Genomic DNA, 94,341 nt, shown 5'->3' on the forward strand with positions numbered 1-94,341 from the left:
TGCAGTACTGGACCGGCTCGGCCTGGCAGAACGTACCCGGGGCGAGCGCCTGCGGCGTGGCCCCGAACACCTTCAACACCGTGACGTTTTCGCCGGTCGCCACCACCCGGATCCGGCTGAACTTCACCTCGCGCAGCGGCTACTCGACCGGCCTGCTGGAGGTCCAGGCCCTGGCGCCGTGAGCCGGGCGAGCGCCTTCCGGGTCCCGGAAGGCGCTCGCCCGTCCGCCGCTAACCCTCCGGATAGAAGAGGAACAGCGTGCAGCCCGTCGTCGTCTGCGGGACGTGTGAGGAACCCGCGGGGGCGTGGATGAAGGAGCCGGCCGGGTAGTCCCGCTCGCCGTCGTTGAAGACGCCGGAGACCACGAAGACCTCCTCGGGACCCGGCTCGTGGACGTCGACTCCCTGCCAGCGGGTGTTCGCGTCCATCTCCAGCACGAAGGCCTTCGCACCGTTGTCCCCGGCCCACAGCGGGCGCAGCCGGATGCCGGGGAAGAGTTCACGGACCGGAGCGTCCTGGACGGCGGACCACACACACGCAGGCGTGTTCTGTTCTGTCGTCATGAGGGCCAGCCTGGCGGCCGGCCGTCGCCTCGCCGAGCGTCAGAAAAGACATCATGCGGTACTTTCCTGCCATGCATCGAGTGGTGGCCCTCGTCCGTCCACGGCAATCGACCTTCGAACTCGCCTGCGCGGCTCAGGTGTTCGGGATCGAGCGGCAGGGACTTCCGACGCGGTACGCGTTCGGCGTGTGCACCGAGCGCCCCGGCCCGGTCGCGACGTACGCCGGGTACGACATGCTCGTGACCGACGGGCTGGACGCGCTCGACCGGGCGGACACCGTGGTCGTCCCGGGCTGGCTGCCCGTCAAGGAGCCGCCCTCGCCCGCGGTCGTCCGGGCACTGGGCCGCGCGCACGCCCGCGGGGCCAGGGTGGTGAGCATCTGCTCCGGCGCCTTCCTGCTGGCACACGCCGGTCTGCTGGAGGGACGGCGGGCGACCACCCACTGGAAGCTGGCGGACGAGCTCGCCGCGCGCTTCCCGCGCATCCGGGTCGATCCGGATCCGCTGTACGTGGACCACGGTGACGTGGCCACCAGCGCGGGCGCCGGGGCCGGTATCGACCTGTGCATGCACCTGGTCCGCCGCGACCAGGGCGCCCGGTACGCCGCGCACATCGCACGGACCATGGTCATGCCGCCCCACCGCGAGGGCGGGCAGTTGCAGTACTCGGCGCCGCCGCACCCGGCGCAGATCGACGACACGCTCGCGCCGTTGCTGGAGTGGATCATCGAGAGACTCGGTGAGCCGCTGACCGTCGAGGAGATGGCCGCACACGCCGGCGTCTCGGCGCGTACCCTCGCCCGTCGGTTCGCCGAGCAGCTCGGCACCAGCCCCGGGCAGTGGCTGCTCGCCCAGCGGATCGCCACGGCCCGGGACCTGCTGGAGTCCTCCGACCTCCCGCTGGACGCCGTCGCCCGCCGCGTCGGGCTCTCCTCGGCCACCAACCTCCGGCGGCGCTTCCTCACCATCATGGGCACGACGCCGGGCGCCTACCGCCGGGCGTTCCGGGCCGAGCCCTGACGTGAATGCGCTAAAGGCGGAATATGCTCCTAGCGTAATTTGCTCATGGCGGAAATGTGCTCAGAGTGAAATAGGCAGGCCTCTTCCCGGGTTCCGGGACTAATGTCGCGGCATGACCCGACTACCGGAACAGGGAGACCAGATGGACCACCACGCGCGCTCCGGCGACCCCGCCGCCGACCGGTTCGCCTCCGGAGATCTTGGCCGTAAGCTGCTGGAACGGCGCATCGTCGTGCTCGGCCAGGAGGTCGACGACGACATCGCCAACCGCATCTGCTCACAACTGCTGCTGCTGACCGCGGAGGACTCCGAACGGGACATCAACCTTTACATCAATTCCCCCGGTGGTTCCGTGTCGGCCGGTCTGGCGATTTACGACGTCATGCAATACGTGCCGAACGACGTCGTCACCGTGGGCATGGGCCTGGCCGCGTCGATGGGGCAGTTCCTGCTGTGCGCCGGCGCGCCGGGCAAGCGTTACGCGCTGCCGCACGCGCGCATCATGATGCACCAGCCGCTCGGCGGCATCGGCGGCACGGCGGCCGACATCGCGATCCAGGCCGAGCAGATGCGGCACACGAAGAAGACCCTGGCCGAGCGCATCGCCTTCCACACCAATCAGCCGCTCGAGCGCATCGAGGCGGACTCCGACCGGGACCGGTGGTTCACCGCCGAGGAGGCCAGGGAGTACGGCATCGTCGACCACGTGGTGGCCGGGCTCGGCGCCCTGCGGACGGCACGCTGAGCGGCAGGGTGTCAGCAGCACGCTGAGCGCCGGAGCGAGCGGCACTGTGCTGCAGTGGAGGGCGCAGTGGTCGGCGCAGTGAACGAGCGGGGGAGCGCGCTCAGCCGCAGCGCGTCCCCTTGGCCGGGACCGTCCCCTCCAGCAGGTAGGCGTTGACCTTGTCGTCGATGCACTGGTTCTGGCCGTACGCGCCGTGGCCCTCGCCGTTCAGCGTGAGCAGCACGCCGGTGCGCAACTGCTGGGCCAGGCGCGGCGCCCACTGGTAGGGCGTGGCGGGGTCGTTCGTCACGCCGACCACCAGGATCGGGCCGGACCCGGTGGCGTCGACGTGCCTGGCGGCGTCGTCCCCGGGCACCGGCCAGACGCTGCACGATCCCGCGCTGATCGCGGTCGAGGCGAAGATCGGGCTCCGCTTCACCAGCCGCCGGGATAGCTCCTCGCCCTCGGCGACCGAGGGCCGGTCGGTGCTGTCGACGCACAGCACCGCCGGCAGCGAGAACTGCAGGGTCGAGTAGGTGCCGTTCGGCTGCCGCCCGGCGTACTGGTCGGCCAGCGCGAGCAGGCCGTCGAGCTTGCCCTTCCTGCCCTCGTCCAGCGCCTCGGTGAGCAGCGGCCAGGTGTACTTGCTGTAGAGCGCCTGGGTGATGCCCGCCCTGGCGTTGTCCTCGGTGACCGTGCGCGAGCCGACCTTCCCCGGCGTGCGCGCCAGGGTGTCGAGGAGCTTCAGCACGGTGGCGTTCGCGGCCCGGGCGTCGGCGCCGAGCGGGCAACTCGTCCGCGTCTTGGTGCAGTCGGCCAGGTAGTCCTCGTACGCCTTCTGGAAGCCGAGGGCCTGCGTCTTGGCCATGTCGAGCATGGTCACCGAGGGATCGACGGCCGAGTCGAGCACCATGCGCCCCACCTTCTTCGGGAACTGCGTGGCGTACACCGCCCCGAGGTGGGTGCCGTAGGAGAAGCCGAAGTAGTTGAGGCGTGGCTCGCCGAGGGCCACGCGCAGGGTCTCCATGTCGCGTGCCGCGTTGACGGTGCCGACGTAGGGCAGGATCCAGCCCGAGTTGCGCTCGCACGCCTGGGCGAAGCCCTTGACGAGCTTGGTCTCGGCCGCGGCGTTCTCGCTGGGCTCCCTGCTCATGTACTGGTCCATCTGCGGGCCGCTGAGACAGCGGATGCCGCTGCTGCGCTCCACGCCGCGCGGGTCGAAGCTGACGAGGTCGTAGCGGCTGTTCAGGGTGGAGAACGCGTGGGCCGCGTTGATGAGCGTCGTGACGCCGGAGCCGCCGGGCCCGCCGAAGTTGAAGACCAGGGAGCCGATCCGCCGGCTCTGGTCGGTGGCCCGCAGCCGGACCAGTGCGATGTCGATCTTCTTGCCCTCCGGTTTGGCGTAGTCGAGGGGCACCTGGAGTGTGGCGCACTCGAAGCCGGAGGAGGAGGCCGTCTCCTCGCACGCCTTCCACGACAGGGAGGGTGTGCCCGAGGCGAACTCCTCCGGAGTGACCCGCGCGCCCCCGCAGCCGGTGGCCGCCGTCATCGCGCCGAGCCCGGCGACCGCCGCCGCCAGCACCGGCCAGACCCTTCGCGCCGTCGCCCGCGCCGATACCACTCGCGCCGATACCCCTGGCGCCGATACCACTCGCGACATCGCTCGCGACACTGACAACCCTCCGTGTTCGACTGTATTCGGAGGGTGCCTCGTTTATATCGCACGCCGTCTCCACCGCACCGCCGACTCACCGGAACTCCGCCTTACCGGACAATGGTCTAAACCATTTCCCCTCCCGCGCCGGGGAGCCTTCACGTCGTCCTTGGTGGCGAATTGGTTTATACCACTCTGCGGTCACCGGAAAAATGGCCGTTCTTTGATTGGATTAGACCTGTTCGATGCCTTCGACCTGCTTAGACGTCATATGTGGCGAAGGGTGAGGTTTGGTGCTGCTTTTCCTAGGTACAGTCCGGTTGCGGGCCGCGTCCGCGGTTTTATTGAAGTCGGCGAAGGAGCGTCGCATGCCCAAGTACGTTTACGACTTCACCGAGGGCAACAAGGACCTCAAAGACCTACTCGGTGGCAAGGGCGCCAATCTGGCGGAAATGACCAACATCGGCCTCCCCGTGCCTCCCGGCTTCACGATCACCACGGAGGCGTGCCGCCACTACCTGGGTCACGGGGGCATGCCCGACGGGCTGGAGGGGGAGATCGGCGAGCATCTGGCCGCCCTGGAAGCACGGATGGGCAAGCGCCTCGGCCAGGCGGACGACCCGCTGCTGGTCAGCGTGAGGTCGGGGGCCAAGTTCTCGATGCCCGGAATGATGGAGACGGTCCTCAACATCGGCCTCAACGACGACTCGGTCCTCGGGCTGGCCAAGCAGTCGGGCAACGACCGCTTCGCGTGGGACTCCTACCGCCGTCTCATCCAGATGTTCGGCAAGACCGTCCTGGGCATCGACGGCGAGCTGTTCGAGGACGCGATGGACGCCCTCAAGGGCGAGCGGGACGACACCGACCTCGACGCCGCCGACCTCCAGCGGCTGGTCGAGACCTTCAAGGGCATCGTCCGGGAGCGGACGGGCCGCGACTTCCCCGCCGACCCCCGGGAGCAGATGGATCTCGCCGTCAGGGCGGTCTTCGACTCCTGGAACGCCCCGCGCGCGATCCTCTACCGCCGCCAGGAGCGCATCCCCGCCGACCTCGGCACCGCCGTCAACGTCGTCGCCATGGTGTTCGGCAACATGGGCCCGGACTCCGGCACCGGGGTCGCCTTCACCCGCGACCCCGGCTCGGGACGCCAGGGCGTCTACGGCGACTACCTGCGCAACGCCCAGGGCGAGGACGTCGTCGCCGGCATCCGCAACACCGTCCCCCTGCAGGAGCTGGAGACCATCAACCCGGAGGCCTACCGCGAGCTCCTCGACATCATGGCGACGCTGGAGCGGCACTACCGCGACCTGTGCGACATCGAGTTCACGATCGAGCGCGGCAAGCTGTGGATGCTGCAGACCCGGGTCGGCAAGCGCACGGCCGCCGCCGCCTTCTGCATCGCTACGCAGCTCGTGGACGAGGGCCTGATCGACATGGACGAGGCGGTCACCCGGGTCACCGGCGACCAGCTCGCCCAGCTCATGTTCCCCCGCTTCGCCGCGACGGCCGGCAACCGCAGGCTGACCACCGGCATGAACGCCTCGCCCGGCGCCGCCGCGGGCAGGGCCGTCTTCAGCTCCGAGCGGGCCGTCGAGCTGGCCGGGCAGGGCGAGGCGGTCATCCTCGTACGGCGGGAGACCAACCCCGACGACCTCGCCGGGATGATCGCGGCCCACGGCGTGCTCACCTCCAGGGGCGGCAAGACCTCCCACGCCGCCGTGGTGGCCCGCGGCATGGGCAAGACCTGCGTGTGCGGGGCCGAGGAGCTGGAGGTCGATCCGCACGCCCGCCGCTTCACCGCCCCCGGCGGGATCGTGGTGAACGAGGGCGACGTGATCTCGATCGACGGCGGCACCGGAGCCGTGTACCTCGGTGAGGTCCCGGTCACCGCCTCGCCGGTCGCCAGGTATTTCGAGGGCGAGCCCGCGGAGGACGAGCTGGTGCGGGCCGTCGACCGGATCATGACGCACGCCGACTCCGCACGCCGGCTCGCCGTACGGGCCAACGCCGACACCCCCGAGGACGCCGCCCGCGCCCGCCGCTACGGCGCCCAGGGCATCGGGCTGTGCCGTACGGAGCACATGTTCCTGGGGGAGCGGCGGCGGCTCGTCGAGGACCTGATCCTGGCCACGACACCCGAGGAGCGGCAGGCCGCGCTCGACGCGCTCGAACCGCTCCAGACCGGCGACTTCACCGGCATCTTCACGGCCATGCGCGGGCTGCCGGTGACGATCCGGCTGATCGACCCGCCGCTGCACGAGTTCCTGCCCGACCTCACCGACCTGGCCGTGAAGGTGGCCCTCGCGGAAGAACGGGCGGGAGAGGCGGCGGACGACCGGGACCGCAGGCTCCTCGACGCGGTCAAGCGGCTGCACGAGCAGAACCCGATGCTCGGCCTGCGCGGCGTACGGCTCGGCCTGACGATCCCCGGCCTGTTCGCCATGCAGGTGCGGGCCATCGCCACGGCGGCCCGGCGGGTCGAGGACGCCCGTGCGGAGATCATGATTCCGCTGGTCGGCGCGGTGCAGGAGCTGGAGATCGTCAGGGAGGAGGCGGAGGGCATCCTCGCCGAGGCGGGCGTGGAGGCGGCGATCGGCACGATGATCGAGGTGCCGAGGGCGGCGCTGACGGCCGGGCAGATCGCCGAGGCCGCCGAGTTCTTCTCGTTCGGCACCAACGACCTCACCCAGATGACGTGGGGCTTCTCCCGCGACGACGTCGAGAGCGCCTTCTTCGGCAGATACCTCGACCTCGGCGTCTTCGGGGTCTCGCCGTTCGAGTCGGTCGACCGGGAGGGCGTCGGCCGGCTGATGCGGATCGCGGTCGAGGAGGGCAGACGGACGCGGCCGGACCTCAAGCTCGGCATCTGCGGCGAGCACGGCGGCGACCCCGACTCTGTGCACTTCTGCCACGAGATCGGCCTCGACTACGTCTCCTGCTCGCCGTTCCGCATTGCGGTGGCCCGGCTGGAGGCGGGCCGTGCCGCGCTGACCTGTGCGGAGTCCGATACGCGATGAGGTGAAATTCCACAGAACATCCGGACTGATTGTGGAATGACCAGGTCGGAGTGGGGGCGGTTCACCGGGTCGCGCGACACGGCCCGGTGACCGTTGAAGCCGGCCGCCTGATCTGATCACTCTACGTACCTACCGCAAGGGAGGGCGTGGAGTGAGAAGACGTCGCCGCCTGCCGTCGCCGGGGATGCGCCGTGCTGTCTTCGCGCTGCTCTGCACCCTCGCGGCACTGCTCGGCGTCGCCCCCGTTTCGCCGGCCCTGTCGCTGACGACCTCGGTGACGGGCACGGCGGGACAGGAGGGACAAGCGGGTCAGGAGCCGTCGACGTCGAGGCAGTACCAGGTGGACGGCCCCGCCACCGTCGCGCAGCGCAGCGCGGTGGCCCGCACGGGGGCCGCGGTCGACGAGGTGCACGGCCGGAGCATGGTCGTCACCGCGACCCTCCAGGAGGCCGACGCCATCCGCAGGCTCGGGTTCACGGTCACCGAACTGGCACCCCCCGCCGAGACGGGCGGCCCGCAGACCGTTCGACTTCCCCGTCGGGGGACTCCGGCTACCACAACTACGCCGAGCTCAGCACGCTGGTCGACCAGGTCGTCGCCGCCCATCCCACGATCGCGCGCAGGTTCAGCTACGGCCGCTCGTACGAGGGCCGCGACCTGATGGGCGTCAAGATCAGCGACAACGTGGGCGTCGACGAGAACGAGCCCGAGGTGCTGTTCACCGCGCACCAGCACGCGCGCGAGCATCTCACCGTCGAGATGGCGATCTACCTGCTGCGCCTGTTCACCGACAACTACGGCGGCGACGCCCAGATCACCGACCTGGTGAACACGCGGGAGATCTGGATCCTGCCCGACCTCAACCCCGACGGGGGCGAGTACGACATCGCCACCGGCTCCTACCGGTCGTGGCGCAAGAACCGCCAGCCCAACTCCGGCACCTCCAGCGTCGGCACCGACCTCAACCGCAACTGGGGCTACAGGTGGGGCTGCTGCGGCGGCTCCTCCGGCACCCCGTCGAGCGAGACCTACCGCGGCTCGGCCGCCGAGTCGGCCCCGGAGGTCAGGGCGGCGGCCGACTTCGTCCGCGGCCGCGTGGTCGGCGGCGTCCAGCAGATCAGGGCGGCCATCGACTGGCACACCTACAGCGAGCTCGTCCTGTGGCCGTACGGGTACACGACGGCCGACACCGGCCCGGGCATGACGCGGGACGACCGGGACGCGCACGCCGCCCTCGGCCGGAGCATGGCGGCCACCAACGGGTACACCGCCGAGCAGGCGAGCGACCTCTACATCACCGACGGCTCCATCGACGACTGGATGTGGGGCACGTACAAGATCTTCACGTACACGTTCGAGATGTACCCCAAGAGGAGCAACCCCGGCTTCTACCCGCCCGACGAGGTGATCGACAGGGAGACCTCCCGCAACCGGGCGGCCGCGCTGCTGCTCGTGCAGTACGCCGACTGCGTCTACCGGGTCATCGGCAAGGAGCCCGCGTACTGCGGCGCCTGATCCATCGGAGATCACGCCAGCACGGTGACGCCGGCGAGGGCGACCAGCGTGACAAGGGCCGTCGAGAGGGCGCCCAGCGTGACGGCGCGGCGGCCGGTGCGCAGGAGCGCGCGCAGGCGGACCGCCGCTCCCATGCCGAACAGCGCGGCGGTGAACAGCAGGGTCTCCGCGGTCTTCAGCACCGCCAGCGACGCGGGCGGCAGGACGCCGAGGCTGCGCAGGGCCGCCATGGCGAGGAAGCCGGCCACGAAGAGGGGCACGACGGGCGGCCTCCCGCCCTCAGAGGGAGCGGCCGTACGGCGGCGCCAGAGGGTGACTCCGGCGATGAGGGGGGCGAGCAGGACCACGCGGGTCAGCTTGACGACCACCGCGGTGGTGAGCGCCGCCCCGCCCGCGGCCTGCGCCCCGTCCACAGCCTGCGCGGTGGCCACGACCTGGGCCACCTCGTGCACGCTGGCGCCGGCCCAGACGCCGAACGCCTCCGGAGACAGGTGCAGGAGGCCCCCGGCCTGCGGCAGTACGGCGATCGCGAGCGAGCCGTACAGCGTCACCAGGGCGACCGCGGTCATGACGTCCTCCTCGTCGCTGTCGGTCACCCCGTCCATGGCCGCGACGGCCGCCGCCCCGCAGATGGAGAAACCGGTCGCGACGAGCAGGGACAGCTCCCGCCCCAGCCCGAGCCTGCGGCCGAGCCACTGTGTGCCGAAGAAGGTCGTGGTGACCGTCACCACGACCAGCAGCACCACCGGAAGTCCCAGGGCGAGGACGTCGGGAAGGGCGAGCTGCGCGCCGAGGAGGACGATCCCGAGCCGCAACGGCCCTCTGGCCGCGAACTCGAGCCCGGGACGCAGGGTGGGTGAGGACAGGCCCAGGTTGGTCATGAGGGCGCCGAGGACGAGCGCGGCCATCAGCGGGCTGACGGCGGGGACGAGCGCGTTGACGGCGGTGGCCAGGGCCACCCCGGCGGCCGTCACGAGCAGTCCCGGAAGCGGGGAACGGGCAGCGGTGGTCCGGGTGAGAGACGGAAGCATGCGGAGATCGTCGCGAAGTCCCATATGCCCCGGTAGCCACCGATTTCGCAAGAGGTCATACGGTTGCCGTATGACCGTACGGTGGCCGGATCTGGCCAGCCTCGAACTGCTGCTCCTGGTGGCGGAGCAGGGCAGCCTCGGGAAGGCGGCGAAGCTGCACGGCATCACGCAGGCGTCCGCCAGCCGCAGGCTCGACACGCTGGAGCGGGAGCTGGGCGTGCCGCTGCTGCACCGCTCGACCACGGGCTCGCGCCTCAGCCCGCAGGGCCAGGTCGTCGTGGACTGGGCCCGCGCCACGCTGGCCGCCGCGAACGACCTGCTCACGGGGGTGCAGGCACTGCGCGGGCGGACCGACGCCCGCGTACGGGTGGCCGCGAGCATGACCGTGGCCGAATACCTGATGCCCGGCTGGCTGGTGGCGCTGCGCCGCGTGCTGCCCGACGTGGAGGTGGGGCTGCGCGTGGTCAACTCCGGCGAGGTCTGCCGGATGGCGACGGACGGCGAGATCGACGCGGGCTTCATCGAGTCGCCCGTCGTGCCGCGGGAGCTGACCTCCTGGCCGGTCGCCGAAGACCGGCTCGTCGTCGTGGTGGCCCCCGGTCACGCGTGGGCCCGGCGCGGGAAGCCGCTACGCGGGGAACCTCTGCGCGGCGAACCTCTGGACGGGGAACCACCGCGCGGGGAACCGCTGAGCCGGGCCGACCTGGCCGCGACGCCGCTGGTGGTGCGCGAACCCGGGTCGGGCACCCGCTACGCCCTCGACCGCCTTCTGACCGGCCCGGACGTCGCCCCGCCGATCCTGGAGCTGTCCTCCAACGCCGCGGTGAAGGTGGCGGTGGAGACCGGGGTCGCCCCGGCGGTTCTCAGCCACCTCGCCGTGGCCGCGGAACTGCGCGACGGACGCCTGATCGAGGTGCCCGTCGCCGATCTCGACCTGCGGCGGCCGCTGTTCGCGGTGTGGCGGGCCAGGGCCCGGCTGACCGGCCCGGCCGCCGAGCTCGTCCGCCTCGCCAGGACCGCCGCTCACGGCGCCCCGCGACCCTAGCCGTCAGCCCACCACGAGAACGCCCCAGCCCGTGATCGGCCGGCTCGGCGCCGTACCTGCCGCCGGGCGGCTCGGCCTGCAGATCCCCCTTTTGCGCGCCCCGACGGCATGCTCATGCGATCGGGCGCGCCGGTCCGGACCCGCCAGCGGATCCCGTCGATCAACTGCCGCTTACTGAACTGCCCTTCTGACGAACGGCCTCGATGCCCGCCAGCACGATGCGCAGGCCGTACTCGAAATGGTCGTCGCTGTCGACGGCGTAGAGCTCCTTGGTCACGCTTGCCGTCAGGGGATAACGGGTTTCGTCGATGGTCATGGTCTGCGCATAGGGGTTGGGGCCTTCGTAACTCTCGCCCGTCCGCGCTTGTTGCTCGATCGTGAAGCCCACGACGTAGTGCAGGACGGCGGGGAACGCGCGGGCCGCCTCGGTGGTCGAGAAGCCGGCGTCGGTGAGCGTACGCAGAACCAGTTCGAACGTCCGCCCGATGGACGGACCCGTCGAGTAGGACCCGGCAGTGACCCTGGCGCCGTCGCGGTAGCGAAGCATCGCGTCGCGCATTCTGCGTGCGAGGCCGGCGATCCATTCCTGCCAGGTCTCGTTGCGACTGGGGCCTTCGACGCCGTCGGCCGCCTCGGCCGTGATCAGCCCGGCCATCAGGTCGAGCAGCTCGTGCTTGTTCTTGACGTGCCAGTAGAGCGTGGGTGCCTGGACGTCGAGCTCCTTGGCGAGTGTCCGCATGGTCAGGCCGTCGAGGCCGACGTCGTTCAGCAGCCGCAGGCCGGTCCGGGCGATCAGGTCGGGTGTGATGGGCACGGTTGACAATCTAGCATCGTTAGAGCTATATCTAACGCCGTTCGAGATTACTCTAATGTCGTTAGGGGCGATCATGGAGGACGTGGTCATCGTCGGCGCCGGCCCAACCGGCCTGATGCTGGCGTGCGAGCTGCGGCTCGCCGGGGTGGACGTGCTGGTACTCGAAAGGCTGACCGAGCCCACGCGTGACTCGCGGGCGGGCGGGCTGCATCCGCGGTCGCTGGAAGTGCTCGATCAGCGGGGGATGCTCGACCCGTTCCTGGCCGAGGGGCGTCCGTTGCCGGGTACGCGCTTCGCCGGACTGCCGCTCGATCTGTCGGGGCTGCCGACCCGGTATCCGTTCCTGCTGGTGATCGTTCAGCGCCGGATCGAGCGGCTGCTCGAGGCTCGCGCCCGGGAGTTGGGCGTTCGGATTCGCCGCGGGGTCGAGGTGACGGGCCTACGCCCAGGGCCGGCGTCGGCGAGCACGGCGTCGCCGGCCGCGGGGGCGGCAGCGGCGTTGGCAGCCGCGGAGCCGGTCGTGGTCGAGACCACGGACGGGCCCGTGGAGACGCGTTATCTGGTCGGTTGTGACGGCGGCCGCAGTGTGGTGCGCCGGCTGGCGGGCATCGACTTTCCGGGCACGCCGGCGACCACCACGTCGATCCTCGGGGACGTCGAACTCGCCGACCCGCCCGCGGAGCAGTTTCTGCTCCAGCGAACGCCACGGGGAAACTTCTCGGTGCTCGGCTTCGAGAAGGGGTGGCGGCGGGTGATCGTGGACGAGGCCGGGGCAACCGTTGCCGACTCGACGGCCATCGGCTTCGAAGATCTGCGGGCGATGCTCATCCGGGTGGCGGGCACCGATTTCGGGATGCACAGTCCACGGTGGATCTCGCGATTTACCGACGTCGCGCGGCAGGCGGCGTGTTATCGCTCCGGGCGTGTGCTGCTGGCCGGGGACGCGGCGCACGTCCACTCGCCGGCCGGGGGGCAGGGGCTGAACACCGGGCTGCAGGACGCGTTCAATCTCGGCTGGAAGCTGGCGCTCGTCGTGCGAGGGAGCGTCGACGAGGAGTTGCTCGACACGTACCACGAAGAGCGGCACCCCGTGGGCGCCCGGGTGCTGTCGAACACGCGCGCGCAGAGCGCGTTGAGCGCACCCGGCGCGCATGTGGACGCGCTTCGAGAGCACGTGGGCGACATGCTCGCGACGCCGGACGCGAACCGGAAGATCGCCATGATGATCACGGGGCTGGACATCTCCTATGGACTCGGACCGCGCGTACCCGACCGGGACCTGCCCGACGGGACGCGGCTGTTCGAGCACCTTCGCGCGGGTCGCCCGATCCTGGCCGATGCCTCGGGCGAGCCTGCGGACAGCCGCCTTGTGAGCGAGCTCAAGGGACTCGGAGAACCGCTGCTGATCAGGCCCGACGGACACCTGGCCTGGAAAGAGTCGCTGGGCCATGAAGCGTTGTCCACAGCCCTGCGACCCTGGCGTTGACATCGTTCGATCAACTCGATCGGATACGAAGACGGGCTCGATCACACTCCCTTGAGCTTTACTAGCGGCGCCACCGGGGGAGTGCGGCATATACACGGCCTCTAGACCCACTCCCAGCGGATGCCGCGTACGCCGGGCCGGGCGCCGGTGTCCACCAGGTGAGCGGTCCCGAACGCGTCGACGCGCAGCTCACCGGCGTCCCCGGGCGGCGCCGACGCGTCCGGGGACCAGGTGTGGAAGCACCGCACCGGCAGCCGCCCGCCCGTGAACCGCACCTGCACCAGATGCTGCTCGACCGGGTCGCGCAGGCGCCGGTCGTACCGGTCGGCGGCGGCGACGGCGGTGACGTACTCCACGATGTGGGTCTCGCCGGGGGCGAGCGGGTGCGGGAAGATCAGTTCGGTCAGGGGCCGGTCCCGTCGTCGCCGCCGCGTCCGGGCCGGCAGCCCTCGGTGCGCAGCAGCCGGGTGCCCGGCTGATGGGCGACCACGTACCGGTCCAGGCCCGGCGCGGCGGCCCGCAGCACGACCCGGGCGCTCACCCGGTGCCGCCGGCCGGCGCCCACCACCACCTGCTCGTGGTGGCTGAGCACGGTGAGCGTCTCCGGCCGCCGGCCCCGGGGGCGGGGCGGCCCGAGCAGGCCGATCAGCGCGTACTCCGGCAGGGACAGGATGCCTTCGAGCTCCCGGACCGCGGCCAGCGAGGCGGCCCGCTCGGGCCGGGACCGGCCGCGCTGCCAGTAGCTGAGGCTGGACAGGCTGACATGGACGCCCCGCTCGCGCAGCCGTGCGTGCAGGCGGTCGAGGCTCAGCCCCCGGGCGCGGATGGCCGCCCGCAGGGCACGCTCGAAGGGCCCGGATCGGAGGACCTCCGCGAGCTCGTTGTCCACCACCAGGGCTCCTCCTCGGAAGCGCCAGGGCGGGAAAAACCGAGTATCGCTCGCGACCGCTTACCGGACAAGAGGGCAATCTTCCATCGGACTACCGGATCTGTCGTGAAACAGGACCTTCGCGGGTACGCTCCATTCCCCGCCGCCACGGGGCTTGCCACAGGGAAGGAGGACGCATGGCCCGCTACGACGAGCACGACCAGGCACGGTGGGTGCCGGAGCCGCCCGGCAACCCCGAGCGGAGCGCGTTCGAGCGGGACCGGGCACGCGTGCTCCACAGCGCCTCGCTGCGCAGGCTCGCCGCCAAGACGCAGGTGGTGGCCCCCGCCGACTGCACCGGCCTGCACAGCCCCCGTACGCGGCTGACCCACTCGTTGGAGTGCGCGCAGATCGGCCGGGAGATGGGCAAGGTGCTCGGCTGCGACCCCGACCTGGTGGAGACCGCCTGCCTCGCCCACGATCTCGGCCATCCCCCGTTCGGGCACAACGGGGAGGCCGCCCTTGACGAACTGGCCGCGCCGTGCGGCGGGTTCCAGGGCAACGCGCAGAACCTGCGCCTGCTGACCCGGCTGGAGGCCAAGGTCATCACCGAGGACGGCCGCAGCGCCGGGCTCAACCTCACCCGGGCCGCGCTCGACTCGGTCTGCAAGTATCCCTGGGCCGGGTCGTCCTGCCGGGTCCCCGGCGTCCCGCTCGCCGGCGAGGGCCAGCCCTACTGCGTCTACCCCGACGACCTGCCGGTCTTCCGCTGGGTGCGGGAGGGGGCGCCCGACTACGCGCTCGGCTTCGAGGCGCAGATCATGGACTGGGCCGACGACGTGGCCTACTCGGTGCACGACCTGGAGGACGCGCTGACGTGCGGCCACGTCACCATGGCGGCCCTGCGGGACCCCGAGGAACGGCTGGAGGTGTGCCGCCTGACGAGGGAGTGGTACGCGCCCGACGCCGGCATGGAGGAGCTGTCGGAGACCTTCGCCCGGCTGCTCGCCGAGCCGCTGTGGCCGGCCGCCTTCGACGCCGGGCTCGCCGACCTCGCCGCGCTCAAGCGGCTCACCAGCGCGCTCATCGGCCGGCTGTGCCGCTCCGCCCAGGACGCCACGCGCGAGGCGTACGGCTGCCGTCCCACCCCGGGAGGCAGAGGCGGCCACGACCGGTACGACGCGGACCTGGTGGTGCCGAGGGCCACCCGCCTGGAGTGCGCGCTGCTCAAGGGAGTGACGGCCCGCTACGTGATGTCCCGGGAGGCCCACCACGCCGCCCAGGCCCGGCAGCGCGAGATCATTGCCGAGCTGGGCGACCTCATCCTGCGCGGCGCCCCGGCGACGCTGGAGCCCGCCCTGCGGCCGCAGTTCGAGCAGGCCGCCGACGACGCGGGACGGCTGCGCGCGGTGGTCGACCAGATCGCCTCGCTGACCGACGCCTCCGCGATGGGCTGGCACCGCCGCCTGTCGGCGGCCACGCACCGCCTCAAGGCCGGCTGACCCGCCGCGCCGGGAGAAGCCCTCGGGGGCCGCCCCGGGCCGCCGCGGCAGCGGCTCGTCGTCGGGGTCCGCCACCGGCAACTCCGCGCGCCCGGCGAGTTCCCTTCCGCGTACGACGGCGTAGGGCGCGGCGGTCGCGGTCGAGCTCGCGACGCTCGGTGCGGACGGACCCGCGCCTTGGTGAGCGTCCCGCTCAGAGCGGGATGACCACGACGTCGTCGTCGTTGGCGCCGTTCTTCTTTTTCCTCGTGGGCGGCTTGGTCTCGTCCGGGGTGGGCGTGGGCTGCCCGGACGAGCCGGACCCGCACAGTTGGGTGCAGGGCGGGGTCGCGCCCATCTTCTTGCGCAGCGTGAGCATGTCCTTGCGCGGCGAGACGGTGCGGTTGCCGTCGTCCCAGGCGTCCAGGTAGGGCCACGGCGGCACGATGCCCCGCCGCACCCACCAGTACTGCGGCTCGGCCGGCCACGAGATGGCGAAGTAGAGGTTGCTCGCGGTGTCGCGGGCGTTGCCCGTGTTGCCCACCCGGCCGAGCAGCTGCCCGGCCTTGACCTTGGTGCCCGGCGTGACGTCCTGCTCCACGGAGTCGAGGTGGCCGCCGAGGTACAGCACGCCGTCCTCGCCCTTGATCGTGACGAACCGGCCCTCCCGGTCGGCGCCGCGGTCGGTCGAGGGCGTCCAGAGGTTCTTGACGTTGACCTCCTGGACCACTCCGTCCACCGGCGACACGAACGCGCATCCCTTGGCCGCCCAGATGGTGGTCTTGGGAAGCACGAGCAGCTTGCGGGAGTACGACACCTTGCAGCCCTTGATGGGGAAGGCGTACGTGTAGGGGGACATCTTCGGCGGCGGGACCCGCACCGGCTCGTCCCCCGGTGGAGGCACGATGTGGCCGGGCTGGGAGTCGTCCGTGGCGGCCGTGACGCCGCCTCCCGGCGGGGGGGTGGGCGGCAGCGTGCTCACTCCCGCGACCCCGGCGGGCGCGCCGCAGGACGCCGCGACGAACGCGGCGCCGGCGAGGGCGGCCAGTCTCCCCGATCGCATGATCTCCACCTGGTCGACGTTACCGAACCTTTCCTTTGTAACGGACCAAGCCGCACATCACGACCGGTTCCGGAAAGTCGTGACATGTCCTCGACCGCCCGCGGTGGGGCGTCCGGTCTGTCGGGGGCAGGCTCTAGACTCGCCAGCGTGGCAGGGCGAAGCGGTCGGATCAGTGACGAGGACATCGCGCTCGTGCGGGAGCGCTCGCCGATCGCCGACGTCGTCGGCGAGCACATCCAGCTCCGCAACGCGGGCGGGGGCAACCTGAAGGGGCTGTGCCCCTTCCACGACGAGAAGTCCCCCTCGTTCAACGTCACCCCGGCCCGGGGCTACTACTACTGCTTCGGCTGCGCCGAGGGCGGCGACGTCATCACGTTCGTCCGCAAGATCGAGAACTTGACGTTCACCGAGGCCGTCGAGCGGCTCGCCCAGCGCGCCGGCATCCAGCTCCGCTACGAACAGGGCGGCTACGTGCCCGGTCGCGAGCAGGGCGAGCGGCTGCGGCTGATCGAGGCGCACCGCGCCGCCGCCGAGTTCTACGCCGAGCGGCTGTCCAGCCCGGAGGCGGCCCCGGGGCGGCGCTTCCTGTCCGAGCGCGGCTTCGAACGGGCCGACGCCGAGCACTTCGGCGTCGGTTACGCGCCCAACGAGTGGGAGGCGCTGTCGCGGCACCTGATGGCCCGCGGGTTCACCTCGCAGGAGCTGATCAAGGGCGGCCTGGCCCGCGAGGGCAGGCGCGGCCCCGTCGACCGGTTCCGCGGCCGGCTGATCTGGCCGATCCGCGACATCACCGGCGACGTCATCGGCTTCGGCGCGCGCAAGCTGCTCGACTCCGACGACGGCCCCAAATACCTGAACACCCCCGAGAGCCCGATCTACCACAAGAGCTCGGTGCTGTACGGCGTGGACCTGGCCAAGCGGGAGATCGCCAAGCGGTCCCAGGCCGTCATCGTGGAGGGCTACACCGACGTCATGGCCTGCCATCTGGCCGGCGTGCCGACCGCGGTGGCCACCTGCGGCACCTCCTTCGGGGAGGACCACATCAAGGTCCTGCGCCGGCTGCTGCTCGACCAGGCGGAGTTCCGGGGTGAGGTGATCTTCACCTTCGACGGCGACTCGGCGGGGCAGAAGGCCGCCCTGCGCGCGTTCCAGGACGAGCAGAAGTTCGTCACGCAGACCTTCGTCGCCGTGCAGCCCGACGGCCTCGACCCGTGCGACCTGCGGGTCAAGCAGGGCGACGCCGCCGTGCGCGACCTGATCGCCGGCCGCGAGCCGCTGTTCGCCTTCGCGATCCGCAGCATCCTGTCCCGTTACGACCTCAACACCAACGAGGGCCGCCTGGCCGCGCTCGACGCCGCCGCGCCCGTCGTGGGCTCGATCAAGGACCCGGGGCTGCGCAAGACCTACGTCGTGGACCTCGACCGCTGGCTCGGCTTCATGGACGAGGGCTTCGTGATCCAGCGCGTACAGCAGGTCGTGGGGCGGACGCAGGAGGGCGGGCGCGCCGCGGGTAGACAGCAGGCCCGGCAACAGGGTGGGCAGCAGGGCAGACAGCAGGGGGCGCGCGGTGCCGCGCCCGCGGGGTCCGGCCCGGTGCGGCAGGAGCCGTTGGACCCCGCCGTCCGCCTGGAGGCGGAGGCGCTCAAGCTCGCCGTGCAGCGGCCCGCGCTGCTCGGGCCGGAGTTCGACGCGCTCGGCGCGGCGACGTTCACCCTGCCCGAGCACGTCGCGCTGTACGAGGTCATCCTGGCGGCGGGGGGGGACCGTCGCCGGAGGACCCGGCGGGCGCGAGTGGGTCGACCGGCTGCTGGAGCAGGCAGACGCCGGGACGCCGGACGGGACGGGCGTCGACCTGAGGTCGCTCGTGACCCGGTTCGCGGTCGAGGCCGTGCGCGCCGACGTCAACGTCGAGGAGCGCTACGGCGCGGCCGTCCTGGCCAAGATCCAGGAGGTCGCGGTCGGCCGGGCCGTCGCCCAGGTGAAGTCACGCTTGCAGCGGCTCAACCCCGTCGAGGAGCAGCAGGAGTACAACCGGCTGTTCGGCGAACTCGTGGCGCTGGAACAGCAGCGACGGGTGTTGCGTGAACGCGCCAGCGGGGCCTGAATAAACGTCCCTTTCCAGATCTCACAGCCGCCAAACATATGTTTTGATCTCGATTCGGTATTGACTTCCGCCTTACCTTGGGTGACAAAAATAGGCCTGCCATTTAGTGGTGCCTTTCCTGCACACTGTGTTGCGTGGGTGCATCGGTGCTGCCAAGCAGGCCGCCATCGGTAGACCAGGTGGCGGACCTTGTCGCGAAGGGAAGGGAACGCGGGAGCGTCACGGTTGACGACGTGGCCGCCGCGCTCGACCGATCCGAGTTGCCCGCCGACGCGCTGGAGCGCGTCGTGCGGATGCTCGCCGAGAACGGGGTTGAGGTCCTCGAGCCGCAAGGCGACGAGGAGCCCAGCAAGCCGGACGAGGAGGATATCGGCAAACGCGCTCCGACCAGCGACCTGGTCAGGATCTACCTCAGAGAGATCGGCAGGGTTCCGCTGCTCACCGCCGAGGAGGAGGTGGAACTGGCCAAGGCCATCGAAGCCGGCCTGTTCGCGGAGGACAAGCTCTGTGAGAGTCCCGCCGCCAGGTTCGCCCGGCCGGAGCTGGAAGACCTGGTCTGGGAGGGCGTCCGCGCCAAGCAGCGGCTCATCGAGGCCAACCTCAGGCTCGTGGTCTCCATCGCCAAGCGCTATGTGGGGCGCGGAATGCTGTTCCTGGATCTCATTCAGGAGGGCAATCTGGGTCTCATCCGTGCGGTCGAGAAATTCGACTACACCAAGGGATACAAGTTCTCGACCTATGCGACCTGGTGGATTCGCCAGGCGATCACCCGGGCGATCGCCGACCAGGCGAGAACGATCCGGATTCCCGTGCACATGGTCGAAACGATCAATAAATTGGTCCGCGTGCAGCGGCAGCTCCACCAGGACCTCGGCCGGGAGCCCGCCCCGGAGGAGATCGCCGCCGAGATGGACCTGCCCATCGACCGTGTGGTGGAGATCCAGCGCATCGCGCAGGAGCCGGTCTCGCTCCAGGCGCCCATCGGCGAGGAGGACTCCGACCTCGGCGATTTCATCGAGGACGCCGACGCCGTGGTGCCGATGGAGGCCGCGGCCTTCATCATGCTGCAGGACCAGCTCGACGACATCCTCGCCACGCTGTCGGAGCGCGAGCAGCGGATCATCCAGCTCCGGTTCGGTCTCTCCGACGGCCACCCCCGCACGCTGGAGGAGGTCGGCCGGGAGTTCGGCGTGACCCGTGAGCGCATCCGCCAGATCGAGTCCAAGACGCTGGCCAAGCTGCGCCACCCCACCCGGGCCCAGATGCTCCGGGACTACCTGGACTGACGCCTCGACCGCGGACGAGCGCCTCCCGCCCTCTGGGAGGCGCTCGTCGCGTTATGGGTGTTGCCCGGCGCGGACAGGTGAACGTCGGCGTCCGGTGGCGCGAGGCGGGGCGCTGGAACGATCCATATGCGAGTCGTCCGGCGGGGTGTGACCATCGCCGGGACGACCTGGAAGGTGGATGACGTGAGCGAGCCCGCGATTCGGCCGAACGAGACGACGGTGCCGTTGATGCCGTGCGTGTCAGTGGAGGAGACCCTGGCGTTCTATGAGGCGCTGGGATTCGAGGCGACCTACAAACAGAGCAAGCCCTATGTCTATCTGGCGCTGCAGTGGAGCGGATTTCAGCTGCACTTCGGCCCGGCGCCCAAGGACCTGGATCCGGCCCGGGAGCATTCCGGAGGCTGCCTGGTCCTGGTCGACGCCGTGGCGCCCTATCATGCGGCGTTCGTCGCGGCGATGCGCCGGGTCTACGGGAAGGTGCTGAGCTCCGGCCTGCCGCGGATCACCCGCTACCGGCCCGGCGCGTCCCGGTTCACGCTGATCGATCCGTCCGGAAATTCGATCATCTTCATCCAGCGCGACGAGCCGGCCGAGTTGGAGTACGGCGGCTCGAAGAAGCTGACGGGCCTGGCCAAGGCGCTCGACAACGCCCGGATCCTGCGCGAGTTCAAGAACGACGACCTTCAGGCCTTCCGTGCGCTCAAGTCCGCGGTGCGCAGGCACGGCGCGGACGCCTCGCCGGTCGAGCGGGCCATCGCCCTGTGTCACCTTGCCGACCTGGCCACGGTCCTCGGTGAGCCCACCGATCCCTGGCTCGCCGATCTACGAGGTCTGGAGCTCACGACGGACGACAGGCAGCGCGTCGAGTCGGAACTCGGGCATCTCGCCGGACTCCAGGAGTGGCTCGCCTGAAATGTGTCTGGGGGGAGCGAAGTCGAGACCGTGCCGCCGGATAGCCTCGGGGGTGTTAACGGTCGTCGTACGCTGGCGGTGCCCCCTTGACCTCTCAGAAGCCCTCACTGTCCCGTCTGTTCGGCTCCCGGCTGCCCCGTGAGGTCCGTACGGCTCTCGCCCTGGAGAGCGGCGAGCGCCCGATCAGCCACGCGCCGACGCCGGAGGGCGGCCACCTCGTCGCCACCACCCTGGCGCTGCACCTGCCGGACGGGCCGCGCCTGCCCTGGCACCTGATGGACAAGGCCGTGTGGGACGAGGAGGGCGTGACGGTCACGATGACAGACGGAGCCGTCCACCGGGCCCTCCTGCCGGAGCCGGGCAGGCTGCCGGAGACGATCCGCGAGCGGGTGACTTCGACGATCGTCGCGAGCCGCCATGTGACCATCAACGGCCGCGGGGGAGTGCGCCTGGTCGCGCGCCGCATTCCCGGCTACGACACCCCGCGCTGGGAGTTCATCTTCGACCCCGGGCTCGACGCCGACGACCCGGGCCTGCGCGCCCACGCGGAGCAGGCCCTCGAAGAGGTACGCCGCAGCCTCGGCGTCTGAAGCGGGCGAGCCCGGGCCCGGAATCCGGCTGGGACGCTCGGGCGGTTGTGCACGGAGTCGACGGGGTCGCGGAGCAGGGGCCGTCACGTGCGGTGGAGTTCCCCGGGCGCGCAGGGCGCCGCCGCCCCGGTGGCGCCCCTGGCACAGGAGCAGGTACGCGATCCCCGCCGAGGCGGCCGCGGCGCCGGCCAGCGAGGCGGCGACGCCCCACGCGGTGTGGAACAGCGTGGGCGGCGCCTGCTGGATCAGCACGAACCCGCCCATGACGAGCACGAACCAGCCGAATCCCTTGCGCAGGCGGTCGGCGTGAATGCGCCCGGCGAGCCATCCGCCGAGGAGACCGCCGACGACCGCCGCCGCGGTGACGGGCAGGGCGATCGACCAGTCGATCGGGACGGCCCGCAGGTAGCCGGCCAGCCCGGCGAACGACTTCATCGCGATCACCACCAGGGAGGTGGCGACGGCTGTGCTCATCGGCATGCCGCCGAGCAGCACCAGCGCGGGAACGACCAGGAAGCCTCCGCCGGCCCCGACCAGCCCGGTGACCAGGCCGACGGCGACGCCTTCGACGACGACGTGGAGGATCGGCAGATCCTTGTGGGCCGGTGCGGGCTCGGGCGTCCTGCGGCCGCAGATCATGGCGACGGCGGTGGCCACCATCATCAGCGCGAACCCCGTCAGCAGCACCGCCGCGGGCAGACGCGGCCCGAGCAGGCCGCCGCCGTACGCTCCGGCCATTCCTGCCAGGCCGAAGACCAGGCCGGTCTTCCACCGGATGCGCCCCGCCCTGGCGTGCCCGGCGGCGCTCACCAGGCTGGTCGCGCCGACGACGAACAGGGACATGGCGATCGCGGCCTTGGCCGGGACGCCCGCGACGTAGACGAGCAGCGGCACGGTCAGGATCGATCCTCCGCCGCCGAACAGGCCCAGGGTCAGGCCGACGACGACGGCGCCGGCGAGAGTGAGAGCGGTCATGTCGTTGTCTCGAATCCGTCAGGCGGGGCCGGCGGGGCGGCGGATACAGGCGAGGGCGGCGTCGACATCGCCCGCGCCGCGGTTGTACGGCAGGCGGGCGAGCAGCATGCCCATCGCGCAGGTGTCGGTCAGCCCGGCGAAGACCAGGCCCGCGCCGACGAAGGCGCCGACGAAGCGCGCCCCCGGCAGCCAGAGGTCGGCCACGATGGACGCCAGCACGATGCCGCCCGCGACCAGGCGGACCTGGCGTTCCAGACTCCACCGCTGCCTGCCGCGCGCCACGGGTGCGCCGGAGGCGATCCATGCGTTCATCCCGCCGGTGAGCACGACCGCGTCGGCAGCCCCGCGTCGCAGAGCTTCTTGCGCGCCTGGGTGGCACGGCCGCCGGACTGGCAGACGAGCAGCATCGTGCCGCCGGCGTCGGCGACGATCCGCCGCAGGTGGGCGTCGACCTGGTCGAGCGGCAGGTTGATCGCGCCGCTGATGTGCGCGGTCTCGAACTCGGCGGGGGTCCGCACGTCCACGACCAGCACGTCCGGGTTGGAAGCGATCAGCGCGCGGGCCGTCGTGGTGTCGATGTTCGGGGAATCGGGGTTCATGGCTCTCTTCCCATCGGGAGTTCTGCGTGGGGTCGGGGGTGGTGTTGGCGGTCAGGCCGCGTGGCGGGCCCGCAGTTCGGCGACCACGTCGGGCACGCCGGCGCCGTCGAGCACGACCGGGGTGTATCCCTCACAGGCGAGCAGGGTGGCGGCGATGGCCGCGCGCCGGCCCGATCCGCAGGCCACGAGCACCGGGTGGTCGCGGTCCAACTCGGCGGGGATGCCCTCGGCCACCAGGTCGGGGAGGAAGCGTTCGACGGCTCCTTCCAGGCGTGCGGCCGCGCGCTCGTTCGGCATGCGCACGTCCAGCACCTGGGCGCCGGGCTGGGCCGCCCGCGCGGTGAAGGCCGCCAGGTCCAGCCGTTCGAACGTCGCGGTCGCGGCAGGGCCGAGGTCGCGTACGACGCCGCGTACGGTGTCGATCCCGATCTGCGCCAGCTGGGTCACCGCCTCGGCCGCGTCCTGACCGGGCTCGGCCACCAGCACGATCGGAGACCGGTACGGCAGCAGCCACCCGGCCCAGCTGCCGAAGTCCACGCCGAGCTCGATGCCGATCGAGCCGGGCAGGAAGCCGTCCGCCTGCCTCCCGCGCGGGCGGATGTCGACCACTCGCGCGTCGTGGGGCAGGTCGGCGACGGCCAGTTCGGGTGCCGAGGCCGAGGGCATCGGCGGCACGCCGAGCGTGTTGGCGAGGCCCATGTACTGGTAGAAGGCCGGGATCGGCATGGGCGCGGCGAGCAGTTCGTCGGCCAGACGTTCGGCGTCCTCGACGGCGAGCAAGGGGTTGGACCTGATCTCCTCGCCGATCGTCGAGGTGTAGCGGCCCGCCCCACTCGCGCTGCAGAACGACCCCTCGCCGTGCGTCGGGAACAGCCCGACCCCGGGCGGCAGCGCCGCCATCCGCCGCAGCGAGCCGTGCTGCAGCCGGGCCAGGGTCCGGGCCCGGGCCATGCCGAGCAGGTCGGGCCGGCCCGCCGAGGCCACCAGGAGGCTGCCGCCGGAGAACACCGCGACCGGCTCACCCTCGATGAGCACCAGGTAGCTGGTGTGCTCGGGGGTGTGCCCCGGAGTGTGGATCGGTCGCAGGGACAGGCCGTCCCCGCCCTCGATGTCCTCCAGATGGAAGGCAGGGGTGTGGGGGTAGGCGGGCGCGGCGGCGGCGGGCAGGACCAGCTCGGCGCCGGTGCGCAGAGCCGCCTGCTCGCCGCCCGACACGTAGTCGTTGTGCAGGTGGGTCTCCAGGACGAAACGCAGCTCCACGTCACGCTCGGCCGCCGCCCGCAGGAATCTGTCGATGTCGCGCTGGGGGTCGACGAGCACTCCCTTGCCCTCGTGGGTCAGCAGGTAGGTCTGGTCACCGAGACCCGGAGTGCGGAAGGACACGATCTCCATAGGAACACCTCACTTCTTGATACCCCCAGGGGTATATGACGAGCCCAAAAAAACTGAGGTCAGCCGCCTGCGTCCCCCGTCCGCCCGGGGACCTCCGTCCAAGGTTGGCCAGATACCCCCGGGGGTATCCGCAGGGCATGAAAAGGCGAGCCTTTCCCCTGGGGAAACCGCAGCGACGCGTCAGGCCGGCCGCGTACGGCAGGCATTGCTTGGTTGATTCGCCGGACAGGACCTAGGCGAGGGCCAGGAACAGCTTCTCGAGCTCGGCCATGCTCATCGGAGCCTCCTCGCCCCGTTCCTGTGCGGCGTGACAGTGCCGCAGGCCGCTGGCGACGAGCTTGAATCCGGCCCGGTCGATCGCCTTGGAGACTGCGGCCAGCTGGGTCAGCACCTTGGCGCAGTCCTCGCCCGCCTCGATCATCGCGATCACTCCGGCGAGCTGGCCGTGCGCCCGGCGCAGGCGCGTCACCGCGTCGCCGACCATCGCCTCGTTCATCTGCATGTCTCGTTTATACCCCCGGGGGTACCTTGGGGCAAATCGCTCCGCTCGCGGGCCCCCGGCATCGTGCCGGGGGCCCGCCGCTCGCTCTCCGGGCTGTGGGCTCCGGCGGCGGTCGAGGGCGTGGTCTGCCGGGGGACGGCTCAGGGGGATCTGGTCGGCGCCGGCCGGCCAGCCGGTGGCCGTGCCGACCCGGTCGGACCTGTCGGCCTGCTCCCAGGTCTCCGTCTTCTTCAGGAACGGCACCTTGTCGCCCGCGAAGTCCTTGGCCTTGCCCGCCACCTTCGAGGCCTGGGCGCCGACCAGCCCGGCCGCCTCCTGCACCGTGGGGCTGTCCGCGAACCGCTGTGCGAAACGCTTGATCTGCTCGTAGCGCTCACGCCCGGCCCGCGTGCCGAGGACGTAGCCGACGGCCAGCCCGGTGGCGAACATCGCCTTGTATCGCATCTTCCACCTCCGCGCTCGTGTTCCCCGCCCCCCTACCCCGAGGGCCTGTCTCTATCCAACAGCAGCCGTTCCGGCCCCGCCCGGGCGGGCTCCCGCGGCCGTCCGGGCGCTCTTTGCCGTACGCCGATCAAGACCCGGCGACTCGCGGACGGAATCGATGTGACAGACACCCCCCGGAGTGCGCTAATCTAGTTCCGCGCCGCAAGGAAAGCCGAAAGGCCGGAACGAGCGGAGCAGAGCAGTACAGAGCACGATCCCGTGTAGCTCAATCGGCAGAGCAGCCGGCTGTTAACCGGCAGGTTATAGGTTCGAGTCCTATCGCGGGAGCATTTCACCCCGGGGCGGTGGTCACAGACCACCGCCCCGGGGTTTGTGTGTCCACGTATGGGTCGCCGTAGCAGCGGTCGCGTCCTTCGAGACGTGTGGCCGATCGGGCGAGCGGTGAGTGAGTTGCGCCCCGCCTCTGCCGGACGGGGTCAGGGGTCCGGGATGAGCCAGGAAATGGGCTTTATCTTGGAGAGGCCGACCGCCATGCCGACCAGCTTCAGATCAACCGTCGCGACATCGGTGACGTGCAGGCGTTCGGCCATGGCGATCACCATCGCGTCGACGTACCCCAGCGGAACGTTCACCCTGCGGCGGACCAGTTCCCTGGCACGGTGCAGATCCTCAGAGGTCGGCATGACGATCGCGAAATCCCCGCTGCCGGAACACACCTGGTCGAGCAGGATGGACTCGTACTCGGGACCCTTCCGGTAGTTGTTCCGGATGAAGCCGCAGGTCTCCACGAGCACGGGCTCCGGAATCACCAGCTGGCCAGGCCAGTTCGCCAGTTGCTCGGCGCAACGTGCGTGAAAGCGATCACCGGGGGAAAACGTCGCGATCAGGGGGCCGGAGTCGATGAGCAGCTGCCTCACGCGCTCCGCCTGATCGTCTCGATGGCTTCGATGATCTCCCGGCTGACCCGGGCGTCGGCCAGGACGTCCCGGTAGGTCTTGGAGAAGTCATGTTCCTCGGAGGGGCCGCATCCGACCCAGGGAAAGCGCCGACGCACGGCTTCGTAGTCGATCGGCTGCTCGTCGGTGGCTTCCGCCTTCTCGGTCATGTCGCCAGTGTAGGAAATCACGCTGGGATCCTAGAAGGTCACGTTCGGTCGCGGAGGGATTCCGTGGTGCAACCGTCGGCGCACTGGCCGGGTGGTGTGAGCTTGGGATGCGCCCGGTGTGTGGATTTGGCGGACAAATCCGGGGACTTCGCGGAAAATGTGATCGCCGTGGCCGTACCGGTCGCGGCTGCCGCGGACCACGGACGGCGCAGTGGGGTGAGGGCCACTGCGGAAGGGTGTCACCGCCGGCCCGGAACCGGCGCGGGGCGCCCGTGAGCGCGAAGTGTGTGGCGGTCGTGCTGACTTGGCGTAAATCGAAGAAGACCCCCGAGCCCGTACGGGAGCGTGGGGAGGAGATCGACAGGCGGGAGGCGGAGAACTTCATCCGGCTCCACCACGCGGAGAACCCGGTGGCGGGCCCGGTGGAGGTCCGGCTCCGGGAGGTCCTCGCGGAGATCGACCAGACGGGGACGTACACGCACACCACGGGCGAGCTGGCCTTCGGCGCGCGGGTGGCGTGGCGCAACAGCAACAGATGCATCGGGCGCCTCTACTGGCGGTCGCTGCAGGTTCGTGACCGGCGGCACGTGGACACCGCCGACGGCGTGGCCGAGGAGTGCGTCGAGCACCTGAGGGCGGCCACCGGGAAGGGCAGGATCCGCCCCACGATCACGGTGTTCGCCCCCGACCGGCCGGGGGAGCGGGCGCCGCGGATCCTCAACGACCAGCTCATCCGCTACGCCGGGTACGTACGCGAGGACGGCTCGGTCCTCGGCGACCCGGCGAACGCGGAGATCACCGAGCGGGCCCTGCGGATGGGCTGGCGGGGGGAGGGCACGAGGTTCGACGTCCTGCCGCTGGTCGTGGAGGCCAAGGGCGCCCTGGTCCTGCGAGAGGTGCCGCGCGAGGTGGTCCTGGAGGTGCCCCTCCGGCACCCGGCCTTCCCGTGGTTCGCCGACCTGGGGCTCAAGTGGCACGCCGTGCCGGCGATCTCGAACATGGCGCTGGAGATCGGCGGGGTCACCTATCCGTGCGCGCCGTTCAACGGCTGGTACATGGGCACCGAGATCGGCGCGCGCAACCTCGCCGACCGGGACCGCTATGACCAGCTCCCGGTGGTGGCCGAGCGGCTCGGCCTCGACACCTCCCACGATCGGACGCTCTGGCGCGACCAGGCCCTGGTGGAGCTCAACGTCGCCGTGCTGCACTCCTTCGCGGAGGACGGCGTCACGATCACCGATCACCACACCGAGGCGCGGCGGTTCCTGACCCATCTGGAGCGGGAGGAGCGCAGCGGGCGCGTCTGCCCCGCCGACTGGTCCTGGATCGTGCCGCCCCTGTCCGGCGCCGCGACGCCGGTCTTCCACCGCTACTACGAGGACGTACGGCTCACGCCGGCCTACGTCCACCGCCCGCCCCTGATGTAGAACCATGTAGAACATAGTTCGGGTTAAGGAGGGCGACGATGGTGGTGCTGTCCGAGGACGACGGCGGTGTGCGGATCCTGACGTTGAACCGGCCGGAACGGCTGAACGCCTGGACCGCCGAGATGGGACGGCGCTACTTCGACCTGCTGGAGGAGGCCGACCGTGACCCGTCCGTACGGGCGATCGTGGTGACCGGCGCGGGGAAGGGCTTCTGCGCCGGGGCCGACTTCGCGGACCTGACGGCCATCCAGTCCGGCGACTACACGGATGAGCAGGACCCGCGGCCCAACACGTTCCCCACCACCCTGCGCACGCCGGTGGTCGCGGCGGTCAACGGCGCGTGCGCCGGTCTGGGGATGGTCCACGCGCTCGTGTGCGACGTGGTCGTCACGGCCGACGACGCCAAGTGGACGACCGCGTTCTCCCGGCGCGGGCTCGTCGCCGAGTGGGGCCTGGGCTGGATCCTGCCGCGGCTGGCGGGGCAGGCGCGGGCGATGGACCTGCTGCTGTCCGGCCGGGTCTTCACCGGCGCGGAGGCCTGCGCCATGGGCCTCGCCGTACGGGCGGTGCCGGGGGAGCGGCTGCTCGCCGAGGCCGTCGCGTACGCGAAGGAGCTGGCCACCCAGTGCTCGCCCGCCTCGATGGCGATCATCAAGCGGCAGATCTGGGGCGGCTGGCAGGCTGGGCTCGACGAGGCCAGGGACGAGGCCGTACGGCTGATGATGGAGTCGTTTCGGCGGCCGGACTTCGCCGAGGGAGTGGCGAGCTTCCTCGAACGCCGGCCGCCGGACTTCCCGCCTCTTGCGTGATACCTCAGCGGACGCGGTGGGCGCCCGCCGCCGGGGTGGCAGGCAGGAACGTCGGCGCGGCCCAGCCGCGCTCGGCGTAGGCCTGCTCCACGGTGGTGCGGACCCGGTCCACCCGGTCGTCGGCGACGAGCGCGATGGCCGAGCCGCCGAAGCCGCCGCCGGTCATCCGCGCGCCCCGCGCGCCGCCCTTGACCGCGCCCTCCACCGCCACGTCCAGCTCGGGGCAGGAGACCTCGAACTGGTCGCGCAGCGACAGGTGGGAGGCGTTGAGCAGGGCGCCGATCTCCTGTACGGCTCCCGCCCGCAGCAGCCCGATGACGGCCTCCACCCGGTGGTTCTCGGTGACGACGTGCTGGGTGCGGGCCCGCTCATCGCCGCTGAGCCTGGACAGGGCCGCGGTGAGGTCGGTGACGTCCCGCAGCGACGGGACGCCGAGGTGCTTGGCCGCGTTCTCGCAGTCCTGGCGCCGCTTGGCGTACTGCCCGTCGGCCAGTTCGTGGTGCACGCCGGTGTTGATGATGAGGATCTGCAGGCCGTACGCCGACAGGTCGAACGGAACGGCGCGGCTGGCCAGCGAGCGGCAGTCGAGGAACAGCGCGTGCCCCTCCTTGCTCAGCGCGGAGGCCGCCTGGTCCATGATCCCGCACGGCATGCCGACGAACTCGTTCTCGGCCTTCTGACACAGCTTGGCCAGCGCCATCGGCTCCAGGCCCAGGCCGTACAGGTCGTTCAGAGCGAGCCCGACGGACACCTCCAGCGCCGCGCTCGAGGACAGCCCGGCGCCCTTGGGCACGTCGCCGTCGATCACGATGTCCGCGCCGCGCACCGGCAGCCCGGCGCCGCGCATCGTCGAGACGACTCCGGCGGGGTAGCGGGCCCAGCCCTCGGCCCGTTCGACGTCCTCCAGCACCTGCTCCTCGCCGGGGGCCTGGAGCGAGGAGATCCGGACGGTGAGGTCCTCGCGGGGGCTGACCGCCGCGGTGACGCCCCACGGCACCGCGAACGGCAGCACGAAGCCGTCGTTGTAGTCGGTGTGCTCTCCGATCAGGTTGACCCTGCCGGGCGCGTGCCAGACTCCGGCGGGCTCGCCGCCGTACGCCTGCCGGAAAGCATCAATAACGCGCATAGTCGCACACTCCTCAACATCGCAGCCTCCCCGTAGGGTAGCGACTCAGGTGCCCGTGCGGTTAAGCGAGAGACGCCGTCCTCGCCTGCACGTGGACAGGGCCGGGCGGGGACCGGTCAGCGGGGAGCCGGGTTGTCCCCCGGCCGCACGAGGCCGGTCTCGTAGCCGAGGATCACCGCCTGCACCCTGCCGCGCAGGTCCAGCTTCCGCAGCACCGCCGCGACGTGCGTCTTCACCGTGGTCTCGGCCAGGTTGAGCGCCTCGGCGATCTCGGCGTTCGACCTGCCGTAGGCGAGCTGGCGCAGCACGTCGAGCTCCCGCCCGGTCAGGACGCCCAGCCGGTCGGACGTCTCCGCCGGGCGGCGCGCCGCGTGTTCCTCGACGATTCTGCGCGTCAGCACGGGGTCGAGCAGCGCCTCGCCGTGGACGGCGGTCCGCACCGCGTGCAGCAGATGCGCCCTCGGCGTCGACTTCAGCAGGAACCCGCAGGCCCCGGCGTTCAGGGCGGCGTAGAGGTACTCGTCCCGGTCGAACGTGGTCAACATGATCACGCGGATGGCCAGCCGGGAGTCCGCCAGGATGCGCCGGGCGGCGGCGATGCCGTCCACGCCCGGCATCCGGATGTCGAGGAGGGCCACGTCGGGCCGGTGTAGCAGGGCCTCGCGGACCGCCTGCTCCCCGTCGGCCGCCTCCGCGACCACTTCGACGTCCTCCTGCGCCTCGAGGATCATCCGCAGGCCGAGCCGTACCAGCTCCTGGTCGTCGGCGAGCAGGACGCGGATCATGTGCGGAGCCTGGCTCGGACCCGGAAGCCGCCCTCCGGGGCGGGCCCCGCGGTCACCGAGCCCCCGACCAGGCCCGCCCGTTCGGCCATGCCGCGCAGACCCCGGCCCGACCCCGGGACCGCGGGGAGCCCGGGCCGTGCCCGTCGTCGGCCACCTCGACGACCAGCTCGCCCTCCGCGTACTCCGTCCGCAGGGCGATCTCCCGGGGTGCGCCGTGCCGTACGGCGTTGGTGAGCGCCTCCTGCACGATGCGCCTGGCCGCGTCGGCCACGGCGGGCGGCAGGGGTCTGGCCTCGCCCGTCTCGGTGATCCGTACGTTCACGCCGAGCCGCCGGACGCCGTCGACGAGGTCGGACACCTTCAGCCGGGCCGGCTCGGAGTTGAGCGTCGACAACATGGTGTGCAGGTCGGCGATGGCGGCACGACCGGTGCCGGCGACGGCCTCCACCGCCTGCGCGGCCCGGTGCGGGTCGCGCGGCAGGATCTCCGCCGCCGCCTCGGCCTGCACGACCATGAGGCTGATCCCGTGGGAGATCACGTCGTGCAGGTCGCGGGCGAGGCGGGCCCGTTCCTCGGCGGCCGCGAGCGCCTTCGCCGCGGCCTGTTCGCGTTCGAGTGCGTCCGCGCGTTCCCGGGTCAGGCGCAGGTTCTCCGCCCGCTGACGGGCCAGCCACCCCACGAGCGCGGCCCCGCCGAAGTAGACGACCGGATAGACGAGCCCGAGCGCGCCGTCCGCCCCGCTGCGGATCTGCTGGAAGGCCATCGCGGAGATCGTCACGGCCAGCGCGCCGTAGCACGTGAGAGCCTGCCGCGCCGTGCCGTACCTGGCCAGGGCCGAGCAGAGCACCATGCAGGCGAGGAACGTCGCGAAGGGAGGCGTGCCGAGGAGCGCGGCGAGGACGCCGACACCGGCGATCACCCCGGCGGCCGCGAGCACGAGCCGCCCGGAATCAGCGCGAGCGCCCCGATGGCGAGCGCCGACGCCAGCACGGCGGGGGCGAGCCGGCCCGGCGGCGGCTCGGCGAGCAACTGCGCCAGGCCGACCACCCCGAGGGCAGCCGCGATCAGAGGGTGGAGAGCGCCACGCCAGCCGGACATGGCAGGACGATAACCGCAGCGGCCCGCGCCGGACAGCCGCCGCACGGACGACCTTCTCCTCCTCGCGGACGAGGCGGCCCGGCCGGGCGCGCCGAGGAGACTCCCCGCGGGCGCCGGAACCGCTCCCGAGGCCGAGGAGCGGCGGGCCTCGCGCCGCCTAGCGTCCTGGCAACGATCCGCTTCTCCCGGGAGGTCCGTCCATGACCACTCTCACCGTTCCCGCCACCCGCGCGGCGCGCGGAGCCGCGCTCGCCGCCGGGCCGTCCGCCGTCGTCTCCCTGGCCCTGACGGCCGCCGCGATCGCCCGGGGCGGCGACAACGCCGCGATCGCCCGGTCCCCGCTGGGGATCGCGGCCGCGGTCGTGGGACTGATCAGCCTGATCGCACTCGCGGTCGCCCTCGTCGACCTCCTGCGCCGCACCGACCGGTTCACCACCGGGGCGGGCAGACCGGCCTGGCTCCTGGCTTTCGCCGGGACGATTATGACGGCCGGCGGGCAGTGGGACGCGGTCTTCCTCGTGCCGGGCCTCGCCGCCAAGGCGCCGCAGATCGCCGACACGGGGCTCGACACCGTGACGGTCGGCTATCTCCTGTCGTTCGCGCTGCTCGCGCTGGGCTGGGTCGCCGTCGCGGCCGTGCTCGTCCGGGCACGCGTCCGGACCGCCTGGCTCCTGGCCGTCGGCGCGGTCCTGTGCCTCGGCCCGCTGCCCGTCCGCTGGTTCGTCCTCGCGATCGCCGTCTCCCTGGTCGGCGGACGGTCCCGCTGACGCGGGTGTGGGGCGTGCCGCCATGGCACGCCCCACACGGTCACCGAGCGGGTGATGCGGCGTTACGCGAAGAAGCCGATCACCCGGCTGATGCGGTCGTCCGTGAACTCCACATAGTCGTACCCGGTCGCGACGGCGTCGTCCGAGCCGGGGGCGCCGAGCAGCCAGGTGAACAGCGCCGTGTCGTGATGGGCGTTGATCACCGCGCCGAGCCGGAAGACGAGGTCGCCGAAGCCCTCCTGCGCCCGGGAGATGGCCGCGGGTCGCCGCGGCGTGGTCGCGGGCGGAGCCCCTCCAGCCGCCCGGCCGCTCCTACGTCTGGGAGGGTTTCGACCCGGATCTGGTGGTCCACGTTCGGGAGAAGTTCCCGGATCTGCCTCCGGCGGCCGTCGCGCTCGCGCTCCGGGTGTGGGGCCGCATGCACGGCCTGGTGGCCCTGGAGATCTACGGGCACCTGCGCACGCTCACCAACGAGCCCGCCGCCGTGTATCGCGACGAGATGACCGACCTGATCCGCTCCCTCGGCCTCATGTGAAAGGCCCGGCGCGGGGATTCCCGGCCGGGCCCTGATCCGCACGGCGGATCTCACATGGCGGGTACGACCGCCCGCTCGTCGGGGACGCAGTGCGTCATCTTCAGACCCGAGACGTCGCGCGGGCCGTTCTTGCCGAGGTTGGACAGGCGCTCCCTGTCCTCGTCGGTCAGGTCCTGGCTCGCCAGCGGCTCCAGGTGCTTGACGTCGTCCGGCGTGATGCCGAGCCCCTCGCCGACGCGCAGCCCGAGGTCGTCTTCCACCAGCAGGAAGTGCCAGACCATGCGCTCCTGGATCGGCCGGTCGCACCGCGACAGCATGGTGACGAAGTTCTCCACCAGGTCGTCGCGCTCCCACTGCTCCATGAGCAGGTAGCGCTGGCCCGCCTGCTTGTAGTCGTTGGTCCGCGGGATGCGCTTGCGGGTGAGCCTTCCGACGATCTCCGGGCCCTGCTCGTCGTGCGTCGGGAACTGCCCCTCGCGCAGCCCGCCGGTGATCGAGGGCTCGTAGTTGACGTGCGGGTTCTCGCCCCCCTGGTCCTGCCGGTAGGTCATGAGGCCGTCGCGCTGGTTGGTCCGCACGTCGGCGTTCTTGGCCTGGTTGACCGGCAGTTGCAGGTAGTTCGGCCCGACGCGGTAGCGCTGGGTGTCGCTGTAGGAGAACGTGCGGCCCACCAGCATCTTGTCGTCGGAGAAGTCCAGCCCGTCGACGAGGACGCCGGTGCCGAAGGAGATCTGCTCGTTCTCGGCGAAGACGTTGTCCACGGTCCGGTTCAGGACCATCCGGCCGACCGGCTTGGCCGGGAAGTCGTTCTCCGGCCAGACCTTGGTGTCGTCCAGCGGGTCGAAGTCCAGCTCGGGGTGCTCGTCGTCGCTCATCATCTGGACGAGCAGCTCCCACTCCGGGTAGTCGCCGCGCTCGATGGCGTCGTGCAGGTCCTTCGTCGCGTGGCCCAGCTCGTGGGCCTGGATGCGTGCGGCGTCCTCGGCCGTCATGCTCCTGACCCCCTGCTTGGGCATCCAGTGGTACTTCACCAGCACGGTCTCGCCCCGGTCGTTCACCCACTTGTAGGTGTTCACCCCGAAGCCCTGCATGTGCCGGTAGTCCGCCGGGATGCCGCGCGGGCTGAACAGGTTGACGATCATGTGCATGGTCTCCGGGCTCTGCGACATGAAGTCGAAGATCCGGTTCGGCTCCTGCCGGAAGGTGACCGGGTCCGGCTTGAGCGCGTGGATCACGTCGGGGAACTTGATGGCGTCGCGGATGAAGAACACCGCGAGGTCGTTTCCGACGAGGTCCCAGTTGCCGTCCTCGGTGTAGAACTTCACCGCGAACCCGCGCGGATCCCGGGCGCACTCGGACGAGTCGCGCCCACCGATCACGGTCGAGAACCGCACCGCCACGTCGGTGCGCTTGCCGGCTTCCTGGAACAGCTTCGCCCTCGTGAACCGGGCGATCGGCTCGTCGCCCCACATGCCGTACGCCTCGAAGAAGCCGTACGACGTCGTGCCGCGCGCGTGCACCACCCGCTCCGGGATGCGCTCCCGGTCGAAGTGGCTCATCTTCTCCAGGAACTGGTAGTTCTCGAGAGTGGCCGGGCCACGCGCGCCTACCGTCCGCTGGTTCTGGTTGTCGTAGACCGGGTGCCCTTGACGGTTGGTCAGCACCGGACGCTCGTCCCCGGGCTCCGGTCCCTTGCTCGAGACGTCCGTCATGGGACGGCTCCTCTCGCTATTTGATCTCGTTTGAGCTGTTTGTCCTCTTCAATACCTCCCTTTCCGCTTTTTGCCGTGGTATTCGTCTCGACGCCCTCAGGAGAGGAGATCCAGCAAAGGCAGGTTCCGGCGGTGATCACGCCCATCCCGCGCACCGCCGAACCATGGTGGGGAGTCAGTCCCCTGCCTCAGCCCGCAGTGGAGGCCTTCCGCGGCTCGCCCCGGTAGGTGCCGAACGACCAGAGGTTGTCCTCCGGATCGCGGACGGCGAACTCGCGGGACCCGTAGTCGGTGTCGTGCAGTTCCTGGACGACCCGCGCCCCCGCGGCGGTCGCCCGGGCGAACAACGCGTCCGGATCGTCGGTCACGGCGTACGCGCCGAAGGAGCCGGGCGTGAGGTTCCACTTGTCGTCCGGCGTGTCCCGTACGCTGCCCAGCATGATCCCGCCGCCGTGCGGCCAGGAGAGCTGGGCGTGGTCGACGCGGTCGCCCTCGCCGTACACGGCGGTCTCCTCGAAGCCGAACGCCTCGACGAGGAAGGCGATCAGGGCGCGTGCGTCCCTGGCCCGCAGCGTGGGCCATACCTGAGGTGCTGGTGTGGTGTCGTTCATGCCACCGAGTCTGGCGAGCCGTCCCCCGTCCCGGCTTGGACGTTTCGGAACTGCACGCCGTCCTCCGTCAGCCACCGGCTGGGCGAGCAGCCGGCGAGGGCGCCGAACTCGCGGGCGAGGTGCGCCTGGTCGTAGAACCCGCACTCGGCCGCCGCGTCGGCCAGCGTGAGCCGCCGTCCGGACGCCGCCGCGCTCTGGAGCAGGCGCCTGGCCCGGTCGAACCGCACCACCCGCGCCGCCTCCTTGGGCGACAGTCCGATCTCCTCCCGGAACCGGCCGTTGAGGTGCCTGGTGCTCCAGCCCGCGTCGCGGGCGAGACCGGACACGGTGACCTGTCCGCCGGTGGCCAGCATGCGCCGCCACGCCCGCGCCACCTCGGCCGGGTGCGCCCGCGTCGGGCGGGCGTGCCGGGACAGGACCGTGTCGAGGACCGCGAAGCGCTCGTCCCAGCCGGACGCCTCCAGCAGGCGCTCGCGCAGCTCGCCCGCCAGCCGGCCGAGCACCTCGGCGCCGTCCAGGTCGAGCCCGGACAGCTCCCCGGCGGGCAGCCCGAGCAGGGCCCGCGCGCCGAGCGGCGTCAGCGCGAGCTGCACGCCCGACTGCCGCCCGTCGTGCGTGATCAGCGCCGGACTGGTGTGCAGCCCGCCGACCAGCGTGTCGTACGACCCGGGCGGGGTGCGCGGATCGGGGTGCGCCGCGACGACGAGCGGGTCGTCGAGCGTGACGATCATCGTCAGGTAGGGCGACGGCAGGCCGCGATGCGTGGCCGGGGGGACTCCGGCCTCGCGATAGCCGCTGTACCACGCGACCAGCGGACGCAGCGCGGGAGCGGGCCGCCGGTGGAGAAAGAACCGGTGCAGGAAGCGTGACTCGTCGCGTTCGTCCGCGTCCGCCGTCCGCCGTGTCCGCGCCGCCATCGGCTGGTCCTCCTTCCCGCCCTCCCAGTCTCCACGAAGGGGAGCGCGCTGTGGAGCGGCCGCGGTTATGAGCCGGCGGGCTGGTCGAGGTCGGACAGGTCGAGCACGAAGCGGTAGCGGACGTCGCCGCGGCCAAGGCGGTCGAGTGCCTCCTGAACGCGCGCCGAGGGCAGCACCTCGACGTCGGCCGTAATGGCGTGGTCGGCGCAGAAGTCCAGCAGCTCGCCGGTGTGGCGGCGGCCGCCGGTGCCCGAGGAGGTCAGCTTCTTGCGGCCCTGAACCAGGTCGAGGATCCGCACCGCCTGCTCCAGGGGGTAGCCGAGCAGGGCGAGGGTGCCGTCCAGGGCCGCCATGCGCAGCAGCGGGGACAGGTCGTGCGCGACGGGGATGGTGTCCAGGATGAGGTCGAACCTGCCGCGTGCCCGCTGAGTCTGCCGGTCGAGTCGGTCGGTGGCACCAGGATGTCGACCGCTCCGAGCTTGTGGGCGTCGGCGCCTTGGCGGATGTGCGGCTGAGGACGGTGACCTCGGCGCCCACTCGGCGGCCCAGCTTCACCCCAGGTGCCCCAGCCCGCCGAGGCCGGCCACGGCGACCCGGCTCCCGGGCCCGATCCCGGCCGTGCGCAGGGGCTCCCAGACGGTGACCCGGCGCACATCAGCGGGGCGGCGGCGGCCTGGTCGAGCCCGTCCGGCAGGTGGTAGGCGAACCGGTCGCGTACCACGTACTCGCGGCTGTAGCCGCCCTGGGTCCTGGTGCCGTCGACGCGGTCGGTCCCGCCGTAGGTGGTGACGGGGCCCTCGTAGCAGAAGTTCTCCTGTCCGATCCGGCACATCTCGCAGACCCCGCACGAGTCGACGACGGTCCCGACCGCGACCCGGTCGCCCACCGAGAACTCGGTAACCGCGACGCCGACGGCGGTGACCGTGCCGGTGAACTCGTGGCCGGGCACCAGAGCGCCCTCGCCGAGAAGGCCGCCGATCCGGTGCAGGTCGCTGTGGCACACGCCGCAGTAGTCGACGCGGACCGCGAGGTCGTCGTCGCGCAGGTCGCGGCGCTCGACCCGGACACGCCGCAGCGCGGTGGCGCCCCCAGTGCTCATCCAGCCGGTGGTGGTACGCATGAATCCTCCAAACAGACTATTCGGTCTGTTTTTCAGCGTAGGGCACACTCGACCGAGAAGTAAACCGACTAGTCTGTCTGCTAGGCTGAGGTCATGCCCGAGCTGCCGACCACACCGAAGGGTGCCGCGACCAGGCGCCGGATTCTGGACGCGGCCGCCGAGGAGTTCGCGCAAAGAGGCATCGCCGGCGCCAGGATCGACCGCATCACCGCCACCGCACGCACCAACAAAGCCCAGGTCTATGGCTACTTCGGCAGCAAGGACGGCTTGTTCGACGCGGTGATCGCCGACCACGCCGACCGGCTCATGAGCGCCGTCGCCTTCGACGCCGACGACCTGCCCGGCTGGGCCGTGGGAATGTACGACGAGAACCTGCGCCATCCCGAACTGGTCCGCCTCATGGCCTGGCTGCGGCTGGAACGACGTCCGACAGGACGCCTCACCGACACCCCCCGCGACGAACCGAAACTCGCCGCCATCGCCGCCGCCCAGGCCGCCGGACGCTCCGCCAGGGCGACCCCCTCGACCTGATCGCCCTGGTCATCGCCATGGCCTGTGCCTGGTCCCCGGCCAGCGGCTTCTACGCCGCCACCGCGGATGAGCCCGCCGCCGACCACGACCGCCGCCGGGCCCTCCTGCGCGAGTGCGTCGCCCGCGCCGTCGCTCCCTGACCGAACACCCACCTACCGTCCAGGACGGGATGCCCGGCCGAGCGGCCGGGCATCCTCGGCACCGGTCAGGCGGCCCCCGGCGGCTCAGACGGCCCCGGAAGCCTCGGCGGCTCCGGGGTCCGCGGCCCCCTCGGCCCCTTCGGCGTCGAGGTCGCGGGACAGCAGGTCCACGAGGGCGGCCAGGGCCTCCTCCGCCCCCGGGCCTTCGGCCTCCAGGGTGACCTCGGTGCCGTGCCCGGCCCCGAGGGTGAGCACGCCCAGCATGCTGTTGGCGGGGACGGCCTTCCCGTCGCCCACGCGGATGCGCACGGGCGCCGTCTGCCGCGCCGCCGCCTCGACGAAGATCTTGGCGGGGCGGGCGTGCAGGCCGGAGCGCGAGGCGACCGCCACTGTCCTTTCCGGCATCGGCTTCCTCTCAGATCTCAGGGCTCGATGGTGACCTTGATGGCGGCGCCGCGGGCGACGACGTCGATGGCGTCCATGACCTCGTCCAGGCCGAGGCGATGGGTGATCAGGTCGGCGACCGGCACCGCTCCGTCGGCGATGAGCCGCAGGGCGCGGGCGTTGTGCGCCGGGCTCGACCCGTTGGCGCCGACGATGGTCAGTTCCCGGTAGTGCACGAGGTTGGAGTCGCAGGCGATGATCGGGTCGTCCTTCGGCAGCCCGCCGAAGAAGCTGATCCGGCCCTGCCGCGCGGCCATCTGCAACGCCTGCTGCTGGGCCGCACCGGAGGCCGCCGCCGTGATCACCACGTCGGCGCCCCGGCCGCCGGTCAGCTTGAGCACCTCGTCCACGAGGTCGGTCTCGCCCGAGCAGATCGCCGCGTCGGGCCGTACGAGGTCGGCGGCCATCGTGAGGCGCTCGGCGTTCAGGTCGGCGAGGAACACCCGGGCCGCGCCGCGCGAGCGGGCCAGCCGCACGTGCAGGCAGCCGATCGGGCCCGAGCCGACGACGACCACGTCGTCGCCTTCGCCGACACGGGCCAGCTCCTGCCCGTTGAGGACGCAGGCGAGCGGCTCGGCGAGGGACGCCTCGGCGAACCCCACCCCGTCGGGGATGCGGTTGAGCCCGTCCACGGCGAGCACCTTGGCCGGCACGACCATGTACTGCGCGAAGCCGCCGTCGTAGTGGTAGCCCATCGACTCCTGGTTGGGGCAGACCGTGAGGTGACCCCGGCGGCACTCCTCGCACTCACCGCAGGGGATCGCGGCGATCACCTGCACCCGGTCGCCCGGGTTCCAGCCGGTGACGCCCTCGCCGAGCTCCACGATCTCCCCGGCGATCTCGTGGCCCATCACCCGGGGCGGCCTGATGTGGTGGTGCCCGAACCGGTGGATCTTCACGTCCGTGCCGCACGTCGAGCAGTTGCGTACGCGGATCTTGACCTCGCCGGGGCGGGCGGCGGGCTCGGGCACCTCCTCCAGCCGGATGTCCCCGGGAGCGTGGAAACGGGCGACTTTCACTCGGAGTCTTCCTCTCCGTCCGGTTGCAGCAGTTGGATGACCTCGTCGACCTCGGTGGCGGCGCGCAGGGCCGCGGCACGGTCCGGGTCGAGCAGGATCTGGGCGAGTTCCGACAGCAGCCGCAGGTGGCCGTCCCCGCGGGCCGCGATGCCGACGCACACCGTCACCCGCTCGCCGTGCCAGTCGACGCCCTCGGGGAAGCGCAGCACGCAGATGGCGTCGTGGCGGACCGCCTCCTTCGAGGTCAGCGTGCCGTGGGGGATGGCGACGCCCTCGCCGACGTACGTGGAGATCGACCGCTCACGTTCGAGCATGGCCTCGGTGTAGCCGCCGTCCACCGCGCCGACCTCCCGGAGGACGGCGCCGCACTGCCGGATGGCGTCCTCGACGTCCGCGGCGGTGGCGGCCGTCCGTACGGCGCGGGGGTCGAGGGGGAGCGGGGCCGTGCCGGCCCGGTCAGCCATCGATCGTGCCCCCGTTCTTGATGGCGGTGACGACCCGCGCCACGGCCGGGTCGCCGATGAAGACCTGGAACGGCACGAGCACGACGCCGGGGGCGCTCGCCCTGGCCCGATCGGCCAGCCCGGTGTGGCACACGATCACGTCGGCGTCCCCGGGGATCGAGTTGACCGGGGTGTGCTCCACGCTGACCGCGGTGCCCTTGAGCTGCTTGCGCAGCGTGCTCGCCAGCATGACGCTGCTGCCCATGCCCGCGTCGCAGGCCACGATGAGCTTGCGGACGTCCTTGCCCTCGATGCTGGACACGGTTCTACGCCTCCTTGGTGGCGGGCACGCTCTCGGCCGCCGTCTCGCCGGTTGTGTCGCGGTCGTCGCCGCTCGTGATGTGGGTGTCGGTGGTGTCGTTCGCGATGGCGTCCGGCGCCGGGTCGTCCGCCTGGTCGCCGTTGGCGCGGCCGAAGCCCAGCAGCGCGGCGGCGACGGCGAAGGAGACGGCCGTCGCGACCACGATTCCGGCGATCACGCCGAACCAGCCGCCCTTCGGGGTCACCGCAATGTAGGCGAAGATGCTGCCCGGCGACGGCGTCGCGACCAGGCCCGCCCCGGTGACCACGGAAGGTGAGCACGCCCGAGGCGCCGCCGGCGATCACCGCGAGGATCAGGCGCGGCTTCATCAGCACGTACGGGAAGTAGATCTCGTGGATGCCGCCGAAGAAGTGGATGATCACGGCGGCGGGGGTGCTGGGACGCAGGGACCTCGGGCCGAACAGCAGGTAGGCGATCAGCAGGCCGAGACCCGGGCCGGGGTTGGACTCCAGCATGAACAGGATCGACTTGCCGTGCTTGACCGACTCTGCGACGCCCAGCGGCCCGAGCACCCCGTGGTTGATCGCGTTGTTGAGGAACAGCACCTTGGCGGGCTCGATGATGACCGACGCGATCGGCAGCAGCGAGTGGGTGATGAGCCACTCGACGCCGCTGCCCGCCACCTCGGTGACCTTCTCCACGACCGGGCCGATGGCGAGGACGCCGGCGATCGCCATCACCGCGCCGACGATGCCGGCGGTGAAGTTGTCGACCAGCATCTCGAAGCCGGCCCTGGTCCGCTCGGAGGTGAACCGGTCGACGTACTTGAGGATCAGCGCGGCCAGCGGGCCGATGATCATCGCGCCGAGGAACATCGGGACTTCCGCCCCGACGACCACGCCCATCGTGGCGACGGCGCGACGACCGCGCACGCTGGGCGTGGACCATCCGGCCGCCGGTGTAGCCGATGAGCACGGGGAGCAGGACCTTGATGATCGGATCGACCAGCTCGGCGAGTGTCTTGTTGGGCACCCACCCGGTCGGGATGAACAGGGCCGTGATGAGGCCCCAGGCGATGAAGGCGCCGATGTTGGGCATGATCATCCCGGCGAGATGGCCGCCGAAGCGCTGGATCGTGGCCCGCACACCGGTGCCGTGGACGGTGGGGGTATAAGGCGTGGCCATTGACGTGCTCCTTCCGGGGCGACCGGCCTGGCGGGCCGGTTGGTGGGGGGTGGCGCTCATCCCCCGGGTATGAGCGAGCGAGGCGAGTGAATCGGTAGGGACGGTGCGTCGCGCTCAAGCGCCCCCGAGCGCCGGGCGAGGGGGTGGCGTGAGCGGCCGGGCCGGGTCGGGGGACCGATCCGGACGTGTGTGCGATCGATGTCGGCCGGGCCGGGCATCCGGCTGCCGGGCAGCCCCACGGCCGCGCCGGCCCAGGCCAGGCCCTCGGCGAGGGCCGTCCCGCCGCGGGCCCCGGCGGCGAGGAAGCCCGCCAGCAGGGCGTCGCCCGCGCCCACGCTGCTGCGCGGCTCCTCGACCGCGCATTCGCCGTACCAGACCTGCTCGTCGTCCTCGACCAGCAGCGCGCCGTCCGCACCGAGGCTGGTCAGGACCGACCGCGCGCCCATGGCGCGCAGCTTGCCGACCGCGTCGAGCACGTCGCCGACACAGGCGATCGACGTGCCGGTGGCCTCGGCGAGCTCGTCGCGGTTCGGCTTGACCAGCGCGGGGCCGGCGTTCACCGCGGACACGAGGGCGGGGCCGCTCGTGTCGACCGCGAGGTTGATGCCGGCGCCGGCGAACCGGCGGCACAGCCCGGCGTAGACGTCCACCGGCACGCCGGGCGGGAGGCTGCCCGAGGCGACCACCCAGTCGGCCGATCTGGCGGCGTCGAGCACGGCGCCCGCCAGCGTGTCGAGCTCGGCGGGGGTCAGCGCGGTGCCCGGCTCGTTCACCTTGGTGACGGTGCCGTCCGGCTCGGCGATCGCGACGTTGGACCTGGTGGGGCCCTCCACCGGCACGGGAATCATGTCGATGCCCTCCGCCGACAGCAGGTCGAGGAGACGGCGCCCCTCGCTGCCGCCGTACGGGATGACCGCGCACGACCGGACGTCGTTGGCCAGCAGGGCCCGCGACACGTTGACGCCCTTGCCGCCGGGGTCGAGATGGGTGGCGGCCGCCCGGATGACGGCCCCGCGGGTGAGGGCGCCGACCTCGATCGTGCGGTCGAGGCTGGGGTTGAGGGTCAGCGTGAGGATCATGCCCGGACGACCTCCGGTCCCGCGGCGGCCAGCGCGGCGGCCTGGTCGGGGTCGAGCCCGGTGTCGGTGATCACGACGTCGATCTCGCCGAGCGTGGCGAAGCGCGCCAGGTAGGTGCCGGAGAACTTCGTGTGGTCGGCCAGCAGGACGGCGCGGTCGGCACAGGCGATCATCGCCCGCTTGATCGCCGCCTCGGCCGGATCGGGGGTGGTCAGGCCCTTGGCCACCGAGCAGCCGTTGGTGGCCATGAAGGCCACGTCGACGTTGAGCTGCGACAACTGCTGGATGGCCCAGTCCTCCACCGTCGCCAGCGTTCGGCCGCGCACCCGGCCGCCCAGCATGAGGACGGTCAGGTTGGGGCGGGCCGCCAGCATCGTGGCCAGCGGAGGCGAGTTCACGACGACGGTGAGCTCGCGGTCCGGAGGCAGCGCCTGCACGAGCCGGCTCGTCGTGGAGCCCGCGTCGATCACCACGGAGCCGTCCTCGGGGAGTTCGGCCAGGGCGGCCTTGGCGATGCGCTCCTTCTCGGCCGTCATCACCTCGTCCCTCGCGGCCAGGGCGGGCTCGAACCCCAGGCGCTCGACCGGGATGGCGCCGCCGTGCACGCGCCGCAGGACGCCCGCGCGCTCCAGTGCGGTCAGGTCGCGGCGGATCGTCTCCGTCGTGACGCCGAACCGCTCGGCCAGCGTCACCACGTCGACCCGGCCGGCGTCGCGGGCCGCCCGCAGGATCTCCTGCTGCCGCTCCTCGGCGTACATCGTGTTGGTTCACCGCCGTTTCGATGTTGTTTCGTATGTGTTTATACCCGGCTGTGTTGGACGGTCAAGAGCGGTGAACGTAACGAAACGGGCAGGCTCCGGGTGTGAGGGAGATCGCTAGCCGGAGTAAAATGTCCGCAGATCCACTGATCCTCCCTTTTGGGGGATCGTTTCGGCATTTTTTGATCTTCTTGTGGGAATCGCGATGCGGTTTTCTCTGGATCTGCTTGGCCGTGACATGGCAGTCGATCTTGGTACGGCCAACACGCTCGTGTACGTGCGCGATCGCGGGATCGTGCTCGACGAACCCTCGGTGGTGGCGGTCGACACCCGCACCGACAGGATCGTCGCGGTGGGCGCCGAGGCGAAACAGATGATCGGGCGGACGCCCGGGAACATCGTGGCGATCCGCCCCCTCGCCGACGGCGTCATCACCGACCTGGACGTGGCCGAGCGCATGCTCCGCTACTTCATCCAGAAGGTCCACCGGCGGCGCTACCTGACCCAGCCACGGATGGTGGTGGCCGTGCCGAGCGGCACCACCGCCGTCGAGCAGCGCGCCGTGAAGGAGGCCGGCTACCAGGCCGGCGCCCGGCGCGTCTACATCATCGAGGAGCCCATGGCCGCCGCCATCGGCTCCGGCCTGCCCGTGAACGAGGCCACCGGCAGCATGGTGGTCGACATCGGCGGCGGCACCACCGAGGTCGCGATCATCGCGCTCGGCGGCGTCGTCACGGCCCGCTCGCTGCGGGTCGGCGGCGACGAACTCGACGAGGCGATCATCGCCCACGTCAAGAAGGAGCACGCTCTGCTGCTCGGGGAGCGGGCGGCCGAGCGCATCAAGATCGACATCGGGACGGCGTGGGAGCACGAGGAGGAACGCACGACCGAGATCCGGGGCCGCGACCTGGTGACCGGCCTGCCGCGGACGATGACGCTGTCCTCCGAGGAGGTGCGCGAGGCCCTGGAGGAGCCGGTCCACGCGATCGTCGACTCGGTCCAGACCGCACTGGACCAGTGCCCTCCGGAGCTGGCCGGCGACCTGGTCGGCAACGGCATCGTGCTGACCGGAGGCGGCGCGCTGCTGCGCGGGCTCGACCGGCGGCTGGCCGAGGCGACCGGCATGCCCGTCAGGCTCGCGGACAACCCGCTCCACTCCGTGGCGCTCGGCTCGGGCCGTTGTGTCGAGGACTTCGACCGGCTCCAGAACGTCCTGGTGCCAGAACCCCGCCGCTGACCGTTCCCCCTGTCGCCGACCTTTACGTCAACTCGGTGATGATGCGACGACCGACTCGTTCCCGCCTGCTCGTCGTGCACCTGCTCGTGGCCGTGCTCTTCCTCGTCCTGCTCGGCCGTCTGTGGCAGGTGCAGGTCCTCGACGGCGACCGGTACGCCCGGATGGCCGCCGAGAACCACACCCGCCGCGTCGTCGTCCCCGCCGTACGCGGCGAGATCGTGGACGACCGGGGCCGCCCGCTCGCGCGCGACCGGGCGGCCGTGCGGGTGTCCGTCGACCGCGCCGCGCTGGACCGGCTGCCCGACCGGGGGCGGGCGGTGCTGAGCCGCCTGGCCGAGCTGCTCGGCCGGCCCCGAAAGCAGTTGGCCGCCCGGCTGCGCCCCTGCGGGCCGGGGGTGAACAAGCCGTGCTGGGCGGGCTCGCCGTACGAGCCGGTGCCGGTGGCGGGCGAGGTGAGCGAGCGGGTGGCGCTGCATCTCATGGAGCGCGAGGACGACCTGCCGGGGGTACGGGTCGAGCGGCGGCCGGTGCGGGAGTATCCGCGGGGCACGCTCGCCGCCCACCTGCTGGGCTACCTCGCGCCCGGCTCCTCCGGCGCCGGCCGGGGCGGCGCGGAACCGACCGGCCGCGACGGGCTGGAGGCGCAGTACGAGGACGATCTGAGCGGGCGGGCCGGCAGCCGCGAGGTCGTCGTGGACAGCGCGGGGCGAGCCGTGCGCACGGTGCGCGAGCGGGCGCCCGTCCCTGGCGCCACGCTGGTCACCAGCATCGACGCCCGCGTCCAGGCGGTGGTGGAAAAGGCGCTCAAGCGTGCGGCGGGGCGCGTCGCGGGCGCGGCCGGTTCGGGGGCGGCGGTCGTCATGGACGTGCGCACCGGGCGGATCGTCGCGCTCGCCGGATACCCCGCCTACGACCCCTCCGTGTGGACCGGCGGCATCCGGCAGACCGACTACGAGCGCCTGACGAGCGAGGCGCACGGGCTGCCGCTGATCTCCCGGGCCATCCAGGGACAGTGGCCGCCCGCCTCCACCTGGAAGATCGTGTCCACCGCCGCGGCGGCGCGGGCCGGTTACCCCCTTGACGGCCACTACGACTGCTCCGGCTCCTACCGGATCGGCGACCGGTCGTTCCGCAACTTCGGCGGGGCGAACCTCGGCGGCATGGACCTCCACCGTGCCCTCGTGGTGTCCTGCGACACGATCTTCTACCGGTTCGCCCACCGGATGTGGCTGAAGGACGACGGCGCCCGGCGGCCCGCCGACCCCATGCAGCACATGGCCCGCGCCTTCGGCTTCGGGGTCCGTACGGGCGTGGACCTGCCCGGCGAGGCCGCGGGCCGGGTGCCCGACCGGACCTGGAAGCGTGAGACGTGGGAGCGCACGAGAAAGCAGACGTGCGCGGACGCCCGGACGGGCTACCCCTCCGTGGCCAGGACCGACCCGCGCCGCGCCGCCTACCTCACGGCCATCGCGAAGGAGAACTGCGACCACGGCTACCTGTGGACGGCCGGTGACGCCGCCAACTTCTCGATCGGGCAGGGCGACGTGCTCGTCACCCCGCTGCAACTGGCCCGCGCGTACGCGGCCCTCGCCAACGGCGGCACGCTGTTCAGCCCCCGGGTGGGCAGAGCGGTGGTCGGCCGGGACGGGCGGGTGCTGCGGGAGATCACCCCGCCGGTGACCGGTCGCCTCCCGGTGCCGGACAGGACGCTGGCCTACATCCGGCAGGCCCTGGCCGACGTGCCCCGGTCGGGCACGGCCGCCCCGGCGTTCGCCGGGTTCCCGCTCGACAAGGTGCCGGTGGCGGGCAAGACGGGCACCGCGGAGGCGTACGGAGCCGCCGACACCTCCTGGTTCGCCTCGTTCGCCCCGGCGGACCATCCGCGCCTGGCGGTGGTCGTCGTGGTGTCGGAGGGCGGCACGGGGGCCGAGGCGGCCCCCCGGCCGCCCGTGAGATCTGGTCCGGCATCTACGGCCTCGACGGCAGGCGGGCCGCGCTGCCCGGCGGACGCCCGCCCGCCGGCCTTCCGGAGACCACGGGTGTCTCCGAGACCGATGGCCTGCCCGCTGCCATGAGCCTGTCCGGAACCACCGGCCTGTCCGGAACCAGGGGCTCGTGGGACGACACGGGGAGGTCGCGATGACTGTGCCGGCTCCCGTCCGCCGCGCACGCGCGGGCGCGGCGCATCGGCGCCACCAGGGCGGAGGTGCTCCGCGCGCTGGAGCGGGCCGACGTGCTCCACGTCGCCGCCCACGGGATGTTCAGCCCGCGCGGGCCCATGCTGTCGCAGATCACGCTCGACGACGGGCCGCTCATGGCCTACGACCTGCTGACCGCGCGGCGGATCCCCCGCCTCGTGGTGCTGTCGGCCTGCGACGCGGGGATGGCCCATGCCCCGGTGGACGGCGCGGCGCTGGGCCTCGCCGGGGCCTTCCTCGACGGCGCCGCCCGCACCGGAGACGCCGCGTGCGTGGTGGCCGGTGTGGTGCCGGTGCGCGACGACGAGGCGCTGAACCTCATGACGCTCTTCCACACGCTGCTGGCCGAGGGCCGCTCCCCCGCCGAGGCGCTGGCCCAGGCGTCCGAGAAGACGGCCGTGCCGGGATTCGTCTGCTTCGGCGCCGGCGACACACCCTTCGCCACGGGCTGACGCGACCTCCCGTTCAGTCAGGAGCCGGTTGCGCCAAGCTCTGCGCGGGTGGCCCGTCAGCCGGTCGCGACCGGCCTGGCGGGGTCGGCGACCCAGTTGGACCAGGAGCCGACGTACAGGGCGGCCGACAGCCCGGCGATCTCCAGTGCGAGCACCTCGTGGGCGGCCGTGACCCCCGACCCGCAGTACGCGCCGACGGGCACGCCCTCGACCGCCCCGAGGCTGTTGAAGCGCTCGCGGAGGAACTCCCTGTTGTGGAACCGCCCGCCGGGCTCGACGTTCCCGGTTGTCGGGGCGCTGACCGCGCCGGGGATGTGCCCGCGACCGGGTCGACCGGCTCCACCTCACCGCGGTAACGCTCGGCCGCCCTGGCGTCGAGCAGCACGCCGTCGGCCGCCAGCGCGGCGGCCTGATCGGCGTCCATCACGGGCATCCCGCCCGGCCGCGCCGTGAAGTCGCCCGGCGGGACGGGGCCTTCCTCCTTGGTCACCGGGAGCCCGGCCCGGGTCCAGGCCCGCAGTCCGCCGTCGAGCACGCGTACGTCGCCGTGGCCGAAGTAGCGCAGCGTCCACCAGGCCCTGGCCGCCGCCGTCGAGTCGGCCTCGTCGTAGACGACCACCGGCCGGCCCTCGGACACCCCGAGGCGGCGCATCGACTCCTGGAACGCCTCAGGCGCGGGCAGCGGATGCCGTCCGGCGGGCCCGGGCGGGGCGGCGAGGTCGGCGTTGAGGTCGCAGAAGACCGCGCCGGGGATGTGGCCCTCGCGGTACGCCTCGACGCCGGGCGGTCCGCCCAGCCGCCAGCGGACGTCGAGGATCGCGGCGTCGCCGATCGCGGCGAGCTCCTCAGGAGTGATCAGCGGGCTCATGCCATCCCCTCGCCTTCGGCTCGGTGCCGTACGGTGCCGCAGCCATTCTGCCAAGCCGTGGCGCCTCAGGACGCTGTCGCGTCGAGCAGGTCGAGGATGTCGGCGGTGGTGCCGGTCTCGCCGAGACGCGGGAAGATCTTCTCCACGCTGTGGCGGTGGGCCTCGGGGTCGAGGTCGGTCATGGCGTCGGTGGCCAGGGCGACGTGGTAGCCGTGCTCGTGGGCGGCGCGGGCGGTGGACTCGACGCCGATGCTGGTGGCCACCCCGGTCAGCACGATCTGGGTGACGCCGCGGCGGCGCAGATGCAGGTCCAGGTCGGTGCCGTAGAAGGCCGACCAGTTGCGCTTGGTGACGACGATGTCGCGCGGATGTCCGGTCAGGTCGTCGGCGATCTCGTCCCAGCCGTCGGGCCAGGCGCGCCCGGGGCGCGACAGGTCGGTGCGTCCCGGGACGGCGTCCGCGCCGTCGGCCGCGGCGGTGACGCGGACGAGGACGACCGGCAGGTCGCGCGCGCGGAAGGCCTCGGCCAGCCGGACCGTCCGGGCGAGCACGTCCGCCGTGGAGTACGGGTTGCCGGGGGCGGCCAGCACGCCTTTCTGCAGGTCGATGACGACGAGCGCGGTCTTGGGGTCGAGGGTGGTCACGGGCATGGGGAATCTCCCTTTTCTCGCTTGCGAACAGGGGGTGGTCAGGTGCGGCCGACGCGGCTCAGCGACCGGTCGGCGAGGACGCCGGCCAGCAACAGGACCGAGACGCTCAGCAGGAGCAGGCTCAGGTGGTGCAGCCCGGGCGTGGTGGCGCCGTGCCGGTAGAACGCCGCGTTGGCGGCCGAGGCGCTCAGCGCGCCGAGATATCCGAACGTGCGCAGCAGCCCGGCGGAGGAGCCCATGCGGTCCGGGTCGGCCTGCGCGTACAGCGCGTTCTGGTTGGCCAGCCCGTTGAGGCCCTGCGCGACGCCGACGAACGCGCCGATCAGCGCCAGCAGCCACATCGGGCTGCCGGAGCCGGCCGTCAGCAGCGCGGCGCAGCCGATGATCTGCGCCGCGGCGCCCCCGGCGAGCTTGCCGCGCACCTCGGCGCGGCGGCCGGTGAGAGCGGTCACGGCGATGGCCATCGCCGACATGGGCAGGAGCAGCAGCCCGGCGGCCGAGGGGGCGAGCGACCGGCCGTCCTGCAGCCACTGCGGGAACCCGTACATGAAGGCGTAGGAGGTCGTGTAGGCCAGCCACTGCCTGCCGTACGTGGCCAGCAACGGCAGGTTGCCGCCCAGCACCCGCAGGTCGAGGAACGGCTGCGCCACCCGCAGTTCCCGTACGGCGAAGCAGGTCCCGGCGATCGCGACGATCACCAGCAGCCACCAGAGTCCCCACGCCGGGTTCATCAGGAACGTCATGAACGCCGTGAGCGTGCCGGCGAACAGCGCCATGCCGATCACGTCCAGTCCCCCGCCAGGCCGGGTGGCCCTGGAGGAGGTCGCGACGCGGCGGGGCAGTCGCCGCGCGCCGAGGACGAGGCACGCGGCCGAGAGCGGCACGTTGACGGCGAAGATGAGATGCCAGCCGCCCGCTCCGACGAGCAGGCCGCCCAAGGTCGGCCCGATGACCGCGATGACCTGGTTGGAGATCGACAGCGCCGCCAGGATTCCGCTGGGACTCCGCATGCCGGTGCGGTCGGCCTCGGCCCGCAGCAGGAACATCGACGCCGGGTAGGCGGCGGAGGTGCCGACCCCGAGCAGGACCCGGGACACGATCAGGACGCCCAGGCTGGGGGCCAGCACGCCCAGCAGGCCGGCGGCACCGACCAGCGCCGTGCCGGTCAGGTACAGCGGCCGGGGGCCGAAGGTGTCCACCAGCCGCCCGATGACCGGCTGGCCGACCGCGGTGGCCAGGTAGAGTCCCGTCACCAGCCACGCGGTGTGCGCGGGCGAGGCGTGGAACCAGCGGCCGATCGGCACGAGCGCCACGGCCAGCATCGAGGAGTTGATCGGGTTCAGGATCGAGCCCAGGATCATCGGGGCGATCAGCCGGCGGTCGAAGCCGCCGGCGTCCGACCGGCGCCCGGCCCGGTAGGCGGCCCGAAGCCGCGTCACGACCGGAGCCCGATCATGATTGGGCCACGGCGTCCAGCAGCGCCATCGCCTCGATGATCGTGCGCAACTGCGCTTCTGTGCAGTGTTCCTGCAGCGCCCGTGCCAGCCACGCCTCACGCGCCCTGCGGTCGTCCAGACGGCGCTCGCGCCCCAGTTCGGTCAGCGTGACGAGCTGACGCCGGCCGTCCTCGGGATCGCGGTGGCGTTCCACCAGCCCGGCCCGTTCCAGCGCCTGGACGATCGCCGCCATCGACTGCGGCCTGACCCGCTCGGCCGCGGCCAGCTCGCTGGCCGACGCCGGGCCGTGCTTGGCCAGCCGCACCAGCACGGAGACCTGGCCGGAGCTCAGGTCCCCCTCTCCGTCCAGCTCCCTCAGTCTCCGGACGAGCCTGCTGACCGCCACCCAGGCGTCGCCGGCCGCCTGCGCCGCCACCGCCGAAACGGCCTCGCTCATGGCGTACCCTCCCAAGAAAGACAGTCCAGACTGTACACCCGAAACTGCGCAGTCTGAACTGTCGATCGGAGGACGAGCGGATCCGCGATGGACCAGAACGAGCGTCAGCGGCGAATCTCCACAAGCGGGACGTTCTGCTCGGCGGGGGTCAGCGAGCCGTGATAGCCGATCATGGAAGACTCCACCGGCTCCCGGGCCGAGGCCACGATCACGCAGTCGCCGTACGGCACGGCCACCACGTCGCCGACGCGGCCGAGCCACTCGTGGCGGACACGGCGGCCGAACCAGCCCGCGGAGACGGCCTCCTCGCGGGTGACCACCCAGGCCCGCCCGCGCAGGGCCTCCCGCCAGGTCTCCAGCACCGCGGAGGCCGCGCCCGGGGAGGTGTAGACGTGCCGGGCGCGGGCCTCGCCGCCCAGCATGAGCACGCCCTCCCGCAGGTCGGCGCGGCGGTCCACGTCCACCTTGTCGGCGGCGTTGATCATCCCGTGGTCGGCCGTGACGTACAGGACCGCACCCGGCGGCAGCGCCTCGGCGATGCGCTCGGCCATGCGGTCCGCGACCGCGAGCTGTTCGAGCCACTCGCCGCCGCCCCATCCGCTGAAGTGCCCCACGCGGTCGACCTCGCCGTAGTAGACGGTGACGAACGTGGTCTCGCGCAGCGCCTGCCGTACGGCCTCGACGCGCTCGCCGGGGCTCTCGGCCGCCCGGTAGCGCATGCCCCGATAGACGGCGCGGGTCAGTCCTGTGCCGTCGAACGAGGCGGGCGCCACGTAGACGGGCTCGACCCCCGCGGCCGCCATGCGTTCGTAGACGGTCGGCGCGGGCTGCCACACGTCCGGGTCGATCGACAGGCCGGGGGCGGTCCAGCGCAGGCAGTTGAACAGCCGCCCCTCCCCCGGGACCGCCATCTGGATGCCGACCATGCCGTGCTCCCCGGGAGGGGCGCCGGTGCCCAGGGTGGCCAGGCTGGTCGGGGTCGAGGAGGGGAAGCCGGCCGTGAGCGTCCCCCGCAGATGGGCCGACAGGAACGGCGCGGCGTCGGGGTGCGCGGCCAGGAGCTCGGCCCCGAGGCCGTCCACGAGGAACAGGCACACCCGCGGGGCCGGCTCGAGCGCCAGCGTGTTGCCGACCGGCAGCCCGAGGGAGGCGAGCAGCGAGCCCGGCAGATCGGCCAGCGAGGCCGTGCCGTACGCGGGCACGTACGGCACGGGCACGGCCGGCGACGCCACGGACGGCTCCCCGGGCGGAGCCCCCGAGGGCTGGGGGTCGATCACGTCACCTCCCGGCGGCTGGAGGGGGGACGGTCAGGTCGTCGCGGCCTTGGCGGTGGCCTCCGACAGCGCCTTCGCGAACGCCAGCACGTGGGTGACGGCCTCGGGACCGTCGGCCGCCTCGCTGACCCGCAGGGACAGGTCGTCGGCCGTGATCGCGCCGGTGTAGCCGTGGTCGGCCTCGCAGTTCTCGTCGCCGCAGGTCGCCGGTTCGAGATCGACGTGGGAGATCGCGCCCCACCCGATCGTCAGCGTGACCTCCGTCGGGGGAACGCCCGGCACGTACGACGCGGGGTCGGGCACGACCCTGGTCACGGCGACCGACTGGATGCGGCTGAGCCGGACCGCCTCGGTGGTGGTGGAGGCGTGCGAGGCGGGCATGCCCTCGGCGGGCGGGTGCTCGTCGGTGTGGCAGACAAGCAGCCGGGTGGGCGAAAGGACCAGGACCGTGACGTGCCTGCGCACCTCCATCGCCGGGTCGAACGTGGCCTCGTGATGCACGACGTACGCCGTGACCGGCTCGTTGCCGAGCGCGGAGTCGACGGCGTCGGCCACCAGATCCGGGTAGTAGCCGCTGCGATCTATGGCCTCGCGCAAGCCCGCGGCGGAGACTCGGGTTTCCCTCATGGGTCCATCCTGCCCTGTAAGGGACACCTGTTTCACACCCCGACGGGACGGGTTTTCCGCCCACGGCGTGACGCCGGCCGATCAGCTCGGACAGCACCGCGATCAGCTCGGACGGCACCGATCAGCTCAGACGGCGCGGCCGACGTCGGGACGCAACGCGGTGACGGGCCGCAGGACGGCCCGCGCGCCCAGCACGGCCACTCCCGACGCGCCCACCAGGACCTGGTCGAGGTCCATCCTGGCGACCTCGGGCAGGGCGTCGGCCAGCAGACCCACCCGCACCAGCAGTTCCTCCAGCGCCTCCACGGCCACCGCCTGGTAGCCGTACTCGCCGAACAGCAGTGGCGCGGCGCGGACCGACCGCACCAGCCCCGCCGCGTCCTCCGCCGTGAGCGGCGCGAGGCGGTAGGCCTGGTCGCCGAGCAGCCGGGCGGTGACCTCGCCGAGGCCGAACGTGACGACCCCGCCGAAGTAGCGGTCCTGGGTCACGCCGACGACGGTGGGCACCGAGGGCTGCGGCGCCATGCGCTGCACCGCGAGCGGAGTGCCGGGCCCGAGGATCTCGGCGAGGCCGGCGTACGCCTGCCGGACCCCGGCGGGTTCGGTGAGGCCGATGCGCACGGTGCCGGCGCGGCGGGCGTCCTCCGGGTCGGCCGACTTGACCACCACGGGCCAGCCGATCCGCTCGGCGGCGGCGACGGCCTCCTCGGCGTCGGCGGCGACGTGCGCCGGCCACACCTCGATGCCATAGCAGGCCAGCAGCGCGGTCGCGTCGATCTCCCGCTCCTCGCCGTCCGCCCCCTCACCGGCCGCTCCCTCACGGGGCGCCCCCTCACCACGCAGGGCCGCGGCGACGATCTCCCGCGCCGCGGCGGTGTCGATCCCCTCGACGGACGGGACCGTGCCCGGCGGCTGCCTGCGCCACTGGGCGTACCGCACGACATGGGCCAGCGCGCGGACCGCCTCCTCCGGGGCGGGGTACGACGGGATCGACCCGCGCTGGGGCGAGTCGTCGCCGGGACCGCCCGCCACACGCAGCTCGGCCGGCATGCCCAGCTCGCCCTGGAAGGTGGCCAGCACCGGCTTGCCCGACTCCCGCGCGGCCTCCAGCAGCGCCTCGGCCACCTCGCGGCAGTCGCCGGGGATCGGCGGCATGTAGATCGCGACGGCGGCGTCCACCTCGGGCAGGACGCTCCGCAGCGCCTCGGCGAACTCGGCCGCGCCGGCCCGGGCGCCGAGGTTCACCGGCGGGCTCGGCTGCAGGCCGGCGCCGGCGCACGCCTCCTCGGCGAGCAGCGTGAGCGCGTCGGAGTTGCCGACCACGCCCACCCGTGGCCCGGCCGGCAGCGGCTGGTGGGCCAGGAGCTGGGCGACGTCGAAGAGCTGGACCAGGTCGTCCACCCTGATGAGCCCCGCCTGCGCGAACAGCGAGCTCAGCGCGGTGTCGGGCAGCGCGAGCACGGGCGCGCGGTGCCCCCCCGGGGACGCCGCGCGACTTGACCACCACGATCGGCTTCGACCGGGAGATCCGCCGGGCCAGCCTGGTGAACTTGCGCGGGTTCCCGATGGACTCCAGGTAGAGCAGGATCACGTCGGTCGCCGGGTCCTCCTCCCAGTACTGCAGGAGGTCGTTGCCGGACACGTCGGCCCGGTTGCCCGCCGAGACGAACGTCGAGATGCCCATGCCGCGCTGCGCCACCCGCTGCAGCAGGGCGGTGCCGAGCGCGCCCGACTGGCTGAAGAAGCCGACCCTCCCCCGCCCCGGCAGGGTCGCGGCGAGCGTCGCGTTGAGCCGTACGGCGGGGTCGGTGTTGGCGATGCCGAGGCAGTTGGGCCCCACCACCCGTATGCCGTACGCCCGGGCGATCCGGACCAGTTCCTCCTGGCGGGCCCGGCCCTCCGGCCCGGTCTCGCCGAACCCGGAGGAGACCACGACCAGGCCTTTCACGCCCTTCTCCGCACACTCCCCGACCAGTTCGAGCACGCCCTCGGCTGGGACCGCCAGCACGGCGAGGTCCACGTCGCCGTCGATGGCCGACACGCTGCGGTAGGCCCGTACGCCGGCCACGGCCCGTACGTGCCGGTGGACGGGGTAGACGGGGCCGGTGAAGTCGGCGGCGAGCAGGTTGCGCAGGACCGTCTGGCCGATCCCGCCCGGTTCGCGGCTCGCGCCGATGACCGCGACCGACTCCGGGGTCAGCAGGCGGGCGATCGAGCGCGCCTCGGCGCGGTGCTCGCGGGCGAGCCGGACCTCCAGCGCGGTCTCGGTGCTGGACAGGTCGAGCGTCATGCGCACGACGCCGTCCTCGAACTGGCTCTGCGCTGTGTAGCCGGCCTGGCGGAACAGGCCCATCATCCGGTGGTTGCCCGGCAGCACGTCCGCGATGAAGGTCTTGATCCCGCGCTCGCGCGCGGCGGCCCGCAGGTGCTCCATCAGCACCCCGGCCACGCCCCTGCCCTGGTGGGCGTCCTCGACCAGGAAGGCCACCTCGGCGTGGTCGCGCGGCTGCACCCGGTCGTACCGTACGACCGCGACCATCTCGGTGCCGATCGTGGCGATGAGCGCGACCCGGTTGTCGTAGTCGACGTTGGTGAACCAGACCACGTCCTTGTCGGTCAGCCGGGGTCGTGGCCCGAAGTACCGGAAGTAGATGGACTCCGCGGACAGGCGCGAGTAGAACGAGCGCAGCATGCCGGCGTCGTCCGGCCTGATCGGGCGGACGTGGGCGGTGCCGCCGTCGGACAGCACGACGTCCGCCTCCCAGTGGGCGGGGTACTGAGGGTGCACACAATCGAGGCTAGCGGTGTCCGGCTTGGCCTGTATTGAGAGATTCCTTACGGCTGTCGGACCCGCTTTCGAATCCCCCTTATAGGGGATCTACCAGCCCTGACGCGGCAAGTTGGGCAACGCTTGTGCATCGACTGCGCCCGTCTGTCCGCTCTCCACCCCACGACGCCCCTGGAAGCTGTTAGGTTTCTGGACGTCAGCCTCACAGCACGGAGAGGACGCCGCCCCTCCTAGGGCATGGCTCACCTCCACAAGCAGTTGGCAAGGTGGTGACATCATGACGCGGGTCGTCGTGGTGGGCGATCTCATGACGGACGCGGTCGCCCGCGCGAAGTTCCCTCTTGCCAGGGCGAGCGACACCCCGGCGGTCGTGACCATGCACGGTGGCGGTTCCGGCGCCAACATCGCCTCCTGGCTCGCCGTGGAGGGCTCGGAGGTCGCCTTCATCGGCCGCCGCGGCGCCGACATCACCGGCCGCAACCGCGACATGGAACTCATGGGGTACGGCGTGGACGCCCGGCTCGTCATGGACCCCGAGCGGCCGACCGGCACCTGCGTCGTGCTCGTCACCCACAAGGGCGAGCGGACCATGCTGTCCGACCCCGGCGCCAACGCCGCGCTGTCTCCCGAGGACCTGCCGCGTGACCTGTTCACCGCCGGCGGCCACCTGCACATGTCGGGCTACACGCTGATCAACGAGGGGTCGCGCGACGCCGGCCTCGCCGCGCTCGACATGGCCCGGCGCGCCGGCATGTCGATCTCCGTGGACTGCGCCTCCGCCGCCCCGCTGGAGCGGACCGGCGCCGAGCCGTTCCTCGAGTGGACCGACGGCGCGAAGCTGCTGTTCGCCAACGCCGACCAGGCCAAGGTGCTCACCGGCAGGGACGACGCCGCCGCCGCGGCCAAGGTGCTGACCGCCTGGTTCCCGCAGGTCGTGATCAAGCTCAACGCCGAGGGCTCGCTCTGGTACTCCAACACCCGTCCCGAACCGGTCCGGGCGCCCGCCGAGGTCGTCGACCGGGTGGTAGACGGCACGGCGCCGGTGACGCCTTCGCCGCCGGCTTCCTGCCCGTCTGGCTGGACGGCAAGCCGGCCGCCGAGGCGCTGGCGGCGGGCAACGCCCTCGCCGCCAAGTGCATCTCCAACCTCGGCGCCCGCCCCCGCCTCTGACCCCCGCGTCAGCCAGAACGGCCCCCCTCAGAGGAGCGCGGCCCAGAGCGGCCCGGCTCAGAGGAGCGCGGCCCAGAGGGGCGAGGTTCAGAACGGGCTTCGCGCGAGCACGACCGGCTGCGCGGGCCGCAGGCGCAGCAGCGGCACGAAGGCCAGCAGGAGCAGCGCCGCTCCCAGCGGGATCAGATCCTTGTTCGCCAGCGGGAGCACGGCCTGCACGAGCACCAGCGCGGGGCTCCACCACGGCACCCGGCGCCCCGCGGCGAGCCGGGCGACCAGCGCGACCATGCCGACGTAGAACAGGAACGGCACGACGGTGTAGACGATCGGCTCGACGCCCGGTATCGCCTTGACGGCGTCGAAACGCGGCCCCATCGCGTCGTGGTCGGCGGACAGGAAGCCGACCACGATGTCGATCGTGAACTGTGCGGCCAGCGCCAGCGCACCGGCGAGGCCGGCGGCGTACCCCGCCGTGGCCGTCACGCCGCCACCGGCCATCGTCCGGAGCCGCCCGAAGATCTGCACGAAGAGGACCAACGCGGCCAGGAAGAACAGGTGCCCCACGGTCCAGGCCGGGCCGGGTCCCCGGCTGCCGTCTAGACCGTCGATGATCCGGGCGACGCCGTACGCGCCGACCAGGAGCGGAGCCGCAACAAGTGATCTCATGGCGACGAGTGTGCAGGCCGCAGCACGCCGCCGGGATGGGGTGACGCCCCTGATTCACCCCTGACCCGTCCCCGAGCCCGGCCTCGGCCCGCCGCTCCCGCGCGTCAGGGGCGCCCCGGACATGACCCGTCCAGCCGGGGACGCGGGAGGTGGTCAGCTGGTGACGGCCAGGGCCAGAGGCAGCACGGCGGGCGCTCCGGCGTGACGGACCTGGGCGGCGGCCAGCGCCATCGTCCATCCGCTGTCCACGCGGTCGTCGACCAGCAGCACCGGCCCGCCCGCCGCCGCGACCCTCGCGGCGAGGTCACGCGGCATCGCGAGCGTCCCCCGGATGGCCGCCACCCGCTGGGCGCTGTTGTGCCTGGGGGCGGGCGACCCGTCGCGATAACCGAGCGCCCCGACGATACTCCAGCCGGCCGACCCGGGCGAGCCGCTCGGCGAGCGACCCGACCAGCGCCGGCCGCGTACCCGACGGCACCGCGACCACCGCGACCGGGCGCCGCTCCCACTCCCACGTCTTCAGCACCTCGATCACGGCCGCGAACACGTCGTCGGGGACCGGCCCGTCCCCCGCCGCGAACAGTTCGCGCAGCCGGGTGCCCCAGCCGATGTCGGTCAGGCGGCCGAGCGCGCGGCCCGGCTCGGCGCACAGCTCCGACTTGATCCGCCCCTTCAGGTCCGGCAGTCCGGTGGGCCACTGGCGGCGCGGCTCGATCTCGACGCCGGGGCGCGCGAGCCGCTGCTGGGCGGCCCGGACGGCTTCGTCCGGCACCTCGGCGGAACGGTGGGCGCCGGTGCAGTTGTCACATCTGCCACAGGGCGTCGCGGACTCGTCGTCGAGGTGGCGGCGCAGGTACTGCTCCCGGCACTCGGTGGTCGCGATGTACCCGAGCATGGCCTCCTGCTCCGCCCGGCGCTCGGCGGCCACCCGGGCGTAGCGCTCGGCGTCGTAGCTCCACGGCTCGCCGGTGGCCTCCCAGCCGCCCTTGACCCGGCGTACGGCGCCGTCCACGTCGAGCACCTTGAGCATCATCTCCAGCCGGCTCCGGCTGAGGTCGACCCTCGTCTCCAGGGCGGCGGTGGACAGCACTCCCCCCTCGGACAGCGCCTCCAGCGTCGCCCTGACCACGCCCTCCGGCGGGAAGGCGAGCGAGGCGAAGTAGGCCCAGATCTCCCGGTCCTCGGGACCGGGCAGCAGGATGACCTCGGCCCGCTCGACACCGCGCCCGGCCCGGCCCACCTGCTGGTAGTAGGCCACGGGCGAGGCGGGCGCGCCCACGTGGACGACGAAGCCGAGGTCGGGTTTGTCGAAGCCCATTCCCAGCGCCGACGTCGCCACCAGGGCCTTGACCCGGTTGGCGAGCAGGTCCTCCTCGGCCGCCAGCCGGTCGGCCGGCTCGGTCTGCCCCGTGTACGCGGCGACGGTGTGGCCCTGCTCCCGCAGGTACGCGGCGATCTCCTGGGCCGCGGCGACGGTCAGCGTGTAGACGATGCCGGAGCCCGGCAGCTCGTGCAGCGTCCTGGCCAGCCAGGCGAGCCGCTGGTCCGCGCCGCCCAGCCGTACGACGCTCAGGTGGAGGCTCTCGCGCTCCAGCGGGCCGCGCAGGACGAACACCTCGCCGCCGGGCAGTTCGTCCCACTCCTGTGTGACGGCGAGCTGCTCGGCCACGTCACGGGTGACCCGGGCGTTCGCGGTGGCCGTCGTGGCCAGCACGGGGATGCCCGGCGGCAGCTCGGCCAGCAGGGTGCGGAGCCTGCGGTAGTCGGGCCGGAAGTCGTGCCCCCAGTCGGAGATGCAGTGGGCCTCGTCGATCACCAGGAGTCCCGCGCTGCCGGCCAGCTCGGGCAGCACGTTGTCGCGGAAGTCGGGGTTGTTCAGCCGCTCGGGACTGACCAGCAGCACGTCGACCACGCCCTCGGCGACCTGGCCGTAGACCTTCTCCCACTCCTCGGGGTTGGCCGAGTTGATCGTCTCGGCGTGGATGCCGGCCCGCTCGGCCGCGGCGATCTGGTTGCGCATCAGCGCCAGGAGCGGGGAGACGATGACCGTGGGCCCCTCCCCGAGCTCGCGCAGCAGCGCGGTCGCGATGAAGTAGACGGCCGACTTCCCCCAGCCGGTGCGCTGCACGACCAGCGCACGCCTGCGGTCCATGACCAGGGCCTTGATAGCGGCCCACTGGTCGTCGCGCAGCCGCGCGTGATCGCCGGCGAGCGCCCGCAGCCGGGCCTCGGCCTCTTCCCGCAGCATCACCTCTTCTTCGCTCACCCGCCCATTGGTACCAGGTCCGGCCGACCGTTTCCGCCGGGACGGCGGGAGGCGGGGCGGCGGAAGGCGGGCGGGGAACTAGCCGCGATCCCGGGGCGCGCCGCTTCCCGCGTCGTCGTCTCCGAAGGACAGGGGCAACCGCAGGCCGAGCTGCGAGTAGATCTGGAGCTGGTCGTAGTAGAAGCGCTGGCTCAGGATGAGGTCGTCCTTCAGGTGCCAGAACCAGGAGACGCGCACGTTGATGCCACGGCCGGTCGGGGCGAGGAGGTCACCCCCGGCGACCAGGTAGGGCCCGGTGTGGGTGCCCACCGCCGTCATCTCCGTCGCGACCGCGTCCGCGAAGGTGATCGTCTCCCAGACGGTGAAGTGCAGATCGGGAAAGCCCTCCCACATCTGCAGCATGTAGGAGCCGATCTCCGCGGGCTCCCCCGCCTCCATCTCCGGTCCGACCACCACCGCGCCCGGCGCGTAGCACCGCAACAGCGCGGGCAGGTCGTGCGCGTTCATCGCGTTAAGCATCCGGTCCACGACGTCGTACATCGCGGAAGCACCTCCCTCTCCTGGGGGGAGGGTACCGAAGGAGCGGCTATAACCGGACAAACAGCGCATACGGGCAGGTTCGCCTCGCCCGTGTGACGGTGCCGGCCGCCGCGACCGGACGGACCCGGGCGGGCGTCGTGGTTTGATGTGTCCCGTTATGGACGTGACCACCTGGTATCTCGAACAGACCAGCCCCGCCGACCTGCGGCCGGGACGGCCGCCCGCGGTCCCCGCGCAGGTCGTCCGCGCCGAGATCCCCAGCCCGGAGTTCAGCCGCTTCCTCTACACCGCCGTGGGCGGCGACTGGCAGTGGACCAACCGGCTGCCGTGGACCTGGAAGCAGTGGAAGGACTGGCTCGACCGGCCGGGCGTCGAGACCTGGGTGGCCTGGGTGCGCGGCACCCCCGCCGGGTACGCCGAACTGGTGGCCCAGGACGGCGGCACCGTCGAGATCGTCAACTTCGGGCTGCTGCCGTACGCGATCGGGCAGGGCCTCGGCGGGTGGCTGCTGGGCGAGGCCGTGGCCCGCGCCTGGGACCTCGCCGAGCGCTGGCCGGGACGGGAGTCCACCCGGCGGGTCTGGGTGCACACCTGTTCCCTCGACGGGCCCGCCGCGCTGGCGAACTACCAGGCCCGGGGCTTCCGGATCTACGACGAGAAGCTGAACGTGCCGGGCGACGAGGACGAGGGCGAGACGCCCGGCCCCTGGCCCGGCGCCGGCCCCCGCGACTGACCGTTCCGGGGCCGAAAAGGCTGTCCCGTCGGGGAAGCCGGGACGGCGGGCACGAGCCCGGCAGTATGGTGGTGAGTCGCGAACAGGGTGAACTCTCGGCAGAATGTTCGATGACCACCACTGGATGACCACCGCTGATGTCCACCACCCACGTTCGCCCTCCCCGGTCCCGACGGCCGGGGTCCGGCTCCTCGACACGCAGGAAACCACGACATGGCCCGACGCACGACGACACCCCCGCCGGACGAGGACTTCGAGGAGCGGATCGTCGACATCGACGTCTCCGCGGAGATGCGGACGAGCTTCCTTGAGTACGCCTACTCGGTGATCTACCAGCGCGCGCTGCCCGACGCGCGCGACGGACTCAAGCCCGTCCAGCGCCGCATCCTCTACTCGATGAGCGAGATGGGCCTGCGGCCCGACCGCGGGCACGTCAAGTCCTCCCGCGTCGTCGGCGAGGTGATGGGCAAGCTCCACCCGCACGGCGACTCGGCCATCTACGACGCGCTCGTACGGCTCGCGCAGCCGTTCTCGATGCGCCTGCCGCTGGTGGACGGGCACGGCAACTTCGGCTCTCCCGACGACCTGCCCGCCGCGATGCGGTACACCGAGGCCCGCCTCGCCCCGGCCGCCATGCTCATGGTGCAGTCGATCGACGAGGACACCGTCGACTTCAAGCCCAACTACGACGGCCAGGAGACCGAGCCGTCGGTCATGCCGTCGGCGTTTCCCAACCTGCTGGTCAACGGCGCCTCCGGCATCGCGGTCGGCATGGCCACCAACATGGCCCCGCACAACCTCGGCGAGGTCATCGCGGCGGCCCGCTACCTGATCAGGAAGCCGAACGCGACGCTCGACGAGCTCATGCGCTTCGTCCCCGGCCCCGACCTGCCGACCGGCGGCACGATCATCGGCCTCAACGGCGTCAGGGACGCGTACGAGACCGGCCGCGGCACCTTCAAGATGCGGGCCAAGGCGACGATCGAGCAGGCCACGCCGCGCCGTAAGGGCATCGTCGTCACCGAGCTGCCGTTCAACGTGGGCCCCGAGCGGGTGGTCACGAAGATCAAAGAGCTGGTGAACGCGAAGAAGCTCACCGGCATCGCCGACCTCAAGGACCTGACCGACCGGCACAAGGGCCTGCGCCTGGTCATCGAGGTCAAGAACGGCTTCAACCCGGAGGCCGTGCTGGAGGAGCTCTACCGGCTGACGCCGATGGAGGAGACCTTCGGCATCAACAACGTCGCCCTCGTCGACGGCCAGCCGCGCACGCTCGGCCTGCGTGAACTGCTGTCGGTCTACGTGGACCACCGGCTCGACGTCGTGCGCAGGCGGTCGCGCTATCGGCTGCGCAAGCGCGAGGAACGGCTCCACCTGGTCGACGGCCTCATCATCGCGCTGCTCAACATCGACCAGGTCATCCAGGTGATCCGCGGCTCCGACGACTCGGCGCAGGCCCGCGCGCGGCTCATGGAGACCTTCGAGCTGAGCGAGATCCAGGCGAACTACATCCTCGACACCCCGCTGCGCCGCCTCACCCGCTACGACAAGCTGGAGCTCGACCGGGAGAAGGAGCAGCTCCAGGCCGACATCGCCGAGCTCAACGAGATCCTCGGCTCGGAGGACCGGCTGCGCAAGGTCGTGTCGTCCGAGCTCGCCGAGGTGGCCAAGACGTACGGAACGCCGCGCCGCACGGTCCTGCTGGAGTCGTCGGAGGCCGCCAGGACCGCCGTCGTGCCGCTGGAGGTGGCCGACGATCCCTGCCTGGTGCTGCTGTCGTCCACCGGCCTGCTCGCCCGTACGACCGACGCCTCGCCGGTCTCCGGCGAGGGCGACCGCACGGCGCACGACGTGCTGGTCTCGGTGGTCCGCTCGACCGTGCGCGGCGAGGTGGGCGTGGTCACCTCCGCGGGCCGGATGATCCGGGTCTCGGTGCTCGACCTGCCCGCGCTGCCGCCCTCGGCCAACCCGCCCTCGCTCGCCGGCGGGCATCCGGTGTCGGAGTACGTCGCACTCGAACCGGACGAGAAGGTCGTCGGGCTGGGCTCGCTCGATCCGGACGGGCCGGGGCTCGCGCTCGGCACCAGCCAGGGTGTGGTCAAGCGGGTCGTGCCCGAATACCCCGTCAACCGCGACGAGTTCGAAGTGATCGGACTGCGGGACGGCGACGTGGTGGTCGGCGCCGTGGAGCTGACCTCCGCCGACCACGACCTGGTCTTCATCACCAGCGACGCGCAGCTCCTGCGCTTCCCCGCCTCCGTCGTACGGCCCCAGGGACGTCCGGCGGGCGGCATGGCCGGCGTGCGCCTCGACGGTGACGCGAAGGTGGTCTTCTTCGGCGTGGTCGATCCCACGCGGGAGGCGCGTGTGGTGACGATCGCCGGCTCCTCCACCGCCCTGCCCGGCACCCAGATGGGCGCGGGCAAGGTCTCCGACTACGCCGACTTCCCGCCGAAGGGACGGGCGACCGGCGGCGTGCGCGCCCAGCGCTTCCTGAAGGGCGAGGACGTCCTGCTGCTCGCCTACGCCGGCCCGGCGCCGGTCAAGGCGGTCTCCTCGACCGGCAAGCCGGTGCCGCTGCCGGAGGAGCTCGGCCGCCGCGACGGCTCGGGTGTGCGCCTCGTGCACGCCATCGCCGCGATCGGCGGCGCGCTCGGCGCGGACGGCGGTGAGGTGGCCGCCGCGACGGAGGGCGGCATGGCCACCACGGGCGACACCGGCGGCGAAGAGCCGCCCATGTGACAGGCGGCGAAGAGCCGCCGAAGTGACACAGGCGGCGCGGAGCGGGTCTCCTAGCTCCGCGTCGCGTCCCGGTGCATGCCTGTGGCGCTCAGGTGGCGGCGGAGCCCCCGTGGAGTGGGGAGTGGAACGAGGAGCGGTACGCCTGCGGCGTGGTCCCCACGACCCGCTTGAACCGCTCCCTGAACGCGGTCGGCGACCCGAAGCCGGCCTGTGCGGCGATGCGCTCGATGCCGTGGTCGGTGTTCTCCAGCAGATACTGCGCTCGCCTGACCCGGGCGCGCAGCAGCCACTGCAGCGGAGTGGTGCCGGTCTGCTGGCGGAAGCGCCTGCTGAACGTCCGCTCGCTCATCCCGCCGCGGGCCGCCATCTCCCGCAGGGTGAGGTCGCGGCCGAGGTTGTCCTCGATCCACGCCAGCACCGGCTCCAGCAGCGAACCGCTGGGCACCGGCGGGTGCTCGTGGACGATGAACTGGGCCTGACCGCCCTCCCGTTCCAGCGGCATCACCGACAGGCGGGCGGCGTCGGCCGCGACGGCCGAGCCGTGGTCGCGCCGGATCATGTGCAGGCACAGGTCGAGCCCGGCGGCCGCGCCCGTGGAGGTGAGCACCTGCCCGTTGTCGACGTAGAGCACGTCCGGCCGCACGTCCACCAGCGGGAACCGGCGGGCCAACGCGGGCGCCGCCGCCCAGTGCGTGGTCGCCCGCAGGCCGTCCAGCAGCCCGGCCGCCGCGAGCGTGAACGCGCCCACGCAGATCGAGGCGAGGCGGGTGCCCCGCGCGGCCGCCTCGCGCAGCGCCTCCAGCGCCTCGGGCGGGGGCGGCCCCGCCCGCTCCGAACAGCCGGGGATGATGACCGTGTCGGCCTCGGCCAGCGCGTCCACGCCGTACGGCACCCGCAGGGCGAACGTATCGGTCTCCACTTCGGTGGCGGGTCCGCACACCCGCACCCGGTAGGGCTGCCGGCCGTCCGGCAGGCGGGTGCGCCCGAACACCTCGATGGGGGTCGCCAGGTCGAACGGCACGACATGGTCCAGCGCCAGGATCGCGACGGTGTGCACGATCGCCACGATAGACGGAATCCCGCCACTGGTGGGTCCAGTGCTTTTTCACGAACCCTCAGGTGAGGACGGCTGGCGAGAATCCGTTGGTCTTTGTCGTTCTCGCCTCTGGGACCAGGCCGGGCCGTACTCCTACGGTGGGTGACCGCACTGCCGACGACGAGGAGACATGCCGATGCCGGCCCAGTTCGTACTGTTCGACATCGTCCTTCCCGGAGCGGCGGGGGCGCTGCTCCGTCCGGCCGCGCCCGCCGCCCGCTGATCGGGGCCACGCACGATGACCAAGTTCTTCCTGGCCGTTCACGTCCTCGCCGCGATCCTCGCGGTCGGCCCGGTCGCCGTGGCGGCGAGCATGTTCCCCTCCGCCGCTCGTCGCCTCGCGGAGCAGGGCACGCAGGCCGGCGGGGTGGCCACGCTCCGCGTCCTGCACCGAATCTGCCGCGTCTACGCCGTCGCGGGCCTGGCCGTACCGGTTTTCGGGTTCGCCACGGCGAGCGGCCTCGGCGTGCTGCGCGACGCGTGGGTGATCGCGTCCATCCTGCTCACCGCCGCGGCGGCCGCGATCCTTGCCCTGGCGGTCCTGCCGCGTCAGGACGCCGTCCTCGCCCGGCTGACCGCCGCGGATCCCGCGCCCGCCGACGCCGGCGGCGGGGTGGCGCGGCTCGCCATGCTGACCGGCGTCTTCAACCTGCTGTGGGCGGCCGTCACGGTGCTGATGATCGTCCGTCCCGGCTCGACCACGGGAGTCTGACCATGTCGCGCCCTCGTTCCGCCCTGCGCGCCGCCGCCGCCGTCGAGCTGGGATCCCTGGCCGTCCTGCTGGCCAATCTGGCCACCGTGCACCTGCCGCCCGTCTCCTCGCTCGTCGGACCCCTGCACGGCTGCGCGTACCTGTTCGTCGTCGTGGCCGCCGCCCGCGACGCCGAATGCGACCTGACCGGCAAGGCGCTGGCCTGGCTGCCGGGAATCGGCGGCCTTCTCGTCCTGCGGCGCCTCGCCCGTACGCCGCGGGAGAAGGCCGCCTCCGGCTCCCTGGGCTGACGCGTCAGTCGACCCGGCGACCAGGCAGAACGGGTGCCCGGCGGGGTCGAGGAAGACGGTCCAGCCGCGTCCCTCGTCGGGCTGGTGCTCGTGCCTGACGGCTCCCAGGGCGAGCACCTGTTTCTCCGCCTCGGCCATGTCGTCCACGGTCAGGTCGAGGTGGAACTGCTGCGGGTGCTCGGCGGACGGCCAGACCGGAGGCGCGTACTCGGGGACCCGCTGGAAGGCGAGGCGGGCCTGGTCGTCGCCCGCGAGCGTGACCCAGTCCTCCTCCTCGTAGGCGACCTTCCAGCCGAGCAGCCCGGCGTAGAAGTCCGCCAGGGCCTTCGGCTCCGGGCAGTCGAGCACGACCGAGTGCATGCGCGCGACACCGCTCATGGTGACCCCTCTCCCTCGAATTCAACACCAGTGAAGAACTTATACCGGTGTCGATCTGATGGCCACCCGCGAGATGTGGGCGAAAGACCGGCCCCGCGATGACCGATTTAGGGGCATCGGGCAACATCTGTGACATGACCGGTGCTTTCGACGACCTGCTGGACGCCAACGAGAAGTACGCGAGCGCGTTCACCCACTCCGGCCTCAGTGGCCGCGCGGCGCGCGGGCTCGCGGTGGTGACGTGCATGGACTCCCGCATCGACCCGCTCGGGCTGCTCGGCCTGGCCGCGGGCGACGCGAAGATCCTGCGCAACGCGGGCGCGCGGGTGACCGACGACGTCCTGCGGACCCTTGTCCTCGCCGTCTACCTGCTCGGAGTCGACCGTGTGCTGGTCATGCCGCACACCGACTGCCGGATGTCCAAGTCGACCGACGAGGACGTGCACAACCTCATCGCCGACCAGTACGGCGTCGACACCCGCAGCCTCGAGTTCCAGACCGTCCCCGACCAGCGGGCCACGCTGCGGCACGACATCACCCGCATCAAGTCCAGCCCCTACCTGCCCAAGGACCTCGTCGTGGGCGGCGCGCTGTACGACGTGCACACGGGACGGCTTCAGCCCGTCGAGCTCTGATCCACCCCCCGTACGGCAGGCCGCCCCCGGCGTCTGCAGGGTCAGAGGCCCGGGAGGGCGCCGGTGATCAGGACGGTCTGGTCGTGCAGCGTGCGGGCGTCGTGGGTGGTCATAAGGTTCGACCTCGCAGTCCGGTCGTGAGAAGAGTCATGAGAAGAGGGGTGGGCGGGGTCAGACGGCCGGGTTGCCGCTGACGGTGGCTCCGGGGACGTCCTCGCGCAGGTCCCGCTGGTCGGCGATCGCCGGGCGGGTGGAGTGCGGCCGCAGCGAGGCGGCGTGCGCCGGCGGCCAGGGCCAGCGGCAGCAGCGCCAGGGCCGGGAGCCAGCGGCCGCCCAGGGCGGGCAGCAGGCCGCTGCCCAGCAGGCTGCCCAGGCTCATGCCCAGATACAGGGCCGAGGCGTTCAGGGCCAGCAGGATGCCGCGCTGCTCGGGCAGCAATTCCACCAGGCGTGCCTGCTGCGGGGCCATGAACAAGGTGTTGAAGACGGCCCAGAAGGCGAACACGGCGACACCGGCCGCGGGCAGGGCGGGCACGCCGGCCAGCGCCAGGAAGGTGGCGGTCAGCCCGGCCAGCGCCAGTGCGATGGTGCGCCCGCCGCCCAGACGGGTGTAGACGCGGGCCCCGGCGGCGATGCCCACCATGCCCAGGGCGCCGAAGACCAGCAGGGTCAACGACACCAGACCGGGACCTGCGCCGAACCGGGTGTCCAGGTAGGCCCCGGCGACCCCGTAGACGGTGAACTGGGAGGTCAGCACCAGCAGCGTGGTCGCGATCATCGATGCGGCTCCGGGGGTGCGCAGCACCCCGGCGAACGCCCGCGCGGTGGGGGCCGGCCCGCCGCGAGGTGATCCTGGACGTGCTGGCCGCCTACGCCCGCACCCGGCTGCCCACGCCCGACACCGGCGACCTGGGCGAGGACCTGCTGACCCTGCTGAAGGAGACCTTCGCCGCCCAGCGCGGCGTGCCCGGCACGCTCAACCAGGCCCTGGCCGCCGAGGCGCTACAGGCCCCCGCCTTCGCCCAGCGGGTGAGGAGCGAACTGATCGCGGCGCGCCGCGACGCCGTCCGCCAGATCCTCAGCCGGGCCCGGGAGCGGGGACAGGTCGCCCACCCCGACGACGAGGTGCTCATCGACCTGGTCTTCGGTCCGATGTGGTACGCGCTGCTGTTCGACGCCGGCAGGCTCACCGACGCCTACGCCGCCGCGCTCACCGACGCTGTCGTCGCCGTGGCCACCCGCGCGCCCTGACCGCCGGCGCCTCCGCCATCGACTGCGGCGACCCGATGACGGCCCCGGGATGCCGGCCCTCCCGGAACCGGGGCACCCGGCTGCTACGTTTTCCTGCCGACGACACGTGAGCCATCCCCCGGTACCGTGACCGGTCCCGAGGCGCCCCCCAAGGAGCCCGTATGCCCAGCCGCTCTTCCTCCGCCTCCGGCGGCACGTCGCGCAGGTCCTATCGTGGCATCGCCATCCTGGTGATCCTCGCGCTCATCGTCGTCGGGGCGCCGACCCTGATCGGCGCGTTCAGCGGGTTCGAGCGCACCAGCGGCGGCGAGGTGGCCGTCGTCCGCGACGGCGGCCCGCTGGACGACAACAAGGTCCGCCAGGTCATCGACCCGGGCTCCGGGGTCACCTGGATCGGCTGGTGGTCCCAGATGCACCGCTATCCGGCCCAGCAGCGGTTCTACACGATCACCTCCGACTCCGGACACGGCGAGAGGTCCGGTGTCGACGTCGTCAACGTGCCGAGCGGCGACGGCGTCAACATGGGCATCGAGGGCACGCTCTACTTCGGCCTCAACCTCGACCACCAGACGCTGAAGTCGTTCGACGACAAGTTCGGCACGCGCAAGTTCCGCAGCACCAACGGCGGGACCTTCTACCCCTGGGAGGGCGACGAGGGCTGGTCCGCCTTCCTCGACCAGATCATCCGGCCGGTGATCGACAACGACCTGCGCACCCAGATCAACAACTTCCGCTGCGCGGAACTGGTCTCCTCCTGCGCACTTGTGCAGAACAACAGCGCCGGCCAGCAGAACGCGGGCACGCCGCAGCAGGGCAACAACGCCAACATCGCCAAGATCCAGAACGCGGTCAACACGAGCCTGGCCGAGGACCTCAAGTCGACCCTCGGCGCCGACTACCTCACCGGCATCCACTTCAACCTCTCGCGGGTCACCCTGCCCACGGAGGTCCAGGAGGCGGTCAACCAGGCGCAGGCCGCGTTCGCGAAGGTCACCGAGGCGCAGGCGAAGGTCGCCCAGGCGCGCGCCGAGGCGGAGGCCAACAAGGCCCGGCAGGACGGCTACAACAAGTGCCCCACGTGCGCGGAGATCGAGAAGCTGAAGGCCCTGCCCCAGGGCATCACGGTGTACGCGCCAGGCAATACTGGAGGCGTCGCTCTGCCCACCAAGTAGGGAGCCGGGACCCCGATGCGCCTGCTCGCCCTTCCGGTGACGCTCATCGTCATCGCCGTGCTCGTGTATCTGCTCGTGACGCTCGTACGCGGCGGGAAGCCGGCGTCCCAGCGGGAAGCGGCCGGCGCACCCCGCTGGGAGGCCGACACGGTCATGGAGAACGGGTGGACCCTGATCGTCGTACGCAAGGTCGCTCCCGGCCCCAACGGGCCGGTGGAGCTCGCCAGGCAGACGGTCAGGGCCATCCGCGACGACGACCCGGACTGGGACGAGCGCTACCGGGAGGGCATGCTGGAGGCCCGCAACCGGGTCAGCACCCTGGAGATCGAGTCGGGCTGACCCCGAGCAGGCTCGCGGGCAGTTCGAGTTCGAGTTCGTGGCGGAGCGGGATGCCGTCGAGACCGATCTCGGGGATCGACGGCTTGAGCTCACGCGACCGGGCGACGGCGTCGCGGTGCACGGCGACGAGGTCGAAGCCGTATCGCTGGTAGAAACGCAGCGCCCGCAGGTTGTCGTTCGTCGTGACCAGCCACAGTCGAACGGCACCCCCGGCGCGCGCCGCTCCGGCCACCGCGTCCACGAGGGCGATGCCCACTCCGGCGCCTTCGCGTACGGAGTCGAGCGTGACGAGTTCGCACTCCCGGCCGGTGATCGTGTAGGTGGCGACGCCCGCGCGTTCCCCGTCGAGCAGCGCGACGAATCCGGGAAGCGCGGTCGTTTCGTGGGCGACGCCTCGGCTGACCGATATGACCCCTCCCCACCGCTCGGTGAACAACTCCCGCACCCAGGTGACGTCCTCGGCGGTGAGCGGCCGCACGGTCACCCGGCTCTTCTGGTCGTGTTCAAGAAATGCCATGAGTCCATGATCACAGATGACCGCCGGAAACCTTCAGCTCACGGACGGTCACGATACCTATTGACTTGGTAGGAATAAGAGGTAAAGGTGGGGCCAGCGACTCCCGCGACCAGAAAGGCCACCATCACATGAGCGTCACCGACGAACTCCTCGCCAACGCCGAGCGGTACGCCGCGGGCTTCGACAAGGGACACCTGCCGCTGCCCCCGGCGCGCGGGGTGGCCGTCGTCGCCTGCATGGACGCGCGGCTGAATGTGTACGGCCTGCTCGGGCTGACCGAGGGCGACGCTCACGTCATCCGCAACGCCGGCGGCGTGGTGACCGCGGACGAGCGGCGCAGCCTCGCCATCAGCCAGCGCCTGCTCGGCACGCGGGAGATCATCCTCATCCACCACACGGACTGCGGCATGCTGACCTTCACCGACGACGACTTCCGCCGGGGAATCGAGGCCGAGGTCGGGATCAGGCCCGACTGGGCCGCCGAGGCGTTCTCCGACCTCGACGCGGACGTCATCCAGTCGATCAACAGGATCAAGGCCGACCCGTTCATCCCGCACAAGGACTCGGTGCGGGGATTCGTCTACGAGGTCGAGACCGGGCGCCTGCGCGAGGTCAAGCCCTGACGCGGCCCCCGGCCGGGGGCTGCAGCGGCACCCGGGGAACGATCACCATCCCCTCCGGGAGCCGCTTCTGCCAGAGGGTGGCCTACTACCCGGAGATCGACTACGCCAACGGCCGGCGATGCCGAACTCACGACGGTGAGCCGGTGCCCGGCGTGGCGCCGGGCGCCGGTCAGGCGTCGATGTGGTCGCGGTCCACCTCGGCGGCGCTGCCGATGATGAACTCGCGGCGCGGGCCCACGTCGCTGCCCATGAGGAGGTTGAAGATGTGCTCGGCATCCTCCACGTCCTCGATCCGCACGCGGCGCAGGACGCGGTGGCGGGGGTCCATGGTCGTCTCGGCGAGCTGGTCGGCGTCCATCTCGCCGAGGCCCTTGTAACGCTGCACGGGGTCCTTCCAGCGCTTGCCGCGCCGCTCCAGGTCGCGCAGGACCTTGTGCAGCTCGGCGTCGCTGTAGGTGTAGATGTACTTGTCCTGGCCACGCCCGGGGTTGGTGACCTCGATGCGGTGCAGCGGCGGAACCGCGGCGAACACCCGCCCGGCCTCGACCATCGGCTTCATGTAGCGATGGAAGAGCGTGAGCAGCAGGCAGCGGATGTGCGCGCCGTCCACGTCCGCGTCGGCCATTAAGATGATCTTGCCGTAGCGGGCCGACTCGATGTCGAACGAGCGGCCGGACCCGGCGCCGACCACCTGGATGATCGCGGCGCACTCGGCGTTCTTGAGCATGTCGGCGACCGAGGCCTTCTGCACGTTCAGGATCTTGCCCCGGATCGGCAGCAGCGCCTGGAACTCCGAGTCGCGGGCGAGCTTGGCCGTGCCCAGCGCGGAGTCACCCTCGACGATGAACAGCTCGCTGCGGTCCACGTCGTCGCTGCGGCAGTCGACCAGCTTGGCGGGCAGCGCCGAGTTCTCCAGGGCGGACTTGCGCCGCTGGTTGTCGCGGTGCTCGCGGGCGGCGATGCGGGCCTTGGCCGCGGCGACGACCTTCTCCAGCACCGCGCGCAGCTGCTGCTTCTGCCCCCGCTTGGGGTTGGCGAACAGCGCCTTGAGCTCCCGGGCGACCACGTGGGCGACGATGCGGCTGGCCGCGGAGGTGCCGAGCACCTCCTTGGTCTGGCCCTCGAACTGCGGCTCGGGAACCCGCACGGTGACCACCGCGGTCAGCCCTTCGAGGATGTCCTCCTTGGTCACCGGCTCGTCGCCGTTCTTCAGCAGCCGGGTCTCCCTGAGCTGCTCGTTGACCGTGCGGACCAGCGCCCGCTCGAAGCCCGCGACGTGGGTGCCGCCCTTCGGCGTGGCGATCACGTTCACGAACGAGCGTACGGTCGTCTCGTAGCCCTTCCCCCAGCGGATCGCGACGTCGACGGTGAGCTCCCGCTCGATCTCCGTCGGCGTCATGTGGCCCTGCTCGTCGAGCACGGGGACCGTCTCGTGGAAGTGGCCCTCCCCCTGCAGCCGCAGCACGTCGCAGACGGCCTCGTCACGGGACAGGAACTCGGTGAACTCGCTGATGCCGCCGTCGAAGCGGAACGTCTCCTCGACCGGCTCCTCGCCGCGGGCGTCGCGCACCACGAGCGTGAGCCCCGGCACCAGGAAGGCCGTCTGGCGCAGCCGCACGTGGATCTCGTCGAGCGAGACCTCCGCCTCGGGCAGGAAGATCTGCCGGTCGGCCCAGAAGCGCACCCGGGTGCCGGTCGTGTTGCGCGGGGCCGGGCCGCCGTCGCGCAGGCCGGACTTCTTGCGGAACTTGGCGGTCGGGCCGTCGCCGTCGAAAACGCCGGGCACGCCCCGGCGGAAGCTGATCTGGTGGACCTTGCCGTCGCGGTCGACCTCCACGTCGACGCGGGAGGACAGCGCGTTGACCACCGAGGCGCCGACGCCGTGCAGGCCGCCGGAGGCGCCGTAGGAACCGCCGCCGAACTTGCCGCCCGCGTGGAGCTTCGTGTAGACGAGCTCGACGCCGGCCAGGCCGCTCTTGGGCTCGATGTCGACGGGAATGCCGCGCCCGTTGTCACGCACCTCGATCGAGCCGTCCGCGTGCAGCTCGACCTCGATCCGCGTGCAGTGGCCTCCGAGCGCCTCGTCGACCGCGTTGTCCACGATCTCCCACAGGCAGTGCATGAGGCCGCGCGTGTCCGTGGAGCCGATGTACATCCCCGGGCGCTTGCGGACGGCCTCCAGGCCTTCCAGCACAGAGAGATGACGGGCGGTGTACCCCGTCTCCGCGCGAACCGCAGTCACACCCAGCTCCTACTTATCAATCGAACACGCGTACGCAGCTTAACGCCACTCATGTTTGTACGCGCACAAGCTTGCCAGGCGCAGCACAATGACCGGCACTTTCGCTGTGATCCCCGTCACTTTACGGATCATTCTGCTCTGGGCGTAGTCGGAGCATGATTGGGAAGGCCCGTATCCGGTTAGATGTTGTCCCAAGTGACTGACGCCAACGTCCCCACAGCGTGGGGCGACCCGAAAGGCGATACGTGACTGGAGCTCTCGCCCCCATCAAGCCGCTGACGGCCCTGGACCGGTGCGACCGGTGCGGTGCTCAGGCCTACATCCGCGCGACCCTGCCCGTGGGTGGGGAGTTGCTGTTCTGCGCCCACCACGGGCGTCAGCACGTGGCTGTGCTGCGCGACAAAGGTGCTGAGATCCAGGACGAGTCGGCCCGACTCAGTGAATCCCCCGCGACCGCCCCTGACGGCGAGCGCTGACCCTATAGACGGCGTGCCGGAGCGTCAGACGACGATGTCGGCTCCGCGCGCCGTCGCCATATAAGCCATCGGCACAAGCCATCGACCCGGGCGACCCCTCGGGCGCGACCGCCGTTCCCCGCTTCCCCCGGGGCTCGCGGCGGACGGCCCGGTGGGTCAGGCCCGCACCCGGTAGTGATAGCGGCCGGCGACGGTGAAGCCCTCGCGCTCGTAGAGCGCGCGGGCACCGGCGTTGGCCTCGGTCACCACCAGGTAGGCGCTGTCGGCGCCACGTCGCCGCCCCCAGGCGAGCAGGGTGCGCAGCACGGCCGCGCCCAGCCCCCGCCTCCTGGCGTGCAGTTCGACCGCCATGCAGTAGACCCCGAGCCAGCGCCCCTGCGGCACGCCCCTGCCCACCGCGCCCTCGTCGAGGAGGACGTACCCGGCGGGGACCCCGCCGAGGATCCGCTCGCCCCACGTCCGCGCCGGAACCTCCCCGGTGTCGCCGTGGCGCCCGCCGTCCACGCTCCACCAGGTGCGCAGCCACCGTTCGGACGGCCTGTCCTCCACCACCGCGCCGGCGGCGGGCTCGTCGCCGGTGAGCGGCCTTGTCATCACCAGGGTGGGATCCACGAGCCGGTAGCCCCGGCGGCCGAGTTCGTCGTCGAGCCCGGGAGGCGCGCCCATGCCGACCGAGAACACGCAGGGCTGCCCGATGCCGGCGTAGAACCGCTCGGCCCGGTCGACCGCCTCCGGCAGGTCCGCGCGCTCTCCCAGGGCCAGCACCGAGTTGGCCCGTTTCGTCACACCGCCCGCATGCCGGTAGACCCATCCGCCGTCCTCGGCCCGTCCCGGCGCCGGCCAGGCCGCATCGACCAGCAGGTCGAACTGTGAAATTTCCCGATCCACCGCCGCAGCCTAGCTGACCTGCACTGCTCGGGTTTAGATCTTGCCTCAGGGGCAGTGGGAGGACCTTCGATCCCTCGGACCCCCTCGAAGGAGCGGCGGTGTCCCCATCGCGCAGGAACCGTACCGGCATCGTCGTGCTGGCCGCAGCCCTGGCAGGCGTATCGGCCCTGTCCGCGTGCGGCGGCGTGGGAGCCAAGGACGGCGCGTCGCCGGGCGGCGGTTCCGCCCTGACCACCATGGGTTTCGGCTTCCCCGACGAGATCGCCACGACCCGGGTGGACGCCTTCAAGAAGGCGCATCCCGAGGTGAGGCTCACCGTCAACCAGGGTCAGTTCGACGAGCAGGCCTTCCTGTCGGCGGTGGCGAGCGGCAACCCGCCGGACGTCGTCTATCTCGGCCGCGAACTGATCGGCACGTACGCCGCCAGGGGCGCGATCCAGCCGTTGGACGACTGCGTCGCCAAAGAGGGCATCGCGATGTCCGACTTCTACCCCGCCGCCCAGCAGCAGGTGAAGCTGAACGGCAGGTGGTACGGCGTGCCGGAGTTCTACACCTCGATCATCCTGCTGGTGAACGACAAGGCCGCCAAGGAAGCCGGGGTGGACCCGGCGAGCATCGACACCTCCGACTGGGACGCTCTGGCCGCCCTGGCCAGGAAGATGAACAAGGTCTCCGGCGGCAGGATCGAGCGTTTCGGCTTCTATCCCAAGCTGCCGGAGTTCCTCCCCCTGTGGACCAAGGCCAACGGCGCCGACCTGCTGTCGGCGGACGGGAAGACCTCCCGCCTCGACGACCCGAAGGTCGCGGAGGCGCTCGATTACGCCAACGGGCTGCTCGACGACCAGGGCGGCTGGACCAAGCTCAAGGCCTTCACCGACACCTTCGACTACTTCGGCGAGAAGAACCCGATCGCCGAGGACCAGATCGGGATGATGCTCACCGAGCAGTTCCTGGTCACCTCCATGGCGAGCACCTCCCCCGACGCGAAGATCACCGTGCTGCCGTTCAAGGACAGGCAGGGCGATCCGCTCACCATGGTCGGCGGCAACGGCTGGGTCATCCCCAAGGGGGCCAAGCACCCGGACGTCGCCTGCCAGTGGATCAAGACGATGACCTCGGCCGACACCTGGATCGCGGCGGCGAAGGCGCGGGCGGCCAAGCGGGCCCAGGAGGGCAAGCCCTACCCGGGCACGTTCACGGCCAACGCCAAGGCCGACCAGGCGATCTTCTCCCAGATCGTCAAGCCGAGCGGGCACAGGCCGTACGACGACGCGACCACGACGATCCTGGGCGTGCAGGACAAGGGATTCGTCGTCCCGCAGTCGCCCGCCGCGGCGGAGTTCCGCACCGCCTGGCTCGACGCGGCGACCCGGGTGATGCAGGGACGCCAGGACGCGAAGGCCGCGCTCGCCCAGGCGCATCAGGAGGCCACCAAGGCCCTCCAGGCCGTGGCGGGCTGACGTGGCCCGCCCGCTTTCCGGACTGGCCCGCCACGAGGCCCGCTGGGCCTACGTGTTCCTGCTGCCGTGGCTGATCGGCCTGGTGGTCTTCCAGGCCGGACCCATGGTCGCGAGTTTCGTGCTCTCGCTGACCGACTACGACCTGATCTCCAGGCCGAAGTTCGCCGGCCTCGGCAACTACGCCGCGATGCTGGAGGACCCGAAGGTCGCCAGGGCGATCGGCAACACGGCCTTCTACACGGTCCTGCACGTGCCGCTGGCGCTGGTGATCTCAGTGCTGCTCGCGCTCATGCTCAACCGCGTCACCGGCCGGGCCGCCGGGTTCTTCCGCACGGTGTTCTACCTGCCGTCGATGACGCCGTACGTCGCGGTGGGCGTGCTGTTCCTGTTCCTGCTGAACGGCCAGGCGGGGCTGGTCAACCAGTTCCTCGGGCTGTTCGGCGTGGACGGGCCGCAGTGGACGACCGACCCGGCGTGGGTCAAGCCCGGCATCGTGCTCATGTCGCTGTGGAACCTGGGCTCGACGACGATCATCCTGTTCGCCGCCCTGCGCAACGTGCCGCGCGACCTGTACGAGGCCGCGATGATCGACGGCGCGGGCCCCTGGCAGCGGTTCCGCTCGGTCACGCTGCCGATGATCAGCTCCGCGCTGTTCTTCGTGGTGATCATCAACACGATCGCGGCGCTGCAGATGTTCGACCAGGTCTACACGATGTTCTTCGGCAACCAGACCGCCCAGCACTCCTACGGCGACTCGGCCCTGTTCTACGTCGTCTATCTGTTCCAGCAGGGCTTCCAGTTCCTGCACATGGGCTACGCGTCGGCGCTCGCCTGGCTGCTTTTCGCGATCATCGGGATCATCACGATCGTGCAGGTCAAGGTCGGCAACCGGTTCGTCTACTACGAGGCCGAGCCTCCGGGAGGGACGCGATGACCGCCACGGCCGGCCGTACGCTGCCGGAGCGCGCCGGCGTGGCCGCGCGGATGCGGGAGGCGGCGCGCGACGACCGCCCGGGCACGGCGGGCACCCGCAGAGCGTTCTTCCTCGTCATGCTCTCCGCCGCCGCGGCGGTGTTCCTCTACCCGTTCGTGTGGCTGGTCGTGGCCTCGCTCAAGCCGCGCGACCGGACGTTCGCCGACCCGTTCCTCCCCTGGCCGCACCCGTTCGCCCCGGAGAACTACGCGAACGTGTGGGACGCCGCGCCGATGCTGGCCTGGTTGTTCAACACGGTCGTCGTGGGGGTCATGGCGGCCCTCACGGTGACCGTGTCGAGCGCGTTCGTCGCCTTCGGGTTCGCCTACTTCCGCTTTCCTGGGCGCGGCGTGCTGTTCGGCAGCGTGCTCGCCACGATGATGCTGCCGGCGGCCGTCACGCTCGTGCCGACGTACCTGATCTGGAACTCGGTCGGCCTCACCGGCACGCAGGTGCCGCTGTGGGCGGGCAACCTCTTCGGGTCGGCGTTCTACATCTTCCTGCTGCGCCAGTTCTTCCTCGGCATCCCGCGCTACGTCTTCGAGGCCGCCAGGGTGGACGGCGCGTCCTACCTCGACCTGTTCTGGCGGATCGCGCTGCCCCTCGGCCGCCCGGCCCTGATCATCGCGTTCGTCTTCGAGCTCAAGGCGAGCTGGTTCGACCTGATGAAGCCGCTGATCTACCTGCAGGATCCCGCGCTGTTCACGCTGCCGCGCGGGCTCAAGGCCGTGGTCGACCAGTTCTACCAGGGCGGCGACCCCAAGTGGGAGATCGTCCTGGCCGCGAGCGTGATCACCACGCTGCCGCTGGTCGTCGTCTTCTTCGCCGGTCAGCGCTACTTCGTGCAGGGCATCGCCACGACCGGCCAGAAGGGCTAGCTCGTTCCCCCGGGCTCGGCCGTGTCCGGCTCTATCGGGGCGTAGCCGAGCACGTGCTCGCGGAGCATCACGCCCACCTCGGGGTCGTTCCGCTCGAACGCCTCCACGAGAGGTTCGTGGTCGGCGGCGTTCTCGTGCGGGCGCATCCGGAACAGGCGGATCGACAGGTGGGTCCACACCTCGATGCCGAGCGACTCCCACACCGACAGCAGCACCTCGTTGCCCGAGGCCTTCACGATCTCCCGGTGGAAGGCGACGCCGTGCCGCACCTGATCGTGCAGGGAACCGGCGGCCGCCGCCTCGTGCAGGCGGCCGAGGTGCGTACGCAGCGCCTCCACGCGGGGCCTGCCCAGCCGGACGGCCGTCTCCTCCAGGCCCGCCCGCACCTGGTACACCTCCCGGAGATCCTCCCGGGTGAGCCTGCGGACCCGCGCGCCCTTGTTGGGCGCGGACTCGATGAGCCTGAGCGCCTCAAGCTCGCGCAGCGCCTCACGCACCGGGGCCTGGCTGACGCTCAGCTCGGCCGCCATGCGCCGCTCGACGAGGCGGTCGCCGGGCTTCCATCGCCCGTTGATCAGGCCGTCGAGCACGGCCTGCCGGATCTGGTCGCGAAGCGGCGACCGCACGACGGGTTCCACGACACCGATGATAGGGCGGCACCACAGACATCCGATGATCGATCATAGGGTGTTTAATGAATGCATGGACGAAGACCTGGACCCGCAGGAGACCGCCGAGTGGCTCGAATCCCTCGAGGCGGTCCGCCGTGCAGCCGGCCCCGAACGGGCCGACTACCTGCTGAGGCGGCTGGCCACGACCACCCGCTACATCAACACCGTCCCGACCTCCGAGGAGCCCCGTTACCCGGGTGACCTGGAGCTGGAGGAACGCATCGCGGCGTACGACCGGTGGAACGCCGCAGCGATGATCACCAGGGGGAGCCGGCTGGGGCTCGGCGGCCACCTGGCGACCTACGCCTCGGCCGCCTGGCTGTACGAGGTGGGCTTCAACCACTTCTTCCACGCCGGCCGCGACCAGGTCTACTTCCAGGGCCACGCCTCCCCGGGCATCTACGCCCGGGCCTTCCTGGAGGGCAGGCTGAGCGAAGCCCGGCTCGACCTGTTCAGGCGCGAGCCCGAGGGCGGGCTGCCGTCGTACCCGCACCCGCGGTCCATGCCGGACTTCTGGCAGTTCCCCACTGTTTCCATGGGCCTCGGCCCGCTCAACGCGATCTACCAGGCCAGGTTCAACCGCTATCTGCACAACCGCGGCATCAAGGACACCTCGCGCAGCCACGTGTGGGCCTTCCTCGGGGACGGCGAGATGGACGAGCCGGAGTCCACGGCCGCCCTCACCCTGGCCGCCCGCGAGGGGCTCGACAACCTCACCTTCGTGATCAACTGCAACCTGCAGCGGCTCGACGGGCCGGTGCGGGGCAACACCCGTATCGTGCAGGAGCTCGAGGGCGTCTTCAGGGGCGCGGGCTGGCACGTCGTCAAGGCGCTGTGGGGCCGCGACTGGGACGGGCTGCTCCACTCGGACGAGCTGGTGGCCCGGCTGGGCGAGGTGCCGGACGGGCAGTTCCAGACGTTCGCCGCCTCGACGGGCGCCTATATCAGGGAGCGGCTGTTCCGGGGACTGGACGTGCCGTACTCGGACGAGGACCTGCGGCGGATCGTCGGCGGGTCGCGGGCGGGCCACGAGCCGCGGAAGGTGTACGCGGCCTACCGCAGGGCCCTGGACAACCGGGGCGCGCCCACGGTGATCCTCGTGCAGACCGTGAAGGGCTGGACCCTCGGCGCGGGGATCGAGGCGCGCAACGCCAACCACCAGATGAAGAAGCTCACCCAGGACGAGTTCCGCGCGCTGCGCGACCGGCTCGGCCTGCCGGTGCCGGACGAGGCGCTCGACGGCGACCTGCCGCCCTACCTGCATCCCGGGCCGGACTCCCCCGAGGCGCGGTACGCCGCCGAGCGGCGCCGCGAGCTGGGCGGGCCCGTCCCCCCGCCGCACGGTCTCCCACCGCCCGCTGCCGGCCCCGGGCGAGGCGCCGTTCCGGGCGCTGGAGAAGGGCTCCAAGCAGCCGGTGGCCACGACGATGGCCTTCGTCCGCCTGGTCAAGGACCTGATGAGGGAGCCGGAGACGGGACGCCGCTGGGTGCCGATCGTGCCCGATGAGGCCAGGACGTTCGGCATGGAGTCGCTGTTCCCCACCGCCAAGATCTACTCGCCGCTCGGCCAGCGCTACGAGTCCGTCGACCGGGACCTGCTGCTGTCGTACAAGGAGGCGGCCGACGGGCAGATCCTGCTGGAGGGCATCACCGAGGCCGGGTCGATGGCGTCGTTCACGGCCGCGGCCTCCAGCTACGCCACCCACGGCGAAGTCATGATCCCCTTCTACATCTTCTACTCGATGTTCGGCTGGCAGCGCACCGGCGACCAGATGTGGGCGCTGGCCGACCAGCTCGGCCGCGGGTTCCTCGTCGGCGCCACCGCCGGGCGGACCACGATGACCGGGGAGGGCCTGCAGCACGCGGACGGTCACTCACAGCTCCTCGCCTCCGCCAACCCGGCGTGCCTGGCCTACGACCCCGCCTTCGCCTACGAGGTGGGGACGATCGTGCGTGAGGGGCTCCGGCGCATGTACGGCCCCGACGGCGAGGACGTGTTCTACTACCTGACCGTCTACAACGAGCCGCTGCCCCAGCCCTCGATGCCCGAGGGAGTCGAGGAGGGCATCCTCCGGGGGATCTACCGGTACGCCGCCGGAGGCGGCCAGGCCCACCTGCTGGCCAGCGGCACCGCGATCCACTGGGCGCTGGACGCGCAGCGGCTGCTCCGGGAGGAGTACGGCGTGGGCGTGGACGTGTGGTCGGTCACCTCCTGGAGCGAGCTGCGCCGCGACGCCATGACCACCACGGGCGTGCCGTACATCCGGCAGGCCCTGGCCGGGACCGCGGGGCCGCTGATCGCGGTCAGCGACTGGATGCGCGCCGTGCCGGACCAGATCAGCCCGTGGATCGACCGGCCGTGGACCTCGCTCGGCACCGACGGGTTCGGGCTGTCGGGCACCCGCGAGGCGGTCCGCAGGCATTTCGGCGTGGATCCGCGCTCCATCGCGGAGGCCGTGCTCAAAGCGGTGGAGACCGGCCGGGACTGAGCGTCGCGCCGCCTTGGGGGGAGCGCCCCGATCGGGGAAACTCTCCGGTCGGGGCACAGTAGGCTGCGAAACCGTGCTCATCCTGCTTCCGCCGTCGGAGGGGAAGGCCGAGCGGGGCACCTCCGCCGTCCGCCGGCTCGGCTTCCCCGAACTCGCCTCCCCGCGCGAGAAGGTCCTCGACGCCCTCGTCTCGCTCTGCCACACGCCCGAGGCGCGCGACGTGCTCGGCCTGTCGGACGGGCAGGCCGGCGAGATCGAGCGCAACCTGGCCCTCCCCACGGCGCGCACGCTGCCCGTCGCCGCCCTCTACACGGGCGTGCTGTACGACAACCTGGGCCTGGCCACCCTCTCCCCCGAGGCCCGGCGGCGGGCCGACCGGAGGATCGTCGTGTTCTCGGCGCTGTGGGGCCTGCTGCGCCCGTCCGACCGCGTGCCGCCCTACCGGCTGTCCATGGGCGTACGGCTGCCGCCGATGGGCGGCCTGGCCGCGTTCTGGCGGCCGTCGATCAGCGCGGTGCTCGACGCGACGAAGGGACTCGTGGTGGACATGCGGTCCGCGACGTACGCCGCCGCCTGGCAGCCCGGCGAACGCGGCGTGGCCGTACGGGTGCTGCGGGAGGCCGGCAGGGAAGCGGACGTCGTCAGCCACATGGCCAAGGCCACCCGGGGCGTGGTGGCCCGCTCGCTCGTCGAGACCCCCGACCGGCCCCGCACGGCCGGGGATCTGGCCGATTTGCTGACCGGCCTGGGGCATCGGGTGGAACTGGCCGCGCCGGCCGGGCGGGGAAGGCCGCGGACCCTCGACGTGATCGTGAGCGAGTGAGTCAGAGGTTGAGCCGGGCGCAGGCCCGGCGGTACTGCTGCGCCGGATCGCCGAGGTGCGACCAGGGCAGCCGGCTGAAACGGCCGCCCGTCCTGGCGAGGTGCCCGCGCGCCGGTCGCCGGAGGTCGGACAGGTAGAAGGCGGCGCCGAAGACGTTGTGCGCCTCGACCGAGCGCGGGTGCGCCCCGCCGAGGCGCCGCTCCGCCCAGTGACCGGCGGCCGAGACGATCTCGCGCTGCGCCTCGAAGGAGAACCAGCCGCCCCGGGACATGGGGGTGCGCCCGGCGGCGACGATCTCGAAGTGGGCCAGCGGCACGAGCGCCGGGAGCGGGCTGCCCTCCGGGGCGTGCGCCGCGGCCGAGCGGGCGAAGCCGAGCATCTCCTGGGCGGTGCCGCCCCAGCCGGGCGACAGGGTGATCAGGCGGGCCAGCGCCCCCGAATACAGAGTCGGCCACCGGCGGGAGCATTCGTACCAGACGGCGTCCTTGTCGGTGCGCGGCCGGTCCAGGCCGATGGCCAGCCACATCAGGCACTCCCACGGCACGGGGTCGCCCTGCGCGAGCCCGGCCGCCGTCAGCAGCGGCTGCCTGGCCCGTTCCATCGCCGACCGGTAGGCGTGCAGCCGGTCCGCCTGCACCGCCCTGGCCCGTACGTCGGGCCGCAGCTCCCAGGCCTCCTCCAGGCGGGCCCGGCCGAGCCACAGCCAGAGGTCGGGATTGCCCTGGTCGTGGGCGAGCAGCGCCTCGATCGACCGGCTCGCCCCGATGACGGCCCGCGACAGCGCCTCCACCCGCAGCGACCGCGTCTCCGGGTCGCCCCTGCTGTCCGCGAGGACGGCCGCCGCCGGTCTGAGGTCCCCCCGAGAGGCGGCCTCGACCGCCTCGTCGAGCATGGTGTCCGCCCACGGGCGGTCCGGGATCACTCGTGGCCCCCGAGCACGCGCCCGATCCACTTCGATCACTCCCATGAGGCGCGAGCCTAGGAGCGTCGACGTGCCCGCGGCGCTACCACGAGGTTACGTCGGTGTTAAGTCGTCCTCCAACGTCGTCGTCCCCCCGGCCGTGGTGCGTGGCCGGGGGGACGATCGACTCGTGCGTCAGTCCAGGTAGTCGCGCAGCACCTGGGAACGGGAGGGGTGGCGCAGCTTCGACATGGTCTTGGACTCGATCTGGCGGATCCGCTCGCGGGTCACGCCGTAGACCTTCCCGATCTCGTCCAGAGTCTTCGGCTGCCCGTCGGTGAGGCCGAACCGCATCGACACCACGCCCGCCTCCCGCTCCGACAGCGTGTCGAGAACGGAGTGCAGCTGCTCCTGCAGCAGCGTGAAGCTGACGGCGTCGGCCGGGACGATGGCCTCGGAGTCCTCGATGAGGTCGCCGAACTCGCTGTCGCCCTCCTCGCCCAGCGGAGTGTGCAGGGAGATCGGCTCGCGGCCGTACTTCTGCACCTCGATGACCTTCTCGGGGGTCATGTCGAGCTCGCGGGCCAGCTCCTCCGGCGTGGGCTCGCGGCCGAGGTCCTGCAGCATCTGCCGCTGGACGCGGGCCAGCTTGTTGATCACCTCGACCATGTGGACCGGGATGCGGATGGTCCGCGCCTGGTCGGCCATGGCCCGGGTGATCGCCTGCCGGATCCACCAGGTGGCGTACGTGGAGAACTTGTAGCCCTTGGTGTAGTCGAACTTCTCGACCGCGCGGATCAGGCCCAGGTTGCCCTCCTGGATCAGGTCCAGGAACAGCATGCCGCGGCCGGTGTACCGCTTGGCCAGCGAGACCACGAGGCGGAGGTTGGCCTCCAGCAGGTGGTTCTTGGCACGGTGGCCGTCCTCGGCGATCCACTCCAGCTCGGCGCGGACGTCGACGGGCAGGCTGTCGGCCTCCTGGGCGAGCTGCTCCTCGGCGAACAGGCCGGCCTCGATCCGCTTGGCGAGCTCGACCTCCTGCTCGGCGTTGAGGAGCGGCACCTTGCCGATCTGCTTGAGGTAGTCCTTCACCGGGTCGGCGGTGGCGCCGGCCGCCGCGACCTGGGCGACGGGCGCGTCGTCATCGTCGTCGGTGAGGATCAGCACCTCATCCTCGGACTGGGCGAGCGCCTCGGCCTTGGGCTCGTCGCCGTCGGCCTCCCCTTCGGCGTCGGTGTCGGAGTCCTCGGTCTCCACCTCGGCGTCGATCTCGACGTCCTCGACCTCGATGTCGAAGTCCTCGATGTCGACGTCACCTTCGAGGTCGATGTCCTCGTCGTCCTCGGCGAGGTCGGCGGACTTCGGCTTGGTGTCGGCCTTGGGCGCCTTGGCCTCGGGACCCGTGGTGGGGGCCTCCGGCTTGACGGGCGCGGCCTTCTTCGGCGGAGCGGGCTTGGCCGGAGCCTTGGCCGCGGCCGGCTTGGCGGCGGGCGGCGCGGGCTTGGCCGGGGCGGGCTTCTTCGGCGCCGGCTTGGCGGCCGGCGCGGAGTCGGTCACCACGGCGGTCACGGTCTCCGGCTGCGACTCCTTGGCCGCTGCGGATTTGGTGGTCTTCTTGACGGGCGCGGTGGTGCGGCGCTTGGCTTGACCTCGAGAACGCTTGGGAGCCGCGGAGTCGGCGGCCGTCACCACGACGGTCACACCCTCCTTGCTGAGGCTGCGCAGGAATCCAGCGGCTTGCGACATCGGGATGTCCGCTTCCTCGAAGGCCTTGCGGACATCCTCGGACTCGAGGAAACCCTGCGAGCGCCCACGCTCGAGGAGCTGCTGAATCACTGGCTCGTTCAGCTCCGACGGCTTCGAGCGAGTCGAACTTGCAGGCGACACGAACACCTCTCGAACGAACGCATGGCGAGAATGGACCCAGGTGCTTCTTCTTTTCCGGTGGTGAGGTCGCGCAGACCGCGACATGCCATTGTGGCACGCCACGGTACGTGATACGGCCGCGTCCCGCCGGTTGCTCCTCCACCCTAGGCCGACCGAGACACTAGTGCGTACGGAAGGAGGTCACTGATACCCGAAAGCAACCGTTATGACTGTTTCATTCAGTCACTCTTCGTGGCCGGTGGAACGTGGACCGCGAGTACCGTTACGTCATCGTCCTGTTCATACCCGGACAGCATGTGGTCCACCAGGAAATCGAGCAGCATATTCGGGCTGCTCAGGACCTCCGGGGGCGCTTCGGCCACGACGGACGAAAGCTCCCTGAGTCCGGCGTCCAGCCCGCGCTTGCGGTTCTCCACCAGACCGTCCGAGTACAGAACGGCGGTGTGACCCGGCGGCACGCAGAACCGGAACTGCTTGCGGCTCGTGGCCCAGCCGAGCGGGGTGCCCGGCTCGGTCTCGTGCAGCAGCCCGACGCCCTGCGGCGAGACCAGCAGCGGCGGCGGGTGACCGGCCAGGGCCAGCGTGCCCTCCCCGGTCCCGGGTTCGACGACCATGTACGCCAGGGTGGTGACCTGCTCCTCCTCCTCGGTCGCCTCGAAGACGCGGTCGAGCCCCGTCAGCACCGCGGCCGGGGGCGGGTTGGTCAGCGCGAGGGCCCGCATCGCGTTGCGGATCCGGCCCATGCCGGCGGCGGCCTTGACGCCCTTGCCCATGACGTCGCCCACCACGGCCGCCACCCGGCCGTCCTGCAGGACGAACGCGTCGTACCAGTCGCCGCCCACCTGCACGTGACGCGAACCGCTGCGGAAGCGGTGGGCCAGCATCAGGCCCCGCACCACCGGCAGGCGGTCGGGCAGCAGGCTGCGCTGCAGCGTCTCGGCCGTCTTGTGCTCGCGCTCGAACAGCGTGGCCCGCTCGACCGCGAGGGCGCACTGTCCGGCGAGGGCCTCCAGGAAGACGCCGTCCTCCTGGGAGATCTTCTGGGTCCGCGTGAACGAGAACCGCAACGCGCCGAGCGCCCGCCCGGCCGCCAGCAGCGGCAGGCCCACCCAGGCCCGCTCGTCCGTCTGCGCGAGGAAGCCGGAGATCTGCGCCTCGTCGGCGCCGGCGTCCACGAGCTGGGCGCGCAGGCTGTCGGGCGACTCGGCGAAGACCGGGCGGCGGCTGTTGACCGCCATCGTCATCACGTTGGGGTTCGCGAGGTCGATCTCCTCGCCCCGGGTGTCCGGGGTGCCGCCGCTGCTGATCAGCTTCAGCGTGGCCCGGTCCAGGTCGAGCAGGGCCACGGACGAGTGGTCGGCGGCGAGGGCCGTACGGCCGACGTCGATGATGACCTGCACCACCTGCTCGACCGTGAGCGCCTCGGCGAGCTGGGCGGTCGCGCCCTGGAGGCGGGCGGTGCGCAGCGCGGCGGCGCCGAGCTGGTCGGTGAGGCGCCCGCGCATCTCCTCGGCCTCACGCTGCGGCGTGACGTCCGTGTTCGCCCCGACCCACTCCACCACACGGCCGTGCCTGATGATCGGCACGGCCCGGACCTCGAAGTGCCGGTAGCCGCTGGCCCGGGTGCGCACCCGGTAGCTCCACTCGAACATCGTCCGGCCGCGCAGCGCCTCGCGCCACGCCTCCTCGGTGCCGGGACGGTCGTCGGGGTGCACCGCGTCCAGCCAGCCGTGCGCGAGGTACTCCTCCAGGCCCTGGCCGGTGATGGCCCGCCACTGGGGCGCGTCCTCGGCCACCGCGCCGCTGGGCGAGGTGATCCACACGAGCTGCTGCTGCGACTCCACGAGCGAGCGGTAGCGCTCCTCGCTGCGCTCCAGCACCTCCTCGTTCAGCTGCCGCTCGGTCACGTCGACCCCGAAGAGCGCCGTCCCGACGACGCCGTCGTCGCCGTGCATCGGGAAGAACGACACCGTCCAGTGACGGGTGTCGCCGTTCTCGGCGCGGGTCCTGATCCGCTGGTCGGTGACCGGCAGCGCCTCGTCGGCGATCCGGCGCAGCGCCGCCTCGATCAGGGCGGTCAGGTCGGCCGGCAGCAGCTCGGCCGGTTGGCGGTCAAGATGCAACTCGACAGGGTGGCCGGTCAGCTCGGTAAAGGTGGAGTTGACCCGGACGAAACGCCCATCCGGGTCGAAAAACGCGAAGGCAAACGGCGCCTCCGACATCAGGCCTCTGAAGAGGTCGGAGTCTGATATGTCCAAACCGGGCTCCCGGGGCCGGGGCACGGAGGTTTCGGCGCTCATGGTCGGCACCTCCGTCGCGTGCCAGCGTCTCCCACGAGGCACATCTCCATAACTGTGATTGGTAGCGCAGATCTGCCCTACATCATGGGCGATCGGCATGCGCGGACGGAAGCCCCGCCCGCCATGCGGTCAACGCATCCTGTCAAAAGACCGGCGTCTCGCGCAGGAAGATCCGGCCTACTTCTTGGCCGCCCGCTTCGCTTCCTGCTTGGTCGCGCGGACCAGCTGCAGGCTCTCGGCGTCCACGACGTCGGCCACCGACCGGTGCACCCCCTCCTCGCCGTACGGCCCGGCCGCCTCGCGCCAGCCGTCCGGGCGCACGCCGCACTGCTTGCCCAGCAGGGCCAGGAAGATCTGGGCCTTCTGCCGGCCGAATCCGGGGAGGGCCAGCAGCCGGCGCAGGAGCTCGGCGCCGTCGCGGACATCCTCCCATACCTTCTCGGCCGAGCCATCGTAGTGCTCGACGAGATAGGTCGCGAGCGCCTGGACGCGGGCCGCCATCGCCTTCGGATAGCGGTGGACGGCGGGCGTCGCCGCGAGCAGGGCCGCGAACTGGTCAGGATCATAGGAGGCGATCTCACGCGCGTCCAGGTCGCGGCCGAGCCGGTCGGCGATCGCGCGGGGGCCCGCGAAGGCCCGCTCGAGCGGCACCTGCTGGTCGAGCAGCATGCCGATGAGCAGTGCGAGGGGGCTGCGGCCGAGCAGCTCGTCGGCCTCGGGATCCTGGGCGAGCCGGATACGCATGGGTTCAGCTTCCCACGCGGCGGCCCGCGAAGGGTTGACACCGCCGGGGAAAGAGGTGGAATAAGGGGCGGCAGGTCCCCATTCAGCGAGGAATGCAGTCCATGCCCGTACTCGCAGCACTGATCAGTGGCGGCCCATCACCGGAGCCGGGTCTTCGTGAACCGGCGGAACTCGTGACCCACCGGCTGGCCGCGGAATTCCTGACCGTCCCCCTTTCCGCAGTCGCCCGCTGCGTCGCCGACGCCTGGGCCTGCGGCGAGCACCTGGGGCTCGACGTCACTCCGGAGATCGTCGAGCGGGTCGCCCGGGAACGCCTCCTGGCTCTGGTCAACTCGGCGCCGCCTTCCCGGAGGTGAGGCGCCCCGCGGCGCTCGCGCGGCCGTCGCCCCGGCCCGCCGCCGTACGGCGGGAGAGGTTGGGGCGGCAGATAACGGGGAAGTCACCGGGCCGTGTTCCTGATGCCCTTCGCGGCGGGAATGCGAGAAGGTGGTCACCGTGAGCGAGCGGAGCGAGATCTCGTGAGTCGTCGGCGCCGACGTGACCCCCGGGAGACCCGGCCGCCGGACGACGTGTTCGCGGAGATGCTGCTGGCGGCCAGGGAACTGCTCGCCGTGCGCAGCCCGCTCGACGCCGAGCTCATGGTCTCCGACATGCTCGGCGCGTGGTGGGGCAGGCGGCTGCGCGGCGGCGACGTCGAGCAGATCCTCGGCGAGGGCCTGGTGGACTACGCGGCCAAGGCCGGCACGCCGGCCGCGCTCACCCTGCTCATCTCCGTCGCCTACCTCGGCACCGCCCGCCAGGCGGCCAAGGCGGAGGGCGCGGCGCTCGCGCTGATGGAGTCCGACGTCGCCCGGCCCCGCTGGGCGGACCGCGTCGGCGCCGTCAAGCCGACCGGCTGCTACGTCTCCAGGGACGTGTACGGCGACCAGGACACGGTCGTGTGCACGTTCGCCTACAACGGCGAGGACAGGCACGCGCTGGTCGTGGTGGTCGACTACAACATGGGCGGCATGGCCCGCGACGCCTGGGTGTCGTCACAGGTCGACAAGCTGCTGGAGCAGGCCAGGCTGGAGGCGGCGGGCAACGCGCTGCTGCGGTTCGAGGAGCTGGAGCCGCAGCAGGCGCGGGCGCTGCTGGAGTTCGCGATGAAGGCGACCCGGGCCGCCGCGCACGGCCGCACGGGCCCGAAGCTGGTGAGCGACAGCTACAGCGCCTACCACGCGTTCGCGCGGGCGCGCGTGAAGGCGCTGCCGCCCGGGCGGATGCGGCCCGCCCCCGCGCACACCGAGGCCCCCTACAGCCGCGACCGCCGGGCGATGCTGGCGGCCGAGTTCCTCGCCTCGGACGCGGCGGAGAACCTGTCGGACCCCTCGGCCGCCTCCCGGTGCGCCGACCACATCATCGACTACGGCTGCGACCAGGACTTCGGCCGGCCGATGCGGGTGAGCCCGACCAAGTGCGAGACGTTCCTGCTCGACTGGCTGCCGCGCAAGGTCCTGCTCACCCCGGCGGAGCAGGACGCCATGCCGCACGTGCTGTCGGCGTGGGTGCGTTTCGCCGGCCCTCGGATCGATCTGCCCGACGAGGGCGTACGGGCGACGCTCGACGCGGTCTGGGAGGCGACGGCCCGCTTCACCGAGGCCTACCGGGACCCGGCCACCTTCGGGCTCGACCGCTCTCTCGTGGAACGGCTGCTGCCCGACGGCGACCTGTCCGCGCTGGCCCGGCGCGCGTTCGCGTTCCCCCTGCTGCAGGGCATGCGCGGCTCGACCAACCTCGACCTGCTGAACCCGGCGGACGAGGCCGACCGGCGCATCCTGCTGGAGATCGACCACGCCGACGAGCTGGGCCGCCCGGACCTGGAGGAGCACCTCGCCTGGCACGAGGAGATCGCGGGCCGGCTGTGGGTCGGCGACCCGCCGCAGCTGTGGGAGGCCGCCCAGCGCCTGATCGACCTGGGGCACGACCGGCACGACGTGCTGCACGTCCTCATCGAGATCGCCGAACGGATCGGCGACCATCCGGACGAGCTGGCCGCCGCCCTGGACGACATCGCCGACATCCCGGACGAACCTCCGGCCTGACGCCGGGGCGCCTCTGATCATCCGCCGCACCGTGCGCGGCGGCGGACCGCGGCGTGGCGATCGGCGCGCATGTCTCCTGAGCCGTTCACGTGACCCTCAGGGACGAGGGCGGGCACGCGCCGCCGGTCCCCGGCCGGCTCGCCGGACGCGGCCCGCCTGCGGCCGTTCAGGAGGCGTAGCCGATGTCCTCATACCTGAGGTCGAAGAACCCGTTGGCGCCGATGTTGGCCAGCGCGGACCGCACGGCCACGCCCTGCGGGCACTGGTAGAGCGGCAGCACGTTGACCTTCTTCCAGACCAGCCGGTCGGCCTCGTTCAGCAGGCCGGGCACCTTGTCGAGGTCGAGGGTGCTGCCGGCGCGGTACATGGCCTCGTCGATCTGCTTGCTTCCGCTGCGCCCGAGGTTGGAGTACCACTCGACGTCGTCACCCCGGCCGCCGCTCTCGCCGTCCGCGTAGATGTCGAAGGCGCTCGACACCGGGAACGGCGTGCTCGGGTAGGCGAAGGCGGCGATGTCGAAGTCGCCAGGGATGAGGTGCTTGCCGAAGAAGTCGTCGAAGGGCACCTTGCGCACGTCGACCCGGATGCCGACGCGCTGGAGCATCTGCCGGGCGACGTCGGCCTCGACGCCGCTCATGACGATGCCGTCGGGGACGACGAAGCGCAGCGTGAGCGGTTTGCCGTTCTTCACGCGGGTCTTGCCCGACAGCTTCCAGCCCGCCTGGTCGAGCAGCCGCCCGGCCCGCTTAGGGTCGTACGCGCCGATCGACCCGGCGTTGGCGTGGTAGCCGTACTGGCTGTTCATGAGGAAGTGGTTGTCCAGCGTCACGGTCGGCCAGCCGAGGCCCTTGAGGTCCACCTGCATGAGACCGCGGCGGTCGAGCGCCGCCGCGACGGCCTCGCGCACCCTCGCGTCGGCCAGGACCGGGCTCTCCCCGTTGAAGGTGAGCTGCCGGTACTGCGTGCCCGCGGCCTGCCGGACCACGGCGTCCCACGCCTCCCTGACCCGCGCGTAGTCGTCGGAGGACGGGCCCACCTCGAAGACGTCCACGTCCCCCTTGGTGAACGCGTGCACCATCTGGTCGGGACGCACGGCCCGGAACAGGATGCTGTCCAGCTTGGCCCGGTTGCCCCACCAGGCGGGGTTGCGGGTGAGCGTGACCGTCCTGCCCTTGACGTCGAGGCGCTCCACGCGGAACGGCCCCGCGGTCACCGGGATGCGGTTGATCCAGTCGGCGCCGAACGCCGCCGCGGTCGCGTTGGTGGTGCTGGGATACAGCGGCGTGAACAGGGACTGCCACTCGTTGAACGGCTGGGCGAGGGTGACCACCACCTCGCGGTCGCTCGCCCCCCTGGCCACGCTCTGGATGTTCTCGTACGCGATGGTCGAGTCGACCCGGTAGTCCCGGTCGCGGCCGCTCATGGCCTTCCACTGCGCGGCGAAGTCCGTCCAGGTGATCGGCCTGCCGTCCGACCACTTCGCCTTGGGGTTGATGGAGTAGGTGATGACCTGCCGGGGGGAGGTCGCGGTGATCCTGGCGTTGGTGACGTAGTCGGTGTCGAGGGTCAGCCGCCCACGCTCGTCCGACCGGAACGTGCGGGGCATCAGTGCGTCCGTCACCGCCTTGACGGCGGTGCTGTCGCCGTCGACGTGGTTGCGGTTCCACTGGGTCGGGAAGTCGGTGAGCCCCCACCGGAGCGTGCCGCCGTCCTTGACCTTGTCCCGGGCCAGCGGATTGATGTCGTACGCCTTGACCGGGGAGGGGGCGAGCCCGCTGTCCGGTTCACCCGGCCCCCGCTGCACGCCGCAGGCACCGGCGGCCCACAGAGCGGCCAGTGCGGCCAGGGCAACCGGCCATCGTGCTCTCACGTGCTTCTCCGATCCTCCAGCTACCTTGCGCAGTCGATTAGTAGCAGGAAGTGACGGCATGCGGCCATCGGGACACGCGTCCGGGGGTTTCCCTACGACATCAGGACAACTCGTCTACCGCGCTGCGGACGTCCTCGCTGGTGATCGTCGTCAGCTCGGCGGCGTTCGCCGATCCCTGCTCGGCGAGACGGACGTCCCGCCGCAGCGCGGCCCGCTCGTACAGGGAGCGCGCGAAGCGGCCGTTGCCCAGCCCGTCGATGAGCCTCTCCCGGCAGACCCAGTCGAAGACGTCGGCGAGGTCGCGCGCGGCCGAGGCGTCGAACCTGTCCCCGCTCCCTGCGGCCAGCAGCTCCGCGATCTCGGTCAGCTCCGACGGCCGGTAGGAGGGGAACGACACGCGCTGGTTGAACCGGGAGGCCAGGCCGGGGTTGGTCGCCAGGAACGCATCCATCTCGCGCTCGTAGCCGGCCAGGATGATGACCACGCGGTCGCGGTCGTCCTCGGCGCGCTTCAGCAGGGTCTGCACCGCCTCGGCCCCGAAGGCGTCGCCCCCGGAGTAGCCGGTGTTGACCAGGCTGTAGGCCTCGTCGATGAACAGCACGCCGCCGAGCGCCCGGTCGACCAGCTCGTTGGTCTTGATCGCGGTGGCGCCGAGGTGCTGCCCGACCAGGTCGGCCCGCGACGCCTCGACCACGTCGGGCCGGCCAGCAGGCCCAGCGCGGAGAAGATCCGGCCGAGGATCCGCGCGACGGTCGTCTTTCCGGTGCCCGGAGGGCCGACGAACACGAAATGCCGCATCTGCGACTGGACCGGCAGGCCCTGCTCCTGGCGCATCCTGGCCACCTTGAGCTGGGCGGCGATCGCGTGGACCTGCCGCTTGACCGGTTCGAGGCCGGCCATCCTGTCGAGGTCCGCGAGCGCCTCGTCCAGGGTCGGGGTGACCTGGTAGCCGCGGTATCGCGCGGTGATCTCGTTGAACGCCTTGGTCACGTCGTCCGCGGTGGTGGTGACGAGGTCCTCACCGCGCGGCGCCCCGCCCGCGCTCACCACGCGCACGTCACGGGCCTGTGCGGCGGCCTCGGCGAGGCTGCGGGCGAAGCGGGCGTTGCCGAGGTCGTCGACGAGCCCCCGGCGCTCCACGTCCTCGAACAGCCGGCGCAGCACGGGACGGGCCTCGGGGGCGAGCCGGTCCCCCCGGCGCTGCTGCAGCGCCTCGGTGATCTCCAGCAGTTCCGCCGGGCTGTAGCTGGGGAAGCGCACCCGGGTGGCGAAGCGGCTCGACAGCCCCGGGTTGGACGCCAGGAAGTCGTTCATCTCCCGCTCGTAGCCGGCCAGGATGACGATGAGCCGGTCGCGGTCGTCCTCGGCCCGCTTGAGCAGCGTCTGCACGGCCTCCGCGCCGAACCGGTCGGGCTGGCCGTCGCCCGAGTTGATGAGGCCGTACGCCTCGTCCACGAACAGGACGCCGCCGAGCGCGCGGTCGATCAGCTCGTTGGTCTTGATCGCCGTGGCGCCCAGGTACTCCCCCACGAGGTCGGCCCGCTGCGCCTCGACCACGAACGGCGTCTCCAGCAGCCCGAACGCGTAGAAGATCTTGGCGAGCGACCTGGCGACGCTGGTCTTGCCGGTGCCGGGAGGGCCGACGAACACGAAGTGGCGCATCGGCCGCTCGTTGGCGTAGCCCGCCTCCCTGCGCAGCCGGGCCGCCTCGATGGACGCGGCGATGGCGCGCACCTGCTCCTTGACCGGTTCGAGCCCGATCATGGACTCCAGTTCCGTGAGCGCCTGCTCGACCGTGATGGGCGGCGGAGCGCCGGTCTCGGCCGCGGCGGCCTGGTGACCTCCCGCCCTGGCGCGCACCTGCACCTGGGTCTCCGCGCCCGCCGCCTCCCGCTCCGCCTCCGCGCGCACCCTGCGGGCCAGCACCAGGCGGTAGAGGAGCACCGCGGCGGCCACGCCGTACGCGCCCCACAGGGCGGCGGACGGCGACAGCGGCGACAGCGACAGCGCGACGACCCCGGCGGGCGCGAGGGACATCAGCGTCGTCAGCCACGGCGGCACCCACCGGATCAGGTGGGCCGCGCCGCCGGCCAGCGCGCCCAGCAGCATCAGCAGGCCGGGCACGATCGACTGCCCGCCGAACACGCCCATGAACAGCGGCAGCAGCAGGCCCCACCCGGCGAGCACGAGCACGGTCGCGGCGGCGCGCGGATAGCTGAGCGCCAGCGCGAGGAAGCACAGCGCCAGGAACGTGTAGATGAACGTGGGCGCGAGCGACCAGTTGAGCGCCGCGGCCACTCCCATGGTGGCGACGAGCAGCACCACGAACAGCGCGCGTCGCGCGAACGGCGGAAGTTGGAAATAGCGGAAACGCACCTGTTCGAACAGATCACGTGCCGCAGTCCGGCTTAAGAGGCTCGCCGCCCGTGCCCTGTCGGAGTCCCGCATCGACGCCTCCCCGCTTCGACCCCGGTTATACCGCACGTGCGAACGGAATGGGTGGACCCATGCGGCGCGGTGGACGACGCACGTCGCCGGAACGGGCCGGCCGCCCGAGTCGCGCGCTTCGCGGCTACCGGGTGGTGCGGGCCTGGTGGCGTCCGGGGTACTCGCGCATCAGGACCTGCCGCGGCGTGACCCGCAGCACGTCGTCGTCCGGCACGGCGACGCCCCGTACCTCTGCCCAGAATCGCGGGTCGCCCACGAAGAGGACCACGCGCGGGTCGCGCCGCACCGCGTCCCACGCCTCGTCGCCGGCGATGAGGCGGAACTCGCCCGCCGGGGTCACCGAGGTCACCGCGCTCACCGCGAGCGCGCGCGGGCCGTCCGCCCCGGTGCAGGCGAGGACCACGTTGCGGGAGTAGGCCGCGGCGTGCCGCACCTCCTCGCTGAGCCCTGTCGAGGGGGTCAGGTCACCGGGAATACGTGTGCCGCACGACTCGGACGGCACGAGCGAGGCGCGCCACGGGCCCGGCCCGCCGCGCAACCAGGCCCGTGCGGCGCGAACCGCGAAGGCCGCCGCCCCGAGCGCCAGCGCGCCCCAGGCACAGCGCCACAGGGCCACGACGGCGGGGTCCGGCCCCCCGAGGGCCTCCGCCGCACCCGCGGCGGCGGCGCAGAGGGCGGCGACGGCCGGGGCGGTGAGCGCCACGGCGAGCCACCGGTCGTGCGGCGGCCTGGGTACGCCCGCCGTCCGCAGCCGCAGCAGCCCCACAGGGACCGCCAGGCACGCGACGGCGGCGAGGGGCGCGCCAGCCGCGTTGGGGACCGGCATGAGCGCCGCGGTCGCCTGCCACGCGCGGGCCGCGACGATCCAGAACGTGACGGCGATGTCGCGCGTCGCCGCCCGGTCGGCCGCCGTGGTCCGGCCCCGATCGGCGGCGCCCGGCCCGGGTGACACGGGCAGCGCGGCGGCGAACCGCCTCAGCGCGGCGACCGGGCGTCCCCGCCACGTCTCGGCCAGGAGCCTGACGGCGAGCGCCGCGACGGGGTTCAGGAGCACGGAGCCCGGCTCGCCCCGC

85 protein-coding genes, 1 tRNA gene and 11 pseudogenes (1 of these 97 only partly in view) are annotated in these 94,341 nt (G+C 71.8%); 40 read left to right on the plus strand and 57 right to left on the minus strand.

The window, feature by feature from the left end:
- Positions 1-182, plus strand: partial view of a family 43 glycosylhydrolase gene (locus tag B1L11_RS01030; RefSeq protein ID WP_079312271.1) — the final stretch only. It extends 1,231 nt beyond the left edge of the window; the window shows 182 of its 1,413 coding nt (coding positions 1,232-1,413); its start codon lies beyond the left edge, outside the window; its stop codon occupies positions 180-182.
- Positions 183-230: 48 nt separating this feature from the next.
- On the opposite strand, the gene B1L11_RS01035 is transcribed toward B1L11_RS01030, so the two are convergent.
- Positions 231-563, minus strand: a complete 333-nt coding sequence (locus B1L11_RS01035; protein WP_079312273.1) for a cupin domain-containing protein — start codon at positions 561-563, stop codon at positions 231-233.
- 71 nt (positions 564-634) lie between these two features.
- Here B1L11_RS01035 and B1L11_RS01040 point away from each other — a divergent pair, with 71 nt between their 5' ends.
- The gene (locus B1L11_RS01040) at positions 635-1,582 is read left to right on the plus strand and encodes a GlxA family transcriptional regulator (protein ID WP_079312275.1); all 948 of its coding nucleotides are present in this window, start codon (positions 635-637) and stop codon (positions 1,580-1,582) included.
- A gap of 142 nt (positions 1,583-1,724) precedes the next feature.
- Positions 1,725-2,327, plus strand: a complete 603-nt coding sequence (locus B1L11_RS01045; RefSeq protein ID WP_079312277.1) for an ATP-dependent Clp protease proteolytic subunit — start codon at positions 1,725-1,727, stop codon at positions 2,325-2,327.
- A gap of 100 nt (positions 2,328-2,427) precedes the next feature.
- Here the strand turns inward: B1L11_RS01045 and B1L11_RS01050 are convergent, their stop codons facing one another.
- A complete protein-coding gene (locus B1L11_RS01050) occupies positions 2,428-3,888 on the minus strand; it encodes an alpha/beta hydrolase (protein WP_256862118.1) in 1,461 nt (486 codons plus the stop codon).
- 440 nt (positions 3,889-4,328) lie between these two features.
- Here B1L11_RS01050 and ppdK point away from each other — a divergent pair, with 440 nt between their 5' ends.
- From ppdK to B1L11_RS01060, 3 genes are all read left to right on the plus strand, one after another.
- The gene (gene ppdK / locus B1L11_RS01055) at positions 4,329-6,977 is read left to right on the plus strand and encodes a pyruvate, phosphate dikinase (protein WP_079312281.1); all 2,649 of its coding nucleotides are present in this window, start codon (positions 4,329-4,331) and stop codon (positions 6,975-6,977) included.
- A gap of 151 nt (positions 6,978-7,128) precedes the next feature.
- The gene (locus B1L11_RS49520; protein ID WP_256862119.1) at positions 7,129-7,638 is read left to right on the plus strand and encodes a hypothetical protein; all 510 of its coding nucleotides are present in this window, start codon (positions 7,129-7,131) and stop codon (positions 7,636-7,638) included.
- Entirely contained in the window at positions 7,590-8,492 is a 903-nt protein-coding gene (locus tag B1L11_RS01060; RefSeq protein ID WP_256862139.1) for a M14 family metallopeptidase, read from the plus strand. Before B1L11_RS49520 ends, B1L11_RS01060 begins: the two co-directional genes overlap by 49 nt.
- Positions 8,493-8,503: 11 nt before the next feature.
- Here the strand turns inward: B1L11_RS01060 and B1L11_RS01065 are convergent, their stop codons facing one another.
- Positions 8,504-9,523 (minus strand): YeiH family protein, encoded by a 1,020-nt coding sequence (locus B1L11_RS01065; protein WP_079312283.1) that lies wholly within the window; start codon positions 9,521-9,523, stop codon positions 8,504-8,506.
- A gap of 70 nt (positions 9,524-9,593) precedes the next feature.
- On the opposite strand from B1L11_RS01065, the gene B1L11_RS01070 reads away from it, so the two are divergent.
- A complete protein-coding gene (locus tag B1L11_RS01070) occupies positions 9,594-10,568 on the plus strand; it encodes a LysR family transcriptional regulator (protein ID WP_079312285.1) in 975 nt (324 codons plus the stop codon).
- 160 nt (positions 10,569-10,728) lie between these two features.
- On the opposite strand, the gene B1L11_RS01075 is transcribed toward B1L11_RS01070, so the two are convergent.
- The gene (locus tag B1L11_RS01075; protein ID WP_079312287.1) at positions 10,729-11,382 is read right to left on the minus strand and encodes a TetR/AcrR family transcriptional regulator C-terminal domain-containing protein; all 654 of its coding nucleotides are present in this window, start codon (positions 11,380-11,382) and stop codon (positions 10,729-10,731) included.
- Between the two features lie 73 nt (positions 11,383-11,455).
- Between B1L11_RS01075 and B1L11_RS01080 the strand changes: the two genes are divergently transcribed.
- On the plus strand, positions 11,456-12,868 hold the full coding sequence (locus tag B1L11_RS01080) for an FAD-dependent monooxygenase (RefSeq protein ID WP_143736802.1): 1,413 nt from the start codon (positions 11,456-11,458) through the stop codon (positions 12,866-12,868).
- A gap of 101 nt (positions 12,869-12,969) precedes the next feature.
- Here B1L11_RS01080 and B1L11_RS01085 read toward each other — a convergent pair whose 3' ends face one another.
- Positions 12,970-13,224, minus strand: a complete 255-nt coding sequence (locus tag B1L11_RS01085; RefSeq protein ID WP_079312291.1) for a hypothetical protein — start codon at positions 13,222-13,224, stop codon at positions 12,970-12,972.
- 47 nt (positions 13,225-13,271) lie between these two features.
- Positions 13,272-13,760 carry a hypothetical protein gene (locus B1L11_RS01090; RefSeq protein ID WP_079312293.1) on the minus strand — a complete coding sequence of 163 codons (489 nt, stop codon included), beginning with the start codon at positions 13,758-13,760 and terminating at the stop codon, positions 13,272-13,274.
- A 173-nt stretch (positions 13,761-13,933) separates the two neighbouring features.
- Here B1L11_RS01090 and B1L11_RS01095 point away from each other — a divergent pair, with 173 nt between their 5' ends.
- The gene (locus B1L11_RS01095) at positions 13,934-15,238 is read left to right on the plus strand and encodes a deoxyguanosinetriphosphate triphosphohydrolase (RefSeq protein WP_079312295.1); all 1,305 of its coding nucleotides are present in this window, start codon (positions 13,934-13,936) and stop codon (positions 15,236-15,238) included.
- Between the two features lie 193 nt (positions 15,239-15,431).
- Here B1L11_RS01095 and B1L11_RS01100 read toward each other — a convergent pair whose 3' ends face one another.
- Entirely contained in the window at positions 15,432-16,280 is an 849-nt protein-coding gene (locus B1L11_RS01100; protein WP_079312419.1) for a M23 family metallopeptidase, read from the minus strand.
- A 147-nt stretch (positions 16,281-16,427) separates the two neighbouring features.
- Here B1L11_RS01100 and dnaG point away from each other — a divergent pair.
- From dnaG to B1L11_RS01115, 3 genes and pseudogenes are all read left to right on the plus strand, one after another.
- Positions 16,428-18,384 (plus strand): annotated as a pseudogene (gene dnaG / locus B1L11_RS01105) (DNA primase).
- 146 nt (positions 18,385-18,530) lie between these two features.
- Positions 18,531-19,670, plus strand: a complete 1,140-nt coding sequence (gene rpoD / locus B1L11_RS01110; protein ID WP_079312297.1) for an RNA polymerase sigma factor RpoD — start codon at positions 18,531-18,533, stop codon at positions 19,668-19,670.
- A 228-nt stretch (positions 19,671-19,898) separates the two neighbouring features.
- Positions 19,899-20,582 (plus strand): glyoxalase, encoded by a 684-nt coding sequence (locus B1L11_RS01115; protein WP_372974633.1) that lies wholly within the window; start codon positions 19,899-19,901, stop codon positions 20,580-20,582.
- A gap of 104 nt (positions 20,583-20,686) precedes the next feature.
- Here B1L11_RS01115 and B1L11_RS54430 read toward each other — a convergent pair whose 3' ends face one another.
- The 4 genes and pseudogenes from B1L11_RS54430 to B1L11_RS01140 all read right to left on the minus strand — a co-directional run bounded on the left by B1L11_RS54430 (position 20,687) and on the right by B1L11_RS01140 (position 24,640).
- On the minus strand, positions 20,687-22,147 hold the full coding sequence (locus B1L11_RS54430) for a TSUP family transporter (protein WP_372974629.1): 1,461 nt from the start codon (positions 22,145-22,147) through the stop codon (positions 20,687-20,689).
- 18 nt (positions 22,148-22,165) lie between these two features.
- Positions 22,166-22,746: pseudogene (locus B1L11_RS01130) on the minus strand (rhodanese-like domain-containing protein).
- Positions 22,747-22,797: 51 nt separating this feature from the next.
- Complete coding sequence (locus B1L11_RS01135; protein WP_079312299.1) at positions 22,798-24,138, minus strand: rhodanese-like domain-containing protein; 1,341 nt, start codon at positions 24,136-24,138, stop codon at positions 22,798-22,800.
- 232 nt (positions 24,139-24,370) lie between these two features.
- A complete protein-coding gene (locus B1L11_RS01140) occupies positions 24,371-24,640 on the minus strand; it encodes a metal-sensitive transcriptional regulator (RefSeq protein ID WP_079312425.1) in 270 nt (89 codons plus the stop codon).
- A gap of 698 nt (positions 24,641-25,338) precedes the next feature.
- Here B1L11_RS01140 and B1L11_RS01145 point away from each other — a divergent pair.
- Positions 25,339-25,411, plus strand: a tRNA-Asn gene (locus B1L11_RS01145).
- A gap of 149 nt (positions 25,412-25,560) precedes the next feature.
- Here B1L11_RS01145 and B1L11_RS01150 read toward each other — a convergent pair.
- Both B1L11_RS01150 and B1L11_RS01155 read right to left on the minus strand, forming a co-directional pair.
- Positions 25,561-26,001: a type II toxin-antitoxin system VapC family toxin gene (locus B1L11_RS01150; protein WP_079312301.1), complete on the minus strand. Its 441-nt coding sequence runs from the start codon at positions 25,999-26,001 to the stop codon at positions 25,561-25,563.
- Positions 25,998-26,210 (minus strand): hypothetical protein, encoded by a 213-nt coding sequence (locus tag B1L11_RS01155; RefSeq protein ID WP_218670824.1) that lies wholly within the window; start codon positions 26,208-26,210, stop codon positions 25,998-26,000. Before B1L11_RS01155 ends, B1L11_RS01150 begins: the two co-directional genes overlap by 4 nt.
- 251 nt (positions 26,211-26,461) lie before the next feature.
- On the opposite strand from B1L11_RS01155, the gene B1L11_RS01160 reads away from it, so the two are divergent.
- Positions 26,462-27,616, plus strand: a complete 1,155-nt coding sequence (locus B1L11_RS01160; RefSeq protein ID WP_256862120.1) for a nitric oxide synthase oxygenase — start codon at positions 26,462-26,464, stop codon at positions 27,614-27,616.
- Between the two features lie 38 nt (positions 27,617-27,654).
- On the plus strand, positions 27,655-28,425 hold the full coding sequence (locus B1L11_RS01165) for an enoyl-CoA hydratase-related protein (protein ID WP_079312307.1): 771 nt from the start codon (positions 27,655-27,657) through the stop codon (positions 28,423-28,425).
- 4 nt (positions 28,426-28,429) lie between these two features.
- Here the strand turns inward: B1L11_RS01165 and galK are convergent, their stop codons facing one another.
- The 4 genes from galK to B1L11_RS01185 all read right to left on the minus strand — a co-directional run bounded on the left by galK (position 28,430) and on the right by B1L11_RS01185 (position 31,434).
- Positions 28,430-29,551 (minus strand): galactokinase, encoded by a 1,122-nt coding sequence (gene galK, locus B1L11_RS01170; RefSeq protein ID WP_079312309.1) that lies wholly within the window; start codon positions 29,549-29,551, stop codon positions 28,430-28,432.
- A 116-nt stretch (positions 29,552-29,667) separates the two neighbouring features.
- Positions 29,668-30,336: a response regulator transcription factor gene (locus B1L11_RS01175; RefSeq protein WP_079312311.1), complete on the minus strand. Its 669-nt coding sequence runs from the start codon at positions 30,334-30,336 to the stop codon at positions 29,668-29,670.
- A 52-nt stretch (positions 30,337-30,388) separates the two neighbouring features.
- On the minus strand, positions 30,389-31,273 hold the full coding sequence (locus tag B1L11_RS01180) for a sensor histidine kinase (protein ID WP_079312313.1): 885 nt from the start codon (positions 31,271-31,273) through the stop codon (positions 30,389-30,391).
- Positions 31,252-31,434 carry a hypothetical protein gene (locus B1L11_RS01185; RefSeq protein ID WP_143736803.1) on the minus strand — a complete coding sequence of 61 codons (183 nt, stop codon included), beginning with the start codon at positions 31,432-31,434 and terminating at the stop codon, positions 31,252-31,254. Before B1L11_RS01185 ends, B1L11_RS01180 begins: the two co-directional genes overlap by 22 nt.
- Before the next feature lie 200 nt (positions 31,435-31,634).
- Here B1L11_RS01185 and B1L11_RS01190 point away from each other — a divergent pair, with 200 nt between their 5' ends.
- Positions 31,635-32,201, plus strand: coding sequence for a hypothetical protein (locus B1L11_RS01190; RefSeq protein ID WP_079312317.1), 567 nt, complete (start codon positions 31,635-31,637; stop codon positions 32,199-32,201).
- A gap of 62 nt (positions 32,202-32,263) precedes the next feature.
- On the opposite strand, the gene B1L11_RS46390 is transcribed toward B1L11_RS01190, so the two are convergent.
- On the minus strand, positions 32,264-32,404 hold the full coding sequence (locus B1L11_RS46390) for a hypothetical protein (RefSeq protein WP_179154923.1): 141 nt from the start codon (positions 32,402-32,404) through the stop codon (positions 32,264-32,266).
- 140 nt (positions 32,405-32,544) lie between these two features.
- Here B1L11_RS46390 and B1L11_RS01195 point away from each other — a divergent pair, with 140 nt between their 5' ends.
- Positions 32,545-32,736 carry a TetR-like C-terminal domain-containing protein gene (locus tag B1L11_RS01195; RefSeq protein WP_079312319.1) on the plus strand — a complete coding sequence of 64 codons (192 nt, stop codon included), beginning with the start codon at positions 32,545-32,547 and terminating at the stop codon, positions 32,734-32,736.
- 50 nt (positions 32,737-32,786) lie between these two features.
- Here the strand turns inward: B1L11_RS01195 and B1L11_RS01200 are convergent, their stop codons facing one another.
- From B1L11_RS01200 to B1L11_RS01215, 5 genes are all read right to left on the minus strand, one after another.
- On the minus strand, positions 32,787-34,448 hold the full coding sequence (locus B1L11_RS01200) for a catalase (protein WP_079312321.1): 1,662 nt from the start codon (positions 34,446-34,448) through the stop codon (positions 32,787-32,789).
- Positions 34,449-34,636: 188 nt separating this feature from the next.
- On the minus strand, positions 34,637-35,059 hold the full coding sequence (locus B1L11_RS01205) for a VOC family protein (protein ID WP_079312323.1): 423 nt from the start codon (positions 35,057-35,059) through the stop codon (positions 34,637-34,639).
- Positions 35,056-35,976 (minus strand): helix-turn-helix domain-containing protein, encoded by a 921-nt coding sequence (locus tag B1L11_RS01210; RefSeq protein WP_079312325.1) that lies wholly within the window; start codon positions 35,974-35,976, stop codon positions 35,056-35,058. Before B1L11_RS01210 ends, B1L11_RS01205 begins: the two co-directional genes overlap by 4 nt.
- 65 nt (positions 35,977-36,041) lie before the next feature.
- Positions 36,042-36,275, minus strand: a complete 234-nt coding sequence (locus B1L11_RS49525; RefSeq protein ID WP_256862121.1) for a hypothetical protein — start codon at positions 36,273-36,275, stop codon at positions 36,042-36,044.
- Entirely contained in the window at positions 36,236-37,096 is an 861-nt protein-coding gene (locus B1L11_RS01215) for an alcohol dehydrogenase catalytic domain-containing protein (protein ID WP_256862122.1), read from the minus strand. Before B1L11_RS01215 ends, B1L11_RS49525 begins: the two co-directional genes overlap by 40 nt.
- 93 nt (positions 37,097-37,189) lie before the next feature.
- Here B1L11_RS01215 and B1L11_RS01220 point away from each other — a divergent pair, with 93 nt between their 5' ends.
- Positions 37,190-37,627, plus strand: coding sequence for a TetR/AcrR family transcriptional regulator (locus B1L11_RS01220; RefSeq protein ID WP_256862123.1), 438 nt, complete (start codon positions 37,190-37,192; stop codon positions 37,625-37,627).
- 17 nt (positions 37,628-37,644) lie between these two features.
- Entirely contained in the window at positions 37,645-37,767 is a 123-nt protein-coding gene (locus B1L11_RS49530) for a hypothetical protein (protein ID WP_256862124.1), read from the plus strand.
- Between the two features lie 84 nt (positions 37,768-37,851).
- Here the strand turns inward: B1L11_RS49530 and B1L11_RS01225 are convergent, their stop codons facing one another.
- The 8 genes and pseudogenes from B1L11_RS01225 to B1L11_RS01255 form a co-directional block, all read right to left on the minus strand.
- Positions 37,852-38,172, minus strand: coding sequence for an HPr family phosphocarrier protein (locus B1L11_RS01225; RefSeq protein WP_079312327.1), 321 nt, complete (start codon positions 38,170-38,172; stop codon positions 37,852-37,854).
- 17 nt (positions 38,173-38,189) lie between these two features.
- Entirely contained in the window at positions 38,190-39,230 is a 1,041-nt protein-coding gene (locus B1L11_RS01230) for a zinc-dependent dehydrogenase (RefSeq protein ID WP_079312329.1), read from the minus strand.
- Positions 39,227-39,694 (minus strand): PTS sugar transporter subunit IIA, encoded by a 468-nt coding sequence (locus B1L11_RS01235; protein WP_079312331.1) that lies wholly within the window; start codon positions 39,692-39,694, stop codon positions 39,227-39,229. Before B1L11_RS01235 ends, B1L11_RS01230 begins: the two co-directional genes overlap by 4 nt.
- Positions 39,687-39,995, minus strand: a complete 309-nt coding sequence (locus B1L11_RS01240; RefSeq protein WP_079312333.1) for a PTS lactose transporter subunit IIB — start codon at positions 39,993-39,995, stop codon at positions 39,687-39,689. The genes B1L11_RS01235 and B1L11_RS01240 overlap by 8 nt, the downstream gene beginning before the upstream one ends.
- Positions 39,996-39,999: 4 nt before the next feature.
- Positions 40,000-40,302 (minus strand): hypothetical protein, encoded by a 303-nt coding sequence (locus tag B1L11_RS53655; protein WP_306291583.1) that lies wholly within the window; start codon positions 40,300-40,302, stop codon positions 40,000-40,002.
- A gap of 85 nt (positions 40,303-40,387) precedes the next feature.
- Positions 40,388-40,900, minus strand: a pseudogene (locus B1L11_RS53660) (PTS transporter subunit EIIC); the annotation flags it as partial.
- Between the two features lie 336 nt (positions 40,901-41,236).
- Positions 41,237-42,259 carry a 1-phosphofructokinase gene (pfkB, locus tag B1L11_RS01250; protein WP_079312335.1) on the minus strand — a complete coding sequence of 341 codons (1,023 nt, stop codon included), beginning with the start codon at positions 42,257-42,259 and terminating at the stop codon, positions 41,237-41,239.
- Positions 42,256-43,017 carry a DeoR/GlpR family DNA-binding transcription regulator gene (locus tag B1L11_RS01255; protein WP_079312337.1) on the minus strand — a complete coding sequence of 254 codons (762 nt, stop codon included), beginning with the start codon at positions 43,015-43,017 and terminating at the stop codon, positions 42,256-42,258. Before B1L11_RS01255 ends, pfkB begins: the two co-directional genes overlap by 4 nt.
- A 238-nt stretch (positions 43,018-43,255) precedes the next feature.
- Between B1L11_RS01255 and B1L11_RS01260 the strand changes: the two genes are divergently transcribed.
- The 3 genes from B1L11_RS01260 to B1L11_RS01270 all read left to right on the plus strand — a co-directional run bounded on the left by B1L11_RS01260 (position 43,256) and on the right by B1L11_RS01270 (position 46,904).
- Complete coding sequence (locus B1L11_RS01260) at positions 43,256-44,254, plus strand: rod shape-determining protein (protein WP_372974630.1); 999 nt, start codon at positions 43,256-43,258, stop codon at positions 44,252-44,254.
- A 38-nt stretch (positions 44,255-44,292) separates the two neighbouring features.
- Entirely contained in the window at positions 44,293-46,329 is a 2,037-nt protein-coding gene (mrdA, locus tag B1L11_RS01265; protein ID WP_256862140.1) for a penicillin-binding protein 2, read from the plus strand.
- Between the two features lie 110 nt (positions 46,330-46,439).
- Positions 46,440-46,904, plus strand: a complete 465-nt coding sequence (locus B1L11_RS01270; protein ID WP_306291582.1) for a CHAT domain-containing protein — start codon at positions 46,440-46,442, stop codon at positions 46,902-46,904.
- A 56-nt stretch (positions 46,905-46,960) separates the two neighbouring features.
- On the opposite strand, the gene B1L11_RS54435 is transcribed toward B1L11_RS01270, so the two are convergent.
- From B1L11_RS54435 to B1L11_RS01305, 8 genes and pseudogenes are all read right to left on the minus strand, one after another.
- On the minus strand, positions 46,961-47,218 hold the full coding sequence (locus tag B1L11_RS54435; RefSeq protein WP_372974634.1) for a sulfurtransferase: 258 nt from the start codon (positions 47,216-47,218) through the stop codon (positions 46,961-46,963).
- A gap of 248 nt (positions 47,219-47,466) precedes the next feature.
- Positions 47,467-47,772: pseudogene (locus B1L11_RS54440) on the minus strand (rhodanese-like domain-containing protein); the annotation flags it as partial.
- Positions 47,773-47,837: 65 nt separating this feature from the next.
- Positions 47,838-48,422 carry a hydrolase gene (locus tag B1L11_RS01280; protein WP_079312341.1) on the minus strand — a complete coding sequence of 195 codons (585 nt, stop codon included), beginning with the start codon at positions 48,420-48,422 and terminating at the stop codon, positions 47,838-47,840.
- A gap of 38 nt (positions 48,423-48,460) precedes the next feature.
- A complete protein-coding gene (locus B1L11_RS01285) occupies positions 48,461-49,861 on the minus strand; it encodes an MFS transporter (RefSeq protein ID WP_218670825.1) in 1,401 nt (466 codons plus the stop codon).
- Between the two features lie 13 nt (positions 49,862-49,874).
- Complete coding sequence (locus B1L11_RS01290; protein ID WP_079312343.1) at positions 49,875-50,315, minus strand: MarR family winged helix-turn-helix transcriptional regulator; 441 nt, start codon at positions 50,313-50,315, stop codon at positions 49,875-49,877.
- Positions 50,316-50,419: 104 nt separating this feature from the next.
- Complete coding sequence (locus B1L11_RS01295) at positions 50,420-51,592, minus strand: alkaline phosphatase family protein (RefSeq protein WP_079312345.1); 1,173 nt, start codon at positions 51,590-51,592, stop codon at positions 50,420-50,422.
- A gap of 30 nt (positions 51,593-51,622) precedes the next feature.
- Positions 51,623-52,216, minus strand: a complete 594-nt coding sequence (locus B1L11_RS01300; protein ID WP_079312347.1) for a DUF5998 family protein — start codon at positions 52,214-52,216, stop codon at positions 51,623-51,625.
- Positions 52,217-52,342: 126 nt separating this feature from the next.
- Positions 52,343-54,905 (minus strand): annotated as a pseudogene (locus B1L11_RS01305) (GNAT family N-acetyltransferase).
- A 406-nt stretch (positions 54,906-55,311) separates the two neighbouring features.
- Here B1L11_RS01305 and B1L11_RS01310 point away from each other — a divergent pair.
- A pseudogene (locus B1L11_RS01310) lies at positions 55,312-56,174 on the plus strand (carbohydrate kinase family protein).
- Positions 56,175-56,261: 87 nt separating this feature from the next.
- Here B1L11_RS01310 and B1L11_RS01315 read toward each other — a convergent pair.
- The 3 genes and pseudogenes from B1L11_RS01315 to B1L11_RS01325 form a co-directional block, all read right to left on the minus strand.
- Positions 56,262-56,840, minus strand: a complete 579-nt coding sequence (locus tag B1L11_RS01315; protein WP_079312349.1) for a hypothetical protein — start codon at positions 56,838-56,840, stop codon at positions 56,262-56,264.
- Positions 56,841-56,993: 153 nt separating this feature from the next.
- Positions 56,994-59,088, minus strand: a pseudogene (locus tag B1L11_RS01320) (RecQ family ATP-dependent DNA helicase).
- A 96-nt stretch (positions 59,089-59,184) separates the two neighbouring features.
- Entirely contained in the window at positions 59,185-59,646 is a 462-nt protein-coding gene (locus tag B1L11_RS01325) for an ester cyclase (protein WP_179154925.1), read from the minus strand.
- Positions 59,647-59,803: 157 nt separating this feature from the next.
- On the opposite strand from B1L11_RS01325, the gene B1L11_RS01330 reads away from it, so the two are divergent.
- Positions 59,804-60,379, plus strand: coding sequence for a GNAT family N-acetyltransferase (locus B1L11_RS01330; protein WP_079312353.1), 576 nt, complete (start codon positions 59,804-59,806; stop codon positions 60,377-60,379).
- Positions 60,380-60,592: 213 nt separating this feature from the next.
- On the plus strand, positions 60,593-63,121 hold the full coding sequence (locus tag B1L11_RS01335) for a DNA topoisomerase (ATP-hydrolyzing) subunit A (protein WP_079312355.1): 2,529 nt from the start codon (positions 60,593-60,595) through the stop codon (positions 63,119-63,121).
- An 88-nt stretch (positions 63,122-63,209) separates the two neighbouring features.
- On the opposite strand, the gene B1L11_RS01340 is transcribed toward B1L11_RS01335, so the two are convergent.
- Positions 63,210-64,178 carry a GlxA family transcriptional regulator gene (locus B1L11_RS01340; protein WP_079312431.1) on the minus strand — a complete coding sequence of 323 codons (969 nt, stop codon included), beginning with the start codon at positions 64,176-64,178 and terminating at the stop codon, positions 63,210-63,212.
- A 277-nt stretch (positions 64,179-64,455) separates the two neighbouring features.
- Between B1L11_RS01340 and B1L11_RS01345 the strand changes: the two genes are divergently transcribed.
- The gene (locus B1L11_RS01345; RefSeq protein WP_079312357.1) at positions 64,456-64,929 is read left to right on the plus strand and encodes a DUF2269 family protein; all 474 of its coding nucleotides are present in this window, start codon (positions 64,456-64,458) and stop codon (positions 64,927-64,929) included.
- A gap of 2 nt (positions 64,930-64,931) precedes the next feature.
- On the plus strand, positions 64,932-65,219 hold the full coding sequence (locus B1L11_RS01350) for a DUF3817 domain-containing protein (RefSeq protein ID WP_079312359.1): 288 nt from the start codon (positions 64,932-64,934) through the stop codon (positions 65,217-65,219).
- Between the two features lie 30 nt (positions 65,220-65,249).
- On the opposite strand, the pseudogene B1L11_RS01355 reads toward B1L11_RS01350, so the two are convergent.
- Positions 65,250-65,597 (minus strand): annotated as a pseudogene (locus tag B1L11_RS01355) (VOC family protein); the annotation flags it as partial.
- A 134-nt stretch (positions 65,598-65,731) separates the two neighbouring features.
- On the opposite strand from B1L11_RS01355, the gene B1L11_RS01360 reads away from it, so the two are divergent.
- The gene (locus B1L11_RS01360) at positions 65,732-66,232 is read left to right on the plus strand and encodes a carbonic anhydrase (RefSeq protein ID WP_143736805.1); all 501 of its coding nucleotides are present in this window, start codon (positions 65,732-65,734) and stop codon (positions 66,230-66,232) included.
- A 109-nt stretch (positions 66,233-66,341) separates the two neighbouring features.
- Here B1L11_RS01360 and B1L11_RS01365 read toward each other — a convergent pair whose 3' ends face one another.
- Positions 66,342-67,010, minus strand: coding sequence for an MFS transporter (locus B1L11_RS01365; RefSeq protein WP_256862125.1), 669 nt, complete (start codon positions 67,008-67,010; stop codon positions 66,342-66,344).
- 68 nt (positions 67,011-67,078) lie between these two features.
- Here B1L11_RS01365 and B1L11_RS01370 point away from each other — a divergent pair, with 68 nt between their 5' ends.
- The 3 genes from B1L11_RS01370 (at position 67,079) to B1L11_RS01380 (ending at position 68,994) form a co-directional block, all read left to right on the plus strand.
- Positions 67,079-67,483, plus strand: coding sequence for a TetR-like C-terminal domain-containing protein (locus tag B1L11_RS01370; RefSeq protein WP_179154926.1), 405 nt, complete (start codon positions 67,079-67,081; stop codon positions 67,481-67,483).
- Between the two features lie 161 nt (positions 67,484-67,644).
- Positions 67,645-68,655, plus strand: coding sequence for an SPFH domain-containing protein (locus tag B1L11_RS01375; protein ID WP_079312365.1), 1,011 nt, complete (start codon positions 67,645-67,647; stop codon positions 68,653-68,655).
- Positions 68,656-68,670: 15 nt separating this feature from the next.
- The gene (locus B1L11_RS01380; RefSeq protein WP_079312367.1) at positions 68,671-68,994 is read left to right on the plus strand and encodes a hypothetical protein; all 324 of its coding nucleotides are present in this window, start codon (positions 68,671-68,673) and stop codon (positions 68,992-68,994) included.
- On the opposite strand, the gene B1L11_RS01385 is transcribed toward B1L11_RS01380, so the two are convergent.
- Positions 68,966-69,511, minus strand: coding sequence for a GNAT family N-acetyltransferase (locus B1L11_RS01385; protein WP_079312369.1), 546 nt, complete (start codon positions 69,509-69,511; stop codon positions 68,966-68,968). The two genes, B1L11_RS01380 and B1L11_RS01385, sit on opposite strands and share 29 nt — an antisense overlap.
- 128 nt (positions 69,512-69,639) lie before the next feature.
- Here B1L11_RS01385 and B1L11_RS01390 point away from each other — a divergent pair, with 128 nt between their 5' ends.
- Positions 69,640-70,134 carry a carbonic anhydrase gene (locus tag B1L11_RS01390; RefSeq protein WP_079312371.1) on the plus strand — a complete coding sequence of 165 codons (495 nt, stop codon included), beginning with the start codon at positions 69,640-69,642 and terminating at the stop codon, positions 70,132-70,134.
- Between the two features lie 169 nt (positions 70,135-70,303).
- On the opposite strand, the gene B1L11_RS01395 is transcribed toward B1L11_RS01390, so the two are convergent.
- Positions 70,304-72,376 carry a type IIA DNA topoisomerase subunit B gene (locus tag B1L11_RS01395; RefSeq protein ID WP_079312373.1) on the minus strand — a complete coding sequence of 691 codons (2,073 nt, stop codon included), beginning with the start codon at positions 72,374-72,376 and terminating at the stop codon, positions 70,304-70,306.
- Positions 72,377-72,621: 245 nt separating this feature from the next.
- Between B1L11_RS01395 and B1L11_RS01400 the strand changes: the two genes are divergently transcribed.
- Entirely contained in the window at positions 72,622-72,852 is a 231-nt protein-coding gene (locus tag B1L11_RS01400) for a hypothetical protein (RefSeq protein ID WP_079312375.1), read from the plus strand.
- A 156-nt stretch (positions 72,853-73,008) separates the two neighbouring features.
- On the opposite strand, the gene B1L11_RS01405 is transcribed toward B1L11_RS01400, so the two are convergent.
- Positions 73,009-73,740 carry an N-acetyltransferase gene (locus B1L11_RS01405; protein WP_079312377.1) on the minus strand — a complete coding sequence of 244 codons (732 nt, stop codon included), beginning with the start codon at positions 73,738-73,740 and terminating at the stop codon, positions 73,009-73,011.
- A 98-nt stretch (positions 73,741-73,838) separates the two neighbouring features.
- Between B1L11_RS01405 and B1L11_RS01410 the strand changes: the two genes are divergently transcribed.
- The 3 genes from B1L11_RS01410 to B1L11_RS01420 are packed head-to-tail and all read left to right on the plus strand — an operon-like array spanning position 73,839 to position 77,051.
- Positions 73,839-75,200: an ABC transporter substrate-binding protein gene (locus tag B1L11_RS01410; protein ID WP_218670826.1), complete on the plus strand. Its 1,362-nt coding sequence runs from the start codon at positions 73,839-73,841 to the stop codon at positions 75,198-75,200.
- 1 nt (position 75,201) lies between these two features.
- A complete protein-coding gene (locus B1L11_RS01415; protein ID WP_218670827.1) occupies positions 75,202-76,134 on the plus strand; it encodes a carbohydrate ABC transporter permease in 933 nt (310 codons plus the stop codon).
- A complete protein-coding gene (locus tag B1L11_RS01420; RefSeq protein WP_204048764.1) occupies positions 76,131-77,051 on the plus strand; it encodes a carbohydrate ABC transporter permease in 921 nt (306 codons plus the stop codon). Before B1L11_RS01415 ends, B1L11_RS01420 begins: the two co-directional genes overlap by 4 nt.
- On the opposite strand, the gene B1L11_RS01425 is transcribed toward B1L11_RS01420, so the two are convergent.
- Positions 77,048-77,689 carry a GntR family transcriptional regulator gene (locus B1L11_RS01425; RefSeq protein ID WP_079312379.1) on the minus strand — a complete coding sequence of 214 codons (642 nt, stop codon included), beginning with the start codon at positions 77,687-77,689 and terminating at the stop codon, positions 77,048-77,050. The two genes, B1L11_RS01420 and B1L11_RS01425, sit on opposite strands and share 4 nt — an antisense overlap.
- 34 nt (positions 77,690-77,723) lie before the next feature.
- Between B1L11_RS01425 and aceE the strand changes: the two are divergent.
- Together aceE and B1L11_RS01435 are read left to right on the plus strand one after the other, a co-directional pair.
- Positions 77,724-80,184 (plus strand): annotated as a pseudogene (aceE, locus tag B1L11_RS53665) (pyruvate dehydrogenase (acetyl-transferring), homodimeric type); the annotation flags it as partial.
- Positions 80,185-80,284: 100 nt separating this feature from the next.
- Positions 80,285-81,034 carry a YaaA family protein gene (locus tag B1L11_RS01435; RefSeq protein WP_079312381.1) on the plus strand — a complete coding sequence of 250 codons (750 nt, stop codon included), beginning with the start codon at positions 80,285-80,287 and terminating at the stop codon, positions 81,032-81,034.
- Between the two features lies 1 nt (position 81,035).
- Here B1L11_RS01435 and B1L11_RS01440 read toward each other — a convergent pair whose 3' ends face one another.
- The 4 genes from B1L11_RS01440 to B1L11_RS01455 form a co-directional block, all read right to left on the minus strand.
- Positions 81,036-82,001 (minus strand): hypothetical protein, encoded by a 966-nt coding sequence (locus B1L11_RS01440; RefSeq protein ID WP_079312383.1) that lies wholly within the window; start codon positions 81,999-82,001, stop codon positions 81,036-81,038.
- Between the two features lie 129 nt (positions 82,002-82,130).
- Entirely contained in the window at positions 82,131-83,822 is a 1,692-nt protein-coding gene (locus tag B1L11_RS01445; protein WP_256862128.1) for an RNA polymerase sigma factor, read from the minus strand.
- A gap of 218 nt (positions 83,823-84,040) precedes the next feature.
- Positions 84,041-86,122 (minus strand): SpoIIE family protein phosphatase, encoded by a 2,082-nt coding sequence (locus B1L11_RS01450; protein WP_079312387.1) that lies wholly within the window; start codon positions 86,120-86,122, stop codon positions 84,041-84,043.
- 177 nt (positions 86,123-86,299) lie between these two features.
- The gene (locus tag B1L11_RS01455) at positions 86,300-86,866 is read right to left on the minus strand and encodes an HhH-GPD-type base excision DNA repair protein (RefSeq protein WP_079312389.1); all 567 of its coding nucleotides are present in this window, start codon (positions 86,864-86,866) and stop codon (positions 86,300-86,302) included.
- A 101-nt stretch (positions 86,867-86,967) separates the two neighbouring features.
- Here B1L11_RS01455 and B1L11_RS01460 point away from each other — a divergent pair, with 101 nt between their 5' ends.
- The gene (locus B1L11_RS01460; RefSeq protein ID WP_179154927.1) at positions 86,968-87,222 is read left to right on the plus strand and encodes a hypothetical protein; all 255 of its coding nucleotides are present in this window, start codon (positions 86,968-86,970) and stop codon (positions 87,220-87,222) included.
- Positions 87,223-87,447: 225 nt separating this feature from the next.
- Entirely contained in the window at positions 87,448-88,950 is a 1,503-nt protein-coding gene (locus tag B1L11_RS01465) for a hypothetical protein (protein ID WP_079312441.1), read from the plus strand.
- Positions 88,951-89,116: 166 nt separating this feature from the next.
- Here B1L11_RS01465 and B1L11_RS01470 read toward each other — a convergent pair whose 3' ends face one another.
- From B1L11_RS01470 to B1L11_RS01480, 4 genes and pseudogenes are all read right to left on the minus strand, one after another.
- The gene (locus B1L11_RS01470; protein WP_079312391.1) at positions 89,117-90,820 is read right to left on the minus strand and encodes an ABC transporter family substrate-binding protein; all 1,704 of its coding nucleotides are present in this window, start codon (positions 90,818-90,820) and stop codon (positions 89,117-89,119) included.
- 100 nt (positions 90,821-90,920) lie between these two features.
- A complete protein-coding gene (locus B1L11_RS53670; RefSeq protein ID WP_306291577.1) occupies positions 90,921-91,514 on the minus strand; it encodes an AAA family ATPase in 594 nt (197 codons plus the stop codon).
- A 353-nt stretch (positions 91,515-91,867) separates the two neighbouring features.
- A pseudogene (locus tag B1L11_RS53675) lies at positions 91,868-93,268 on the minus strand (AAA family ATPase); the annotation flags it as partial.
- A 124-nt stretch (positions 93,269-93,392) separates the two neighbouring features.
- Positions 93,393-94,341 (minus strand): annotated as a pseudogene (locus B1L11_RS01480) (hypothetical protein); the annotation flags it as partial.

The organism is Microbispora sp. GKU 823 (genome assembly GCF_002027145.1).
GTDB lineage: Bacteria > Actinomycetota > Actinomycetes > Streptosporangiales > Streptosporangiaceae > Microbispora > Microbispora siamensis.

Coding starts and splice junctions, on each gene's coding strand:
- B1L11_RS01255 (WP_079312337.1), bottom strand. CDS start 43,017: ATGTACGCCGAGGAGCGGCAGCAGGAGATCCTGCGGGCGGCCCGCGAC.
- B1L11_RS01420 (WP_204048764.1), top strand. CDS start 76,131: ATGACCGCCACGGCCGGCCGTACGCTGCCGGAGCGCGCCGGCGTGGCC.
- B1L11_RS01345 (WP_079312357.1), top strand. CDS start 64,456: ATGACCAAGTTCTTCCTGGCCGTTCACGTCCTCGCCGCGATCCTCGCG.
- B1L11_RS01205 (WP_079312323.1), bottom strand. CDS start 35,059: ATGAACGACACCACACCAGCACCTCAGGTATGGCCCACGCTGCGGGCC.
- B1L11_RS01190 (WP_079312317.1), top strand. CDS start 31,635: ATGACCACTCTCACCGTTCCCGCCACCCGCGCGGCGCGCGGAGCCGCG.
- B1L11_RS01080 (WP_143736802.1), top strand. CDS start 11,456: ATGGAGGACGTGGTCATCGTCGGCGCCGGCCCAACCGGCCTGATGCTG.
- B1L11_RS01260 (WP_372974630.1), top strand. CDS start 43,256: ATGGCAGTCGATCTTGGTACGGCCAACACGCTCGTGTACGTGCGCGAT.
- B1L11_RS01100 (WP_079312419.1), bottom strand. CDS start 16,280: ATGCGATCGGGGAGACTGGCCGCCCTCGCCGGCGCCGCGTTCGTCGCG.
- B1L11_RS01335 (WP_079312355.1), top strand. CDS start 60,593: ATGGCCCGACGCACGACGACACCCCCGCCGGACGAGGACTTCGAGGAG.
- B1L11_RS01385 (WP_079312369.1), bottom strand. CDS start 69,511: ATGGCATTTCTTGAACACGACCAGAAGAGCCGGGTGACCGTGCGGCCG.
- B1L11_RS01315 (WP_079312349.1), bottom strand. CDS start 56,840: ATGAGATCACTTGTTGCGGCTCCGCTCCTGGTCGGCGCGTACGGCGTC.
- B1L11_RS54430 (WP_372974629.1), bottom strand. CDS start 22,147: ATGACCGCTCTCACTCTCGCCGGCGCCGTCGTCGTCGGCCTGACCCTG.
- B1L11_RS01065 (WP_079312283.1), bottom strand. CDS start 9,523: ATGCTTCCGTCTCTCACCCGGACCACCGCTGCCCGTTCCCCGCTTCCG.
- mrdA (WP_256862140.1), top strand. CDS start 44,293: ATGATGCGACGACCGACTCGTTCCCGCCTGCTCGTCGTGCACCTGCTC.
- B1L11_RS01380 (WP_079312367.1), top strand. CDS start 68,671: ATGCGCCTGCTCGCCCTTCCGGTGACGCTCATCGTCATCGCCGTGCTC.
- B1L11_RS01175 (WP_079312311.1), bottom strand. CDS start 30,336: ATGATCCGCGTCCTGCTCGCCGACGACCAGGAGCTGGTACGGCTCGGC.
- B1L11_RS01350 (WP_079312359.1), top strand. CDS start 64,932: ATGTCGCGCCCTCGTTCCGCCCTGCGCGCCGCCGCCGCCGTCGAGCTG.
- B1L11_RS01465 (WP_079312441.1), top strand. CDS start 87,448: ATGCTGCTGGCGGCCAGGGAACTGCTCGCCGTGCGCAGCCCGCTCGAC.
- B1L11_RS01375 (WP_079312365.1), top strand. CDS start 67,645: ATGCCCAGCCGCTCTTCCTCCGCCTCCGGCGGCACGTCGCGCAGGTCC.
- B1L11_RS01220 (WP_256862123.1), top strand. CDS start 37,190: ATGCCCGAGCTGCCGACCACACCGAAGGGTGCCGCGACCAGGCGCCGG.
- B1L11_RS01440 (WP_079312383.1), bottom strand. CDS start 82,001: ATGGGAGTGATCGAAGTGGATCGGGCGCGTGCTCGGGGGCCACGAGTG.
- B1L11_RS01215 (WP_256862122.1), bottom strand. CDS start 37,096: ATGCGTACCACCACCGGCTGGATGAGCACTGGGGGCGCCACCGCGCTG.
- ppdK (WP_079312281.1), top strand. CDS start 4,329: ATGCCCAAGTACGTTTACGACTTCACCGAGGGCAACAAGGACCTCAAA.
- B1L11_RS01070 (WP_079312285.1), top strand. CDS start 9,594: ATGACCGTACGGTGGCCGGATCTGGCCAGCCTCGAACTGCTGCTCCTG.
- B1L11_RS01325 (WP_179154925.1), bottom strand. CDS start 59,646: ATGTACGACGTCGTGGACCGGATGCTTAACGCGATGAACGCGCACGAC.
- B1L11_RS01460 (WP_179154927.1), top strand. CDS start 86,968: ATGCCCGTACTCGCAGCACTGATCAGTGGCGGCCCATCACCGGAGCCG.
- B1L11_RS01450 (WP_079312387.1), bottom strand. CDS start 86,122: ATGAGCGCCGAAACCTCCGTGCCCCGGCCCCGGGAGCCCGGTTTGGAC.
- B1L11_RS01035 (WP_079312273.1), bottom strand. CDS start 563: ATGACGACAGAACAGAACACGCCTGCGTGTGTGTGGTCCGCCGTCCAG.
- B1L11_RS01140 (WP_079312425.1), bottom strand. CDS start 24,640: ATGCAGATGAACGAGGCGATGGTCGGCGACGCGGTGACGCGCCTGCGC.
- B1L11_RS01115 (WP_372974633.1), top strand. CDS start 19,899: ATGCCGTGCGTGTCAGTGGAGGAGACCCTGGCGTTCTATGAGGCGCTG.
- B1L11_RS01200 (WP_079312321.1), bottom strand. CDS start 34,448: ATGACGGACGTCTCGAGCAAGGGACCGGAGCCCGGGGACGAGCGTCCG.
- B1L11_RS01185 (WP_143736803.1), bottom strand. CDS start 31,434: ATGTCCGGCTGGCGTGGCGCTCTCCACCCTCTGATCGCGGCTGCCCTC.
- B1L11_RS01300 (WP_079312347.1), bottom strand. CDS start 52,216: ATGAGGGAAACCCGAGTCTCCGCCGCGGGCTTGCGCGAGGCCATAGAT.
- B1L11_RS01045 (WP_079312277.1), top strand. CDS start 1,725: ATGGACCACCACGCGCGCTCCGGCGACCCCGCCGCCGACCGGTTCGCC.
- B1L11_RS01210 (WP_079312325.1), bottom strand. CDS start 35,976: ATGGCGGCGCGGACACGGCGGACGGCGGACGCGGACGAACGCGACGAG.
- B1L11_RS01290 (WP_079312343.1), bottom strand. CDS start 50,315: ATGAGCGAGGCCGTTTCGGCGGTGGCGGCGCAGGCGGCCGGCGACGCC.
- B1L11_RS01225 (WP_079312327.1), bottom strand. CDS start 38,172: ATGCCGGAAAGGACAGTGGCGGTCGCCTCGCGCTCCGGCCTGCACGCC.
- B1L11_RS49530 (WP_256862124.1), top strand. CDS start 37,645: ATGGCCTGTGCCTGGTCCCCGGCCAGCGGCTTCTACGCCGCCACCGCG.
- pfkB (WP_079312335.1), bottom strand. CDS start 42,259: ATGATCCTCACGCTGACCCTCAACCCCAGCCTCGACCGCACGATCGAG.
- B1L11_RS01165 (WP_079312307.1), top strand. CDS start 27,655: ATGGTGGTGCTGTCCGAGGACGACGGCGGTGTGCGGATCCTGACGTTG.
- B1L11_RS01330 (WP_079312353.1), top strand. CDS start 59,804: ATGGACGTGACCACCTGGTATCTCGAACAGACCAGCCCCGCCGACCTG.
- B1L11_RS01135 (WP_079312299.1), bottom strand. CDS start 24,138: ATGGAGATCGTGTCCTTCCGCACTCCGGGTCTCGGTGACCAGACCTAC.
- B1L11_RS01095 (WP_079312295.1), top strand. CDS start 13,934: ATGGCCCGCTACGACGAGCACGACCAGGCACGGTGGGTGCCGGAGCCG.
- B1L11_RS01280 (WP_079312341.1), bottom strand. CDS start 48,422: ATGCCCGTGACCACCCTCGACCCCAAGACCGCGCTCGTCGTCATCGAC.
- B1L11_RS01360 (WP_143736805.1), top strand. CDS start 65,732: ATGACCGGTGCTTTCGACGACCTGCTGGACGCCAACGAGAAGTACGCG.
- B1L11_RS01390 (WP_079312371.1), top strand. CDS start 69,640: ATGAGCGTCACCGACGAACTCCTCGCCAACGCCGAGCGGTACGCCGCG.
- B1L11_RS01365 (WP_256862125.1), bottom strand. CDS start 67,010: ATGATCGCGACCACGCTGCTGGTGCTGACCTCCCAGTTCACCGTCTAC.
- B1L11_RS01455 (WP_079312389.1), bottom strand. CDS start 86,866: ATGCGTATCCGGCTCGCCCAGGATCCCGAGGCCGACGAGCTGCTCGGC.
- B1L11_RS01235 (WP_079312331.1), bottom strand. CDS start 39,694: ATGGCTGACCGGGCCGGCACGGCCCCGCTCCCCCTCGACCCCCGCGCC.
- galK (WP_079312309.1), bottom strand. CDS start 29,551: ATGCGCGTTATTGATGCTTTCCGGCAGGCGTACGGCGGCGAGCCCGCC.
- B1L11_RS01040 (WP_079312275.1), top strand. CDS start 635: ATGCATCGAGTGGTGGCCCTCGTCCGTCCACGGCAATCGACCTTCGAA.